The sequence below is a fragment of the Xanthomonas sp. 3058 genome, assembly GCF_014199765.1.
In the GTDB taxonomy this organism is placed as follows: domain Bacteria; phylum Pseudomonadota; class Gammaproteobacteria; order Xanthomonadales; family Xanthomonadaceae; genus Xanthomonas; species Xanthomonas campestris_B.
On the sequence record NZ_JACHOF010000011.1, the window covers coordinates 1 to 115343 of the forward strand.

The window sequence follows — 115343 nt, forward strand, 5'->3', positions numbered from 1 at the left end:
CAGCAGCCGGCACCACCGTGCCCGGCTGACGGAGTGGCCAAAGCCCCTCCAACAACACAGTTGCTACAAGGACGTACTTGCAGCATGTCCCGCGATGGAGGGCTGGCAAGGGCCCTGCAGCCAAGCGATAGATCAGCAGCTCTGAGCCAAATCTCGAATCCCCAATCCCGAATCCCGGCAAATCAGGCATCCAGCTCCAGCACCATCCGCACCAGCTCCGGCGAATCCGGATGCGGCTGCGGCTTGAAGCCCAGCGACTCGGCCAACTGCAGCATCGGCACGTTGCTTTGCAGCACATCGCCGAACAGGCAGTCCAGGTATTTGCGGCGCGCCCACTTCACCAACTTGCGCATCAGCTGCCGGCCCAGGCCCTGGCCGGCGACGAAGCTGCTGACCAGGATGGTGTACTCGGCCTGGCGGGTGCCCGGGACCAATGCGGCACGCGCCACTGCGCCCACCAGGGCTTCGCCCGGCGGCAATTGCTCGGCGGCAACCAGCACGATTTCGCTCTTGGGATTGGGATGGGTCAGGCGCTGCACCATCTCCGGGGTGATTTCGGCGGAAGAGCGCACGAAGCGCGCGCGGATTTCCTCCGGCCCCAACAGGCTGAAAGCCCCCTGCAACGGCGGACCGTCCTCGGGACGGATCGGGCGGAGCAGAAGGGTGCGGCCATTGGGCAGACTGAAGTTTTCATGCCACGGAGGCATGCGATTACGAATGGCCATGACCGGTGTTCCTTGAAGATCGGAAGATTCTGGCACCCGCCCGGCGCACAACCGTGAACGAATCCGGTGCGCCGCCAGGGGTCATGTGAAAGGTGGCAGTGCTTCTCACCTCACTCTACCGAGCGAGACCGTGATCCAGTCGTGAGTATGCGTCAGTGTTCGCCAGCTCCGTCAGACCGGTTCAGGTGCGTTGCTGCGGGCGTCACCGGCAGCGCGTGATCCGGGCCGGCTTGGTCGCGCCACGACGGCCGTTGCGGGCGTGGGGGGGGGGGGGCGCTGACGGCCAATTCCCGCAAGGACGCGGCCGGTGGCGTGCAGGGCGGGTGTTGTGCGCGCCCTGGGACCGGAGCGGCCGGACACGCCGGCTTATCCGTCCTGGCGCAACCACTCCAGCCGGGTCGAGGCGCCGGCTTCGCCGAGATGCTGCTTCAGCGCCGGCAGCGCGGGCGCCAGCACCTGGTCGAACTGCCACGGCGCATTGACGATCAACAGCCCGCTGCCGGTCAGGCGTAGCGGCGAGTCGTCCGGGCGCACCTGCAGCTCGGCCACCAGCACCGACTTGGCCGGCAGCGTGGCCGCCTTGCGCATGAACGGCTGCAGGCTGCGGCGCAGCTTGATCGGGTACCACACCATGCAGATCGCCTGCGGCCAGCGCGCCAGGGTCTCGCGCACGCTGTGGATGACCTGCGGGTATTCGGCTTCCTGCGCTTCGTAAGGTGGATCGATCAGCACCAGCCCGCGTCCGATCTTGGTCTCGCCCGCGCGCGGGGGGACGAAGGCACGAATCGCCTCGTAGCCATCGCCGGCATGCACGCGCACGCGGCTGTCCTTGGCGAACAGGCGCTTCAGCGCTTCGGCTTCTTCCGGCTGCAGCTCGCAGAACGCCATGCGGTCCTGTTCGCGCAGCGCTTGCGCGGCCAGCAACGGCGAGCCGGGGTAATGATTGATCTGGATGCCGGCGGTGGGGCGCGCCGGCTTTTGGCCGGGCGTAGCCGGGCGGACGACGGTGTGGTTGTCGGCCTGTACTGCGCGCAGATAGCGCTCGATCACCTCGGGCAGGGTCGACTCGGCCATCAGCCGCATCACCCCGGCATCGGCCTCGTTGGTCTTGCGGCTCTCCTCGCCGCCGAGCTGGTAGCGCCCGCGCCCGGCGTGGGTGTCGAGCACGAAGAACGGGGTGTCCTTGCGCTTGAGGGTGTCGATCAGCGCCAGCAAGGCGATGTGCTTGAGCACGTCGGCATGGTTGCCGGCATGGAAGGCGTGGCGATAGTTCATCCGGGAAGTGTAGAGCGTGCGCGGCCGTTTGCGCTGCGCGCGGGTGCGCGGCGTGGCGGCATGCAGCGGCGGCATGGTCTTGAGGGCGGGGCGCCGGGCGCGCGCAACCGCCCCGACGATCTGTTGCCGACGCTTGCCTGTGCGCTGCGCGCTGGCAGTGCGCGCGCTATGGGCCACGCCGGCATGCGGCTATGCTGCGCGGCATGTCAGAGACCCCCGCCCGCGTACTTGTCGTCGAAGACGAAGCCGCCATTGCCGATACCGTGCTGTACGCGCTGCGCAGCGAAGGCTATGCGCCCGAGCATTGCCTGCTGGGCCGCGATGCATTGGCGCGGCTGCGCGCCGACCCGGCCGATGTGGTGGTGCTGGACGTAGGCTTGCCGGATATCAACGGCTTCGAGGTGTGCCGCACGCTGCGCGGTTTCAGCGACGTGCCGGTGATCTTTCTGACTGCCCGCAACGACGAGATCGACCGCGTGCTCGGTCTGGAACTGGGCGCCGACGATTACATGGCCAAACCGTTCTCCCCGCGCGAGCTGGTGGCGCGGGTGCGTGCGCGCCTGCGCCGGCGCAGCGTGGCCCAGGTGGCCGAGCAGGGGTGGCAGCCGCAGGGGGCGTTTGCGATCGACCGCGAAGGTAGCCGCATCCGTTATGGCGATGCGCTGCTGCCGCTGACACGCTACGAATACGCGCTGCTGTCGGCCTTGTTGCAACGTCCTGGTGCGATCCTCAGCCGCGCGCAGCTGATGGATCGCGGTTGGGATGCCAGCGCCGACAGCGCCGACCGCACTGTCGACACCCATATCAAGACACTGCGCGGCAAGTTGCGCCAGGCCGGCGTACCGGCCGATCCGATCCGCACCCATCGGGGCCTTGGCTATGCGCTGGAGCTATAGGCATGGTTGAGCGCGGCGACCACAGGCACCTGGCCGGCGCAAGGAGGGCGTGTCTGGCAGCAGGAATTGCGCTGCTGCGTTCGCGCCGTCGGCCTGCGGCTGGCGATTGCCTGCCTCCGCGCAGTGGCCATTGCCGCTGCGGGCACTGTGGCGTGATCGAGGCCAGCCGCTGACATGCGGCTCGGTCTCAAGCTATTTCTGGGCTTCTTCCTGATCGTCGGGCTGGCCGCGTTCTTCGTGATGCGGGTGTTCGTCAACGAGGTCAAACCCGGGGTGCGCCAGGCGATGGAATCCACGCTGGTGGACGCGGCCAACGTGCTGGCGGAAATGGCCAGTGGCGAGCTGGCCGCCGGCAAGATCGCCACCGGCAGCTTTGCGCGCAACGTGGCGCAGGCGCAGCGGCGCGACCCCAAGGCCTGGGTGTGGCGGTTCCGCAAGGGCAATGTGGATTACCGCGTCACCGTCACCGATGCGCGTGGCGTCGTGGTGTTCGATTCGCTGGGCCGCGACGTGGGCCGCGACAACTCGCGCTGGAACGATGTCTATCGCACCTTGCGCGGCGAATATGGCGCGCGTTCCAGCCCCGAGGTCGACGGCGACCCGACCGCCACGGTGATGCACGTGGCCGCGCCGATCTACGCGCCGGACGCGCCGACCAGGTTGATCGGGGTACTCACCCTGGCCCAGCCCAATCGCAGCATCGACCCGTTCATCGAAGCCAGCCAGCGCAACATCCTGCAGCGCGGCGCCTGGTTGATCGGCATTTCCGCCTTGATCGGTATCGGCATGACCTGGTGGCTGATGCGTGGCATCGGCCGGCTCAATCGCTATGCGCAGGCGGTGAGTTCGGGCATTCCGGTGCCGCCGCCCAAACCGCGCGGCGATGAGATCGGCGATCTGGGCCAGGCGTTGGAAACCATGCGCCGCAAGCTGGAAGGCAAGGCCTACGTGGAGCAGTACGTGCAGTCGCTGACGCACGAAATGAAGAGCCCGCTGGCGGCGATTCGTGGGGCGTCCGAATTGTTGAGCGAGCCACTGCCGGAAGCCGATCGCCAGCACTTCGTCGCCAGCATCCGTGCGCAGGAGCAGCGGCTGACCGAAACCATCGACAAGCTACTGGCGCTGGCCGAGGTCGAACAGCACGGCTGGCTGCAGACGCGCGAGCGCATCGCGGTGGCCGGCCTGCTGCAGGCCGCAATGGACGCAGTATTGCCGCGCGCGGCGGCGGCCGGCGTACTGCTGGAAGGCGACGCGGCATCCGACAAGGCGCGCGAGCAGTACGTGCTGGGCGATGGATTCCTGCTGCGCCAGGCGCTGATCAACTTGCTGGAAAATGCCATCGCGTTTTCACCGCAAGGCAGCACCATCCAGTTGCGAGCGCAGATCCAGCAAGGGCAGGTGCAGCTATCGGTGCACGACCGCGGCAGCGGCGTGCCGGACTACGCGCTGGAACGGGTGTTCGAGCGTTTCTATTCGCTGGCCCGCCCACAGACCGGACAACGCAGTTCCGGGCTCGGCCTGCCGTTCGTGCGCGAAGTCGCGCGCCTGCACGGCGGTGAAGTCGCGTTAGGCAATCGCGACGGCGGGGGGGCGATCGCAACCCTGCGCCTGCCCGCCCGCTAAACGACGCTGCAGGCGGTGTGCGAAAGACCCGCTGCCCACTGCCCAGTGCGGCAGCATTGCGGTGCTGCCGATGCGGCATGCGCCAGGGCACATGCCGCATCGGTGTCAGCCGCGCATTGCGGTGCGCATCCGCGGTGTCCTAGTGCACCACGTCGGCCCCGATGACGTCCTTGGCGACCACCGACCAGGACAGCTTGCCAAAGCCCTTGTTGCCCCACTCGGTGCCCCAGCTGTTCTCGACAATCAGCCCTTCGCTGTCGTAACCCAGCGCGACCACCGCGTGCCCGCCCAGGATGGGCGTCTTGATGTCGTAGTCGACCTGGTTCTGGGGTGTGAGTTCTTCAAAACCCTGCCGGACATAGAAGCCGATGGCCACCGGCGTGGATGCGGCCAGCGCAAGTTTGATTTGTTCGATCAAGGCGCGTCCGCCGTTGCCGTCGCTTGATGAATAGAGCACGGTGTACTTGCTGTACGGCGTGCGGTTTTTGGCAGCGTTGGCGCGGTCGGCGGCGGTGGGTGGATTCTTCCAGTTGTAGTTGCCCCAGGAGTAATGCTGTTCAGTGTCGATGCCCTGGGCCAGCGCGACGTCCAGCGGCGCTTCCAGCGTGGACCCCTCATCGACGCCATCGTTGACCTGGGTATAGAGATACATCGGGGCGAAGCGGGTTTGCGCCTGTTTGCCGGCGTTGGCATACCAGCCGGTCAGGGTGTGGGCGGTTGCCCACGACGCACATGACCCCACCTGGCCCTGATCGCCTGGCGTGATCGCCCAGGCAGTCAGGTCCACGCTGGCGGGAAGGGATTTGGCGGCGCTCGCGGTTCCGAACAACGGGGTGACCGGTTGCATCAGCGGCGAAGCTTTCAGACCCATCCCATGCACGGCCGCCTGCGCGACAGCGGAGGACAGGCTCAGGGCAGAGAGCAGACAGAGGGCGAGCGAACGTTGCTTGTTCATGGAAACAAACTCCAGGCTAGATGAGGAATGCAGTCGTGCGCACTTCTGGAATCAGGGCCGGCAAGCGGTTACGCGGACTGAACGATGCCCGGTACGGCACGCGCGAAGTTGAATAAACACATCGGAAAACGACGGGCTGAGAAAGCCGCGATCAAAACAAGACAAAAAACGAAGGTATGGCCCTGCAGTACGCAACTGCATCCGCATCGTTGCGCCTGGCGGCGAAGCGCGCGGCGGTGGTGCGAAGTACTGTCGATGAAACGGAAGCCTGTCTCGGGCCTGTGTTGCACTTTCGACGTGTGACAACCGGATTCCCTCACCACGTCACAGTGGCGGTCGCCGCTCATGTCGGTCGCTCACTTCACATTCGCTTCAAGTTCGCCTCAAACCCCCGACACCGGCGCCTCGCATCCTGGCCACCTCCCAGACTGAGGAAGGCCGATGAAATCCCTGAAACTGTTATTACGGTTCGCCACCATGGGCGCACTGGTCCTGTTGCTGATGATCCCGTTACTGCTGATCCGCAGCACCGTGCAGGACCGCGTGCAATATCGCAACCAGGCCGTGGAGCGCGTGGCGCAAAGCAAGGCCGGTGAGCAGCAGTTCATCGCACCGGTGCGGGTGCTGCCGTATACCCAGGATGTGCAGGTCAGCGAGCCCGACGAGGAAGGCAAGCCGCACAAGGTGTGGCGAAAGCACAACGGCCAGTTGCTGCAGACCCCGCGCACGCTCACCCTGAGCGGCGAGTTGATCCCGTCCGAGCGCAAGATCGGCTTGTTCCGGGTGCAGGTGTATTCGTGGAAGGCAACGCTCAAGGCCGGGTTCGATCCACTCGACTATCCGGCCGTGGAGGGGCGCAGCTATGGGCAGCCGCATCTGGCGGTCGGCATCTCCGACGTGCGCGGTCTGGTCGGCACGCCGAGCCTGCGCGCGGATGGCCGTGAGCTGAAATTGGAGAGCGGGGCAGGTGGCCTGGCGGGACGCTCGCCCGGCATCCATGCCGACCTGCAGCCACTGGCCGACCCGCTGGCCGGCAAGGTGAGCGAGGGTAAAACGGTGGAAATGACGTTCGTGCTGGATGGCACCCGCAGCCTGGCGATCGCACCCATCGGCGACAGCAACGACATCGCGCTGCGCTCGGCCTGGCCGCATCCCTCGTTCGGCGGGCGCTTCCTGCCGAATGCGCCGACCATCAGCGAGCGCGGTTTCGAGGCGAGCTGGTCGTTGTCGTCGCTGGCCACCAGTGCCCAATCGCAGTTGCAGTCGGGCCAGGTCTCGGTCGATACGCTGCAGCAGGTGCGCGGCGATGCGCAACTGCAGTTGCAGTCCGGCCAGTCGTCGCTGGATACGCTGGAAGTGCGGTTGGTCGACCCGGTGGACGTGTATACCCAGGCCGACCGGGCCAGCAAGTACGGCATCCTGTTCGTGGTGCTGACCTTTGTGGCATTCGTGTTGTTCGAACTGATCAAACGTTTGCCGATCCATCCCCTGCAATATCTGCTGGTGGGTCTGGCGCTGGCAATCTTCTTCCTGCTGCTGCTGAGCCTTTCCGAGCACATCGCGTTCTGGCAGGCGTATCTGGTGTCGGCCGCGGCCTGTATCGGCCTGCAGTTCTTCTATCTGTCCGGTGTATTGCGTAGCTGGGCGCGCGCGGCAGGATTCTCGGTGATGCTGACGGCGTTGTATGGCGTGCTCTATAGCCTGCTGATCTCCGAAGACAACTCGCTGCTGATGGGGTCGCTGCTGCTGTTCGGCATCCTGGCCAGCATCATGTGGGTGACGCGTAAGGTCGATTGGTACGAGCTTGGCAACAGTCTGCGCTGAGATCGGGATGCTCGCTCACGCACAGGTACTCCGGCGGGTGCAGCGCTTGCTGCCCGCCGGGATCGACACGGTGGCGCTGCTTCCGGCAGCGTTGCCGCACGGCTGGGAACGTTCGCCGTTGTCGGCCTTGCCAATCCGTCACGACTGGCGTCGCGGTGTGATCGGTCTGCGTTTGCAGGCCGAGACCGCGCAGGCGCTACGCATGGGCGACGCCGGATGCTTGCAGGCGGCGCAGCAGAGCGAGGCCGCGCTGGCTGGCACACCGAGGACGCGCAGCTACGGCCCCTGGCAGCGTTTGAGCAACGGCACTTACTGGGCCCGCAGCACCGATGCCCTGCTTGGCGTGCTGCTGGCCTGTGCAGATGCGGAAGTGTGGTTGCTGTGGCAGCAACCCGCTGCGGTGGACCGACGCAAGGACGGTTGGCTGCGCTGACGCATGTCATCGCCACCGCGCCCGGCTGGCTTACCATGGCGCGTATGACTGGCTCATCCCTGATTGTCGAGACGGTACGCGGCACCGACGTGCTGCCGCATCTGGATGCGGTGGCGCAGCTGCGCATCAGCGTATTTTGCGCCTGGCCGTATCTGTATGCAGGCGATAGCGAGTACGAGCGCGCCTACCTGGCCGCCTATGCGGCCTCGCCGGACAGCGTGTTCGTGCTGGCGCGCGATGGCGATGCGGTGATCGGTGCCTCCACCGGCCTGCCGCTGCTCGACGACAGCGAGGCCTTCCATGCGCCGTTTCGCGCGGCCGGCATCGACCCGGCCAGCGTGTTTTATTTCGGCGAATCGGTGTTGTTGCCGGCGTATCGCGGGCAGGGCATCGGGCATGCCTTCTTCGACCGGCGCGAAGCGCATGCACGTGCGCTGGGTCGGTTTTCGCTCACGGCGTTTTGCGCGGTGGAGCGTGCGCAAGACGATCCACGCAAGCCGGCCGACGCTCGGCCCAACGACGTGTTCTGGCGTAAGCGCGGGTATGCGCCGCAACCGGACATGCGCGTGCAACTGGCCTGGGCGGAGTTGCAACACGGGCAGATCGACCACAGTTTGCGCGTGTGGACGCGCGCGTTGTCGTCGTGACCGACCCACGTCGCCTCATCGCTCGATCATCACAAGGCCGCCAGATGAAAATCGCCGTCGCCAAATATCCGATCGGCAAGCCCGCCGATTTCGCCGCGTTCGCTGCACGCCAGTCCGCGTTGGTGAGCGAGGCCGCCACTGCCGGGGCACGTGTGGTGGTGTTGCCGGAGTATCTGGCGCTGGAACTGGGCGCGACGTTCGCCACGCAGGTTTCTGCCGGTCTGCCCGAATCGCTGGCAGCGATCCAGGCGCTACGCACGCCGTGGCTGGGGTTGTTTGCCGGCCTCGCGCGCCAACATCGGGTGCATCTGATTGCCGGTAGTTTTCTGCTGGACCTGGGGCAGGGCCGTTACCGCAATCGCAGCGACTGGTTCACGCCTGACGGCCTGCACGGCTGGCAGGACAAATTGCAGCTCACAGGTTTCGAAAAGGCCACCGGGTTGATCGTGCCGGGCGATACGGTGAAGGTGTTCGACCTGGACGGCATCCGCGCGGCCATTGCAATCTGCTACGACAGCGAATTTCCGCTGCCGGTACGTGCGCAATACGAGGCCGGCGCGCGCTTGTTGATCGTGCCCAGTTGCACCGACACCGCCGCCGGGGCGATGCGGGTGCGCATCGGCTGCCTGGCGCGGGCGCTGGAAAATCGCGTGTTCGTCGCGCAATCGGTCACCGCTGGGGAAGCGCCCTGGAGCCCGGCGCTGGACGTCAATACCGGCGAAGCGGCGGTGTTCGCGCCGATGGATGTCGGTTTCCCGGCCGATGGCGTGCTGGCGCAGACCCAGGGCGACGCCGTGTGGGCCTACGCGGAGCTGGACTTCGACGCCTTCGAGGCCAGCCGCGCCCACGCGCAGGTCGCCAACGACCGCGATTGGCCTGGACAGTTGGCTGCCGCGGTGACGCGTGCCAAGCTGGCCGCGTTCGATTGACCTAGCGCGGCCAACGCTCACTTCCAGGCAGGCGCGGTGGGCGCGCGCTGCGGCATCCATCCATCGCTCTTACACTGCGGTGCGCGTCACCCCCTTCGCGCCCGGCCGAGCACTGCGCGCCACGCGCTTGCCAGGCCACTGTTTGTTCGCCACTTCGTGTGTCCCCAGCAACGCCACCCACCAGGTTCCCATGGCCAAGAAAACCCTGATTCCGCATAGCGTCCGTCTCGAATTCGCGCCTGGCGCGCTGGTGCACAGCAACCTGTCCGGCGCTGCATTTACCGACGACTGGCTGTGGGTGGCCGGCGATGAGGCCTGCGCAGTGGACCGCTTGCGCAAGCTCGCCCCCGTGCAGCGCGAGACGCTGCGCTTCGGCGAAGGGCGCAGCTTTGCGCTGGCCGAGTTGCTGGACCTGCCGGGCGAGGCCGCCGAGGAGGCGGATCTGGAAGGCATGGCGCTGTCGGACGGGTATTTGTGGGTGATCGGCTCGCATGGGCTCAAGCGCAAGAACGCCAAGCCGGGACGCGACGATGCCGAAAACGCCAAGCGCCTGACCAAGCTCAAACTCGATGCCAACCGCCGCCTGCTGGCCTGCCTGCCGATCGAGCAGGCTGCCGACGGCACGCCGCACCTGGTGCGCGAAGCGGCCGACGGCCGTCGCGCACTGCGGCTCAAGGGCGATGCCAAGCACAACCAGCTTACCGAGCTGCTGGCCGACGACCCGCATTTCGGCCCGTTCCTGAAGATCCCCGGCAAGGACAACGGCTTCGACATCGAAGGCATCGTGGTGGACGGCCAGCGCCTGCTACTTGGCCTGCGCGGGCCGGTGCTGCGCGGTTGGTCGGCGATGCTGGAAATCCAGGTCCAGGCGCATGGCGACCATCTACGCCTGGTGCCGCTGGACGAAGACGGCACGCTGTTGCGCAAGCACTTCCTGCAACTGGGCGGTCTGGGCATCCGCGACCTGCACTATTCCGGCGACGATCTGTACCTGCTGGCCGGCCCGACCATGGTGCTCAACGGTGAAATCCGCCTGTTCAAATGGCCGGGCGCGCGCGCAGTGCTGGCCGCCAATCGGGCGCCGGTGCGCTTTCAGCACGAGTTGCTGGAATCGGCGGTGTTGCCGCACGGCACCGACAGCGACCGCGCCGAGGCGATCTGCAACCTGCCCAGGCAGTTGGCCGGCAATACGCCCGCCTGGCTGGTGCTGTACGACGCGCCCGGCCCGGCGCGCAGCGGCGATGACTGTGTGGTCTACGGCGACCTGTTGCGCAATCGCTGAGCTGCAAGCGGGCAGGTCTGCGCTGCCCGGGGTAAAATCGGCCGACACCCGTTCCGCCGAGCGCTCCATGACCTGCCGCACCCGCTTTGCTCCCAGCCCCACCGGTTACCTGCATATCGGCGGCGCCCGCACCGCCCTGTATTGCTGGCTGGAGGCACGTCATCGCGGCGGGCAATTCGTGCTGCGCATCGAAGACACCGACCGTGAGCGCAGCACCCAGGAGGCCATCGACGCCATCCTGGAAGCGATGGAGTGGTTGGGCCTGGGCTATGACGAAGGCCCGATCTACCAGACCCAGCGCGTGGCCCGCTACCAGGAGGTCGCCGAGCAGCTGCTGGCGCAGGGCAAGGCCTATTACGCCTACGAAACCCGCGAAGAACTCGACGCCATGCGCGAGGCCGCGATGGCCAGGCAGGAAAAACCACGCTACAACGGCGCCGCCCGTGAGCAGAACCTGCCGTACCGCGACGACCCCAACCGGGTGATCCGCTTCAAGAATCCGCAAGCCGGCACGGTGGTGTTCGACGACCTGATCAAGGGCGTCATCGAGATCGCCAACAGCGAGCTCGACGACATGGTGATCTTCCGCCCGGACGGCTTCCCCACCTACAACTTCGCGGTGGTGGTGGACGACTGGGACATGGGCATCACCGAGGTGATCCGTGGCGACGACCACATCAACAACACCCCGCGCCAGATCAATATCTATGAGGCGCTGGGCGCGCCAGTGCCGAAGTTCGCGCACATGCCGATGATCCTGGACGAGCAGGGCGCCAAGCTGTCCAAGCGCACCGGCGCCGCCGATGTGATGCAGTACAAGGACGCCGGCTATCTGCCGCACGCGCTGATCAATTACCTGGCCCGTCTGGGCTGGTCGCACGGCGACCAGGAGTTGTTCAGCCGGCAGGAATTGCTCGACCTGTTCGACGTCAAGGACGTCAACTCCAAGGCCGCGCGGCTGGACATGGCCAAGCTGGGCTGGGTCAACCAGCACTACCTCAAGACCGACGACCCGGCCAGCATCGCCCCGCAGCTGGAATACCAGCTCGCCCGGCTCGGCATCGACGTCGCCGCCGGCCCGGCTCCCGCCGACGTGGTGGTGGCCTTGCGCGAGCGCGTGCAGACCTTGAAGGAAATGGCCGAAAAAGCCGTGGTCTGGTACCAGCCGCTGGAAAGCTACGACGAGGCGGCGGTGATCAAGCACCTGAAACTGGGTGCGGAAGTGCCGCTGGGCAAGGCGCGCGAACTGCTCGCTGCGCTGAGCGAGTGGAGCGTGGAGAGTGTGTCGGCGGCGCTGCACGACGCTGCCGCCGCGCTGGAACTGGGCATGGGCAAGGTCGCCCAGCCGCTGCGCGTGGCCATTACCGGCACCCAGGTCAGCCCGGACATTTCGCAGACGGTGTATCTGGCCGGACGCGAGGGTGCCTTGAAACGCATCGATGCGGCACTCATCAAGATAGGAGCGGGCTGACCGCCGGAGCCTGTGATGAAAACCAACGAACACGCCTGCACTGCACCGCATCACCACGTCGACGATGCCAACGGTTTCGTGCGCGCGGTGGAGCGCGCGTGCAGCGAACGCGGCCTGCGGCTGACGCCGATCCGCGCCAATGTCTTGCGGCTGATCGCCGACGCCGGCAAGCCGGTCAAGGCCTACGAACTGCTGGACTGGGTGCGCGAAGGCAAGGGCGTCGGCGCCGACGCCCCGCCCACGGTGTACCGCGCGCTGGATTTTTTGATGGCCAATGGCTTCGTGCACAAGCTCGAATCGGTCAACGCCTTCGTCGCCTGCCATCACCCCAACAGCGCCCAGCACTCGGTGCCCTTCCTGATCTGCGACCGCTGCCATAGCGCGGTGGAACTGGAAGACCGCGAGGTGGTGGCGCAACTGGAAGCCCGCGCCAAGGCGCTGGGTTTCCAGCCGCAGGCGCAGACGCTGGAAGTGCATGGCTTGTGCGCCAAGTGCGCCGTGACAGAGTAAGGATCGCCAGGCAAGTGCAGGGCGGTTCACTTAGAGCAGCTAACAAAACCTGGCGAGCGAGCGCTTGTCAGTGAGTGCAGTGGTTTTGTCGGCCGTATCTTGGTGGATGCCGTCAGAAGTCCAGATCAAACACTGAGTGGGTCGAATGCGCGGTGCCCTCACCGCTCGCGGGACACGCCGCAAGTACGTCCATGTAGGCTCGGTGGCGGCATCCATGCCGCCACACGGTCCCGCGAGCGGCGAGGGCACCGCACCAGAGTGTCGATCGGTAGCTTTCTTTAAAACGCTGCACACCGACCATCGCGAGTGGTCCTTGCCTGCCCACCGTCGCGGGACCTTACGCGGCATGGATGCCGCGTAAGCGCTTACAAGGACGTCCTTGCGGCGTGTCCCGCGACGGTGGGCGGGCAAGGGCCCTGCAGCCAGGCCGCAGATAGTGGGCCTGCAGTAGGCTGACGCGAAGTCGTTTTGTTAGCCGCTCTTAGTTGCAGGCAGTGCGCAGACGCAGCAATCTGCTGCAGACAAATGCGCTGTTGTGGTCAGACCAACAAAGCCTCGAACATCGCGCGCGTACACGAGTGCTCGGCACGCGCATCAGTGAGGTCGGTAGCGACTCATCGCTTACCCAAGGTATCAAACACGACCGCGCATCACGCCGTGGCGATGGTCCTGCTTCCATACGCCACCAAAAACAGCTTCAACGCGCGCCGGGTTGCGTCGCGCAGATACTCCGGCGATGGATTTTTGAGCGCGCCGAACAGGCAGGGCATCAGGGTTTCGGCTTCGATCAGGGCGGCGAACTGGTGGGCGGCCAGCAGGGTGTCGTCGCAGTGGAGCAGGCCGTAGTCCACTTGCGTCTGCAGGTATTCGGCGAAGCGCTGCATGCCTTCTTGTTGACCGGCGCTGAAAAACAGCGCGCCGACGTCTGATCTGCCGGATACACCGATGATGGTCTGCCAACTGGTGATGTTGGGCGGTGCGCACAAGAAGATGAGGACGTCCTCGCCGAAGCGCTGCAGGGCCTCGGCAATGGGGCCGCTGCTTTGCGAAAGCGCACTGAGCAGCGGGTCGAAATAACGGTCGGACATGTCCTTGGCAAACGCCACGAACAGCTCTTCCTTGGACGGGAAGTACCCGTACAGCGTGCGCTTGGAGCCGCCCACGCGGGCGGCGATCTGCGACATCGAGGCGCCTTCGAATTCCAGTTCGAGAAACACCTCGCTTGCCGCCTGCACGATGGCGTCGCGCTTTTCTTCGGTTCTGACCTGCATCAACTGACTCCCTTGGGCGCGAACTGGAGCAGGGTGCGTCGGTCATCGACAACGTGCCGGATGCGGCGGTCAGTTTTTTTCGGCCTGATGACCGGTTTGCCGTTCAACGCGGTGGTGCGCGGCGATGCATCGCACTCTGCGTCGATGCAGCAGGGCGCATATGCCGCCGGAGTGGCCGCGCTGTTCCTGCGCGCATCTGGGTGATGGCTTCAATGGCAACAGCAGGTTGCAGACCGCGCTATCGCCGTGATGTGCCGTGTTTCTAGGTGGATGCGCGATTGCAGGGGAATGCCGGTGTGCAGGCGCGCTAGAGTGCACCTACTTGAACCGGGAGTGCCGCAATGCATCTGTTCGCAACTGCAATGTCGTTGTCGATGATGGCTACCGCCGAGCCTGGTGGCCCATCCACCCAGTTGATCCGGGTGAGCAAGGCCGGTGGCGCCGCCTCGGCAGTGGGTCCGGCCGAGTATTTCACCGGCAGGGTACGTATCGATGCGCCATTTCAGACCGACGCCCCGGCGCGGGTGGGCGGCGCCACGGTGAGCTTCGAGCCGGGCGCGCGTACTGCGTGGCACACCCATCCGCTGGGTCAGACCCTGATCGTCACCGCCGGCGCCGGGCGCGTGCAGGAATGGGGCAAGCCGGCGCAGGAGATACGTCCGGGCGACATCGTGTGGATTCCGCCGGGCGTCAAGCATTGGCATGGTGCGAACGCGACGGTGGCGATGTCGCATATCGCCATTGCCGAAGCGCAGGACGGCTCGCCGGTCGCCTGGCTGGAACCGGTCAGCGATGCGCAATACGCGGCGGAGTGAGGCAACGGTGGGCGAGGCGGCGATCTGCCGCGCCGTGACGGGCGTGAGGTGTCACTTCATGGATACCTGGCACCGGTGCCAAAGCTTGCCGCCCGTGCGCGCATGATGATCTGCGACTATCTGCATGGATTGATTGCGACCCGGCTGGCGGGAGACCTCTCGCGCTTTGACGCACTGTGGGAGCTGCAGCCTGGCCTGGCCTGGCCGCGCGCCTACGCGGTTTCGATGCCGATAACGGCTGGCTGCACTGGTCCAGCAACACCTTCGACGGTTGGTATTGCATCCGCACTGCCGCCGGTTACGCGGTGTACGTCCAGGAGCGTGGCCGTCGCTAAGCGCAGTGCGAGTTCGACGACGAGCGTGCGGCGATTCGGCATGTGCTTGAAGCCTTCGGCGTGCTGGAGTCGCTGGGCTCCATGCAGCTGCTCACCCCAGCTTCCACTGCATCGGTTCTGCCGCATCGTAGGTAAAGCATCATGTTGCCTGTGCACCCGGATCGCTGGCGCGCGCAGATGCGTGCGCAGAAGCCGTAGTTGTAGTCGCCGCCCGATGTTGGCGTGCAACGTGTGCGTATCCAGGTCCTGCGTCGCCACGTCAGCGCTGCCTCCTGCGCAATGGCGCGCAGCCGCTGCGTGTCGCGTGTCGGTGATCCACCCAGGATGCATGCGTAGTCGCGGCTGAACTGCGAGGCACTCTCGTAACCGACGCGGAAGCCGGCATCGGCGGCATTGAGCGCGTCGGCCACCATCAGCCGGCGTGCTTCGTGCACACGCAGACCATCGGCAGGCGCGTGACGCAGCAGAATGTCGGTCAGCTCTGTGAGTGGCGGCCTGGGGACTTGCCAGAAACGCGCTGCGGCATTGCCGCGGTCGGCGTGATCGTACAAGGCCGCAGGTGGTGCCCACGGCATGCAGTGACGCGCCGTGCCCGACCGTGCCGGGTCGCCGCTGTCTGCGGTGGGCGCGCGCACCGGCTGCGGCGGTGGCCGTCCCGGCCCTGATAAGGCGCTCACACTGCCGCCGTATCATGGTGGCCACTCTCGCGCCTGCATCGCATCATGCCCGCAAAACGCTCACTCAATTCCATACCGACACATGCAGAGGACTGGAAAGCGATCGAAGTGGCCGCCACCGCCGAACTCGCGCGACGCACGCAGCAGGCGCATCAGCAGATCATCGGGCTGTTGACCACGCATGGACACCTGCTGAGTGAGCCGCAGCGTCGCAGCCTGCACCGGCGCCTGCAACGCGGGGCGAAGTGACGGTCCGGGCTCAGGTGCCCGAGCCGCATCCGATACGCCAGGCGCCCGGTTGTTCCGCGTGGGTGACGGATAAAACCGGGGGCGCACACGTCGCGCAGCAGTGACAGAGACATGGTCGTCGATGCAGCCGCGTTGGCACAGGTGTTCAGCGTCGCTTGCCATTGACCGCCCGGTGCGTTGCACTGCGCTGTCGCCGCGCAGATGGATGGCACCGATTCTGGAAGCGCATCGCGTACGCGTTGCGCGTCCAGGTGCGCGCCCAGGATCTAACAGCGGCTAACAAAACGACTTCACGCCCGCTGATCTGCTGCCTGGCTGCAGGGTCCTTGCCCGCCACCATCGCGGGACACGCTGCAAGGACGTCCTTGTAAGCGCTTACGCGGCATCCATGCCGCGTAAGGTCCCGCGACGCTGGGCAGGCAAGGACCAGTGGAGAGTGTCGGTGCGCATGGCTTTCAAAAAAACAGCCATGAAACTGTCTGGCGCGGTGTCCTCGCCGCTTGCGGGACCGTGTGGCGGCATGGATGCCGCCACCGAGCCTCCAGGGATGGATTCACGGCGTGTCCCGCGAGCGGTGAGGGCACCGCGCATTCGACCCACTCAGTGTTTGATCTGGACTTCTGACGGCATCCACCAAGATACGACCGACAAAACCACTGCACTCACTGACAGGCGCTCGCCAGGTTTTGTTGGCCGCTCTAAGCGTCCAATTCCCACGGCGGCACCTCGCCCAGGCGTTCCAGCAAGAACTCCACAAATGCCCGCACGCGCGGCGGTTGCAGTCGGCGTGCCGGCATCACCGCGCTGATCTGCGAGGTGGGCGGGGGGTAGTCGGGCATGACTTCGACCAGCCGACCACTGCGCAGTTCCTCGGCGATATGCCAGTACGAATGCAGCGCGATGCCTTGGCCGGCGACCACTGCATCGCGCACCAGTTCGCCGAAGTTGCTTTCGAAGCGGCTTTGCATGCGCACGCGCACCAGGCCACCGTCCGGGGCTTGCAATGTCCACACATCCTGGCGGCCATCGCGGCCCATCAGCAGTACGCCAGCATGCCGGGCCAGGTCGTCCGGCGTGCGTGGAGTGCCGTGACGCTGCAGATAGTCGGGTGAGGCGGCGAGGGTGCGGCGGTTGTCGGCGATACGCCGCGCCACCAGCCCGGAGTCGTCCAGCGGGCCGATGCGGATCGCCAGGTCGAAGCCCTGTTTGACCAGGTCCACCAGGTCGTCGCTCAGATGCGCGCTGATGCGCACACGCGGATGGCGGGCCTGGAATTCGGGCAACAACGGCGAGACGTATTGCCGCCCGAACGAGGCCGACAGGGTCATGCGCAAGATGCCGCCGACGTCGTGCGCGCTTTCGCGCAGGTCGTCGGTCAATGCCTCCAGGTCTTCCACCAGCACCCGGCCGCGCTCGGCCAGTTGCTGGCCTTCGGCGGTCGGGTGCAGCCGACGCGTGGTCCGGTGCAGCAGGCGCACGCCCAGATCGCGTTCCAGCCGCTGCAGGCGCTGACTGGCGACCGCTACCGAAAGGTCCAGGCTGCGCGCACCGGCAGTGATCGAGCCCAGATCGAGCACGCGCAGGAACAAGGCGATATCGCCGAGGCGGTCCATGCGATTCTCAATGATTGATTGATAGTGAATCAGGATAGCAGGGGTTTTTGCGTAAGACGTCGCGGCGCAGCCTGTGCGCAGTTTCCCCTGGTCCACGCCCATGTCTGCTTCCGCACGTGTTTCCCGCTTTCCTCCGGCGTTGCTGGCGCTGACCATCGGTGCCTTCGGCATCGGCACCACCGAGTTCGTCATCATGGGGCTGCTGCAGCAGGTGGCCACCGATCTGGGGGTGTCGCTCAGTGCCGCCGGCCTGCTGATCAGCGGCTATGCGCTGGGGGTGTTCGTCGGTGCGCCGGTGCTGACGCTGGCCACTGCGCGGCTGCCGCGCAAGGCCGTGCTGGTCGGCTTGATGGCGATCTTCACCCTGGGCAATGTGGCCTGCGCGCTGGCATCGGGCTACACCAGCCTGATGGTCGCGCGTGTGCTGACCTCACTCGCCCACGGCACCTTCTTCGGCGTGGGCGCAGTGGTGGCGACCTCGCTGGTCCCGGCCGAGCGCCGCGCTTCGGCGATTTCGCTGATGTTCGCCGGGCTGACCGTGGCGACTCTGCTGGGCGTGCCGGCCGGTGCGTGGCTGGGTCTGCAATTGGGCTGGCGGGCTACCTTCTGGGCGGTGGCGGTGATTGGCGTGTTCGCCACGGCGGCAGTCGCGCTGTGGGTACCGGCGAGCGCAGGCGCTGCCGCGCCGGTGTCATGGCGGCTGGAAGTGGCGGTGCTGGGGCGCGCGCAAGTGGTGTTGGCCCTGGCGATGACGGTGGTGGGCTACGCCGGCGTGTTCGCAGTGTTTACCTATATCCAGCCGTTGCTGGTGGATGTCACCGGGTTTGCGCAGGCGGCGGTGTCGCCGGTGTTGCTGGTCTTCGGGGTGGGCATGATCGTCGGCAATCTGCTCGGCGGCCGCCTGGCCGACCGGCGTCCCACTGCCGCCTTGCTGGGCAGCCTGGCGGCGTTGGTGGTGGTGCTCGCTGCGATGGGCGTTGTGTTGCATCACAAGACTGCGATGGTGGTGTGCGTCGGATTGTTGGGCGTGGCCGCCTTCGCCACCGTGGCGCCGTTGCAATTGCGCGTACTCGAGTATGCGCGCGGGGCCGGCCAGAACCTGGCCTCCAGCCTCAATATCGCCGCGTTCAATCTGGGCAATGCCCTGGGCGCCTGGCTGGGCGGTGTGGTGATCGCCACGCGCGCCGGCCTGGTGGCCACACCATGGGTTGCCGCACTGCTGACCGTCGTCGGTCTGGGCATCGCGCTGTGGAGTGTGCATCTGCATCGTCGTGGTGCCGTCGCGCCGGGCGTGTGCGTGCAGCCCGGTTGATTCGCGGCCTCACGCGTGGCGTGTGCAGTTACCGCAGGCGCTCACCAGATCTGCGCGATCGGTGCAGGTCTTCGGCGAGCGGGTGTTTGCGCTTGGCGTCGCGCACTGTCGGATTGACCGGCACTGCGCGCCCAGTTTCTTTCGGCTTCACGGAGTAGTGCGATGGATACACGTTTTCTCGGTCGTTCCGGCTTCAAAGTGCCGGTGCTCGGTTTGGGCGCCGGCACCTTCGGCGGCAAGGGGCCGCTGTTTTCCGCATGGGGCAATACCGATGTGGCGCAGGCACGGCGCATGATCGATCTTTGCCTGGAGGCGGGCCTCACGCTGTTCGATACCGCCGATGTGTATTCCGATGGCGCCTCTGAGGATGTGCTCGGCCAGGCGCTGCAGGGCCGCCGCGATCAGGTGATCCTGTCGACCAAGACCGGCTTGCGGCTCGGAGATGGACCCAACGACGCAGGTGCTTCGCGCTTCCGTTTACTGCGTGCAGTGGATGCGTCGTTGCGACGGCTGCGCACCGACTATATCGACCTGCTGCAGCTGCATGCCTTCGATGCGATGACGCCGATGGAAGAAACGCTATCCACGCTCGATGACCTGGTCCGCGCCGGCAAGGTGCGCTACCTGGGCGCATCCAACTACGCCGGCTGGCAGTTGATGAAGTCGCTGGCGGTGGCCGACGCACAGGGCTGGAGCCGCTTCGTCGCCAACCAGACCTATTACTCGCTGGCCGGGCGCGATTACGAGTGGGAACTGATGCCGCTGGGCATCGATCAGGGCGTGGGTGCGGTGGTGTGGAGCCCGTTGGGCTGGGGGCGGCTGACCGGCAAGGTGCGCCGGGGCGAACCGCTACCGGACAACAGCCGTCTGCATGCCACTGCGGCCGCCGGTCCGGCCATCAGCGACGAACGCCTGTTCGCGCTCGTCGATGTACTCGATGCGATTGCCGAAGAAACCGGCCGCAGCGTGCCGCAGATCGCGATCAACTGGCTGCTGCAACGGCCCACCGTGAGCACGGTGCTGATCGGCGCGCGCGATGAAACCCAGTTGCGCCAGAACCTGGGCGCAGTCGGTTGGTCGTTGACCGCCGAGCAACGCGCACGTCTGGATGCGGTGAGCGCGGTGGAGCCACCGTATCCGTATTACCCGTACTGGCGTGGACACTTCGCCGAACGTAGCCCGCTGCCGGTGTAACGCGGGCTGCGTCATTGCGCCGCGCTGCCCCCCCGATGGTGACAGCGTGGCGTGCATCACCGCAGCCGCATCACAACGGCCGTGCCGCGCGCGGAATCACGTCGGGCTTGATCGCTCCAACGCCCTCGCTGCCCTGCAATTGCGCACAGTTTTTCAGGGCAGTTGCCACCGAGTCGTAGCCGATCATCGCGCTGCCATCGATGGCCGATGCATAGACCAGCTTGCCGCCAGTGCGCGTTGCGAGCGCACGCGCGATGGCAGGGGTGGTGTCGAACAATTTAATCGAGGCGCCAAGCAGTGCCAGCTGGCCGCTACGCGTTTCCAGCGCTGCCGCGACAGTCGCCGGTTGTTCCGTGAGCGCTGCGGTGCGTGCGGCGCTCGCGCTGTCGAGATAGACGGCGTAGCGATCGAAGCGCGCTAACGGCGCATCCGCGCTGGTTTGCGTGCTTTGCAGCGACGCCGTGCGCCCAGCGGCGCGCGCCGTGTCGGCCACGCGGACCACCGCACCGGGAATCAGCCGGAAACTGGCACGACCCACTACAACCGTTTGCCCGGTCGCGGCAGCGCGCAGGCGTGCGCTATCGAACACTTGTGCCGAGGCGGGCGCGCAAACACTGGCTGCAACGACACCCAGCAGGGCGATCAGAGATGTCTTCATGTCAGTGGCCCACCACGCGCATTTCGAATTCCGTCAATTGTTCCTTGCCGTTGTCGGCAAGCATGTCGTCCACCTCAAGGGTCCAGCGTCCGGCCGAGGGTTCGTCCAGGAAGGCATTGCTCGACGTCAGGAACACCACCAAGCCTTCGTCGCTCTTGTCGAGCGTGGAAAACGGCGTCATCACGGTGCTGCGGGTGCCGCTGGGCGAGACCAGCACGGTGCGCAGGTTGCGAGGATCCTTGTGCGTGCCAGAGAAGTAGAGCTGCACGCTTTCCACCTTGAAGGACTGGCTGATGTCGATCGACAATCTTGCAGGTGACCCGGCACCGCCGATGGTGCTGCTTTTGCCGTCGTAGACCGTCCACTGGGTGTCTTTCATCGCCGGCAGCGAGGTGAAATGCACGGCGCGTTCCACTGCGGCGGCTCCGTCCACCAGGCCGAACCCATACCAGTTGCTGAAATGATGTCCGGCCGCGTTGGTGATCCAGCCTGGCTCGATCACGCTGCCGTTGTAGAACACCTTTGGCTGCTTGGGGTCGACCTGCACCGCAGTGGTCGCCAGGATGTATTTGACGTCGCGCAGGGTCAGCTGCGGGTTGGCACTCAGCATCAACGCCGCAACGCCTGCGACGGTAGGGGCCGAAGCCGAGGTGCCGTTCATCCGTGCGGTGTAGTTGCACGATGCATCGATCTTGGACTTGCTGCTGTCCAGCGCATTCTGCATTGCGCGCGTGCGGTCGCGATTGTTGCCGGCTTTGCAGCCGCTCAAATCGGTGGTGACGATCGCTGGCGAATAGAACGGCTGCGGGCTGGTTGCATTGAGCAGCCCGTACGACGCCTTGAAGGTCTCCGGATGTGGGTCGAACCTGCGTTGGAATCCAAATTCGCCGGAGAGCCCGGATACCCACAGTGCAGACCCGGGCGATGAGTAACTGGCGCGCACCCCGTTGGCGTTGACCGCACCGACTACGATCATGGTCGACAGGCTGTTGAAGTTGTCGATATTGGCCGTGCTGCAGGCAACGCCGAGCTGCCGGGTCTGGTCGCTGCAGCGATCGATCAGCTTGCCCTGTGCATCCACATCCAACAGCGTGGTGAAATCATTGCCCGCCGATTTGACGTATATGCCGCCCTTGCCGCCACGCTGGGCCTGCATCAGCCGTTCCAGCGAGCGTTGTTCGTCGGTGTCGCTGTATTGGTAGAACGCAGCCGAGACCCCGAAGCTGTTGTTGAAGACATCCATCACGCGGGCTTCGGGCCCATCGCCCCAGGAATAGCGGGTGTTGACGTACTGGGTGCTGCCATCGGTGGTGTCGCTGGCGTTGAAGCCGGCCAGTTTCGCTTCCGGTGCAACGCCGCGCCCGCCGATGCCGTTCCATCCCCGCGCAGCGATGATGCCTGCCACTGCGGTGCCATGATCGCCGTCGATGTCGCTCGCTGGCGGAGTGGGGTCGTTGGAACCGTTCAAGAAGTTGTGCGAACCGTTGCGCAGGATGTTGTCGACAAGATCCGGGTGCGCAATCTCCAGTCCGTTATCGACCACCGCCACGTTGACGCCTGCGCCGCGGATGCCCTGCGCGTGCAGGATATCCACATCCATGTCCACGCCGGGCAGCGGACGTTCGTCGCCGAACACCGGCTGGCCTTGGTTGAGTAGATGCCATTGGTAGCGGAACAGCGGATCGTCGCCTTGCGTTTTCTGCTTGACCGCGACGCCTACAGCGGGTTGCGCGGCTACCTTGTCCGAACTGGCCGCACCGGTACACAGGCACAGTGCCAGCAGCAGCGCAGACGACAGCGCGGAGCGCTGCGAGGAAAAAATCATCATGTCCCCTCATCAGAAGAAAAACTGCGGTGATGGCGCCGATGACAGCGCGCCAGAGACGACGGTCGCAGGTGTCTGCCTGCGGCCGTCGGGTGTCACATCGGCTGCCTGACTGACTGCATCACCACCAGCGATGCCTGCGTAATGCCGTTGCTGCCCTGCAGCTGGGTCGCAGCGCGTTGTGCCTGCTCGATCGAGTCGTAGGCGATCACCGCGCTGCCGTCCACCCGGGAGGCGTAGACGATGTTGCCGCCGGTCCTTCCGGCCAGCGCGGTTGCCGTGGCAGGCGTGGTGCCGGTCAGCTTCACCTGCGGCCTGACCAGCACGACCCGGTCGTTGCGCTCGTTCACCGCGGCAGCGAGCGTGCGTTCTGGCGTGGCGGTTTGACTGCGGGCCGCGCTGACAGGCGGGTCGAGCACCACCAGGAAGTTGCCGATGCGTGCGAGCACCTTGCCGCCCGGCGACGGCGTGGCAGACCCCGCACGCGCCACGCCGGAAGGCCCCGATCTCGGCTTGGCATCGACGGCGGATATCTTCTGCGTGATGACCGTGGCGGGCAACATGCGGAATGTCTCGGTCCCGGAGCGGAAGCGTGCGCCGGTGGCCGCCGCCGACAGGGTCTGCGGGTCGGCCGCTTGCGCTGCATGCGCAATGCCGCTCGCAGCGCTGCAGCCCAGCAACAGGGAAACAACAAGAGCGATCTTCATGTCAGTGCCCCACGATGCGAAGATTGAAGGTCTTGAGCGCGGCGGTCTTGCCGGGTTCGCTCATGTCGGTGACTTCCAGTGTCCAGATGCCGCGTGAGGTTTCGTCCAGAAAGGCATTGCTGGAGGTGAGATCGATATAGAAGCCGGTCTTGGCATAGGCCGCCGGGTCCAGGACCGAGAACGGCGTGGCCACCACGCTGCGGGTGCCGCTGGGCGAGACGAGTACCACGCGCAGATTGCTCGGTGTCAGATGCGCCGATCGCAGCGACAACTGCACCGCTTCTATCTTCATCGCCTGCTCGATGCGGATGCGCAACGTGCCTGGCCTTGCCGGCCCGCCGATCTGGCTGGGTGCATCGGTGGACGCGATCCATTGCGTATCGCGCATCGGCGGCAGCGGAGTGAAGTTGCCGGCCTTGTACACCGCTGCCGCGGCATCGGCCAGTCCGAAGCCGTACCAGTTGCTGAAGCGGTGTCCGGCCGCGTTGGTGATCCAGCCCGGGTCGATCACGCTGCCTTGATACGTCGCGCGCGGCTGGTAAGGATCGATCTGGCGTGCGGTGGTGGCCAGGATGTATTTGACATCGCGGGCGCTCAGGCCCGGGTTGGCACCCAATATCAGCGCCGCAACGCCGGAGACCGTTGGAGTCGCTGAGGAAGTGCCATTCATGAGCGCGGTGTAGTTGCACGACGCGTCGATCTTGGATGCACTGGTATCCAGTGCGTTGACGGGCAGGACACCGTCCAAATTTGCCCCGGCGCTGCAGCCGGTCAGGTCGGTGGTGACGATCGCCGGATCGTAGATGCCCGGCTCATCGAGACCAGGAAAAAACTTGCTCTGAAACCCGAATTCTCCGCCGATTCCCGAGACCCATAGCGCTGAGCCGCTGGAGGAGTAAGACGAGCGCACCCCTTTCGCATTGATGGCACCGACCACGATGATGCCGATGAGGTTGTTCGTTGGATCGGTGTTGGCCTGTGAGCAGCCGACATTCAACGCGCGCGTGGCGGCACCGCATATATCGACAGTGTTGCCCTTGTCGTCAGTGGTCAACACAGAATTGAAGCCGTTGCCTGCGGCCTTGACATAGATGCCGCCCAGGCCATTGCGGGTCGAGGCCATCAATGCTTCCCAGGAGCGCTGATCCTCTCTGGGCATGTCCACGTAGTTGTACGCAAGAGCACCCCAACTGTTGTTGAAGATATCGATGTTGCGCGCCTCCGGTCCGTCGCCCCATGCGTAGCGGATGTTTGCATCGGTGTCGGACGAATCGCGCGCGAGCAGATCGAATCCGGCCAGCAGTGCTTCCGGCGCGACGCCGCGTCCGCCCCGCCCGTTCCAGCCGACCGCCCCGATGATCCCAGCCACCGAGGTGCCATGGCCGTTGCCGGAGTCGATTGGAGTGGTGTCGTGCGAGCCATCGCCGAAGTTGTGCGAGCCGTTCGGCAAGACGTTGTCGGCCAGATCTTCGTGGCGCAGTTCCAGGCCGTCGTCCACGATGCCGACGCGTACGCCGTGGCCACGGATTTGCAAGGAATGCAGGATGTCCACGTCCATATCCACACCGGGTACCGGGCGGCTGTCGCTGATCACCGCCTGTCCTTGGTTGGAAAGATGCCATTGGTAGCGCAGCAGCGGATCGCCGGCCTTGTCCTTGGAAGCGGCGGTGGCGGTGGCAGAGGCCGCCGGTGTGGCGGCCCCTGCCGACAGTGGTGCCCCGGTGATCAGTAGGGTACCGATCAAGAGCGCGAGAGGGTGCCTGCGAAAACAGTTCATTCCGTTTGATTCCAGTCAGAGGATAGGCACGAGCGATACGACGCAGTCCCCACTTCCGGCCGATCAGGCGATCGGTCGGTGCAACTGCCTCAACACATTCGGGCCTTGCCTATCGAGCCGGAAGCAGAAGAGCCAGCAGGAGTTGAAAGTAGATCCGCGCGGCAGTGGCCGCGCGCATCACGTCCGCTCGAGCAACGCCGAAAACATGCCGTCGGTGCAAGGCGAGAGCGCACGCTGCGTGCAACAGAAAAAACGCGCAAAGCATGCAGTAGGGTCCATGTCTGTCCATTGCCAAAGAACCAGTGAAGCGCGTCTGCCCGAACCGCTGATGGATGCGAACGGGTCATCTGTCGGTTCCCCCCAAGTGCGCGTTCGCACAGCCGACGCTGGTAATGCCTGTCGATCGATGCTGCACCGATTAAAGATGGTGCAATCCGCGCTCGCAAGCCAAGCGTCGGGCGACACTCGCGTGACCTTTTGCACAGTTTCTGCATGGCATGCCGATCCACGCACGCGATGCGACGGTTTCGGCACAGGATTCGCCGCGATATGTTGCGATCCATTGAATGGCGATAGGCAGAACGCATCGTGGTGCGTTGACCTGCTTCGCATCCGGGGCGGCGCGCCACACCGACTGCGATGGTCGTGCGCAGGATGCGCAGTGATGCGATTGCCTGCCGAGGTGCCTTGTGAAAAGAGACCGACGAGGTCGTCTGCGCCAACATCCATGCATCTTGCGTCGTCCCGCTGCGTTCGCAGCGCCGCTAGGTGGTTCGTTGCCCTGCGCCGATGCCGGCAGGCCTGCCGCCAAAAATGACGAGGCCGCCCGAAGGCGGCCTCGCTTATGACGGCGGGAGAGAGAGCGCCGTCAGAAGAACATGCGCACGCCGAACGAGGCGCTGCGGCCGGGAAGCATCACATCGTCCTTGAGGAAGGAGGTGTGCACGCGTGCGTCCTGATTGGTCAGGTTGTTGCCGTCCAGGAACACTTCCCACGCATTGCTGCCGCGATCCACGTGGTAGGCCAGATGCGCATCGACGAACGTATAGCCGTCGGTGGCGGTTTCGTTCACTGCCACCTTGTCCTGCTTCATGGTGCGGGTGGCGCCGAGCGAGGCACGCCATGCATCTGCATTCCAGCGCATCTGCGCGCCGACGCGGCCCGGTGCGATGCGCGGCAGGTTGCCGCCCTCCTTCAGGCGCGCCCGCACGGTATCGCCGAACACGCGCAGATCCCAGGCGCCGGTGTCGTTGTTGGCCAGATGGAACGTGGCCTCGCCCTCGAAGCCATGGAAGACCGCATCGTTCTGCGTCCATTGACGGATCGGCAGGAAGTCGTTGTCTTCCTCGTTGAACCACTGGTTGCCGGTATCGACGATGTAGACGAAGTCGTTGTAGCGGTTGTAGTACGCCGCCACCTTGGCATCCACCCACTCGTTCTGGAAGTTCAGGCCCAGCTCGGCCTGGTTGGCCTTTTCGGTCTTCAGGTCGGCATCGCCGATCTCGAAGGCGAGGGTGGCGATGTGCGGGCCATTGGCGAACAGTTCTTCTTCGGCCGGCGCGCGTTCGGCGTGGTCGAGGTTGGCGGTCAAACGCCATTGTTCGTTGAAGCGGAAGCCGCTGCTGAGCGAGAAACTGGTGGGGGTGAAGTCGCGGTCCACGCCGATGTCGGTGGTGTACTTGACCTTGTCCACGCGCGCGCCGACTTCGGCAGTGACGCGGTCCCAGCTGTTGCGCGCAACGCCGAACACGCCGAGCGAGCGGGTGTCGGTCTTGGGCACGAAGGATTCTTCGCCCACTGCCTGGAAGGTGGTGTCGCTGCCCTGCAGGCCGAACGCGGTCTGCCAACCGCCGCCGAAGGTGAAGGAGGCTTCCACGCGGCCTTCGTTGGCGCGCTTGGTGAACACGGTGCCGACTTCCTCGCCTTCGAACTCGGTATGCGCGTAATCGGTGTGGCCCAAGCTGTAACGCAGCGCGCTACCCTCGCCCCACGGATCGGTGAGCCCGCCCTTGAGGTCGTAGCGGTCCTGCTGCAGCTTCAACGACACCCCGCGCTCGCCGATCGACAGGTCGCCCGGTTCGCCAGGATTGCCGTAGTTGTCGCGGAAACGCGAGGCCGACAGGCCGACGAAGCCCCAGTCGCCGGACAGCGAGGCGCCGACCGAGCCCACCTTGGAATCGATCCACGAGTTGGCTTGCGGGCCTTCCGGTGTGTCGTAGTTGTTCTGGTTGCGATACACGCCGTCTGCGTGGATCGACAGGCCGCTGCCATTGCCGGCATCGACGCGGAACATGTCGGTGTTGCCGTCCTTGTCGCCGCCATCGAAGCGCACTTCGGCGCGGCCGCTGAAGCCGTCCACCGGGGTTTCGGCGATGCGCCCGTCGACCACGTTGACCACGCCGCCGATCGCGCCGGAGCCGTAGAGCAATGTCGACGGACCCTTCAGCACTTCGATCTGGTTGGCCAGGAACGGTTCGATCGCCGGCGAGTGATCCTGGCTGACCGTGGACACGTCCTGGGTGGACAGGCCATCGCGCAGCACCGCCACGCGCGGGCCGTCCAGGCCGCGGATGATCGGCCGGCCAACGCCGGGGCCGAAATTGGAACTCTGTACGCCGGGCAGGCTGGACACGGTTTCGCCCAGGCTCTCGCTACGCACTTCGTCCAGACGTTCGCCGGCCAGCACTTCGACCGGGCGGCTCAACTCGCCGGCCGCATCGCGCAACGGGCTGGCGGTGACCACCACCTTGTCCAGGTCTTTCACGTGGCGACCGCTGGAATGGGTGGCGTCGTGACGCGTGTCCGAACTGGGCGGCGTCTGCGGGTCGGCAGCTGCCGGCGCGTCCTCGGCCATTGCCAGGGCAGGGGTCAGCAGACTGGTCAATGCCAGCGAGAGGGTGGTGCGGCGGAACGACGAAACGAGGCGAGAATGCATGGCGGGCCTGACTCTGTAATTGTTACTTTGTATCAATGATAAGGCGCAGTTCGCCTGCGCCGAGGACAAGACCTGCACTGCGCAACGCAGTGGCACAGGTCTGAAGTGAGGAATATGTTATATTATTCCACGTCGTTGTGAGCACCTGCTGGAAGTCATGCCTCTACCGTCCCTTCGTCACCTGCTCGATCGCTTCGGCGCGACCGGTTCGCTGCTGTGCGCCGTGCACTGCGCGGTATTGCCGCTGGTACTGGCCCTGGCCCCCTCGCTGGGCCTGTCGTTCTGGCTGGGCGACGGCGTGGAGCTGGCGATCGTGGTGTTCGTGACCTTGCTGGGCCTTTTCAGCCTGGTGCTGGGCTATCGCCGGCACAAGGCGTTGCATGCGCTGGCGCTGCTGCTGCCGGGTCTGGCGTTGCTGTGGGTTGGCCTGTTGTATGACCCGTTGCATCACTCGGTGGTGCCGCACGCAGTGGTGATGACACTGGGCGGGGCGCTGGTGGGTATCGCCCACCTGGTCAATCTGCGCTTGAACCACGGGCATGTGCACGTGCACGACGCCAACTGCGCGCACTAACCCCTCACCAGGCAAGCGCCTGCGTGGCGGTCAGCGCTGCCGGTCGTTCGCTGTTGCTGCACAAGGTTCGTACGCCCCCTACAGCGCTGCCGGGCTCGCCAAGCTGCGCTGGCCGGGGCCGACGTGATAGGCTTGCCGGCCTTGCGCGAGGGCGCCGCCGGCGTAAACCTCGCCAGACCCGTGCCAGCACGGGGATTTTGTATTCACATTCAGGAGTCGACGAACATGGGTAAGGGTGACCGCAAGACCGCCAAGGGCAAGCGCTACAATTCCAGCTACGGCAATTCGCGTTTGCACGCGGTGAGCAAGGTTGTCGTGGGTGCAGCTGCCCCGGTTGCCAAGAAGGGCGTGGTCAAGGCGCCGGCCAAGAAGGCCGTTGCCAAGAAGACCGTTGCCAAGGCCGGCTGATCCCAGCCCACTTCGCGACACCGAAACGCGGCGCTTGCGCCGCGTTTTTTTATGTCCGCGAGTCGGTCGCTATGTGGTTGCCCGACGATCGATCCGGGCCATGAGACACGCGGCAGAGCGGATTGCGTGGATCCGCGCCGGGTTCAGTGCGTATCGGCCGGCGGCGCGCGCAAGGCCGGCAGCAAGGTGGCCGGGTTGCCGTCGTTGGGCGCGGCGGCAATGCCCAGCAGCCGTGTCATCAACGCGTACACGTCTACATTGTCGAAGCCGGGCAAGGTCGTGTGCTGCGCCAGATCCGGACCTTGCGCCAGGAACACCGCGCGCATCGAGGGCAGGGCCGGGTCGAAGCCGTGCGAACCGCGCATGCCCGCGTGTGCGCGCTTGGCCAGTTTGTCGGGGAACAGCGCATCCCAGCCTTCGTGCATCTGGCACACGATCGGCGCAATACGCGGGTGCGTGCCGTAATGCCAGCGCGCCGGCAACGCGGTCTTGCGCCAGCAGTCGTAGTGCGCATGCGCACCGAGCAGGGTGGCGTCGGCGCGGGCCTGCTGGCCCGGCTTGGGCTCGAACCCGATCACCTGTCCGTCGGTGGTGGCGGTGGCAAGGCCCGGCGGTGCGATGTCTTCCACGCTGATCGCATGCCCTGGTGGCACTTCGGCCATGCCGTGGTCGGACACCACGATGATGTTGGTGCGCTCGCGCGTGCCGTCGCGCTGCATGCCGGCCAGCAGGCGGCCGATGGCGCCATCGACGGCGCGTACGCTGTCGGCGTACTCGCGTGATTCCGGGCCGTGGTCGTGCCCGGCCTCGTCCACGTGTTCGAAATACAGCGTGACCAGGCGGTTGGCCTCGGCACCGGAGCGCTTGAGCCAGGACCGGACGGTGTCCACGCGCGCGTCCATGGCGACGCCTTCTTCGTAATGGCGCCAATGCGTCGGGCGCACGCCCTGGATGGCCGCCTCGCTGCCCGGCCACGACCAGGTGGCCGCGTGCATTCCGGCATTTTCCACGCCCACCCAGACCGGCTGGCCGCCCCACCATCGCGCATCGGTCACCGCATCCCGCTTGCTCAGCCAGAAACCGCCCAGCTCCGCATCGCGCATGCTGTTGTGCACGATGCCGTGGTGATCCGGGCGCAAGCCGGTGACCAGGGTGTAGTGATTGGGGAAGGTCAGCGACGGATACGACGGCGTCATCCAGCGCGCACGCACGCCATCGCGCGCCAGCTGCGACAGGTGGGGCGTGATGCCGCGATCGAGCATGTCGGCGCGCAGGCCGTCGATGGAAATCAGCAGCAATGCATGCGGCGCGCTACTGGGCGCAGCGGCAGTCGATACCGATGTTGCCGGCAACTGCGGTTGCGCGCTGCGTGACGGGGACCGGGAACTACAGGCTGCGAGCAGGGCAATGGCTGCTGCGGTGAACACAACGCGTCGATCGATCATGGCGCCAGTTTACGGCGTGGCAGTGACGTCGCGAAGTCAGGGCGTATGCGTTGCCGCAACGGTGGCGAACAGGTCGTCGGCGCGCGCGCACTGGCGTGGCGACCAGCCTTCCAGTTGCAGCAACGCCTGCTTGGTCGGCAGGCCGCCACCGAAGCCGGTCAACGCGCCATTGGCGCCGATCACGCGATGGCACGGCAGCACGATCGGCAGCGGATTGCGGCCATTTGCGGCACCCACCGCGCGGCTGGCGGCGGGCCGGCCAACGGCATGCGCAAGCTGCGCATAGCTCCAGGTCTGCCCGAACGGAATCTGCGCCAGCGTGTGCCAGACCTGCAGCTGAAACGGGGTGCCGGTCGGTGCCAGCGGCAGATCGAAACGACGTCGCCCGCCGTGCAGATAGTCGAGCAATTGCGTGCGCGCTTCGTGCACCAGCGGCGCGTCGGGATCATGCGTCCAGTGTGCGCGACCGGGCGCATCGTAGCGGTTCTGCGCGAACAGGATGTGCTGCACGCCGTTGTGGTCGGCGGCCACGGTGAGTGCGCCGATCGGCGACGGGAATGTGTCGTACTGCAATGTGCTCATGCGCGGGTGTCCTTGCGATCGTTGGCCAGATGCCACAGGTGCAGCACGGCATAGGCGCGCCATGGCCGCCATGCCTGCGAACGTGCTTCGGTGGCGCGCTCGCTCAGGCGCTGCGGCGTGCCGAGCACTTGCTGCAGAATCAGGTCGCCGGCCGGAAATGCATCCGGGTGCGATAGCGCGCGCATCGCCACGTACTGCGCGGTCCACGGACCGATGCCGGGTAACGCAGTGCAGGCGGCGATGAAATCGGGCAGGCGCTGGCCGGCACCGAAATGCAGCCGTCCTTGCGCACAGGCCAGTGCCAGCGCGCGTAGTGTGGCGGCGCGTGCACGCGGAAGCCCGAGCTGTTCCAGCGGGGCGTCGGCCAGTTGTGCAGGCGTTGGAAAGCTGCGATCCAATCCGGGCGGCATGTCGGCATGCTGGCCACCGTGGCGATCGACCAGACGTGCGGCCAGCGTCGCCGCACCGGCCACGCTGATCTGCTGGCCCAGCACCGCGCGCACGGCCACTTCAAATCCGTCCCAGCCACCGGGTACGCGCAGGCCGGGGAGGCGTTGGACTGCTTCAGCCAGCAGTGGCTCCTGTGCGAGCGTGGCATGCACGGCCTGCAGATCCGCATCCAGATCGAACAACCGGCGCACCCGCCGCACGATCTGCGGAATCTGGCGCGGGTCGGTCGCTCCGATGCGCAGCAACAACTCTGCGCGCTGCGGCGCGGCGCTGACGTGGATCAGCGTCGCCTTGCCCGGCGTGCCGATCACCCGGCGGTAGCTGCCAGCGTCGACCTGCTCGATGCCGGGAATCGCACGCCGCTGCAGGAAGGCCAGCATCGCAGGCAGATCCAGCGGCGGACGATAGCCCAGGCGCAAGGTCAACTCGCCGCCGGGCACCTCGACGCGCTGCTTGCGCAATGCCGACGGCGGCATCCCGCAGCCATCCAGAAATGCCGTATTGAAACGCCGCAAACTGTTGAAGCCAGCCGCCAGTGCGACCTCGGTGACCGGCAAGGCAGTCTCGGTGAGCAGCTGCTTGGCCAATAGCAGCCGACGGGTGCCGTGCACCTGGATCGGCGTGGCGCCGAGCTGTCGCACGAATTGGCGCTGCAGTTGCCGCGCGCTCAACCCCACCGCATCGGCCAGCGTCTGCACCGGCTGCTCCTGCAGCAGGCCATCGCTGATCATCGCCAATGCGCGCTGCACGCTTTCTTCGCCCAGATGCTGCTGCGCCTGCGGCGACAACTCCGGCCGGCAGCGCAGGCACGGCCGATAACCGGCCGCACTGGCCGCCGCTGCAGTGGCGTAGTAGCTGACATTGTCCGGTTTGGGTGGCGGCGCCGGGCACACCGGACGGCAATAGATGCCGGTGCTGCGCACGGCGGTGAAGAACAATCCGTCGAAGCGCGCATCGCGCGCCAACCGGGCGCGGTCGCATTGGAGTCGGTCGGGCGTGGCGGGCTGCATGGCACCAGTCTATGCGCTCGTCCCGCAAGCGGCTGGCCGTTTTCGGACAGCACTGCGACAGGCCTGCGTGTTCATGGCAGGGTCAAACCATCGACCCATTCAGCCATAGACTGCACGCGATCTTTGTCGCGGCCATGCCACCTCATGCCGAAATTGCTCTGCCTCTCCCTGTCGTGTGTGTTGCTGCTGGTCGCATGCGAGCGCACCGGCACCTCGGCCGACGCCACCGCAGCGCAGCAAACCGGTGCCGGGCAGGCGGGAGATGGCGACCACATGGTGTCGGTGGATACGCCCGAGCCGGTGACGCCGCCGCCGCGGCAGCCACGTGCGCAGGCCGGCGAGGCCGGCTGGCCGCAGGCCGAGCTGGAGTCCGGCAAGGCCTGGATCAGCTGCGCGACCGATTACAGCGCCGAGGTGGGCGATGGCACGTTGCTGCCGGCGCTGGATCGGGCCAGCGTGGAAGCCGCACTCGCGCCGTGCCGCGACACCGGCCTGCTGCGGGTGCGTTACGCCGGCAAGATCAATGCCGGCTTCGCCGCGCTGGTGTGGCGGCTGGCGGAAGTGGCCGAGCAACTGCGTCTGCCGCATCGCATCCTCGACCTGGATTCCAGTGGCGGGCAGGTGGAAGCGGCGATCCGCGCCGGCGATGTGATCGGCGAATCCAACTGGACCATCTGGGTGCGCGAAGGCTCGATCTGCCACAGCGCCTGCGTGTTCGTACTGGCGGCCGGCGACAACCGCCTGGTGGCCGGCAAGGTCGGCATCCACCGCATGATGCGGATCAGTTCCAAGGCCACCTCGCGCGCGGAACTCAACCGGGAACTGCGCGAGGTCTACGGCAACGTCAAGGATTATCTGGAGCGCAACGGCGTGGCGGTGGCCGTGGCCGATCTGATGATGACCGTGCCCAATCGCAGCTTGCGTCTGCTCACGGTGGAGGAACTGCGCGAGTACGGCCTGGATGGCACCAATGCGGTGCAGGACGATCTGGAACGCATCCGCCAGATGCGCAAGTGCGGCGATGCCTTCGTGCGCCGCAAGGACGCGTTTCTGGTCGCGTTCGATCAGAAATGCAAGGGCGAGGGTGCCGATCTGGAAACGGTCAATGCCTGTGGTCTGGCCTTGAAGCAGCGCTTCGGGTTTCCGGATGCGGCCTGCCCGGAAGAAAGCCCGCTGGCCGAAACCGACGCTGCCGCGCTGCCGGCCGCCGCCGCACCGACGTCCGAGGCGGCGGCCGGGACGCCAGCACCAGCGCCGGCAGCCGAGTCGGCTGCTGAACCGGTCCCGGACCCGGCGCAGGGCGAGGGATGAACTTCACGCGCACCGCACCGCCTGCTGCCTATGTTCGCCGCATGTAAACGGAGCCGGGGGGCGACATGCTTGGGAAGACGAAAGGCATTGCGTTGGCGTATCTACCATCTGCCGTGTTGGTGGTGGTGGGGTTCGGCGTGGCCGAGGTGTTGCAGATAATCGCCGCAGCCCAGCACGTGCAATGGCCGGCGACGTTGGCGGTGTGGCTGAGCCTGCTGGCCTTGATCGCCGCGACCGCGCGCGCGTTGTGGGTGAGTTGGCGGTTGTGGCGACCGCGCAGCGTCGCGGCGGTGCCACCCGGCGGCGAGGTCTGAGGCTTTCTGCCGTGTTGGCTTGTTTTGCACGCGCCTGGTTCTAGACTGCCGTGCCTGCCACACGTTGTGTGGTGGTTCCCATCCGTCTGCTACGCATAAGGTCATCCGCCCCATGCTCCGTCCCTGTCTGTTTGCCGCACTTTTGTTGGCTCCCTCGCTGGTTCTTGCGCAACAGCCGCAGACCGCCGCACGTCCGGCGGCTGCCGCGGCGACGCAGGCTCCGCCCGCCAACCCTGCGCAGCAGGCACAGCTGATCAAGCAGAACACCGAGATGACCCAGGCTGCGCTGCGGGTGGCGCAGATGGTCGATGCCAACCAGGTGGCATCGCTATGGGATGGCGCCTCCAAGGTTGCCAAGACGGCGGTCAAGCGCGACGTGTTCGTCAGCCAGATCGGCGCCGAGCGCGCACGCCTCGGTGCGGTGGTCGGGCGCGGACAGGGCTCGGTGACGCGGGTCAAGTACGGCCCCGGCGCGCAGGTGCCCGAAGGCCTGTACATCAACGTCAGCTTCCCGACCCGCTTTGCCAAGGCGCAGCAGCCGGTGCGTGAGCTGGTGTCGTTCCGCCTGGATGAGGACAAGACCTGGCGGCTCGCCGGCTACAGCCTGCGTGCGTCGGTCAAGTGACGCGTCGGCCGACCAGGAGAATGGCGTGGAATTGACAATCGAACTGCAGATGTTGGGCTGGGCCATGGTGCTCGGTCTGGTGCAACTGCTGGCCGCCTCGGCCAGCATGACCGCCCAGCGCGGCACCAAGTGGAATGCCGGTGCACGCGATGGGCAGGCCAAGCCGTTGACCGGCGTGGCGGCGCGGCTGGATCGTGCGTTCCGCAACTATCTGGAAACCTTTCCGATCTTCGCTGCCGCCGTGCTGGCGGTGAGTGTTGCCGGGCGTACCAATGCCGATACCGCGCTCGGTGTGCAGCTGTACCTATGGGCGCGGCTGGCCTATGTGCCGGTCTATGCGGCAGGCATTCCCTACCTGCGTAGCGCGATCTGGGTGGTGTCGTTCTGGGGCATCATCAAGCTGGTGCGCGCACTGTTGGGCTGGTGACGCATGACGGTCTGCGCATGCCATGCGTGCGCAGTGCGTCATCCTGATCAAGGGCGCATGGCAGGTTGGTTCTACTGCGCGCATCGTTGTCGGTGCATGGCAATCGTGCCGGTGCGGTGCTGACGTTTTGCCACCGCCACAGGTGGAGGCGCTGCTGGCGATGTGCCAGACGGACTTCAATGCGGCAGTGTCAGAAGCAGTTGAACAGCAGCCTGGCCCGATGCAACAGGACGGCAGCCGGCATGCCTATCCGCTGGTGGCGGCCTGTGCGCAGCATTTCGTGGCTTGCAGCACTGTTCAACGCGCGGTCGAGCAATGCGGTCATTCGCTCGTTCGGGGCGCATGCGGCCATTGGGCGGGCTCGATCAGATCGGCTTTCATCGGGCCGGTTGTCATCGGGCGCGCTACAGTCAGGCACGCAGCACGCAGGCACGCAGCACTCAGGCCGGCGCGTTCACCCGCGCAAGAATCGCATCGGTCGCGGTGCGCGCATCGCCACTGCGCAAGGCTTCTTCCAGTAACGGAATCACCCAGGCGCAGCCGGCTTTGGTCACGTCTGCGCGCCAGCCGCCTTGCCAGCCTTCCAGCTCGTGCAAGGCCAGCATGCTGCAACCGCCGCGCTCGGCGTGGCCGCCACGAATCGATTGCTCGAACCAGAACGGCGTCGCCGACTCGGCATCGATCGAAAAAATATAGACATCGTGGTCCGGATCTTCGGCCGAGGGCGCGTTGTTGCGCCAGCTGATCTGCACCACGCTCATTCTGCAGGCTCCGCATCAGGGTCCAGCGCCAGCACGCGGATTTCCACATCGTCCAGTTGCACCAGCTGGCCGGGGCGGATCTTGGCGGTCTTGCGCAGTTCCTGCACGCCATCCACGCTGACCGCGCCACTGGCGACGATCGCCTTGCCCTGGCCGCCGCTGTCGGCAATGCCGGCCAGCTTGAGCAACTGGTTGAGTTCGATGTACTCGCCGTCCAGGTCGAATTCCAGAAATTGCATGGTGCGCTCGGTGACAGGAAGACGGTGATTATCCGCCTGTCGCAGCCGACAACACCACTGCCCCAAAGGCATCACCTGCGGTTGGAATGGTGACAGCAGCGCTACGCAGGCGTGTTAGCCGCATCCACTGTGCGGTGTGGCGCAATGCGGCGACGGCGAGTTTATTCGAGGCCAAAGCGTGCAATGTCGTCCAGCATGCTTTCGGCACGCATGACGCCGCGTCCGGCGTGTGCGTTGTCGATGCGCTCCAGCCACGGATGGCGCGTGCGCTGCAGCCGTCGATAGCCGAGCCAGGTGCCGATGCCGCCCACGATGCCTACCAGTAGATTGATCGCCAGCCAGTCGTAGGGCAGGGTCAGACCGGTGAGCGTGCGCCATAGCATGTCTGCCACCGCAACCCACAGCACCCAGAACGCCACACCCAGCCACGGGACCACGCGTGTGCGCCAACGTCGGAGTTGGGCAAGCGCTTGCTGTGTGCGCAGCAGCGGCCCGGCGAAGTCCAGTTGCGACACCCAGTGCAGCTGACGTATCGCAGAGATTGCCAGCGCACTACACCACAGCTGCAGCAGCACCCCGCCGATGACGGCCGCAGCCTGGTCGGTGTGCGCAAGCCAGCTGCGTGCGATCGCGATGCTCAGCGCGATGGCGCACAGCAGGTGCGCGGATTGGCCGATCCACAGCGGACGCAGGCTGACGCGCGTTGTATACCCGCGCACCTCGCCAATGAGCTCAGTGGTCAACGCGGCGTGGTGGTCCAGGCGCTGTTGCATCGACTGCCAGGCGCGGTGCATATCGTCAAGTTCCATGGCGTGTTCCTTTGGCGGAGTGGGGTCAGAGTTCGGCGCGGATGCGCGCTTTCAGACGGCTGAGTTTCGTTGCGACGTTGGTCTCGCTGATGCCGAGCACCTCGCCGATCTCGCGGTAGCTGTGGGCGTCCAGGTACAGCAGCATCAATGCACGTTCCAAGTGCGGGAGTTGCGCGATGAAGGCATGGAGCGCGGCGACTTGCTGTTCGTGCGCCGGGTCGCGCGCCAGCGGGTCGGCGATGCTCTCGGCCACCGCCTCCAGCGGAAGCGGGTCGTGCGGCGTGCGGCTGCGGCCGCGCAGATCGCTGATCGCCACGTTCAAGGCGATGCGGTACATCCACGTGGAGAACCGCCGGCCGGCGTCGTAGCCGGGAAACGCGCGCCATAACTGCACGGTGATGTCTTGCGCCAGCTCGGCGCGGTCGTCCGGGTTCCAGCAGTAGCTGGCCGCGACCTTCAGCACGATGCCGCGGTGCTGCTGCAGCAAGGCGTTGAAGCGGGTGTGCAGGTCTGTTTCCAGGGACATGGCTCCGGCCGGGTGGGTGGGTGACACGGGTCGAAGAGATGATTCGCCGCAGCGGGCGAATCCTCACAAGCTGAACGGACTGTCACGAAAATTTCGACAGCAGGGGGGCTGAGAGCGCACACTATGCTGCTTTGCGCCTGCCGGCTCCGTGCGGCGCCTCCGGAGTTACCCAATGACCCAAGAATCTCCCGCGCCGCTGCTGTTTGCAGACCTCGGCCTCTCAGACGCTGTGATGAAGGCGGTTGCCGCCGTCGGTTACGAGTCGCCTTCGCCGATCCAGGCCGCCACCATTCCCGCGCTGCTGGCCGGCCGCGACGTGCTCGGCCAGGCCCAGACCGGCACCGGCAAGACCGCTGCGTTCGCGCTGCCGGTGCTGTCCAATGCCGACCTCAATCAGCTCAAGCCGCAGGCGCTGGTGCTGGCCCCGACCCGCGAGCTGGCCATCCAGGTCGCCGAGGCGTTCCAGAAATATGCCGAAGCCATTCCCGGCTTCCGCGTGCTGCCGGTCTACGGCGGCCAGCCCTACGCCCAGCAGCTGAGTGCCCTCAAGCGCGGCGTGCATGTGGTGGTCGGGACTCCCGGCCGCGTGATCGATCACCTGGATCGCGGCACGCTCGACCTGTCCCAGCTCAAGACGCTGGTGCTGGACGAAGCCGACGAAATGCTGCGCATGGGCTTTATCGACGACGTCGAAGCGGTGCTGAAGAAGTTGCCGGAGAAGCGCCAGGTGGCGCTGTTCTCCGCGACCATGCCGCCGGCGATCCGCCGCATCGCGCAGACCTATCTGAAGGATCCGGCCGAAGTCACCATCGCGGCCAAGACCACTACCTCGGCCAATATCCGCCAGCGCTACTGGTGGGTGAGCGGCCTGCACAAGCTGGACGCGTTGACCCGCATTCTCGAGGTCGAGCCGTTCGACGGCATGATCATCTTCGCGCGCACCAAGGCCGCCACCGAAGAGCTGGCGCAGAAGCTGCAGGCGCGCGGTCTGGCCGCTGCCGCCATCAACGGCGACATGCAGCAGGCCGCCCGCGAGAAGACCATCGCCCAGCTCAAGGACGGCAAGCTCGACATCCTGGTCGCCACCGATGTGGCCGCGCGCGGCCTGGACGTGGAACGCGTCAGCCATGTGCTGAACTACGACATTCCGTACGACACCGAAAGCTACGTGCACCGCATCGGCCGCACCGGCCGTGCCGGCCGCAGCGGCGACGCGATCCTGTTCGTTACCCCGCGCGAGAAGGGCATGCTGCGTTCGATCGAGCGCGCCACCCGGCAGCCGATCGAAGAGATGCAGCTGCCGAGCGTGGATGCGGTCAACGACACCCGCGTGGCGCGTTTCATGACCCGCATCACCGAGACCCTGGCCGGTGGCCAGATCGAGATGTACCGCGATCTGCTGCAGCGCTACGAAAGCGAGAACAACGTGCCGGCGATCGATATCGCCGCAGCAATGGCCAAGCTGTTGCAGGGCGATTCGCCGTTCCTGCTGACCCCGCCGGTGCGTGGCGCGCGCGAGGAATTCGCTCCGCGCGAGCGCAGCGATCGCGGCGAGCGTTCCGAGCGCCCGCGCTTCGAGCCGAAGTTCGAGCGTGGCCCGCGTGCCGATGGCGAGCGTGCTGCCCGCCCGCCGCGTGCCGAGCGTCCGGCGTTTGCCGATGACGGCGCTGGCACCGAGCGTCCGCGTCGCGACCCGGTTGGCCCGCGTGGCGAGCCGGAGTTCGGCATGGAGAGCTACCGCATCGAAGTAGGCCACACCCACGGCGTGAAGCCGGCCAATATCGTCGGCGCGATCGCCAACGAAGCCGGTCTGGAAAGCCGATACATCGGCCGTATCGATATCCAGGACGACTATTCCATTCTGGACCTGCCGGCCGACATGCCGCGCGAGTTGCTGACGCACCTGAAGAAAGTCTGGGTGTCCGGCCAGCAGCTCAACATGCGCAAGCTGGAAGCAGGCGAGGCGGCCGCATCGCCGTCCAAGCCGCGCTTTCCGCGTAGCGGCAAGCCGTCCGGTCGCCCGAACGGTCCGAATCGACCGATGGACCGTCCCGGCGCACCGCATCGCAAGGGTCCGCCCAAGCCGCGCGGCGAGTAAGCACGTCTGACAGATCGGCTGCGCGGCGTGAGGCGCGCAGCCGGCGCGCAAAGGATATGCGTAAATACGCATAGCAATAACCGACCCTCCCGTCAGTCTTGAGTCGTTCCATGCGGCCGCCCGTCAGCCATGCTAACGGGCAGCGCGCGCGTGCGCGGCGCGCGCACTCAGGCATACAGACTCTCCCGTCGCGGCCGCTACTGGCTTCAGGCACCCACTGGGCGCCTGAATCGCATAGGGGCGGTCGGGGGCATGACAATGGCGCAGGCAGCACGCAGCATCAGCGGTGGGCAGACCATGCAGACGGTGCGTGGCTGGCTCACACTTCCCCTGGCATTGCTGATCGGCATGGCTGTCAGCATGACGGTGATCTTGGCACTGGTGATCGAAATCCAGTCCGGGTCCACCGCCTGGATCGTCGGCCAGAGCCGCTGGTCCAATGCCCAGCAGGGCGCGGTGTACTGGCTTGAGCGGTACCTTGGCAGCGGCGAGACGGCCGATCTGCAGGCGGCCTGCCGGGCGCTGGACGTGCCGCTGGGCGATCGCTCGGCCCGCGTGGCCATCGAACGGCCCGCGATCGATTGGGCGACGGTCTACGCAGGCCTGGCCGCCGGCGGCAATGCCCGGGAGGACATGCCGCACATGGTGCGCTTGTATCGCTATGGGCAAGAGCTTCCGTTCCTTGGCGAAGCGATCGTGCTGTGGAAGGACAGCGACGCCGATATCCTGCACCTGAGCGGCCTGGCCGACCGCGCCGCATCCGTGCACGCGACCGGCCACCCGGATCCGCGCGCGCTGCAGGCCCTGCGCGACGAACTGCGTCTGCTGGACGGACGCATGCGCCGCGATGCCGACCAGTTTCTGCTGTTGCTCACCCGCTGTGCGCGCTTGCTGCACGATGTGATGGTGGTCTTCAGCCTGGTCACCTTGCTGCTGGTGCTGGCCACCTGCGTGCTGGCGATGCGCCGCATCCGCGATTATCTGCTCTCGCACGAAGGCCGCTTCCGCACCGCGTTTCAACAGGCGGCGCTGGGCATGGTCAAGTTCGACCTGCACGGCCGCGTGCTCGATGCCAATGCCTCGATGGCCAACATCCTGCGTTACCGCCCCGGAGAGCTGCAGGACTGCACGCTGGCCGAGGTGATGTACCCGGACGACATCGCGCTGGATAGCCGGGGGGTGATCGATTGGCCGAAGTTGCTGCAATCGGCCGAGTTGCGTTTTCTGCGTGCCGACGGCGAGGTGATGTGGGGACGCTGGAGCGCCTCGCTGGTGGAGCCCGGCGCAGAAGAGCCGACGCTGGTACTGGCGGTGATCGAAGATGTGTCACAGGCGCACGAACTGGCCGACGAAGTGGCCTTCCACGCACGCCACGATGCCCTGACCGGGCTGATCAACCGCCACGAAATCGAACGCCGGCTGCGGTGTCTGCTCGAGCCGCCGCAATCGCCGCAGCTGTGCCATGCGCTGTGCTTCGTCGATCTGGATCATTTCAAGCTGGTCAACGACACCTTCGGGCACGCGGTGGGCGACAAGTTCCTCTGCCATTTCGCCGATGTGATCACCATGCAGCTGCGTCCGGGCGACTGGCTGGGACGGCTGGGCGGCGACGAGTTTGCGATTCTGCTGGCCAATACCGACCTGGCGCAGGCGCAGGCGCTGCTGGAGGGCATGCATGGCGTGCTCGGGCAGCCGTGGAGCCATCAGGGCGGGCGGCCGCTGACGCCCAGCTGCAGCTTTGGCGTGGTGGAAATCCGCCAGGGCGCCAGCGATGTCAACGTGCTGATGACCGCCGCCGATCTGGCCTGCCACGCAGCCAAAGAAGAGGGGCGCAACCGCATTCGCTGCTTCGGCGAGCACGATCTGGCGCTGGCCCATCGGCGCCACGACGGTGGCTGGATCAGCGCGGTGCAAGAGGCCATCGCCGAAGACCGCTTGCTGCTGTATGCGCAGAAGATCCAGGTGTTGAGCGACCCCGGGCGGCTGCAATACGAGGTACTGGTGCGCCTGCGCGCACGCGATGGATGCGTGCTGAGCCCTGGCGAATTTCTGCCGGCAGTGGAGCGCTATGGCCTGGGGCGCATGGTCGATGTGCATGTGCTGGAACGCCTGTGTGCGCAGCTGGCCGGCAACCCGCTGCACGTGGCGGCGCTGGATCTGTGCCACGTCAATCTGTCCGCACAATCGATCGCGCAGCCAGATTTTCTCGACGTGGTCTGCGGCTTGTTCGACCGCTATCCGCTGCTGGTGCCCAAGTTATGCCTGGAAATCACCGAGACCGCCGTCATCGGCGACCTGGAACATGCGCGGCGTTTCGTGCAGAGCGTGCGCGCGCGCGGCTGCCATGTGGCGCTGGACGATTTCGGCAGCGGCCTTGCCTCGTTCGGCTATCTCAAGCAATTCACCGTGGACGTGTTGAAGATCGATTGCGGCTTCCTGCGCAACTACGCGCGTGACGCGGTGGACCGCGCGGCGGTGCATTCGATCGCACAGGTGGGCCTGGCGCTGGGGATCGAGGTGGTGGCCGAAGGTGTGGAGTCCGAGGCCGATATCCCCAGCCTGCGCGAGGCCGGGGTCGGCCAGGTGCAGGGCTTCAGCCTGCATCGGCCGTGTCCATTGGACGATCTGCTGCAGCCCTCGTTGGCGTTGCTGGCGGTATCGCGATAGCGCGGTGATCGACACCGCCGCCGATGCTGCCAGCGGCCAGCGGCCAGCGGCGGTGCTCGGGCGAAGTGTCAGCGCCACGATTGCGGTGCGCGCTCCGAGCGCAGCCGGCTGCGGCGGCCATGGTGTGCCCGGCCCGGTAAGCGCGATCCCGCGCGATCGCCGATAATCGGCGCATGACAACCCGACTCAACAAATACATCGCCGAAACCGGCTTCTGCTCACGCCGCGAGGCCGATCGTCTGATCGGCGAACGCCGCGTCACCGTCAATGGCGTGCCTGCCGGTACCGGTGCGGTGGTGGGCGAGGAAGACACCGTGCTGGTGGACGGCCAGCCGCTGCGCACGCGCGCTGCCAGCAAGCCCGGCGGGCGCAAGCATGTCTATATCGCGCTCAACAAGCCGGTGGGCATCACCTGCACCACCGAGAGTTCGGTCAAGGGCAATATCGTCGAATTCGTCGGCCACGAGCAGCGCATCTTTCCGGTCGGCCGGCTCGACAAGGAGTCCGAGGGGCTGATCCTGATGACCAGCAACGGCAACATCGTCAATGAGATCCTGCGTGCGGAAAACCGCCACCAGAAGGAATATCTGGTCGCGGTCAACAAGCCGGTCACCGACGAATTCCTGCGCGGCATGGCGCGCGGCGTGCGCATCCACAACGAGACCACGCTGCCGTGCCGCACCGCGCGCATTGCAAAATTCGGCTTCCGCATCGTGCTGGAGCAGGGCCTGAATCGGCAGATCCGCCTGATGGCGGCCGAGTTCGGCTATCGCGTGACGCAGTTGCGCCGGGTGCGGATCGACAACATCAAATTGGCTGCGCTCAAGCCGGGGCAATGGCGCAATCTCAGCGATGCGGAACTGCGCGGCCTGCTGCCGCAGCGCACCGACTGGTAGCAACCGCGCCCACACGTGGCTGAACGTAGGCGACATGGCGCGTGGTGCCGTCCGGGCTATCCCGATAGTCCGGGCCGGACGGCTCGCGCATACTTCTGCCGCAAACAGCCAGCAGGGGGCGGGCAGGGTGATCAAACCGGAATTGCCGGGCAACGAGGCCGAGCGGCTGGCGGCGTTGCGTCAATACGAGGTGCTGGATTCGCCGGCCGAGCGCGCATTCGACGATCTGACCATGATCGCATCCACCCTGTGCGAGACGCAGATGGCGGCGGTGGTGCTGGTGGACGAAGAACGCCAGTGGTTCAAGTCTGCGCATGGCGCGCCACGCGGCGAGGCGCCGCGCGACATCTCGTTCTGCGCGCATGCGATCCTGCGCCCGGATGAAGTGTTGATGGTCGACGACACCTTGCTCGACCCGCGCTTTCACGACAACCCGATGGTCACCGGCAGCGCCGGCGTGCGCTTCTATGCCGGTGCGCCCCTGATCACCAGCGCGGGCATGGCGCTGGGTTCGCTCTGCGTATTCGACCAGACCCCGGCGCATCTGCGCGACGAACAGCGCACCGCCTTGCAGGCGTTGTCGCGGCAGGCCGCGCATCTGCTGGAGTTGCGCCTGGCCGGCAAGCGACTGCGTCAGCAACTGCAGGAACGCGATTGGTACGAGCAGCAGATGGCCGGCTACTACGCGGCCATGGATGCATTGAATGCCGACCTGGTCGAGCAGACCCGGACCGATCCATTGACCGGCCTGCCCAACCGCAGGGCGTTTTCGGTTGCGCTGGCGGCAGCCACCGAGCAGACCCGTGCCGCCGGTCAGCCGTTGTCGGTGGCGTTGCTGGACGTCGATCATTTCAAGACCGTCAACGACCTGCATGGGCACGACCAGGGCGATGTGGTGTTGCGCGAGCTGTCGGCGCTGCTGCGTGCGCAGGTGGCCGGCACCGGCACGATCGCGCGTTATGGCGGTGAGGAGTTCATGCTGCTGCTCCCCAATGTGGACTTGCTGCAGGCGCGGGTGCACTGCGAGTCCCTGCGCCGGAGCGTGGCGGTGATGGTGAGTGCATTGCCGGTCACGGTGAGTATCGGCGTGGCCACGCTGCATCCGCAGGAAAGCGTGGATGCGGTGATCAAACGTGCCGACCAGGCGCTGTACGCGGCCAAGCGAGGTGGGCGCGATCAGGTGGTGGCGCTGCAGTAGGGCCGCATGCGAGCGGAACGCGTAGCGATCCCGCTTGCCGCCGGCCATCCTGCCGGGCGCATCAGCGGCTGTTGTGAGGTGCCGTGCGGCTTACTCGACGATGTTTTTCGCCTCGGCGGTGCCAAGCAGTTCCGGGTGCACGATCTTGCGTCGTCGTTCCAGCACCGGGTGCAGGAACACCGCGCCGAGAATGATCGTCACCCCGAGATAGAACTGCAGCGTCAGCTCACGTTGTTCGCCTAGCAGGGCGATCGCCATCACGATGGCGTAGACCGGTTCCAGATTGGTCACCAGCTGCACCGAGTACGCGCTGAGGTGGCGCAGCGCCACCAGCGCCAATGCGAACGGGAGCAAGGTGCAGGCCAGCGACAGTGCGAGTAGCAGGATGCCGTCGTGCAGGCTGGGAATGGTCAGCAGGTCGCCGTGCAGCGATGGCAGCAGCAACGGCATGGCCGGTGCCAGCAGGGTCAGGGTCAGCGTGCCGGCGCCCAGTTCCAGTGCGGTGACGGTGAGCGGGTCGGCGTGGGTCACCATGCGTTTGTTGAGTGAGCCGAACAGCCCGACGAACACGGCAGAAATCGCACCGACCACCACACCGGCGCGCATGCCGTCGGGTACTCCCCCCACCACCAGCGCCACGCCCGGCAAGACCGCAAGCCCGAACAGCAGTTCGCGCGGGCGGAACGGGCGTTGCGTCACCCACGGTTCGATCACCGCAGTGAACACCGGCGCCAATGCGAGGCAGGTGGCTGCCACCGAGGCATTGGCCAGCTTGATCGCGCCGTAGAAGGTGAGCCAGTGCAGCGCCACCAGTGCGCCGATGCCGCAATAACCCAGCACCACCCGCGCGGACAAGCTGCGCAGCCCGCGCCACACGCGTGGCACCAAGGCCAGCGCCACCACCACGATCAACATGCGCCACCACACCAGCGGCAATGCCTGCAGCGTAATCAGCTTGCCCAGGATCGCCGTGATTCCCCACAGCAGGACACAGAAATGGATTTGCAGTTGCGCCTTGCGCAGGTCGGTCATGGGCATAGGCCATTGTCGCCAAAAAGCCTGGATGCGCGCCACTGCCCTACCGTTGGCAACCAGCATCGTGCACGCGTGTTCTGCAGCGGCCATCGGCTGTCGTCCGACACGTCGGCGCGGTTGGCGCAGTGCTGGCGACACTGCGCAGCCATGCCTGGGGTCAACGCCCAGGCAACAGCACTACCGCGCGTCCAAGGTCTGCAGCAGGGCCATCGCGGCGGCCGGGTTGCGCTCTTTCGCGGCACTGATGAAAAACACGAACACCTCGCGCGGCATGCGGGTGGTCTGCGTTGTGGCATCGATGTGCGGCAGATCGGCGGCATCCTCGCCGCGCCGCCAGGCATGGACGCGTTCGGCCCAGCGTGCCAACGCCGGCGCCGTGTAGCCGGCATGCAGGCGCGCCTGGCTGCGCATCAGGCGCGCATACACGAAATCGGTGGAGAGGTCGGCAAACGAGGGGTGCACCTCCGAGTCGGTGAACACGGTGGCTACCCGGTGATGACGCACCAGGCCGAGCAGCGATGCATCGACCGCCTCGTGGTCGCGGATTTCCAGCACATGGCGCAGCGCATGCGTGCCCGCGCGTCTGGGGAGCAGCGACAAAAAGTCGTGCAGATCGTCTGCCTGCAACCGATGCCCTTGCTCGAACTGCCACACCAGCGGTCCGAGCGTGTCGCCGAGCTCGACGATGCCGGCAATGAAATCCTCCACCTGCGTCCGGGTGCCGGCCAATTTGCGCGACTGGGTGATGCGACGCGGCGCCTTGGCGGAAAACACGAATCCGGGTGGCACCTCATCGCGCCACTTCGCATACGTGGTCGGTTTCTGCGCGCCGTAATACGTGCCGTTGATTTCGATCGCGGTGACATGGCGGCTTGCGTATGCGAGCTCGCGGCGCTGCACCAGGCCTTGCGGATAGAACATTCCGGCGCGCCATGGCGCATACACCCAGCCGCCGATGCCGACATGGATGCCGTCGAGCACTGGCGATGCGGAAGCGAACAGATCAGTCATTGCCGTGGCACTCGATAAGGTGGAAGCATGCCGATCGGCCGCGCTTGCGATCGGCATCGAATGGGGTGAAGACGGTCATCAGGGTGCGCACGCCTGTTTGATGGGAGTGTGACAGCGGGGCAACGGCAGCGGGGACCGCGCATCGTTGGATTGCGTCGCCGAGATCGGCGGTCAGCGCTGACGGTGCCACGCCTCGCGGTGACGCATCACCCAGTACAAGCGCGCCACGCATGGAGGTGGTTGCCATCGCCACCGCAGCAGCGTCGTTGCCCCGGAATTGCATTGAACCAGCATCGGCACACACCATTTCTATGCCAACACCATGCATCCCAATGCCACATACGCGCCGCGGGCTGGCCGAGCGGCAAGCGCCGCGACGCCCACGCGATGCCGAGCGCATCGTATCTGCGGCATTCCTGCGCCGACCGGCCCAGGCCGCCCGTCGGGACGATGCGCCGTGCCGTGCCGTGCAGGCCAGTGGCGGTCTCGTGCGGGTTCCCGAGTGCTTGGAACCCCGCACCACCGCCAGGCGAACCATGCGCGCCGCAGCCGGCTACCATGGGCGCCAGCCACCCGAGACCACATCGATGACCTGGACCACGCCCGATCTGTGTGACCGCTTTCCCGAGGCGACCATCGCCGAGCCGCTGTTCCGCCCGTTCGGCGGGCGCGCCGCGTTCTCCGGGCCGATCTGCACGGTGCGCTGCTTCGAAGACAACTCGCGCGTGCGCGAGCTGGCCTCCACACCAGGCGCCGGGCGCGTGCTGGTGGTGGACGGACAGGGCTCGTTGAAGCATGCGCTGCTGGGCGATCAGATCGCCATGCAGGCGGTGGCCAATGGCTGGGCCGGCGTGCTGATTCACGGCTGCGTGCGCGACGTGGAGATTCTGGCCACGTTGCCGCTTGGCATCCTGGCGCTGGCTGCCTGCCCACGCCGGACCGAGCGGCGCGATCTGGGCGAGGTGGATGTGCCGGTGAATTTTGCCGGCGTGGCGTTCGTGCCCGGTCATTGGCTGTACGCCGACGCCAACGGCGTGCTGGTGTCCCCGCTGTCGCTGTCGCTGGACAGCGCCGGCGGATCGAATTGATCAAGCACATGAGGATCTGGCAGTGACCTTGAACCGATGGCTGAGTGGAGGCGCGCTGATGCTGGCGACCCTGGTGACGACAACGCAGGCGGCGGAGCTGCCCGCCGGCATGCAGCAGTTCGATGCGCAGATGGAACGCGTGCGCAAACAGTTCGATGTGCCCGGCCTTGCGGTGGCCATCGTCAAGGATGGCCAGGTGGTGCTGGAACGCGGCTATGGCGTGCGCGAGAGCGGCAAGCCTGCACCGGTGCAGGCCGATACGCTGTTCGCCATCGCCTCCAACACCAAGGCGTTCACTGCTGCGTCGCTGTCGATCCTGGCCGATGAAGGCAAGCTCTCGCTCGACGACAAGGTCATCGATCACTTGCCGTGGTTCCGCATGTCCGACCCGTATGTCAGTGGCGAAATGCGCGTGCGCGATCTGCTGGCGCACCGCAGCGGCTTGAGTCTGGGCGCAGGCGATCTGCTGTTCTGGCCGACCACCAGCTACAGCACCGACGAAGTGGTGCAGCGTCTTGCCAAGGTCCCGTTGAAGGGCGGTTTCCGCGATCGCTACGCCTACGACAATATCCTGTACGCGGTGGCGCAGAAGGTGATCGAGCAGGTCTCCGGGCAGACGTATGCGGCGTTTCTGCAGCAACGCATCTTCGCCCCGGTCGGCATGCGCGGCACGCGTTTCAATGCGGACCATCTGCAGCCCGGCGACAACGCGGCGGTGGGCCATGCCAAGTACGACTTCACCGAGCTGCGCACGGTCGCGCCGCTGACCTGGTCCAACAACTCCGGTGCCGGCGGCATCTATTCCAGCGCGCACGACATGGCGCTGTGGATGAACGTGCAATTGGCCGGCGGCATCTTGCCCGATGGCACACCGCTGTTCAGTACCAAACGGCAGCAGGAAATGTGGTCGATGATCACGCCGATCGCGATTGCCGACCCAGCGGTGCCGGAGCTGCAGGCAGCACGCCCCAACTTCGCCGGCTACGGCGAAGGCTGGAGCCTGAGCGATTATCGCGGCCATCGGCTGGTGTGGCACACCGGCGGCTGGCCCGGCATGGTGTCGCGGCTGACGCTGGTGCCCGACCAGAAGCTGGGCGTGGTGGTGCTGACCAACCAGGAAGTCGGTGCGGCCTTCAATGCGGTGACCTTGCAGGTGCTGGATGCGTTCTTGCAGGTGCCTGCCACCGACTGGACCGCGGCCTATGCGAAGGCGGTGGACAAGGCCGACGGCGATGCCGATGCCAGCTGGAAGAAACACCTGGACGCACGCATGGCGCGCTCCACACCGTCGTTGCCGTTGCGCAGCTATGCGGCTACCTATCGCGACCCGTGGTACGGCGATGTGGTGATCCGTCAGGACGGCAAGCGCCTGCGGCTGCAGTTCGCCAAGACCGCGCAATTGGTCGGCACGCTGGAGCATTGGCAGCACGACAGCTTCATCGTGCGTTGGGACGACCGCTCCTTGAATGCCGATGCGTTCGTCAATTTCACGCTGACCCCGGATGGCGCGGTGCGTGAGATGCGCATGCAGGCGGTCTCGCCACTGACCGATTTCAGCTTCGACTTTCAGGATCTGGTGCTGACGCCGGTGGTGGCGGAGCAGGCGGCGAAGAAGTGATGCGTCCCTGATCGGTCGCCACCGTGCCGCGCGTGCTGCGGATGGTGGCGTCGGGTGAGCGGCCGGGACGTGCGGCCGGCGCGATCGAGGCGGATGACGTCGTTCGCGTTCGGTGGCGCGGCGCATGCCCGAGCGGGCAGGTCACGCATGTGGTTCCTGTCGGGGCCGTCTGATCCGGCATGCGTCGCCTCTGCCACATGCGCCGTGTCCCTGCGGCGCTTACCTGTAGCTATCGCGCACCGGCACGGCTGGTTATGATCCGCGCACTTTTCGAGGATGTTGTCGCACGCATGACCACTCCACACATGTCGGTCTACTTTTTTCTGCAAGCGGCGGTGATCCTGCTGATCTGCCGTGTGGTGGGCCTGTTGGCCAAGCGCGTCGGGCAGCCGCAGGTGGTGGGCGAGATGATCGCCGGCGTGGCGCTGGGCCCGTCGTTGTTCGGCCTCTTGCTGCCGGATGTACAGGCGGCGCTGTTTCCCAAGCAGACCATGGACGTGCTGTATGTGTTCGCGCAATTCGGCGTTGGCCTGTACATGTTCCTGGTCGGTACCGACTTCCGTGGCGATCATTTCCGCGCGCGCTATCGCAGTGCAATGAGCGTTTCGCTGGCAGGGATCGCGGTGCCGTTCGCGTTGGCGTTTGCCATGTGTCCGTGGCTGATCAACGTCGATGGCCTGTTCTCGGAGAAGGCCAAGTTGATGGAAGCCTCGCTGTTCCTGGGCGCGGCGATTGCCATCACCGCGTTCCCGATGCTGGCGCGCATCATCCACGAGCGCGGCCTGACCAATAGTCCGTTGGGCACCTTGGCATTGACCGCCGGTGCGTTCGACGATGCAGCAGCGTGGTGCATCCTGGCCGTGGTGCTGGCCAGTTTCGGTGGCAGTTGGGGCAGTGCGTATCTGGCCATCGGCGGCGGCGTTGCCTATGCGTTGTTCATGCTGTTCGTCGGCCGTCATCTGCTGCGCCGTCTGGCCGATCATGTGGTGCCGGATCAACCGCTCGGCAACGGTGTACTGGCGGTGATCCTGATGCTGTTCTGCCTCAGCGCCTGGATGATGGATGCGATCGGCATCCATGCGGTGTTCGGCGGCTTCCTGCTTGGCACATGCCTGCCCAAGGGCGCATTGACCGACAAACTGCGCGCGATGATGCAGCCGTTCGTGGTGGTGTTCTTGCTGCCGATGTTCTTCACCTATTCGGGTTTGAAGACCCAGCTGAGCGTGTTGCTGCAGCCGCAGATCATGCTGGCTGGCGTGGCCATCCTGGCCGCGTCGTTCATCGGCAAGGGCGTGGCCTGCTGGGCCGCCGCACGTGCGACCGGTGAGAACAACCGCGACGCGATGGCGATCGGTTCGCTGATGAATGCGCGTGGCCTGATGGAACTGATCATCATCAACATCGGCTTGCAGGCCGGGGTGATCGAGCAGGGCCTGTTCTCGGTACTGGTGCTGATGGCGATCCTGTCGACGCTGATGGCCACGCCGCTGTTCAACTGGATCATGCGTCGCCACGCCAACGTGACCGATGCGGTGCCGAGCCTGCAGCGGCACTGACGGCGCGCACCGGCGTCGATCGCCAGGCACGTTCTGGCGCTGGACGCTAGGTCAGGGCGACAGTGGCAATTGCACGCTGGCCAGCAATCCGCCGTCGGGACGATTGCTCAGCACCAGGCGGCCATCGTGCGCCTGGCAGATGGCCGAGGCGATCGCCAGGCCCAGGCCGCTGCCGCCGGAATGCCGCGCGCGTGAACTGTCTGCGCGCCAGAAGCGGTCCAGCAGATGCGGCAGGTGTGCAGGCTCCACGCCGGGGCCGCGGTCGCCGAGGGTGATCCGCACGCTGGCGCCCTCGCGGTGCACCTCGATCTCCAGCAGCTTGCCTGCGGCAGCGTAACGCAGCGCGTTGTCGATCAGGATGGAAAAGACCTGGCCCAGCCGATGACGGTCGGCGCGCACGCGTTGCCCGGACGGCGCCGGAACGGTGACCGTCATCTGCAGCTCGTGGATCGTCGGGCCGGCCCATTCCACCCGCTCGGCAATCAACGCGTGCAGATCGACGCTATCCGGCGCCAGCACCAACTGGCCGGCGCGCGCCAGCGAGACCAGGTGCAGGTCGCCGATCAGGCGATTGATCTGTTCCAGCTGGCGATGCACCAGCCGCAACTGTTCTGGGTCGCTCGGAAACACCTCGTCCAGCATGCCTTGCACTCGGCCCATCGCTGCGTTGAGCGGGGTGCGTAATTCGTGCGCCAGCATCGCGCTGGATTCGCGCAGTTCGCGTTCGTACTGCTGCAGTTTGCCGCTCATGGCGTTGAAGTCGTCCGCCAATGCGGTGAGCTCGTCGGGCGCGCCGGACACCACTTGCGCGCGTGCGCCGAAATCACCGTCGCTGACCCGATGGGCAGCATTGGCCACCTGGGAGAATTGCCGCGACAACGGACGCGATGCGAGCAGGCCGAAGAGCACGATGACCGGGATGGAAACGGTCACCATGGCGCCCAGCATCCACCAATCCGGGTTGGCGAGCCCTGGCAGAAAATTTTCCACATCGTAGTACTGCTGAAACAGTTGCCATAGACGTGCCTGGTTGGCAACGGGCTGTTCGCGCAGTTGTTCGATTTCGGCGCGTGCAGCCGCTGGCAGCTTGCCCAGGATCAGGCTGTCGCGCAGATTGAAATAGCACCACATGCCGAAGGCGATCACCACCACGGTCACCACTGCCAACGCGCTCATCCGCAGGCCGACCCATATCCACAGCGGCGCCTGCCGCCGCCACGCGTCGAAGCGGCGCAGGGCCGTCATTGAAAGCGATATCCCACCGCACGCACGGTGACCAGTACGCCGGTAATGCCGTGTACTTCGAGCTTGCGGCGCAGGTTGTGGATGTGTGAATCCACCACCCGTTCCAGTGCATCGCTGTCGGGCAGGCAGGCGTCGAGCAATTCGCTGCGGGTGAAGGCCTTGAACGGCGTCTTGAGCAGGATGGCGAGCAGGTTGAATTCGGTCGGGGTCAGATCGAGTGCCAGCTGATCGCCGGTCGCGTCCTGCACGGTGGCCACCACTGCAGCCAGGTCCACGCTCAGGCGGCCGTGCCGCAACGGCTCGCCCGGCGCACGCACCACCACGCTTCGGCGCAGTACCGCATGCACGCGCGCGACCACTTCCTTGGGGCTGTACGGCTTGACCACGTAATCGTCGGCGCCATAGCGCAGTGCACCGAGTTTCTCCGGTTCGTCGCCGATGGCGGTCACCATGATCACCGGTGTGTCGCTGGTGCGGCGGATCGCCGATAGCACGTCGATGCCGCTGAGCTTGGGCAGCATCACGTCCAGCAGCACCAGATCCGGCGCCCATTGGCCATGCAATTGAATCGCCCGCTCGCCGTCGCCGGCGATGGCCACCTCGAAGCCGTCGCGGCGCAGATAGGCATCCAGGATGCTGGCGCTGTCCGCATCGTCTTCCACCAGCAGAACCTTTTTGCCTGTCATGGCGTGTTGCCCTGTCGTCTCGATCAAATCTGGACAATTCCCGAAAACAACCTGGACGCTGCAGGTCGAGGATGTCGGTCGAGATTGGCTCGTGTGCTCCGACACCATGATTCCACAAATGACCGCGCATCGTTGTTCCCGCGCCCTGCGTTTTGTAGCACTCGCCGTGTTGCTGGGCGGCTGTTCATTGACGCCCACCTATCAGCGACCGGTGGTGACTGTGCCGGGGACCTTCGGCAGCCAGCAGGCGGTGGCCGCAGCGGCACCGAACACGCCGGCGGCTATCGAGCTGAATCTGCAGGAACGCGTATTTCTGCAGACATTCGCGCCGGATCGCGATCTGCAGCCGCTGGTGCAACGCACCTTGGCGCACAACAGCGACTTCCGTCGCGCCGCCTTGCAGGTGGAGCAGGCACGGGCGCACTACCGCATCGAGCGGGCGGCGCGTGTGCCAACCATCGGCGTGAGCGCACAACAGCAGCGGCAGCGTTTCGACGATCCGGCCCTGGACGCGCGCTACCAACAGGATCTGGTCGTCGCCAACGCCGGCATCGGCAATGTCGAGCTGGATTTCTTCGGCAAGCTGCAGGCGATGTCCGAGGCGGCGCGGCAGCGTTATCTGGCCAGCACCCATGGGCGCGATGCGGCGCGTGGCGCGCTGATTGCCGAGGTGCTGCGCGCCTATGTCGCCGAACGGGCAAGCGCCCAGGCGCTGCAGCAACTGCAAGCACTGGATGCCGACAGCACTGCGCTGCTGGCGATGGCACAGCAGCAATACCAGGTCGGGCTGATGGCACGCGACCAGCGCGATAGTCAGCAGCATCAGGCCGATCAGGCCCATGTCGCGGCATTGCAGGGGGGCGACGACCACGCGGCGGCGTTGCGTGCGCTGCAGTTGCTGGCCGGCTACGACAGCGCGCCGGTGCCCGGCGATCTGCAGAGCCTGATTGCCGCAGACACGCCCAGCACCGCATGGCGTGCGCTGGATTCGTCGTTGCTGCTGCAACGCCCGGATATCCAGCAAGCGGAACTGGAGTTGCGCGCGGCAAACGCCGATATTGGCGCCGCGCGCGCTGCGTTCTTTCCGTCGATCACCTTGAGCAGCAGCGTGGGCACCGCCAGCGACGGCTTGCATGGCCTGTTTTCTGCTGGCCACGGCATGTGGAGCTTCAGCCCGCAATTGAACCTGCCGTTGTTCGATGGCGGCCGCAACCGCGCCAATCTTGCGCTGGCGCAGGTGCGCCAGCGTGCCGATGTCGCGGCGTACGAGCAGGCGATTCAATCCGCCTTCCGCGAGGTTGCCGATGCGCTCGACGCACACGCCACCTTGGCCGACTCCGAACCACGTGCGCATGCGCAAGCCGAGCGTGAGCAGTTACGCGTGACGCGGATGGCCAGGCGTGTGGACGCAGGCCTGGAAGATCGCACCACGCTGTTGACCGAGCGCCTGCGCACGACGCAGGCGCAACTGGACTACCTGACCACCGCACGCCAACGCGTGCTGAGCCGGATCGCGCTGTTTCAGGCGTTCTACGGCGTTTGCCTGCCATCCCTTTCTTGATCGCTGACGGAGATTTTCATGGCCATTGTGTGTTCCACGCAACTGCGTCGTCACGCCACCCTGCACGTTTGCCTGCTCGCTTCCAGCCTGTTGCTGCCGTGCCTTGCGCACGCGCAGACCGATCTGACCGGTCGCTCGCGGCTGTTGGGCGACCATACCGATATCACCGTGGGCGCAGCAGCGGTTGCGGCACCGCGCTATGCCGGCGCCGAGCGCGCCCGCGTGCAGGCCAACCCGGTGCTGGTGGTCCAGCGCGGCATGATGTTCTTCGATACCGCGCGTGGCGCGGGTCTGCAATTCCAGAGCAATTCCGGCTTCTATGTGTCGCAATCGGTGTATTACGACCTGGGCCGGCTGCAACGCGACAGCGATTGGCGTCCGGGTTCGCGGGTGTTGGCCGGCATGGGCGATGTGCCGGGATCGGTCACGGCGCGCACGCTGGTGATGCAGCGGATCACCCCGTACGTCAACGTCAACGCGGAAGCCGAATTTGCGCTCAAGGACGACGCGCGGCGCAACCGCTATCGCGCCGGGGTGGAGTTCACCCTGCTGCACAGCGCCAGCGACACGGTGACGTTGGATCTCGACGTGCATGCCGGTGACCGTCGTTTCAATCAGGCGTATTTCGGTGTCACCGATGTGCAGGCAGCGCGCACGCGCTTGCAAGGCTTCAATGCCGGCTCGGGTGTGTACGCCGCTGCGGTCGGGAGCAGCTGGACGCATTCGCTGGGCGATCACTGGGCCACCACGGTGGGCGTGACTGGAACGCGTTATGCCGACAACGCCGAGGACAGCCCGTTGGTTGCACGCCGCAGTTTCGTCGGCGGCACGTTTGCAGTGACCTATAGCCGCTGAGCGGCGCCTGGCAGGGGAGAGCGTGATGAAGCAATTTTTTCGCAGCATGGCGTGGTGCAGCCTGGTGCTCGTGCTGGCCGGCTGCAGCCAGCCGGATGCACCGCTTGCCGAGACACCGCGGGCGGTCAAGCTGGAACGCTTCGGTGCCGGTCACGACGGATGGTTGCAGGTGCCGGCGATGGTGCGTCAGGAACAACGCGCCGAGTTGGCATTCGAGAGCGGCGGACGCATCGCCGCCTTGCTGGTGGATGTAGGCGATCGCGTGCAGAAAGGACAGGTACTGGCGCGTCTGGATGCAGAACCGATCCAGTTGCGCCAGCAGCAGGCCGAGGCAAACCTGCGTGCGGCGATGGCCCAGTCTGGCGAGCGGCAGCTGCAACTGCGCCAGCAGCAAACCCTGTTCGACGATGGCGCCAGCTCTGCGGCCACGCTGACCGCTGCACGCGCGGCGGCGGATGCGGCCGGCGCGCAGCTGCAGGTGGCAACGGCCGACCTGGCGCTGGCGCGACGCGCATCGCGCCTGGGCGAGTTGCGCGCACCGTTCGACGGCAGTGTGGTCGCACGCCTGCAGCAACCGCAGGCCGATGTGGCGGCGGGGCAGGCGGTGTTGCAGCTCGAAGGGCAGGCGCATCTGCAATTGCTCGCCAATCTGCCGCCGGTTGCCGCCGCCGGGCTGACGCCTGGGCAAACCGTGCAGGCCACGCTGGCGGGCCAGCCCGGTGCGCCGTTGACGTTGCGCCTGCGCAGCGTGTCCAGCCGGCTGGATAACGGCGCCACCGCGCTGGCAATCCTTGAGGTGGCGCGCGCGCCGCAAGGGTTGCGCAGTGGCGACAGCGTCTTGCTGCAGTTGCCTGCGCATGCCGCAGGCGCGCCCAGCGTGCCGCTGTCTGCGGTATTGCCCAGGCTCAATCGCCAACAGGCCAGCGTGTTCGTCTATCGGCCGGCACAACGGATCGTGGTCGAGCGCGCGGTCGAGCTGGGGTCGATCGTCGGCGGCCGGATCCAGGTTCAGCGCGGGTTGCAGGCAGGCGAACAGGTGGTCAGCGCGGGCGTGGGCTTCTTGATCGATGGTCAGCCGGTGATGCCGTTTCAGGCGCAAACGCAGCTGGGCGGAGTGCAGTCGCCATGATGCTGACCCGGATGGCGATGACGTCGAGCCGGCTGACGTTGTTTGCGGCAGTGCTGATTCTGGTGGGCGGCATCGTGGCGTTTCTCGGCTTTCCTTCGCAGGAAGAGCCGTCGGTCACCGTCCGCGATACCGTCGTGTCGGTGTCGTTTCCGGGCATGCCCAGCCAGCAGGTGGAAACCTTGCTGGCGCGCCCGATCGAAGAGCGCTTGCGCGAACTGGCAGGCATCAAGCGCATCGTGACCACGGTGCGGCCCGGCAGCGCGATCGTGCAGCTGACCGCCTATGACGATGTGCAGGATCTGCCGGCGTTGTGGCAGCGCGTGCGCGCCAAGGCGACCGAGGCCGGTGCGCAACTGCCCGCGGGTACGCTCGGGCCGTCGATCGACGACGACTTCGGCCGGGTGTCGGTGGCCTCGATTGCGGTCACGGCGCCGGGCTTTTCGATGAGCGAGATGCGTGCGCCGCTGCGGCGCATGCGCGAGCAGCTGTACACCTTGCCCGGCGTGGAGCAGGTGGTGCTGTACGGGCTGCAGGACGAGCGCGTGTATGTGTCGTTCGATCGCGCGCGGCTGCTGGCCACCGGCCTGAGTCCGGCCAGCGTGATGGCGCAGTTGCGGTCGCAGAATGTGGTGGCCTCCGGCGGGCAGGCCACAGTGTCGGGGCTGGCGATGACGGTTGCGACCTCCGGTGAGATACGCACGCCTGCGCAGTTGCAGAACCTGTTGCTGACCTTGCCGACACCCAACGCCAATGGTGTGCGCGAGGTGCCATTGGGCACGCTGGCGCAGGTGCAGGTGATGCCGGCCGACCCACCGGAACGCGCGGCCATCTACCAGGGCCAGCCGGCGGTGGTGGTGTCGGTGGCGATGAAGCCCGGCAGCAACATCGCCGACTTCGGAAAAACGCTGCGCGCCAAACTGGAGGAGACCGCGCACCAGTTGCCCGCAGGGTTCGCGCAGCATGTGGTCACGTTCCAGGCCGACGTGGTCGAGCGCGAGATGGGCAGGATGCACCACGTCATGGGCGAGACGATTGTCATCGTGATGGCGGTGGTGATGCTGTTCCTGGGCTGGCGCACCGGCTTGATCGTCGGCGCGATCGTGCCGTTGACCATCTTCGCCTCGCTGATCGTCATGCGTGTGCTGAGCGTGGAGCTGCAGACGGTGTCGATCGCGGCGATCATCCTGGCGCTCGGCTTGCTGGTGGACAACGGCATTGTGATTGCCGAAGACATCGAGCGCCGTCTGGTTGCCGGGGAAGAGCGACGTCAGGCCTGCATCGCTGCCGGCCGCACCCTGGCCACCCCGTTGCTGACCTCCTCGTTGGTGATCGTGCTGGCGTTCTCGCCGTTTTTCTTCGGCCAGACCAGCACCAATGAATATCTGCGCTCGCTGGCGACCGTGCTCGGCGTGACCTTGCTGGGTTCGTGGTTGCTCAGCATCACGGTGACGCCGCTGTTGTGCCTGTATTTCGCCAAGGCGCACGTCGCGCACGGCAGCGACCAGGCGTCGTCGCGGTTCTATCGTGGCTACCGCCGCGTCATCGAGCGCGTGCTGATGCACAAGGCGCTGTTCATCGCCGGGATGGTGGTGATGCTGGCGGTGGCGGTCACGGTGCTGGTGTCGATTCCCTACGATTTTCTGCCCAAGTCCGATCGTCTGCAGTTCCAGATGCCGGTGACCTTGCAGGCAGGCAGCGATGCGCGTGAAACCCTGCGCACGGTGAGTGAGCTGAGTCGCTGGTTGGCCGATCGCCGGGTCAACCCGGAGGTGGTGGACAGCATCGGTTATGTCGCCGACGGTGGCCCGCGCATCGTGCTGGGCCTGAATCCCCCACTGCCTGCGGCCAACATGGCGTATTTCACCGTGAGCGTGCGCCCTGGCACCGACATCGATGCGGTGATTGCACGTGCACGTGCGCAGGTGCGCAGCCATTTCCCCACGGTAAGCGCCGAACCGAAGCGGTTTTCGCTGGGCGCGACCGAAGCCGGCATGGCGGTGTATCGCGTGGTCGGTCCCGATGAGGCGGTGCTGCGCAGTAGTGCCGCTGCCATTGCAAAGGCGCTGCGCGCCGTGCCGGGCACCGTGGATGTGCAGGACGACTGGCAGGCGCGCATTCCACGCTATGTGGTGCAGGTGGACCAGCTCAAGGCGCGGCGTGCCGGCGTGAGCAGCGAGGACGTCGCGCAGGCGCTGCAGGCCCGCTACAGCGGTGTGGACGCCTCGTTGCTGCGCGATGATGGCAGCTCGGTGGCGATCGTGTTGCGTGGCAGTGCGCAGGAGCGTGCCGCCGACGGCACACCGGGCGACACCTGGGTGTATCCGCAGGCCGGTGGTGCGCCGGTGCCGTTGGCGGCGGTCGCCACGGTGCTGCGCGATAGCGAGCCTTCGGCGATCCAGCGGCGCAACCTGAGCCGTGCGATCACCGTGACCGCACGCAATCCAGGCTTGACCGCGACCGACATCGTCGAGCGGATGTCGGCACCGATGGCCGCGCTCAAGCTGCCGCCCGGCTATCGGCTGGAGATCGGTGGCGAGCTGGAGGATTCTGCCGAGGCCAATCAGGCCCTGCTGCACTACATGCCGCACGCACTGGGCGCGATCCTGCTGCTGTTCGTGTGGCAGTTCAACTCGTTCCGCAAGGTGTTGATCGTGCTGTCGGCGGTGCCGTTCGTGTTGATCGGTGCAGCATTGGCGTTGGTGATCACCGGGTATCCGTTCGGCTTCATGGCCACCTTCGGCTTGCTGGCGCTGGCCGGCATCATCGTCAACAACGCAGTGCTGCTGCTGGAACGCATCGAGGCCGAGCTGGCCGATGGCCTGCCGCGCCGCGAGGCGGTGGTTGCCGCAGCGGTCAAGCGCCTGCGCCCGATCGTGATGACCAAGCTCACCTGCATCGTCGGCTTGATCCCGCTGATGCTGTTTGCCGGCCCGCTGTGGACCGGTATGGCGATCACCATGATCGGTGGCCTGGCCTTGGGCACCTTGGTGACGCTGGGGTTGATTCCGATCCTGTACGACCTGCTGTTCGGCCTGCGCTTGCCGGGTCGTGGCGCTGGTGCTGCGTGAGGCCGGGCCGGCGAGGGCGTTCTGTGGCGTGTGCTGGATGCTGCTGGCGCTACGGTCTGCGGCATCGTCCATCACCGCTCCAGCGGCATACCGCATCGCGCTGCAGGCGGCGATGGTGTGGGCAGGCCTTCCGCGTCGTTGGCGCCTGACAATGTCACCGCGATGCAGGCGCAGGCTGCTCGCGCCATACTGGCGACTGCGATAGACGACCAAGACACGATGACCAAGGCAAAAAAGAAAGCCGCACAGCAGGTGGTGCCCGCGCCCGCGTCGGTGTACCAGCTGCATGTGGCGCTGGTGCATAGCGCGCCGTTGATCTGGCGTCGCGTATTGGTGACGGGGGCGCTGCGCCTGGCCACGCTGCATCGGGTGTTGCAGCCGGTGATGGGCTGGAACGGTGCGCATCCTTACGAATTCGACCTGGGCGGCGGCCGCTATGGTGAGTCCGGTTTGGACATGCCGGACCGGCCACGGCTCAAGCATGCCGCCCGCGTCACCGTGGAAAGTGCGGTGGGCGAGCTGGAGTGGTTCGACTATTTCTACGGCGCCGGCGCTGGCTGGCAGCATCGCATCCAGGTCGAGGCGATCCTGCCGCCGGATGCGGACGTGCGTGTGGCCCGTTGCGTGGACGGTGCCAATGCCTGCCCGCCGGAAAACAGCGAGGGAATTGCGCACTACCAGACATTGCTGCAGATCATCGCCGACCCGGATCATGCGCAACACGTGCAGGAGCTGGCCACCTTGGGTGGGCGCTTCGATCCGGGCCAGTTCGATCTGGCCGAGGTCAATCGCCTGCTTGCGCGTGTCCGCGCGTAACAGCGCGTGACGGCAATCACTGCGCGCACCGTCACGCGCACGTGGCCTGCGTCCGGAATCGGCATGTATTCCCAGTGCGGTGCTGGTCCGCGCCGGCTGCATGCACCTGGCTGTCTGGTTGCGACTTGCGGTTGGCCGCGTCGCACAGGGGGCGGCCAACCGTCGGATGGACGAGGGCGGGCGGTGGGTCAGCGCCGCCAGCTGCCTGATGCATCGGGCGCGTTGGCCTCAGCGCCGTGTCGTCCTCGGATAGTCGGGTTAGCGCCATGAGCCTGGTTGTGGCGGGTCACTGTGACGGTCTTGCGGTTGTTGCGCGCATCGCTTCCACGCGTATCGGCCGCACAATCGTGCAGGCGCCCTGTCAGCGGCGCCACAGCAGTCTGACGCCCGATCGGCTAGCCTGATCGCCCGGTTTTACAAAGTGTCTGCAATGTTCCGCTGGTTCGAATCCCTGATCGATGTTTTCCCGCCCATCGAGCGGGACATGCCGCCGCGTAGCGTATGGCGGTTCTATCTGCATTATTTGCGGCCGTTGTGGCCGATTTTGCTGGCTACCTTGATCGCTGGGCTGTTGCTGGCGCTGGTGGAAGTGGCGATGTTCGACTTCCTCGGTCGCATCGTGGACATGCTGGCCGAGCGACCGGGACCGGACTTCTTCCGTCGTCATGCCAGCGAATTGGCGTGGATGGCGGCGATCACGCTGGTGGCGCGGCCCCTGTTCACCGGCCTGCACAATCTGTTGGTCAACCAGGCGATCGTGCCGGGCTTGAGCAATCGCTCGCGCTGGTTGATGCACAACTACGTGGTGCGGCAGAGCCTGGGCTTTTTCAACAACGACTTTGCCGGGCGTATCGCCAACCGCGTGATGCAGACCGGCACCTCGCTGCGCGAATCGGCGGTGCAGATGGTCGATGCGCTCTGGTACATCGTGGTCTACACCGGCAGCGCGCTGTGGCTGTTTGCGCAGGCCGACCCCTGGTTGATGGCGCCGCTGCTGCTCTGGCTGGTGGTGTATGTGGCGCTGATGGCGTTCTTCGTGCCGCGCATGAAGGCGCGCGCGTGGGTCGCATCGGATGCGCGCTCCAAGGCCACCGGCCGCATCGTCGATGGCTACACCAATATCTCCACGCTCAAGCTGTTCGCGCATGCCGGCCACGAACAAGCCTATGTGCGCGATGCGATCGACGAGCTGGCGGTGAAACATCGCCGGCAGACGCGCGTGACCACCGCGATGGATACCGCCATTGCGGTGGCCAACGGTTTCCTCATCGTAGGCACCTGCGCGTTGTCGCTGTGGCTGTGGAACCGCGGGCAGATCAGCGTGGGCGCGATCACGCTGGCGACCGGGCTGGTGATCCGCATCCACAACATGTCCGGCTGGATCATGTGGACGGTCAACGGCATCTTCGAAGACATCGGCAGCGTGCAGGACGGCATGCAGACCATTTCCCAGCCGGTGCACGTGCAGGACACCCCGGATGCGGTGCCGCTGCAGGTGACGCGCGGCCAGGTGCAGTTCGAACACATCCATTTCCATTACGGCAAACGCGGGGGCGTGATCGCCGGGCTGGATCTGCAGGTGCGCGCAGGCGAGAAGATCGGCCTGGTGGGGCCATCGGGCGCGGGCAAGTCAACCCTGGTCAACGTGTTGTTGCGGCTGTACGACCTGGAGCAGGGCCGCATTCTCATCGATGGGCAGGACATCGCGCAGGTCACGCAGGAAAGCCTGCGCGGCCAGATCGGCCTGGTCACCCAGGACACCTCGTTGTTGCATCGCTCGATCCGCGAGAACCTGCTGTATGGCCGCCCACAGGCCAGCGACGCGCAGGTCATGGACGCCGTACGCAAGGCACGCGCGGAAGGCTTCATCGAGACGCTGGTCGATGGCGAAGGCCGGCGCGGGTTCGATGCCTATGTGGGCGAACGTGGGGTCAAGCTGTCCGGCGGACAGCGTCAGCGCATCGCCATCGCGCGCGTGCTGCTGAAGGACGCGCCGATCCTGATCCTGGACGAGGCCACCTCGGCGCTGGATTCGGAAGTGGAAGCGGCGATCCAGGACAGCCTGGACGCATTGATGGGCAACAAGACCGTCATCGCGATCGCGCACCGCCTCTCCACCATCGCGCGCATGGACAGATTAGTGGTGATGGATGCCGGTCGCATCGTGGAAACGGGAACGCATGCGCAACTGATCGCACAGGGCGGGCTATATGCACGCTTGTGGGCGCGGCAAACCGGAGGGTTCGTTGCGGCGGATGGATGAGGGGGACGATGCGCGAGTGCCCGCATGCGAGAGAAGGGCGGTCGCACGCGGGCGTAGGAAGTCGACATCTAGCCCCTCTCCCGCGTGCGGGAGAGGGGTTGGGGTGCGGGTGCGGCGAAGCCTGGTGCGTATGTGTTTAGTACACCAGGCTTCGCTCGCGCCCTCATCCGCCCCTGCGGGGCACCTTCTCCCGCGTGCGGGAGAAGGGGGGATGCATCAAACGCCGCAGTAGCCCGCTCTCCCGCACGCGCGAGAAGGATCGATCACTTGATCGGCTGATCCAGCATCAGTTCGCGCGCAAAGCGCACCGGCGGCGCACCGTAGGACAGCATCTGGTCGTGGTAGGCCTTCAGGTTGAAGTCCTTGCCCAGCTTCTCTTGCACCGCCTTGCGCGTATCCAGATGTTCCTGCACGCCGACGAAGTATGTCGGCAGCTGTGCCGACGACAGCTGCGCACGCACCCACTTGCCTGAGGCTTCGCTTTCCTGCTGGAAGGTGTCGTGGGTCATCAGGTGCATCGCCTTGTCGCGGTCCCAGCCGTCCACCTGCACGCCCTGGTCGAGGATGGCGTTGGCAATGGTGCGCAGGTAGAACTTGAGCTGCACCAGGTGGAACAGCGGGTCGTTATCCAGATAGCCCTGTTCCTGCATCATGCGTTCGGTGTACACCGCCCAGCCCTCGGCGAACATGCCCGAGCGCAGCACCGCACGCAGCGTGGAGGGGAACTTGGCCGAGTGCCAGCCTTCCAGGTAATGGCCCGGCGTGCCCTCGTGGATGCTCAGCAGCTGGATCATGCGGGTGTTGTATTCACGCAGGAACGAATCGACCTGTTTGTCGTTCCAATCGTCGGGAATCGGCGACACCGCGTAGAAGGTCTTGAGGTTCTTGTCGAGCGGGCCGGGCGAATCGCAATAGGCCACCGCCACGCCACGCTGGAATTCCGGCATCAGGATGATGTCCACCGGCGAATCGGGCAGCGTCATCAGATCCTTCTGCCGCACGAATTCGGTGGATTGCGCCAGCGCAGCCTTGGCGGCATCGACCACCTTGTCGCGGGCCGGCTTCTCGGCATAGGCCAGTTCCAGCGCCGCCTCGATCGCAGCCTGCTGCTGATCGTCGTTGGGGGCAGCGGGCAGTTTCGGTGCGCCGGGCGTGTCCTTGAGCACCGTGCGCGCGATGCCGTACATCTCGCTGCGCACGCGCTTGAGTTCGGATTCGGCACGTTGCTTGATGTCGGCGCGCGACAGCGAGGACAGCAGCGCGAATTTCAGCTTCTGGTCGTACTTTTCCGCACCGATACGGAAATCGCCCTTGGCATTGGGCACCAGCACGGTGTCCAGCCAGGTCTGCTGTTCGGTCACGGCCTTGCGCAGGTTGTCGATGGCCGCCTGCGCGCGCGCCGCTTCAATCGGCCCGAGCTGGGCGATATTGGGCGCGATGAACGTGTCGACGATGCTGAGGATGCCCTTGTTCTGCTTGGCCACGGTCTCGGCATGGATTTTCGGCACGCGTGCCGGGTCCAGGTTCGCGCGCGCCTGCGCAAAGATGCCGGGAATCTTTTCCATGCGCTGGGTGGCCGAGGTCAGGCGCTCGGGCAACGGTGCGAAGTCGCGCGCCATCAGTCCGTACAGCGCGCTGCCTGCCAGGCCGTTGTAGACCTGCGGATCCCACGCCCAGCTCTGCAATACCTCGGTGTTCCAGATTTCCGATTGCAGCTGGTTACGCAGGATGGCGGCATCGACCTGGTTCTCGCGCGACAGCGTGGCGACGTCGATCGCATCCAGGTCGGCCAGCAGCTTCTTGCCGGCATCCAGGCTGCGCTGGCGCCCGGCGGTGCTGAGGTCGTCGATCTGCGTATCGAAGCGGTGGTCGCCTGTCTGGGTGGCGGTGACCGGCGACAGCTGCATCCAGGTGTCCAGGGCGCGCCTGGACAGGTCCGCAAAGCGTGCGTCCGGCGTCTGCGCCTTCTGGCTGCTGGCATCGGCGCTGCTGGCGCGCGGTGATTCGGGCTGTTGCTGGCAGGCACTGAGACCGGCGAGCAGGGCGAGGACGAGCAGGCGTTGACGCATCGTGGATCCTGATGGAAACAATCCACCAGCATAGGCATCTGCGCCTCTGTCCGCACCTGCCATCGGTCAAAGGCGCGCGGTGGCCTTGGGCCGAGCGGGCGATGGCGCGCCGCCGTGGCTGGGTTGCGCGCCGCGCCCGTCTCTTCCGGCCAGGCCTGGTGCAGGCCACGCACTGCCGAGCATCAATGCATGCCGTTCAACGGTGGTGACGCGCTTTCGGGCGATGCAGTCAGCCGATGGGCGCGGTCAGGCCGATGCGGTCCGTGGCAGAATCCTGACATAGGGCTCGCCCATGCCGATGGCACGTGCGCCGCACACATCCATTCTGCGGCTGTATCGCTCTGTTTTCTCCGTCACTCACCTGGAGTGACGGCTTTCCAAGGAGGACCACCATGCACGACGTATGCGAACAAGGCAGGCAGCCGATCCGGCGGGACGTGAAGCGGTATGCGGCATTGCTGCTGCTTGGGCTGGCACTGGGCGGTTGCGGGCGACAGCACGCGGACATGGCCGCCGATGGCGGCGGCGCGGCGCCGGCACCGGCACCATTACCTGCATTACCAGCAGTACCACAGCTCTCGGCGTCTGCAGGCAATGCGCTGGCCTATGAGCATGACGTGCGTATCGAACTGCCTGCCGGCCAGATCGCCGAGCGCATCGCTGCGGTGCGGAATGCATGCCAAAGCGAGCAGGTCGGCACTTGCACGTTGTTGTCGGTCGAGCAGGAAGGTGGGCGCAACGCCAGCGGCAGCGTGAGCGTGCGTGTGGTGCCGGAGGGAATCGAGTCGTTGGTGCAACTGGGCGGACAGGATGGCGATGTTGCCGCACGCAGCACCCGCGCCGAAGATCTGGCGCAGCAGATTGCCGATACCGGGCTAGCCCAGGCGCGGCTGCAAAAAGAACATGCGCGCCTGCTGGAATTGCAGCAGCGCCGCGATCTGGCAGTGACCGATCTGTTGGCGTTGTCCAAGCGTCTTGCCGAGATCGAGGCAGAATCGCAACAGACGCAACAACAGGCGGCGCAACAACAGCGCCGTATTCGCACCCAGTTGCTGACGCTTAACTTCCGCAGCACGAGCGGCGAGCAGGGCAGGGGAGAGATCGCCGAAGCGGCGGCCGAGTTCGGCCAGGATCTTTCTTCCAGCGTGGCCTTCGTCATTCGCGCGGTTGCAGCGTTGCTGCCGGTTTCGGTATTGGCGCTGATCGCCGGCTGGCTGCTGTTGCAGGCGTGGCGCTGGCGCGCGCGTCGACGCAGGATGCCCTGAACTACCGAGCGGCTGGCCGGCAATACCGGTCAGCCGCTCGGTGTTCGAAGGCGAATGTCGCAGGCGTTGGATGCCGCTGCCGCCTTGCGAAAACAGGCGGCGCAGCGACGCTGCGACCGTGGAGATCTGCCTGGCAGCGAGGCAGCAAGGCAGCGACTGCATGCACCCATGCCAACGCAGTGGCGCCGTTGCGCTTAGCCCTCGTCGAACTCGTATTCCACGAATACGTCCAGCTGCAGCGCCAGTTCCTGCACCGCGTCGCGCACCTTTTGTGCGGTCGCTTCGTTGCCGGCCTCCACTTCGAACTCGTGGCTGCCCGGACCTTCGTCGTCGGACAGACCGGCCGAGCTGGAATCGTCGTCATCCAGGTGCGGCATCAGATCATCGACCTCTTCGACGTGCTCGATGCCGTCGATGCTCTGCAACAGATTGGCGATGGCACGCGCGTCGTCGTCGGTGCCGGTGATACGCATGCGAAGAGTAGGCATGGACGTGTCCTAGGGATTGGGGAGCTAAAGCCTAGGCATCGACAGGACAAAACGAGGTGATGGTGCGTGCGCGCAGTCATACCGACTGTGCCAGCCCCGCTTCAGGCGCGACCTGTTCGGCATGTCGCATGCGTTGCACTGCGGCACGCAGCATGGTGGGCATGACGTAGTGGTGGTGAACGTGGTGGATGGATGCCATGTACACACGACCGAACCAGTTGCGGCACGACACCCGCGTGGCCGTGGTCAGCTCGATCTCGTGGTCGTTCACACGCCGCAGCGCAATCGACGAACGGAAGCGCAGATGCTTGTCATCGGCGCCCAGCACGATCTGCACCTGTTGCCCATCGGCATCGCTACGCTGTGCCAGCACCGGAAAACGGCCGGCAAACAACTGCTTGGCGTTGGGGTCGAGCAGGGACGAGACCGGGCACCCCAGGTGCGAGGTACGCAGCCCCAGCGGCTTGACCAGCAGATTGCGCAGGCGCATCAAGCCGCTCACCGTACCGGGTGGCTGATCGACGAAGGCCTGCAGCAGATCGCACAGCACGCCGTGCAAGCTGTCGGTGCGCAGTTGGCGGGTGTCCAGGCGCAGCTGATGAGCATCTTCGAAATGCACGTCGCGATGAAACTGCTCGCGCAGCAGCGCATCGGCCGGCAGCGTCTGCAATGTGCGCAGACGCAGCGGCGCCACGCTGGTGGCGACAAAGCCGGGGCGCTGGGTGCGGGAAAGCAACTGGCGCAAGCGCCCGCTCCAGCGACGCATGCGGCTACACGCACGTTGCTGCCAGCTCTGCGGTTTGACATGGAACGACAGCCAGACCGTGGGCACATCGGCGGCGCGCAACGGCGCCGCTTGCAGCAGCGCGGTGACCGACGCCGGCAGCAGCTCGGTCAAACTGGCGATGGTGGCCTGGCCCTGGCCGACCAGCGCCTGCTGTGCAGCGCTCAGGGCGCCGCCGGTCTCGTCCGGGTGACAGGACAACGCGAAGAACGCCGAGTGCGGCGCATTGTCTTGCGCAGGCGCGAACTGGTGCCAGGTGCCGCCACCGAAGCGCACGGTGAACAAGCTGTCGCCGGGCAGATCCACATGGTGCAACGTGCGCAAGAACACGTGCGGATCCTGCTCCAGCTGTTGCAGCGAGGCGGTGCAGAAGCGCAGCTGCGCACCGCCGCTGCCGGTGATTGCAGTGACCACGCGATTGCCGGCATGGCAGTGAAAGGGATGACCTTGTGGACCCACCGAGAACGAAAACAGCGAGGCCGGGTCGTCATGGCCGAAGTCCGGCGCCGACAGCTGCGCGGATGGCTCGTCCAGCGCATCGTGATGGGACGGATGCTGCCGCTGGCGCTCGCCGGCCTGCGCGATCAGGCTATCGCCTGCGCCGGGGTCGAGTTGCGCGATCAGCATGACTTCCACCGGCCGGCCGCCGCTATGGGAGGGCAGCGACACGCGGGGGAAACTGGTTTCTGCGACGATCCGTTGCTGGTCCATGACGAGTCCTTACGGCAGGAGAGTACGGCAGGGTCAGCCGGCTTTCTTGGCCAGCTTGCGCGATTCGCGTTGCAGCGGCCCGGCCGTGGGGCAGACCTCGAACGCGAACCCGCTGAGGGTGTTGACCATGTTGTCGGGGGTTAGCCGATACACCACGAACTGGCCGCGTCGCTCGCTGCTGACCAGGCCCGCTGCGGCCAGCACCGACAGGTGACGCGAAATGGCGGGCGCGCTCATTGCAAAGCGTTCGCCGATCTGCCCGGCGGTCAGCTCCTGCGCGGACAGATAGGCCAGGATTTCCCGGCGCGGCCGCGAGGCAAGGGCTTCGAAGATGCGATCGATGGACATGGAGAGGTTTTAGCTAATTAACGAATTAGCTAATTAATGATCTTGCTTGGGTGGGTTGTCAAGTCGTTTGCGCCGCCTGGTGGAGCGGCCTGCTTCAATGCCCCTGTTCCGCCGGGAGAGGGAGTGGGGAGAGGGTACGGACGCGAAGTCCTTGTGCTCCCAAACTTCATCGGGCTTTGCGCGCGCCCGCATCCGCCCCTCTGGGGCACCTTCTCCCGCAGGCGGGAGAAGGCAGTGGCCAAGCAGCTGCGCTCAGTCGATCAAAAGCCTCCGCTTCCGCCGGGAGAGATTACGGACGCGAAGCCCACGTGCGCCCAAACGTCATCGGGCTTCGCTCGCGCCCTCATCCGCCCCTTCCTGCAAAGTGCGCAGCTCGGCCGGCAGTGCCGGCATCGGGGTACGTTCGTCCAGTGCTTCGCGTTTGAGCCAGTCGATGAACGCCGTTGCTGCAGGGCTGGGGACGCGGTGGCTGGGGTGCACGATGTAGTAGGCGTAGCGTGCCTTGAGCGTTGGTCCAGGCAGGCGCACCAATTCGTAGCGTTGCAGGTAGGGCTGCGCGATGTGCTTGCGCGCCAGCACCGCGCCCAGACCATAGACCGCAGCGCGCATCGCGTCGGTGCTGTCGTTGAAGGTATGCATCGGCGGCGGCGTGATGCCACGCACCTGGGCGGCACGAAACCAGTCGCGCCACCCTTGCGGGGACAGGTCGCTCAACAAGGGCAATTGCGCGATCTGCGCCGGCGTACGCAAGGCGGCCACTTCCGGCAAGGACGGCGAGGCCACCGGAAACAAGTCGTCGTCCATCAGATGATGCGAGGTCAATCCCGGCCACGCGCCCTGGCCGTAGCGAATGCCCACCTCCGGGCCACCTTCTTCGAAGCGTGAGAACGCGCTGTCCGATTGCAGATCCATGCGGATATGCGGATGCGCGCGACAAAAGCGCGGCAGCCGTGGCAACAGCCAGCAATACGACAGCGAGCGCAGCGTGGTCACGCGCAGCGGGATGGCGTCTTCGCGCGGATGCAGGTTGCCGGCCACTGCGGCGATCTCGGCCAATGCGGCGCTGGCGGCATCGGCCAGTTGCCGGCCTTCGGCGGTGAGTTTGACCCCGCGCGGCAAGCGCTGGAACAGGATGACCCCAAGCAGCGCTTCCAGCTTGCGCACATGGTGGCTGACCGCACTGGCAGTGAGGTGCAGCTCTTCGGCGGCATGCGCGAAATTTTGATGGCGTGCGGCGGCGGCAAACACGCCCAGCGCGGGCAGCAGGGTGGGGCGCAGATTCATCGAGGCATGAATGAAATTTGTGGCTCACCCTGATATTACGCGCTTGTGACGCCCGCCATTGCCGCCGATGCTGCATCACCCCTTAGCGATGATCGTGCCATGTCCGCTTGCTTGCCTGTTGGTGTCCTGCGCGGTTTCAACGCATCACGGCACGCTGCGCAGGCAGTGCAATGAGCGCGCAACCGGCGATGCAACCGGCCGTTGCACCGCGCGACTGGCGCACCCCGCTGGAACTGGGGTTTCTCGGCATTGTCTGGGGCTGCTCGTTCTTATTCATGCGCGTGGCCGCACCGATGTTCGGCACCGTGGTGTTGGTGGAAATCCGCCTGGCGTTGGGCGCCTTGGTGCTGATGCCATTCCTGTGGCTGGCACGCGGACGCTTCCCACTGCATCGCTGGCCGATGCTGGCGGCGATCGGCGTGCTCAACTCCGCACTGCCGTTCCTGCTGTTCGCCTGGGGCGCGCAGCACGCGCCGGCGGCGGTGGGTGCGATCTGCAATGCGATGACGGTGTTGTTCACGGCATTGATCGCATTCCTGTTTTTCGGCGAACGCATCGGCACGCGTCGTGCGCTGGCGCTGCTGGTCGGCTTCATCGGCGTGCTGGTATTGGCCACCGGCAAGTCGGCCGGGTTGAGCGTGGGGCCGGCCGCGCTCGCCGGTGCCACGGCATCGCTGCTGTACGGCATCGGCTACAACCTGGTGAAGCGCCACATGGGCGATTTGCCACCGGCCGCATCGGCGGCATCCACGCTGGGTTGCAGCGCCTTGCTGCTGGCGCCGCTGGCCTGGTGGCAGTGGCCGACCACACCGGTGCCGCCGGTAGCTTGGGCCTGCGCCACCGCGCTGGGCGTGGTGTGCACCGGGTTGGCGTTCTTGATGTATTACCGTTTGATCCAGCGCATCGGCCCGGCGCGTGCGTCCACGGTGACCTATCTGGTGCCGGTGTTCGGCGCGCTGCTGGCGTGGTCGCTGCTTGGCGAACCGTTGACCTGGACCATGTTGGTGGCCGCGGTGTTGATCCTGGGCAGCGTGGCTTTCAGTCAGCGCGCCCGCTGAACAGGTGCGCCAGGCAAGCGTGCTGGTGCACTGAATCCGACGCATCGGAGGTGATGCGTCGCGTTGGATCGGAGTAGATCCATGTGGAGTGTCTGGGATCTTTGTTGTACGCACGGATGTAGTGCATGCGTTTGTTGTCAAGGTCCTTGCGAGAGACGAAGACACTGTCTACGCGGCGCTGTCCGTCCAAGGCAGCACGCAACTGTGTTCTTCTGTTGAACCTCAGCGCGTCATCGACGGACAGGCCTGGGTAACGGCTTGCTGCGACTGCTCCAGCGCCTGCTGCTGTTCGCGCGTCTGGGCCTGAGTCTGGTTGATCGCTTGCAGGCGATCGAACGACTGGCTCTCTGGCGCCTGCACGGCGTCCACGGTCGGCATGTGTGCACGCTGGTGTGCCGGGTCATTGAGAGCCCCCTGGACGACGAAGACCTTCTCGCTGCCGGCCAACTGAGCTGTTGGGTTGTTGAGCACGACATGATCCACCCGCGACAGCCCTTCCTCTTTTGCCAGCGCAAGCAGGCTGGCCGTCATGCGCTGGCTTGATGCATCCCACTCCCTGTCATGCTGGGCATCGAGCTTTTGCACCCCATCTCTGATCTGTTGGTACAACGGGTGATCGGCATGGCCTGGGTCTGACGGGAGAAGCTGGGCTGACTGCCCTGGCGACTGCGGATCGCGCTCCCGCAGCTGCTGTTCCAGTTCGCGCGCAGTGATAGGCGACACGTGCAGGTGCGTCGTCTTGCTGTGCTGGAACAGGCCGGGCGTCGGTGGCTGCGTGCTGCTGTCGAGGTAAGGCATGGAACGGGTATTGCTGCCCAGATCGATGCCGTTGCGCTCCAGGATTTCTTCCTTTAATCCCAAGCGCTGCATGTCCAGGATCATTGGCTGCTCTGGCTCGCAGGGCTTTGACTTGTTGTAGTGACGCTCTTAGATGGCAGCTGTTCCAACCACCCACGGACCGTAGTGGTTGGCGTAGTCGGACTGACCCGCGTGGCCGATACGGGTGCTTTTGGCATCCTTGTCGAAGAAATTTGCCCCCATTGCCTCGACATTGGCAGGAGTGACGGGCATCGTCATATCTGCGTTCAAGGTAAGGTTGGACTTGAGCGCGTAATTGAATTGCGGCATTCCGTCAGTTCGATCAATGAAGTCGTGCATACGGCCGGGTGCTTCCCGAAAAATATCTTCCAGGGAGGCATCCGGCTTTGCTTGCTTTACCCTGCTGACGGTTGCATTCCAGCCTGCAATTTCTGCACTGCTTCATCTAAACGGTTGCTTGATAAAACCTTCTCCGCTGCGTCCGAATAATCGTGCGTGGTCTTGGCTATCTGCGCCGCAGCGGTTTCGAACGCCTTACGGGAGACAGCTGCGGTTGGGCTGTACATGGCGTGCTGCAGTTCATGCCCCAGCACAAACGTCATGTCACCGGAATCAAGCAACTTGCCACCATGCCCATTGGACAGCCTGGACAGCGGTAGTCGGATGGAACGCTCATCCGGCGTGAACGTCCCGCCTGCATTCGGATCAGTCAGAGGTTTTAGACTGAGTACGCGTTGCTTGGCAACCGCATCATTGAATTGGTCAAGCAGAACGGGCGATGCGGCTAGCACACCCTGCAGATTGATGACATGTTCGGGGGCTACGCCTGGCTGGTGCCCGAAGTCATCAACAATAGCTTGCGCCTGTGGACTCAATGGCATGGCCGTTCCTTGGATTAACGAATGTAGATCCATTCAACGCAGTGGTGCTCCGGCCTCTCCGGCGGTGCATCAGCCTCACCTCGTGGAAACACCTCCACGCGCATGCCTGGGCGGCTGAAGAAGTCACTCATCCATCGCCCGTCTTCCACTATGTTTCGTTGACGTACAAACCCGATGTTTTCCAGCTTCTTGGTAAACGTATCGAAATCGATCCTGCAGATCTCCGTCATCGGGGGGGAAGCACCCGCTTGCGCTGGAATAAACGTGAACTCGAACCAACGCCCCGCAGTAGGCGTCTGGTCCATGCCAAAGCTGTAACCCCACTCACTTGTAAGCGGAGCACTGGCACCATAGCGCTTGGCATCAGCTGCCGCACGCGTCACCGGAACCCCCATTTTGTACTGCAGGTAGTCAGGCGTCAGATCGTCCAGTTGGTGAATTGCTTGAATCAAGGCAAGCATGCGGGTGAGTGCATCTTCTGCCGTTCGTATCGGTCCGCTGGGTTCGCTGCCAGCGGGAGTGACTGCGGAATCTGATGAGGAACTCATGGCAGATGTCTCCGTGACGGTTGCCGGGGCTGGGGTGGCGGCCGTGTGGGCGCATGCGCCCAGAGCGAGGGTCGCGAGCAAGGCATAGAGGGGGCGCGCGAGCATGAAGCGTCCGTAGTGCGCTGGTGTGGCTGCGACGCTAGTGGTATCCGGCACCGAGGTCAATCGCAAGGTCTCTGGCAGCCGCGCCATCACCGCCGCACGCTGCGGGATATGCTGAGCCTCGGAGGACCATGCATCCAATTTCAATGACGCAATGGACCAAGCATGCTCGCAGGTCCGAAATGTCAGAGCCCGGCGCTGCTTTTCCGATTCCCGATTCCCGATTCCCGAATCCCGAATCCCGAATCCCGAATCCCGAATCCCGAATCCCGAATCAACCAGCCGGCGGCGCCCGCACCGGCAACGGTACATTGCACAGATCGATATGCCCGGCCGGGCGTTTGTAGAAATCGTCCTTGCGATTGCGCCGCGCTTCGGCCACATCGCGGAAGGTCTGGCTGTCGGTGCGCAACAGCTGCAAGGGCGTGCGCTCGGGCAGCGGCACTTCGCTGGCCAGGCGAATCGCGCGGATCGGTGTGCGTTGCGCTGTGTCTTCATAAAAGCCCATCGGCTCCGGCCCGCGCGGAATCACGCTGAGTAACTCCATGCCCTTGACCACCCGGCCGACCACGGTGATGTTGCGGTCCAGCTGGCGTGGCGACTGCCCGGTGACCACATACAGCTCGGCGCCGATGCTGCTGTCTTCGTCGTTGTTGCGGCCGGCGCCCAGCGTGCCGTAGCAATGCGCAAGCCAGGTCTTGCCGCTGGCGTTGTCGCGCCCGACCGGGAAGCCATCGACAAAGCCCACCTGCGCCGCCCAGCCATCGCTGTCGGGCAGGCGCTGGAAGTTCAGGCCCTGCGACGGGCGTTCGAATTCGGCAGGTAGATGGGTCTTGGCCGACCCTAGCGACTTGGCCTTGGCCGGGGTTTCGCCATCGGGGTCGCCGAACTGCACCACGAAGTTGTCCTGCGACCGATAGATGCTGAGTCCGTCCCAGAAGCGCTCATGCGCCAGCGTGCGGATGTTGTCCACGTGCGCGGGCGCGAACTGCGGCGCCAGTTCGATGACGACCCGCCCGCCATCGAGTTCCATGTACAGCGCGCGGTCCGGGTCGAGCACGCGCCAGTCGCTGGGCGGCGATGCCTCCAGGATCTGTTGCGGACTGCGATAGGCCGCGTCGGCTGCAGCGGGGAACACCAGGGCGAGCAGGCAGGCAGAAGCAACGGTGCGCAGAAGCATGAAAGCGGCCAGCGGAGGAAAGACCCGATTCTTGCCGACCACGCGCCTGGACGCAAAGCGCGTGTGCGCATATCGCAACGCCGGCAGCGTGCGCCGGCATGGTGATGTCAGTCCGTCGCTTGCAGCCGCTGCGCGCTTACTGGCTGTTAGGCACGTGCGGGTGGTGTAGTGATCGGTGGCGCCGTGGTCGTTGCGGAACAGCGGGACCAACAGACACAGCGCAGATGCCGACCAGTGAATGGGTCACACCCGGCAGCAGGCCTGTCGTCCGCGGGGACGTGGCCCATGGCGCGCCGAGACTGCGCTGTGCGCGTTGCCCAGGCCAGGCTGGAACGCGCTCGCCTTGTGGCAGCGCGCCACTGGCCGCTTTGCACTCGCCTCAAAGCACATGGCCCGCGACATGCTCAGCGTGCCGGTTTGCGCTTGACGTACAGCTGCTTGCGCACGCGCGCGACGACCTCGCCATCGCGGTTGTGTACCTCGTTTTCGAACCAGCGCAGATATTTTTCGCCGCCGGCGGTGGCATCGCGCAATTCGGCCAGAACGCTGTCTTCGATGACGAAATCCGCGCTCACCGTGCCGCGTCCGGGCTTGACGAACTCGATGCTGCCGGCCTTGTCCCACACGTAGTAGTCGCGCCCCAGGTTCTGCATGGTCAGCAGCATCCAGAACGGGTCGGTCATCGCGAACAGGCTGCCGCCGAAATGGGTGCCGACGTAGTTACGGTTCCACGGGCGCTGCCGCAGCTCCACGCGTGCGTAGCGGTAATCGGCCGACAACACGGTGACGTGGATACCGGCGAACAGGTAGGGCGGCCACAGGTTGATGCCGAGCTTGAACAGTGAAGCGCGCATGCGGCCAGGTTCCATGGCAGGGCGGGTGCGCAGCATAACATTCGCATGCGTATGGATGGCGGGCGGGCCGCCAGTGTCGGCCTGTTTGCCAGAAGTCGTGTGTGCGCTGCAGGTCGATATCGCAGCGTTTTTCTCTGCTTTTATGCGCTTTGTGCGCCGGTCATTGGCGCAGTTCCGGAGCGAACCGTGTCCGTCGCAGTGGCCCGCGTCGCGTTGGGACAACCCCGCACGGCGCCGAAGCGAGCCGCGCAGGCCATCGAGCGCGCACGACTGCAGCGGGGTGCCCGATAGTCCTGGCCGCCTTGTCGCAATCCGGCTCGACCTCCGCCGGGTCGGATGCCCGATCGCCCAAGCCGCTGAAGAGCGGCTGACAAGACAACTGCGCAGGCGTCAGGCGGGCGCGGCCGGTGCTCGGGAGCGGCAGGTGCTCCGCGTGGATTTCGGTTCCGGGCGCGCCGTCCGCACGCACCCGACGACCGCTTACGCCATCTTGCCGGCGGCTCTAGAACACCAGCGCCGACATCTTGCGGCGGTAGCGGCCGACCAGGTCCTCGTCTTCGATGACGCGGAACGCGTCGATCAGGCTGCGGCGCGGCAGGTTGTCGTCGAAGCTGCGGTCCTGCCGCAGCATTTCCAGGAACTGCTCCAGCGCGGCCTCGTCGTTGCCGTCGAGCAGGTGGCGCACGCCGAGCAGATGGCGCGCACGCAGATCGGCGCCATTGGCGGCCACGGTGGCTTGCAGGGCATCGGCATCCGGCGCGTCCTTCAGCACGTTGGCAAAGCTCAGGCGCGCCTTGGCGCGCACCGCGCGGTCGTCGGTGGCGAGGTTGGCGGGCAGGGCATCGATCAGCTGCTCGGCCTCGACCGTGTCGCCGATCTTGAGCAGCGCCAGCGCCAGATCCAGCTTGAGTTCGTCCTTGTCCGGCTCGGCAGCGATCGCCTCGCGCAGTGCGGCAGCCTGCGCCTGCGGGTCGAGCGGTGCTGGCGGGAGCTCTTCGGCCACCTGCGGCTCCGCCGGCAGCACGCCGTGCTGGGTCAGGAATTCGCGCACCTGGCCTTCCGGCATCGCGCCGGGGAAGCCATCGACCAGCTCGCCGCCCTTGACCAGGAACACGGTGGGGACCGAGCGGATCTGGAAGGCGGCGGCGATCTGCTGCTCCTTGTCGACATCGACCTTGGCCAGCTCGAACGCGCCGTTGTAGTCGGCGGCGAGCTTTTCCAGGATCGGCGTCAGCGACTTGCACGGACCGCACCAGGTGGCCCAGAAGTCCACCAGTACCGGTGTCGTCAACGATTTCTGCAGGACCTCGGTCTCGAAGGTGTCGGTGGTGGCATCGAATACGTGCGGCTTGTCGGACATGGGCTTCCTGAAGAGATGACGGCAACAGTGGGACGTAATGGTGGCAAACCCGGCCGACACAAGGTTGCCAGGCCTAGGCCCAGGCCAACGGGCACGGGCTGCTGCCACCAACTCGCGCATGACCAGGCCGACCATGCTGCGACTGGCCACAGCCAGGCCAGCCATCACCAGGCCAGCATCACCAGGCCAGGGGTTCACGCCGCGCGCGCCCGGCACGACAATGCCGCGTCCTGGCGGCGCAGCGTGCGCCCCGTGTCGGAGCAAGACGATGGCAAGTATCGAGGGCGCCCAGCGTTACCTGGGGCTGATCGCAGCGACCGTGTTCGTGCTGGCGGTGGCCGGTTTCGGCGTGGCGCTGCCCGGCTATCTGCAGGCCAGCCATCCGGTGGCGCTGCTGGGCGCAGACGGCGTTCCGCATGCGTTGGGCTTCAACCTGCTGGCGTTCGTGATGGTGGGTGCGCTTGGCATGGCCACCGGGGTCAGCCTGCTGGCGCGCATGCCGGCCAAGTCGGGTTGGGGCTTGCGCGTGGGCGGGCAGTTGATCGTGCTGGCCGGGTTGGCCTTTGTCGGCATGGGCGCGTTGCCGCTGGATCCTGCCGACCTGGATGGCCGTGCCAGTCAGGCCCATGCCAGCGCCTGGTTGCTGTGGGCGGTGGCGTTCGTTCCCGGCATGTTGCTGATCGCCGCCGCGCTGCTCAACCAGCCCGGCACCCGCGCGCTGGCCTGGCTGAGCCTGGGCGCCGGGTTGCTGGTGGCGGTACTGGCGTTCGGCCCGCCGGGGCTGTTGCGGCAGGCGATCGCCCAGCGCCTGGCGTTTCTGGCCTGGGTCGGCTGGCTGGCGGTGGCCGCCTGGCGCTGGCCGGCCAGGGCGCCCGGCTGAGTCTGCGGTTTGGAGCGCCTGCCGCACTGCGGTACCCTGTTCCGCTTTGCACCGCCCGAGCATCCGCTCCCAATGTCCACCGTCGAACCGAACGCCTACGACCCGCAGCAGGTCGAAACTTCCGCCCAGCAGTTCTGGGATGCCACCCGCGCCTTCCAGGTCGACGAGAACTCGGAGAAACCCAAGTTCTATTGCCTGTCGATGCTGCCGTACCCGTCCGGTGCGCTGCACATGGGCCATGTGCGCAACTACACCATCTCCGATGTGGTCAGCCGCTACAAGCGCATGACCGGCCACAACGTGATGCAGCCGATGGGCTGGGACGCATTCGGGTTGCCGGCGGAAAACGCCGCGATCAAGAACAAGACCGCGCCGGCCAAGTGGACCTATGCCAATATCGAACACATGCGCGGTCAGCTCAAGTCGCTGGGCTACGCCATCGACTGGTCGCGCGAGTTCGCCACCTGCACGCCCGAGTATTACGTGCACGAGCAGCGCATGTTCACCCGGCTGATGCGCAAGGGCCTGGCCTATCGCCGTAACGCGGTGGTGAACTGGGACCCGATCGACCAGACCGTGCTGGCCAACGAGCAGGTCATCGACGGCCGCGGCTGGCGCTCCGGTGCATTGGTCGAAAAACGCGAGATTCCGCAGTGGTTCCTGCGCATCACCGATTACGCGCAGGAACTGCTCGACGGCCTGGACCAGCTGGACGGCTGGCCGGATTCGGTCAAGACCATGCAGCGCAACTGGATCGGCCGCTCGGAAGGGCTGGAGATCCAGTTCGACGTGCGCGACACCAACGGCGCTGCGCTGGATCCGCTGCGTGTGTTCACCACCCGCCCGGACACGCTGATGGGCGTGACCTTCGTGTCGATCGCCGCCGAGCACCCGCTGGCGCTGCATGCGGCCAAATCCAACCCGGAGCTGGCCGCGCTGCTGGAAACGCTCAAGCACGGCGGCGTCTCCGAAGCCGAACTGGAAACCCAGGAAAAACGCGGCATGGCCACCGGCCTGACCGCGGTGCATCCGATCAGCGGCGAACAGGTGCCGGTGTGGGTGGCCAACTTCGTGCTGATGGGCTACGGCACCGGTGCGGTGATGGCGGTGCCGGGCCACGACCAGCGCGATTTCGAGTTCGCCAACAAGTACGCCCTGCCGATCGTGCAGGTGGTCAAGCTGCGCGAGCCGCGCAACGACGACGAGCAGCGCTGGGACGCCACCGAGTGGCGCGACTGGTACACCGACAAGAGCCGCCCGCTGGAACTGATCAATTCGGCCGAGTTCGACGGGCTGGATTTCGGTGGCGCGTTCGAGGCCTTGGCCGAGCGCTTCGAGCGCAAGGGCCAGGGCCAGCGCCGGATCAATTACCGCCTGCGCGACTGGGGCGTGAGCCGCCAGCGCTACTGGGGCTGCCCGATTCCGGTGATTTACTGCGCCAAGTGCGGCGCGGTGCCGGTGCCGGAAGACCAGTTGCCGGTGGTGCTGCCGGAGAACGTGGAATTTGCAGGTACCGGTTCGCCGATCAAGACCGACCCGAGCTGGCGCCAGACCACCTGCCCGGAGTGCGGCGGCCCGGCCGAGCGCGAGACCGACACCTTCGACACCTTCATGGAGTCGAGCTGGTACGTGGCGCGCTACACCAGCCCCAATGCCCGCGACATGGTCGACCGCCGCGCCAATTACTGGATGCCGGCCGACCTGTACGTGGGCGGCATCGAGCACGCGATCCTGCACCTGATGTACTTCCGCTTCTATCACAAGCTCATGCGCGACGCGCGGCTGGTGGACAGCGACGAGCCGGTGACCAACCTGCTCACCCAGGGCATGGTCATCGCCGACACCTTCTATCGCGATGCCGACAACGGCGGCAAGGACTGGATCAATCCGGCCGATGTCGAAATCCAGCGCGATGAGCGCGGCCGCGTCACCGGCGCGGTGTTGATCGCCGACGGCCAGCCGGTGCATATCGGCGGCACCGAGAAGATGTCCAAGTCCAAGAACAACGGCGTGGACCCGCAGTCGATGGTGGCCAAGTACGGCGCCGACACCGTGCGCCTGTTCTCGATGTTCGCCGCACCGCCGGAGCAGTCGCTGGAGTGGAACGAGGCCGGCGTCGATGGCATGGCGCGCTTCATGCGCCGGCTGTGGGTGCAGGTGCACAAGCATGTGGGCGAAGGCGCTGCCGCTGCATTGGATGCCGCCGCGCTGAGCGCCGAGCAGAAGGCGATCCGCCGCAAGACCCACGAGACCATCGGCAAGGTCAGCGACGACTACGGCCGCCGCCACAGCTTCAACACCGCCATTGCCGCGGTGATGGAGTTGTCCAACGCGCTGGCCAAGTTCGACGACGCCAGCGACCAGGGCAGGGCGGTGCGGCAGGAAGCGCTGGAAGCGATGGTGCTGTTGCTCAATCCGATCACCCCGCATGCCAGCCACGCGCTGTGGCAGGTGCTGGGCCGTGGCGAGACGCTGCTGGAAAACGTGGCGTTTCCGCAGGTCGATGCCGCCGCGCTGGTGCGCGATGCGCTGACCCTGGCGGTGCAGATCAACGGCAAGCTGCGCGGCACCATCGAGGTGGCTGCCGATGCCGGACGCGAGCAGATCGAAGCGCTGGCCCAGGCCGAGCCGAACGCCGCCAAGTTCCTGGAAGGACTGAGCGTGCGCAAGATCATCATCGTGCCCGGCAAGATCGTGAATATCGTGGCGGGGTGATTGGTTCTGATTGGTCGGGTCGCAGCCGCCGTTTCGGGTAGTTCGCCGGATCGGCGTAGCGGTGCGTAGGTTAGGTTGATGCGGCAGTTTCAGGTAATTCCTGCACTGGCGCGCAGGCAAGGGGACTGCGGTCGTTCTTGCCGATTCATTTCACTGGCGCGTGGCGACGCGTTTGTCATCACCGGCCGCCGCAGTTTTACTGCGGCGCTCTCAAGCCCCGTTCACGCGGTGTCGGGCAGGCTAGCCGCCTGTTGCCGCCGCCGGGGCGCTCATCCAGACTGTGCCCATGATTCGATTCCCTACTGCCTTCGCTACCTCCCTCGTGCTTGTGTCGAGCCTCACCGCCTGCGGATTCCATCTGCGTAATTCGCTGGCGTTGCCGCCCGATACACCGGCGGTGAAAGTGCAGTCTGCGGTGCAGTACAGCGAACTGGCCAAGCTGCTGCGGCGCGGCCTCAAGGCCTCTGGCGCCACCCTGGCCGACGAGGATGCCAAGACCGGCTTTGCGCAGGTGCAGGTGTTGTCCGAGCGTTGGGGCGATCTGCCGATCGCCATCGACAGCCAGGGCCGTGCGCAGGAATACAGCCTGCGTTACGCGGCGATCTTCTCGGTCACCACCGCCAATGGCTCGGTGCTGGTGCCGCAGCAGGTGATCGAGCTGTCGCGCGATTACGTCTCCCCGCCGGTCGATGCCACCGGTACCGCGACCGAGCGCGAAATCCTTGCCGACGAATTGCGCAAGGACATGTCGGCCTCGATCCTGCGTCGTATCGACAGCGTAGTGCGCGCCCGTCTGGAACGCGGCGAAACCCTGGAAAGCACGCCGAGTGCGCCGCTGCCGCCAGCCGAGACGCCGCCTGCGCAGCCAACGACACCGCCTGAATCGAGCGTGCCCGCCGCGTTGCCGCCTGCATCGCAGTCGTCGTCGAACAACTAAGCGTCGCGCGCTTTCGCAGTCATGGAACTTCGCCCCGAGCAGCTTGCCGGTCAGTCCAGCCAGCCGTTACAGCCGGCTTACCTGATAGCCGGTCCAGAGACGCTACGCGTACTGGAAGCAGCCGATGCCGTGCGTGCACGCGCGCGTGCCGAAGGCATCAGCGAGCGTGAAGTGTTCGACGCCGATGGCCGCGAGTTCGACTGGAACCAACTGGACGCCACCTTCAACGCGCCGAGCCTGTTCAGCCCGCGCCGGCTGGTCGAGGTGCGCCTGCCCAGCGGCAAGCCGGGCAAGGACGGCGCCGAGGTCATCACCCGGTTCTGCGCCAACCCGCCGCCGGATGTGGTGCTGCTGATCACCGCCAACGACTGGAGCAAGGCGCATCAGGGCAAGTGGGCCGAGGCGATCGGCCGCATCGGCACCATTTCGGTGGCCTGGGCGATCAAACCGCATGAGCTGTCGGACTGGATCGAGCGCCGCCTGCGCAGCCAGGGCCTGCGTGCGGATGCTGCCGCCGTGCAGCGCCTGAGCGAGCGGGTGGAAGGCAACCTGCTGGCCGCCGCGCAGGAAATCGACAAGCTGGTGCTGCTGGCCGACGGCAAGGTGCTGGACCTGGAGGCGATGGAATCGCTGGTCGCCGATGCCGCACGCTACGACGTGTTCCGTCTGGCAGAGACGACGTTCTCCGGGCAGCCGGCCGCCGTGATCCGCATGCTCGCCGGCCTGCGTGCCGAGGGCGAGGCGGTGGCCGCGCTGATGCCGATCCTCATCAAGGAACTGCTACGCACCGCATCGCTGGCGAAGGTGCAGGCCAACGGGGGCAACCTCGCTGCCGAAATGAAATCGCAAGGCATCTGGGAATCGCGCCAGGCGCCGTTCAAGCGCGCGTTGCAACGCCACCCCGAGCCGCGTCGCTGGGAACGCTTTGTCGCCGAAGCCTCGCGGGTCGATCGCATGGCCAAGGGCCGCGCCGACGGCGACCCCTGGGTCGGCCTGGAACGCCTGCTGGTGGCCGTGGCCGAAGCCCGCGCGGTGAGATTGCTGGCGTGAAAGCCGGCGATGCCGCCCCCGGAGACCACGCCTCCGCCAACCGCCACGCGCGCTCCGCCTCCCGACACAGCGCAACACCCGGCCAGGCCGCACCTGCGGCCACCTTCAGCAGCGCGGCTCCCACCTCGCCGCTCATCGGTTCCCGCTCCGCAGCGCTGAACCCTCGCTCTTCCGAATCCCCAATCCCGATTCCCGACTCCCGGCTCCACGTCTACTACGGCGGCACCTTCGACCCGATCCACCTGGGCCACCTCGCCATCGCCTGCGCCGCGCGCGACGAACTCGGCGCGCTGGTGCATCTGGTGCCGGCCGCCGACCCGCCGCATCGCCCCGCGCCCGGCGCCACCGCCGCGCAACGCGCGCGCATGCTGGAACTGGCGCTGGCCGATACCGCCGGGCTGCTGCTGGACACCCGCGAACTGCAACGCGCCAGCCATGACAGCGCGCCGTCCTACACCGTCGAGACCTTGCGCGAACTGCGTGCCGAACTCGGCCCAACCACACCGATCGCCTGGCTGCTCGGCGCCGATGCCTTCGTCGGGTTGAGCCACTGGCATGAGTGGGAAGCGCTGTTCGCCCTGGCGCACTTCGTCATCGCCGCGCGTCCGGGCATCGCGCTGGACCTGGCCGACGCGCCGCAGCTGGCCGAGGCGGTGCAGGGCCGGTGGGCGGCCAGCGCGGGCGAACTGGGCACCACGCCGGCCGGCCGCCTGTGGCGACTGCATCAACCGCTGCGCAGCGAATCGGCCAGCGCGGTGCGCGCGCGCATTGCCGACAGGGGTGCCTGGCAAGCGCTGGTACCGCCGCCGGTGGCGGCTTTCATCGCGCACGCACACCTGTATGGCCACGTGCCCGGTTAACTGAACACGCATCCGGCCGGACCGGCCTATAATTCACGCCAATTCCATCGAGTTGCCCGCTTTGACCACCCAAGCTCAAGTCATCAAGACCTCCATTCCGAATCCGCCGCCGTCCGTGCCGGACCTGTTGGCCACCGTGCGCGAAGCCGTCGAGGAACTGAAAGCCAAGGACGTGGTCGAGATCGATGTGCGCGGCAAGTCCAGCGTCTGCGATTACATGGTGGTCGCCTCGGGCACCTCGACCCGCCATGTGAAGTCGATCGCCGAAGAGGTGGTCAAGTTCGCCAAGCGCCTGGACGTGATGCCGCTGGGCGTGGAAGGCGAGCGCGAGGCCGAGTGGGTGCTGGTGGACCTGGGCGACGTGGTGGTGCATGTGATGCTGCCGCGCGTGCGCGAGTTCTATGCGCTGGAGCGGCTGTGGACCGTTGGCGACCAGCGTCCGGACGATGCAGATGCCGATCCTGAAGAGTGAGTGAGCCGGGTATGCCGCGCAAGGCCCGACCCGCGACCGATGCGCCTGCCTCGCAGGCGCTGCAGCAACTGCGCAGCCAACCTGCGCTGGCCTCCGGGGCGCCGCTGTCGCCGGCACGCAAGCGCTTCGACCGCTTGCTGCGCGATCTGGAACGTCATCGCTGCGAATTGCAGGCCTGGCAGGTGGCGCTTACGCAGTGGCGCGAGCATTACCACAGCGAACTGCAGCCCTTGCTCGACCATCGCCGCGCCGCCGATATCGCGCTGGTCGAAGAGCTCGATCGCGCGCACGCCACGGTCAAACTGGGCAAGGCCGATCGCGAATTTCTGTCCGAGTTGCTATGCGATATCGCCGGCCCGCTGATCGAGGCCGGACATGACGCGCTGCGGCCGATATACGACCGCCATAGCGCAGTCGGCTACGATCAGGACGTTTCCGAATCCGATGCGCTGATAAAGCAGATTCTCGGCCAGGCCTACGGGCTGGATGCCGACGAACTGGATGGCGTCGACTCGCCCGAAGAGCTCTACGCGCGCGTCAGCGAGCGGTTGGAGCAGGAACATGCGCAGCAGCAGCAACGCCACACGCAACGTCGCAAGCGTGCCGAGAAAAAAGCGGGTGTCGAAAGTACCGAACCGCCACCACTGCGCGAGTTGTATCGCAAGCTGGCCGGCAACCTGCACCCGGACCGTGCCAAGGACGCCGACGACCACGCCTCGCGCACCCTCCTCATGCAGCGGCTCAATGCCGCCTACAAGGCTGGCGATCTGCTGGGCTTGCTCGAATTGCAGGCCGAAATCGGTTTGTTGGACGCGCAAGGCGTGAATGCGATGAGCGCGGCGCGGCTGCAGGACTATAACCGCGAGCTGGATCGGCAGTGCAAGGATCTTCAGCAACAGGTACTGCAGCAGTCGGAGAACTTCTGTGCCGAATACGGGTTGGATCTACAGACGCGCCCCAAGCCCGAACGGCTCAGCAGATTGATGGCGCAACTCAAGCGCGAGATCGAGGACGAGGTGATCCACGCGCGTCACGACCTGCGCGAGCTGCAAGATCCGCAATCGCTCAAGCGCTGGTTGAAGCTGCAACGCGCCATGGCCAGTATGCCCGACGCGCCCTGGTTCTGACACGCGCGTCCAGCTGGCAGGCCGCGGTGCTTGCTGTGTTTTGCGTTGCTGCCCGCGCGGAGTGTCGAGTTCTCCGGTGAGTTGGCAGGCCAGCCGGCAAACGAGCCGCGCGGCGTGAGTTGTTCCGCGTTCCGCAAGCAATGGACATGCCGGTCGCGCGATCACGACATGCGCAGGCGCGTTGCCTGGAACGGACGCACCTGGATACCGCAATCGCCACGCGCGCCACGTCCATCCGGGGCGCGTTGACGCGCCGCGTTCTCGGCGCGCTGCGCGGAATCGGCGGGCAGCCCCGGGGCAGCGCAATCGCCGTCTACCGCGCGCCACGAATCCGTCTGGCTGCAGTCTGTGCGCAGCGTTCATGCGCGCCGCGCGCAAGACGCCTTAGGGGGCCGTCGCCGCAGCTGCGTGCGAGGTGTTCATACAGTGTCATTGGCGTGCGGCATGTCGTCAGCCGCCTCAAGAGGCGGCCGGACGGACACCTGCTCCGTCCGGCCGCGCATGGCTCTGGCGATCATTGCGGCGGGCTTACGCCGCTGGCGTCTTCCTGAAGCCTGCTTTCCTGCACCTCGCCTACAACGGCCCGCGTTCCCAAGGCCCGGTGATCGCCAGGGTGATGCCCGGTGTCTGGATGTTGACGAACAAGGTGCGCGCCAGCGGATCCCAGCACGCGCCGCAGAACTCGGTATCGCGGTAATCGCCTTCGGCAATGGTCTTGCCGGCATCGGCGATCTGCTGCGAGGTGAGTTGCACGTTGTTCTTGGCCAGATAGAACGATTCGCCGCTGCGGGTGAGTCCGAGCAGTCGCGCACCGGGACCGTATTCGTCCGGACTCTCGCCGCCGTCTTCGCACAACACCACGCCGCCGCGCGCGCTGACGGTGACGTTGTCCGGGTTATGCGCCGCAAGCTGATTGCCGCTGACGAACAGCGCGCTCAGGCGCTGGGTGAACAGGTCCAGCACCCACACCGCGCCATTGCCGTAACCGCGGCGACCCTGCGCATCCACGCCGGTGCTGGTGTCGACGATGAAGAGCTTGCCGTAGCTGTACCAGATACCTTCGCCACGGCTCATGCGCAGCGCACCGTCGGCCCAGGCCTGCGCAAACGGCCCGCTCAAGGTGTCGTTGGCGCCGATATCCGGGAAGCCGGTCGGTGCGACGATGCTGTCCAGATCGGGCTCGGTGATATCCACCCACTCCAGCTGAAACTGCTGACCGATGCTGGCGACCGTGAGATCGGCGTTGCGCTGCCCGCGCACGCGCGCGGCCTGCAGCCGGCCGCCGTTCTCCAGCGAGCCGTTGCGGCCGCGACGATCGTTGGGAATGAAGCGATACAGCCCGGCCTTGTTGCGGTCGTCTTCGGTGAGATAGACGATGCCGGTGCGCGGATCGATCGCCACTGCCTCGTGGCTGAAGCGGCCCAGGCCGACCAGCGGACGCCCGGTGGTGCGATGGCTGTCCGGGTCCACTTCGAACACGTAGCCATGTTTGTGACCGGTGCTGGAGACCGCATCGGACTTGATCTCTTCGCAGCTCAGCCAGGTACCCCACGGGGTGGGGCCGCCGGCGCAGTTGACCAACGTACCGCCCAGGCTGGGCTCCAGGCTGCCCCAGCCGCGCCTGCCATAACTCAAGGTGGTGGTGCCGCCGCCGGCCTGCTGGCTGCCGCTGACGATGCCGGTGTCGTACATGGCCGGCGCGCGCAGCGGCGTGGTGGCGCCGCGTTCGTGGTTGCGGATCAGCACGTATTCCAGGCCGCGCAGCGGGTCGCTGCCCGGGCGCCAATCCGGACGCCGCAGGCCGACCACGGCCATGCCGTCGTGCCGGTCGGGGCAGGGCTGGCCATCGTCCATGCGATCGCCGCTCCAGCCGAACGAGCGGTAGCTGAAACCGCGCGGCAGCTGCAGCAACGGCAGCCCGGTGCTCTGATCGGCCACCGGCGCGAGCGGGCCGTAGCGGCTGGGCACCGGCGCAAGCTGCAGCGGCGAGGAGGTGGTTGCAGCCTGTGCCTGGCGTGATTGCAGCGCACTCAAGCTGCCAAGGGCGCCGGCGGCCATGACGGCGGCGCTGCCCTTGAGGACCTGGCGGCGGGCGGGATCGAAAATCGGCATCGAACGACTCCTGCGTGGCTGGGTGGTTGGGTGACACTAATTGCCGGCTGTAACCACGCGATGACACACAACGGCAAATCGCTACGGACTGCCGAGGCTGTGACGCGGATATCATGTGGCGATGAAATGCCGACTCATCGCTACCGGCGAGCGCGCACCGGCCTGGGTGGCGCAGGGCTTCGCCGAATATCAGAAACGTCTCTCGCACTGGATGCCGCTGGAGCTGGTCGAGATCGAACCGGGCCTGCGCGGCAAGGGCCGCGATGCGCAACGCGCCATCGACGACGAAGGCCGCCGCGTGCTCGCCGCGCTACCCAAGAATGCGCATGTGGTCGCGCTCGACGTGCCAGGGCGCCCGCTCAGTTCCGAACAGCTGGCCCAGCGCATGGAATATTGGCGCGGGCAGGGCCGCGATCTGGCGTTTCTGATCGGCGGCCCCGAAGGTCACGCGTCCGATGTGCTGAAAACCGCCAGCGAAAGCTGGTCGATCGGACCACTCACCTTGCCGCACATGCTGGTGCGGCTGATCGTCGCCGAGCAGCTGTATCGCGCTGCGGCGATGCTGGCCAATCATCCGTATCACCGCGCGTAAGTTTCACCGCGCGTCAGTGGTGCGCACCGCGTACGCAGTTGCATCCACTGCGGCGCTGGCCGTCATCATGCGGCGGTGGAATCCTCGAAGCCGCGATGACAGACGTCTGCGCGCCCTGCTCGCCGGCCACGCGCCTCCAAGGGTTGCAAGATGCTGACTGCTCTACCGGTCGTGGCGATTGCGGCGTTGCACCGACAGTGCAATCCCCATGTTGAACACGCGCCGCGCTGCAGCCGGGGTCGCGCTCCTGTGGCGTCACGCCGTCGTCGGCGTTTCCCCCAAGCCAAGAGTCGTCTGGTGTAAACGCAGATCGTCGGCGCTCTCTGCGTCACGCTCGAATGCGGCGACCCGCATGCCGAATCGCCGCATTCGCGTATCGCGCTCAGTTCAACGAAAAGCTCACCGGCACCAGGCCATACGCCTGCACGGCCTGGCCGTTCTGCATCGCCGGCTGGAAACGCCAGTGACGCAGGACCTGGTTACGTGCCGCCAGATCGAGGGCGCGATGACCGCTGCTGGTCTGCACGTTGACCTCGGTCGGGCGGCCGTCGGTGGCGACCAGCACGCGCAGCAGCACCGTGCCTTGCTGTTCGGCACGCAATGCGGCCACCGGATAACTCGGTGCCGGTGAGCTCAGGTAGTGCAGCTGGCCTGCCTCGACCGGCGCGCTGGGTGCGGAAATGGCCGGTGCGCTGTCCGGCGCGGCGTCGGCAACCGCAGGCAGGGCAAGCGATGCGCTATCGACCACCGCCGGCTGACTGACCACCGGCGCTTGCAGCTGCACCGGCACGGTGGTCGGCGGCGTGAACTTCACCTCGATCGGAAAGACCGGTGTCGGCACAGGGGGCGTCGGCACGGTGATGGGCATGACCCAGCGTTCTTTCGGCGTGGGAGGCTGCGGAATCGACCGGTACGAGAGCGGAATCAACAACAGACCGCCGGCCAGCAAGTGCAAGGCCACCGCTGTGCTCATTGCCAGAACGCGCGAGGCGTCAATGCCGGTGGGGCGGAAAGAAACCTGAGACTGCGTGCGAACCATCATCCACCTCCTGAACGGAACTGCGGAAAGGACCAACGCGACCCGGACGCAGTACTCCATCCGGTAGCGTAGGTTTACCGCGACCCAGGCGGGGGCACAAGCGATTTCGCAGTGCCGGGCATGGCGCCGGCGCATGCATCGGCTCGGGCCGATCCGCAGAGTGCGAGCGCCCGGCGCTTGTCGATGAGCTCGTGCCGAGCGGCAAGGCGGACGCCACGTCCGTTGCGTGCGCGCAAAAAAAACTGCCCCCGAAGAGGGCAGTCTGAAACGTCGCCGCAGCGAGCGAGGCGATCAACGCCCCAGTTCGAAGGTCACCTCCAGGTTGATCGACAGCGTGGTTTCGCCCGGCGCAACCGGCGTATCCATTTCGGCCTTGGCCGAGCGCAGCGAGGCGGCCATCATCATCGGGCGCACGCCACCACCGCTGTGGCCTTCGGAGATGCTGACGATGCGGCGCACCTTCAGACCCAGTGACTTGGCGTAGGTTTCGGCGCGGGCCTGGGCCTTCTTCAGTGCGGCCACGCGGGCTTCGTCGTAGACCGGTTCGGGCTGGTCGATCGAAAAGCTCGGGCCGTTGATGTCGTTGGCGCCCTGGGCGACCAGGGCGTCGAGTACCTTGCCCAGGCGGGTGATGTCGCGCACCTTCAGGCTGACCGTGTTGCTGGCCTGGTAGCCGTTGATCTTGGGCGCTTCGTTTTCCTTGTAGGTGTACTGCGGACTGAGGTTGATGCCGCTGGTCTGCACGTCCTTGTCGGCGATGCCGGCGGCCTTCACGGCGGCCATGACCTTGCTCATCCGCTCGGCGTTCTGGCGCATGGCGGCATTGCCGTCGGCCGCCTGCGTGACCACCCCGGCAGACAGTGTGGCGATGTCGGGCACGCGCTTGGCTTCCGCCTCGGCCGACACGTTGAGCAGGGTGCCGTCGTTGGGAATGGTGTAACTCGGAGCGGTCTGGGCGTGGGCGGTCATGGCGGTTCCGGCAGCGATGGACAGGGCCAGCAACAATGGCATGAGGGTGGGTCGCATAAGATCTCCTGGTCTGTGCGGCGAGCGTGTTGTGAGCGCGATGAACAGCTTGTGAGTCAAGCGCGACCACTGTCGCCCGCGCAAGCAAGCGGGCGAGCACAGGCAACGGGTATGCTGGTCGGATGCTCTATCTCGCCTCCCGGTCGCCGCGCCGACAAGAACTCCTGCAACGCCTGGATGTGCCTTTCCAGACCTTGCAACTGGACGTGCCCGAGTTGCGCGCAGCCGACGAATCGCCCGCGCACTACGTACAACGCGTCGCGCTGGACAAGGCGCGCGCCGGCTTGGCGCAGGTGCAGGCCCGCGACCCCGGCGCGATCGTGCTGGGCTCCGATACCGAGGTCGTGCTGGGCGAGCGGGTGTTCGGCAAGCCGGTCGATGTCGACGATGCGATCGCGATGCTGCGCGTGTTGTCCGGGCGCACCCACCAGGTACTCACGGCGGTGGTTCTAGTCTGCGCACAGCGCGCCCCGGCGCAGGCATTGGTGGTGTCGGAGGTGACCTTCGATACGCTCGATGACGCGCAGATCACTGCGTACGCGGCCTGTGGCGAGCCCATGGGCAAGGCCGGTGCCTATGCGATCCAGGGGCGCGCAGAACGTTTTATCAGCCATTTGTCCGGCAGCTATTCCGGCGTGATGGGATTGCCGCTGCATCACACCTCGCAGTTGCTCACAGCCTTCGGAGCGCATTGATGTCGGAAGAGATCTTGGTCAACGTCACCCCGCGCGAAACCCGCGTGGCGGTGATCGAGAACGGCATGTTGCAGGAGCTGCATATCGAGCGCGGCTGGCGCCGCGGCGTGGTCGGCAATATCTACAAGGGCAAGGTGCAGCGGGTGATGCCCGGCATGCAGGCGGCGTTCGTCGAGCTGGGCCTGGAGCGCGCGGCGTTCCTGCACGCCAACGACGTGGTGCGTCCGGCGCCGGCGCCGGCCAGCGTGGTGGATACCGAAGAGACCCCGATTCCGCCGCCGCCGGCTGCCTCGGTGCCGATCGTGGAGCTGCTGCGCGACGGGCAGGACATCGTGGTGCAGGTGGTCAAGGACCCGATCGGCACCAAGGGCGCGCGGTTGACCACCCAGATCAGCATTCCCTCGCGTTATCTGGTGCTGCTGCCGCAGTCCAAGATCGTCGGGGTGTCGGCGCGGATCGAGGACGAGGCCGAGCGGCTGCGCCTGAAGACCATCGTCAGCGAGGTCTCCGCCCAGCACGGTGGCTTCGGCTACATCATCCGCACCAACGCCGAAGGCCAGCCGGCCGAGGCGCTGGCCGAGGACATCGCCTATCTGTCGCGGGTCTGGACCGTGGTCGAGCGGCGCGGCCGCGAAGCGCCACCGTGCAGCATCATCTACGAAGACCTCAGCCTGCCGTTGCGGGCGGTGCGCGACCTGATCCGCAAGGACGTGGAGAAGGTCAAGGTCGATTCCAACGAGACCTTCGTGCAGCTGCAGGCGTTCGTGGCCAAGTACATGCCGGTGCTGGCCGAGCGGCTGGAGCTGTACACCGGCGACCGGCCGATCTTCGACCTGTACGGGGTCGAGGACGAGATCGGCCGCGCGTTGAACAAGCAGGTGCCGCTCAAGTCCGGTGGCTACCTGGTGATCGACCAGACCGAAGCGATGACCACCATCGACGTCAACACCGGCTCGTTCGTCGGTCAGCGCAATCTCGAAGAAACCGTGTTCCGCACCAACCTGGAAGCCGCGCAGGCGGTGGCGCGGCAGCTGCGGCTGCGCAACCTGGGCGGGATCATCATCATCGACTTCATCGACATGGACGATGCCGAGCACCGCCGCCAGGTGCTGCGCACGTTGGAGAAGGCGCTGGCGCGCGACCACGCCAAGACCACGGTCTACGAGTTCTCGCCGCTGGGCCTGGTGGAGATGACCCGCAAGCGCACCGTCGAAAGCCTGGAACGGCAGTTGTCGGAAACCTGCGGCCAGTGCAGCGGGCGCGGCACCATCAAGACCGCCGAAACGGTGACCTACGAGATCTTCCGCGAGATCACCCGTGCGGTGCGCCAGTTCGATGCCGCGCGGCTGCTGGTGATCGCCTCGTCGAAGGTGGTCGCCCGCATCACCGACGAAGAATCCGCAGCGGTGGCCGAACTGGAAGAATTCCTGGGCAAGAGCATCCGCTTCCAGTCCGACGACCAGTATCTGCAGGAGCAGTTCGATGTGGTGCTGCTGTGAGTTCGGGATTAGGGAGTCGGGATTCGGGATTGGTCAAAGCCGGCTCTGGTAGCGTGGCGTGGTCCGATAATGGCGCTTGAAGGCACCGTGTGCGGCCTTGCTTTGACGAATCCCCAATCTCCAATGCCCAATCCCCGCCCCTGATGCCCACCCCGCTGCGCCGTCGTCTCCGTCTGTTTCGCCGCTATGCGATCACCGCCGCCGCGCTTGCGCTGGTGGCGATCGCGTTGCTGGTGGGTGCGGCCAGCCAGGCGCTGCCGTTGGCCGAGCAGCGGCCGCAGCAGGTCGCCGCGTGGCTGAGCGCGCGCGCCGGCCAACCGATCGCCTTCGATCGCCTGCAGACCGAGTGGACCCGGCGCGGTCCGTTGTTGCGGTTGGATGGCTTGCGCATCGGCCCGCATGGCGAGGTGCGCGTGGGCCAGGCCGAAATCCTGCTGGCGATGTATGCCGGCCTGTTGCCCGGCCATTCGCTGACCGAAGTGCGCCTGCGCGGATTGGCGCTGACGCTGCAACGTAGCGATGACGGCGTGTGGTCGGTGCAGGGCCTGCCGGCCGGGCAGCGGTCCGACCCGTTGGAGTCGCTGCGCCGGCTTGGCGAGATCCAGGTCGCCGAGGCGCGCTTGCACGTGATCGCCCCGTCGATCGGGCTGGACACCACGCTGCCGCGCATCGACCTGCGCCTGCGCGTCAGCGGCTCGACGGTGAAGGTGGGCAGCCGCAGCTGGATCGATTTGCAGCGTGCGCCGTTGACCACCGTGCTGGAGTTCGATCGCGACAGCGGCGACGGCCATGCCTACGCGCAGGCCGACCCGGCCGATCTGTCGGCATGGACATCGTTGCTGCAATTCGGCGGCATGCGCGTGGACGGCGGTGGCGGACGCCTGCAGGCGTGGGCGCAGCTGCGTGCGCGCCGCATCGCGGCGGTCACCGTGGATGCCGACCTGCAGCAAGTGCGCTTGTCCGGTACGGCGCTGCCGGAGGAGACCGCGCGCCGCACACTGGTCTGGGAACGGCTGCAGGCGCGTGCGCGCTGGCAGACCATCGACGGCGGTTGGCGGCTGGATGCGCCGCTGCTGCGGCTGGGCCAGGCGGCCAAGCTGCAGCAGCTGGACGGACTGAGCATTGCCGGTGGGCGCCGCTATGCGGTGGTGGCGCAGAAGATGGACGTTTCCGGCTTGATCGCCGCGGCGGCCCTGAGCGAGCGGTTGTCGCCTGGCCTGCGGCGCTGGCTGAGCCTGTCCAGGCCGCACGTGCGGGTGAGCGATCTGCAGGTTGCAGGCGAGCAGGGCGGCGCGGTGCGGGTGCAGGGCCGGGTCGAAGAGCTGGGCTTTCTGCCGGTGGGCAACTCGCCGGGCATCAGCGGCCTGCGCGGCCGGATCGATGGCGATGCGCAGGCGGTCGAGCTGGAGACCGCGCCGGACGCCACGTTGCGGTTCGACTGGCCGACCGGCTTCGGCGTGGTGCACGAGGTGCAACTGGCCGGCCGGATCGTCGGCTGGCGCGAGGGGGCCGGCTGGCAGGTGGCCACGCCAGCGCTGCGTGTACAGGCCAAGGACTACGGCGCCAATGTCCGCGGCGGGTTGTGGTTCCAGAACGATGGCAGCCGCCCGCGCATCCAGCTGGCCGCGCAACTGGACGATGTCGCCTTGCCGGTGGCGCGCACGTTCTGGATCCGCTCCAAGATGAGCAAGGCGGCGATCGACTGGCTGGACATGGCGGTGGCCGGCGGTGTCGTCACCGGCGGTACCGGCCTGGTCAGCGGCGACCTGGACGACTGGCCGTTCGACCACAACGACGGCCGCTTCGAAGCGTTCGGGCAGATCCGCGACGGCGTGATCCGCTTCAATCCGGAGTGGCCGGCGATGGAGCAGGTACAGGCCGACCTGCGCTTCATCGGCAACGGATTCTCGTTGCAGGGCAAGGGCGAGCTGGCAGGTGCGCCGATCGCCACCCTGGACGCCGGCATTCCCAGCTTCGCCACCTCCGAGCTGTACGTGCGTGCTTCCACCCAGGCCGACGCCGCGCAACTGCTGGGCATGCTGCGCAAGAGTCCGTTGGAGCGCCGCTATGGCGACACGCTGCGCAATATCGCGGTGTCCGGCCCGGCGACGGTGAGCTTCGATTTACTGCGGCCGTTGCGCACGCACGGCGTGGGCGGCCATCTGCAGGGCACGGTGGCGTTGCAGGGCGCCAAGCTGGCCGATGCGCGCTGGAATCTGGCCTTCGACCAGGTCAGCGGCCAGGCCGAGTACCGCGATACCGGTTTCGCTGCCGAGCACCTGAGCGTGCAGCACCAGGGCCGCATCGGTGATCTGTCGTTGCGCGCGGGCGACTTCGTGCAGGACCCGCTGCAAGCCTTCGAAGCGCGCTTCGGCGCCACCCTGGATGCCAGTGAGTTGTTCGACCGCGCCCCGCAGATGGAGTGGCTGCGCCCGTACGTGCATGGCAGTGCGCCCTGGCAGGTGGGGGTGGATGTACCGCTGCCGCGTCCGGGGCAAGCCGATGCGCAGGCGCTGCTGAGTCTGCGCTCGGAACTGATCGGCACCACCCTGGATCTGCCGGCGCCGCTGGACAAGGCCGCCGCCCAGCCCTTGGACACGCGGGTCAAGGTCGCGTTGCCGGTCGGCGATGGCGATATCGACGTGGCGTTCGGCAAGCTGGTCGCGCTCAAGGCCAGCAGCCAGGGCAACCAGACCGGCGTGCGCGTGGTGATGGGCACCGACACCGTGACCGAGCGTCCGCCGGCCAATGGACTGGTGGTCGTCGGCCGCACCACCTCGCTGGATGCGATCGAGTGGATCGGCCTTGCGCGTGGCGGCAACGTCCCGGACATGCCGCCGCTGCCGGGCCAGCCGGCAATTCCGAAAAAGGACGCGGTACCGCTGCAGCAGGTGGACGTGCAGGTGGACAAGCTGCTGATGATCGGCGGCGTCTTCCCGCAGACGCGCCTGCGCCTGCGCCCCACCCGCGATGCGGTGGCGGTGACCTTGGACGGCCCATCGCTCGCCGGCCAGCTCAGCGTGCCCAATGCCGATGGCGCGGTGGTGCAGGGCAAGCTCGCCACCGTGCATTGGCAACCGGTGGCCGCACCGGCCGAACCGGCCGCGCCCGAACCCGGCGACCCGCTGGCCGGCGCCTTGCCGGAGCCGGCGCGGCGTGCAGTGGCCGAATTCGATCCGGTGTCGATTCCACCGCTGGCGTTGGATATCGACGACCTGCAGGTCGGCAAGATGACCCTGGGCACGGCCACGTTACGCAGCAGCCGGCTCACCGACGGCATGCAGGTGGATCAGCTGCAATTGCGCTCCAACGACCAGAACATCGGCCTGACCGGCGCCTGGCGGGGCAAGGGCGATGCCGCCAGCACCCGGCTGTCGGCGCGGGTGGACAGCCGCAACCTCGGCAACCTGTTGCAGAACCTCACCCTGGGCGGCCAGCTGCGCGGCGGCGAAGGCCAACTGGAACTCAATGCCGGCTGGCAGGGTTCGCCGACCGGCTTTGCGCTTGGCTCGCTGGACGGCAACCTCACGGTCGACGTGCGCAACGGCCAGTTGCTGGAAGTGGACCCCGGCGCCGGCCGGGTGCTCGGCCTGCTCAGCGTGGCGCAGTTGCCGCGTCGGCTGATGTTCGACTTCCGCGACTTCTTCTCCAAGGGCCTGGCCTTCAACAAGCTGGACGGCGAGGTCCGCTTTGGCGGCGGCTTCGCGCGTACCGATGCCATCCGCATCGAAGGCCCGGCCGCCGACATCAGCATTCGCGGACAGACCGACCTGCGTGCCCAGACCTTCGACCAGACCGTGGACGTGAACCCCAAGGCCGGCAATCTGCTGACCGTGGTCGGTGCGGTGGCCGGTGGGCCGGTCGGCGCGGCGGTGGGCGCGGCCGCCAATGCGGTGCTCGGCAAACCGCTGGGCGCGATTGGCGCCAAGACCTACCACGTCACCGGGCCGTGGAAGGATCCGCAGGTGGATGTGGTGGAACGCGAAGCGCGCGAACGTGCGCCGAGCAAGCCGTCCGCACCGGGGGCGCCGACGGCCAGGCCAGCCAGATCGGGCGCATCGCCACGCTGACGCGTTCAATCGTGTGTGTGGCGGGGACGCCGTCTACGCTGCGCGCAGATGGCGGGTCTCTGCGTTCTCCACTTCGTCTCTTCTCCACCTCGTGCGGGCAGTCGGCCCGCTGCATCGAGTGCCGGGTGCGCTGATGCGCTGATGGACTCAACCGACCGGACCGTCGCCGTCGCTGTCGGCGCGCGTGAACATCGGCAGCCGTAGGCGCGCGCGGTGGCCCTGCACGGGTGGCCGATCCGCGCCAGCCACACCGCGAAAATAGCCGCGCTGCCATTTTTCGCGGGCCGCCGCCGATTGCGCATCCGGCAGCTCGTCGAGAAAACGGGCGCGGCTGCGCGTCCAGTCGGCATGTTGCTGCGCCAGTTCCGGCGCCTCGGACAAGGGCTTCCACTGCGGCTGCACCTGTTCGATCAGCTGTCGCGGCAACGGGAACAGATGGCAGAACGGCTCGCCTGCGTCGAAGCGCACCCGCCCGGGCCGGGTGAACTTCCAGTTCATGGTGAAGCTGTAAGGGCTCCAGTCGGTTTCGACCATGCCGCTCAGCGCGCCGATGCCATCCTTTGGTCGGTTCAAGGGCCCGGTGACGAACAAATCCATGCCTGCGTCGGTACGAAACAGGCACGGCACGTGGAAGGTCAGCACGCCGTAGCCGAAATGGCTGATCGCCGGTGATGCGCTGCCGACATCGGCGGCGATCTGGATGGCATCCAGACCATCGCTGCCGTTCCAGCTGGCCTCGAAACCGGCCTGGCACAGCAGCTCCCAGCCATGCGTGTTGGCGATCGCCAGCGGCAGGCAGCGGTAGGCATAACGTTGGTCGGTGGCGTCCATCCAGTCGCGCTCGTGCGGGGCGGGGCGGATGTCCAGCGTGTGGCCATCCAGGACGTGGGCAGTGAGCTTCATGCGCGGGCGTCGGCGTGGCGATGGGCCCGCGATGATAGCCGTGCGGCATGTTCAGCCGAACGACTTGTCTCCCCGGCGCGCGGGCCCCATCCTGACTGCATGACCGATAACGCTCTCACTCTGGCCGAAACCCGGCTGCTGCTTCCCTCCGGCCTGGATACCGGCCATCTCGACCGCACCTTCGGCGCCCTGCTGGGCCCGGGCATCGACTTCGGCGACCTGTATTTCCAGCATTCGCGGCGCGAGAGCTGGAGCGTGGAAGACGGCATCGTCAAGGACGGTGCGCATTCCATCGAACAAGGCGTCGGCGTGCGCGCGATCTCCGGCGAAAAGACCGGCTTCGCCTACTCCGACGACATCCAGCGCGAAGCGCTGTTGGAAGCGGCGCAGTCCGCGCGCGCGATCTCGCGCGACGGCGGCGCGCAATCCACCCGCACGCTGGTGCGCGGCGGCGGCCGCGCCTTGTATCCGGCCACCGATCCGATCGACGACATGGACAGCGCGACCAAGGTCGAGCTGCTGCGCCGCATCGACCAGTACGTGCGCGCCGCCGACCCGCGCGTCAAGCAGGTGATGGTGAGCCTGTCCGGCGGCGTGGACACGGTGCTGATCGCCCGCAGCGATGGCGTGCTGGCGGCCGACGTGCGCCCGCTGGTGCGCTTGAACGTGCAGGTGATCGTCGAACACGGCGGGCGGCGCGAATCCGGTTATTCCGGCGGCGGTGGTCGTTATGGCTACGCCGAATTGTTCGCCGACGGCCGCCCGGAAGGTTTTGCGCGCGAAGCGCTGCGCCAGGCGCTGGTCAATCTGGATGCCATCCCCGCGCCGGCAGGCGTCATGCCGGTGGTGCTCGGCCCGGGCTGGCCCGGCGTGCTGCTGCACGAGGCGGTCGGCCACGGCCTGGAGGGCGACTTCAATCGCAAGGGCACCAGCGTCTACGCCGGCCGTATCGGCGAGCGCGTGGCCTCACCGGGCGTGACCATCGTCGACGACGGCACCCTGGACGGCCGCCGCGGCTCGCTCAACATCGACGACGAGGGCACGCAGACGCAGTGCACCACGTTGATCGAAGACGGCGTGCTGGTCGGCTACATGCAGGACACCCACAACGCGCGCCTGATGGGCGTGGCGCCGACCGGCAACGGCCGCCGCGAATCGTTCGCGCACCTGACCATGCCGCGCATGACCAACACCTACATGCGCGCCGGCCAGCACGACCCGCAGGAGATGATCCGCTCGGTGAAAAAGGGCATCTACGCGGTCAACTTCGGCGGCGGCCAGGTCGACATCACCAGCGGCAAGTACGTGTTCTCGGCCACCGAGGCCTACCTGATCGAAGACGGCAAGGTCACCGCCCCGGTGAAGGGCGCCACGCTGATCGGCAACGGCCCGGAAACCATGCAGAAGGTGCGCATGATCGGCAATGACCTGGCGCTGGACGAAGGCGTGGGCGTGTGCGGCAAGGACGGGCAGAGCGTGCCGGTCGGCGTCGGCCAGCCGTCGCTGTTGATCGACGGTATTACGGTTGGCGGAACGCAGGCCTGAGATGCGGGGAATCGGGAATCGGGATTGGGGAATCGCAACGGCAGGGGCGCAGAGCAGTGCGCCGGGCGTTTGCGGTTTGCCGGTTCAGCGGAGGGGATTCGGGAATCGGGATTGGGGAATCGCAACGGCAGGGGCGCAGAGCAGTGCGTCGGGCGTTTGCGGTTTGCCGGTTCAGCGGAGGGAAATCGGGAATCGGGATCGGGGAATCGCAACGGCAGGGGCGCGGAGCAGTGCGTCGGGCGTTTGCGGTTTGCCGGTGCAGCGGAGGGGATTCGGGAATCGGGATCGGGGAATCGCAACGGCTGGGATGGCCGTTGCCTGGTTTGATGGATCGGGCCGATCCCTATTCGTCGCCGTCCGACGCCGGTTCGCCGTCTTCCAATCCCGAATCCCCACTCTCCAATCCCGGCTCCTGAGACAGCTCTCTCAGCACCTGGAACAGCTCGCGGTAGGCGCGCGGGGGTTTGTTCTTGGCGCGTTCGTGGATCGCGTTGCGCACCAGCTGACGCAGTTGCTGGCGATCGGCGGCCGGGTAGGCTTCCAGCAGTTCGGCCAGCGCGACGTCGCCTTCGGCGAGCAGGCGCTCGCGCCAGCGCTCGACGCGGTGGATCGCGGCCACTTCGCGGCGCGCGGTGTCGCTGTTGGCATCCAGCGCATCGCGGATCGCTGCCAGCGTGTCGTCGTCCTCGCGGCGCATGTGCTTGGCCAGAAACGCCAGCTGCCGCTTGTGCGCGATATGCGAGGTGATGCGCTTGCTCTCTTCGATATGCGGGATCAACGACTCGGGCACCGGCAACTTGGCCAGCTGCGCCGGGGTGAGCGCCACCAGCTTTTCGCCCAGGTCGAAAATTTCCAGCGCCTCGCGCCGTTGCTGGCTGCGGCTGGCGCCACGAAATTCACCGGTATCTTCATCGCGTCCGCGCATTGCCACTACATCCCGAAACTTGGTTAGTTAAATTTCCGGCCACGAACGGCCGGACTCCGGCGGAAGACTCCGCACCAAATTCAGACACTGCGGCCATGGATGGCCGAGCTTTCTGCGGAAGGATCCGCATCCAAATTCAGACAGTCCGGCCATGATGGCCGGGCTTTCGCGGACGGATCCGCATCCAAAGGATAAAGCATTGAACGCACTCTCCTCCGAAACCCGTGTCACCGACGACAGCCTGCAGCGCCTGGATGCACTGACCGATATCTCGCAACGCCTGCTCGAGCGCGCCCGTGCGGCCGGCGCCACCCAGGCCGAAGTGAGCTGCAGCGAAGAGCGCGGCCTGGACGTCAATGTGCGCCTGGGCGATGTGGAAACGGTCGAATCCACCCGCGACCGCGGCATTGCGGTGACGGTGTACTTCGGCAAGCGCAAGGGCAGCGCGAGCACCGCCGATCTGCAGGATTCCAGCCTGGAGTCCACTGTCGCGCAGGCCTGCGCGATTGCGCGCTATACCGAAGACGACGTGGCCGCCGGCCTGGCCGACCCGGAGCTGATGGCGCGCGACTTCCCCGAGCTGGACAGCTGGCACCCCTGGGCGCTGGACGCCGACACGGCGGTGGACCTGGCGCTGGCCTGCGAGACCGCCGGCCGCGACGCCGATGCCCGGATCAGCAATTCCGACGGCGCCTCCGCCAGCACCGGGCTCAGTCTGTCGGTGTACGCCAACTCGCATGGCTTCATCGGCCGCGAGCGCGGTACCCATCATTCGATCAGCTGCGCGCTGATCGCCGGCCAGGGCGACGGCATGCAGCGCGACGGCTGGTACAGCAGCGCGCTGGCACGCGAAGACCTGGAAGCGCCAGACGCGATCGGCCGCCATGCCGCCGAACGCACCCTGGCACGTCTGCAACCGCGGTCGTTGCCGACCGGCCAATTGCCGGTGCTGTTCGCGCCGGAAGTGGCGCGTTCGCTGGTCGGCCACCTGCTCGGCGCCGTCTCCGGTGGCGCGTTGTATCGCCGCGCCAGTTTCCTGCTCGACAGTGTCGGCACCACGTTGTTCCCGGACTGGTTCAACATCGAAGAGCTGCCGCATCTGCGGCGCGGCCTGCGCTCGGCCGCGTTCGATGGTGAAGGCGTGGCCACGCGGCGTTCGGCACTGATCAGCGACGGCGTGCTGCAGCGGTATGTGCTGGGCAGCTACTCGGCGCGCAAGCTGGGCCTGCAGACCACCGCCAACGCCGGTGGCGTGCACAACCTGCAGGTCACTGCCAACGCGGGCGATCTGACCGCGCTGATCGGCGGCATGTCGCGCGGTCTGCTGGTCACCGAGCTGATGGGCAACGGCGTCAATCCGGTGACCGGCGATTATTCGCGCGGTGCGGGTGGGTTCTGGATCGAAAACGGTGCGATCGCCTATCCGGTCGATGGCCTGACCATCGCCGGCAACCTGCGCGAGATGTTCGCCGGCATCGAGGCGGTCGGTAACGATGTGGACCCGCGCTCGCACGTCAAGATCGGCTCGGTGCTGATCAACCGCATGACCGTGGCCGGCGATAGCTGAACCGGCGACCCCGTCTGAGGTCTGCCATGCCTGACGGGCATGGTCGGCGGGCTGCGGGCTGGGCGGGGCGATGTGGCAACGCCGCCTGGGCGTTCGGCCAGCCGAGCGCGTCCCCGCCCCAGCCGCACGGCGGGTGCCTGTCCAGGTCGCAGCGACAACGGGTCGAACCCGACACCGCTGCGCCATGCCGCAACACTCTCGCTGGCGTCATCGCCTAAACGGAGGATGCGTGCTATCGCCCGTGGTAGGTGACTCAAACCAGACCATGTCTTCCTGCACTGGTCGTAGCCTGAATCGTTGTTATAGTCGGCCGCACCACACCCATGCATGGAAGACAGGATGAGCGACTTCGAGACACACACCGCACCGCCGCCGCCGCCGACCGGCACCAGCACGCCGTCGGAGGAGCGCACCCTGGCGCTGGCCGCGCATCTGCTCGGCATTCTGACCTCGGTCATCGGCGCCCTGGTGATCTGGCTGATCAGCAAGGACGCCAGCCCGTCCAAGCCGTTCGCCACCGATCAGGCCAAGGAAGCGCTGAATTTCCAGATCACGGTGATCATCGCGTACGTGGCTGCGGTGATCCTGGCCATGGTGTCGTTCGGCATTCTGTTCTTTGTGCCGACGCTGGTGTGGGTCGCCAACCTGGTGCTGTGCATCATGGCCGCGGTCAAGGCCAATAACGGCGAGCATTACCGCTATCCGTTCACGCTGCGCCTGATCAAGTAATCCGGCCGCGTAACGCAAAGGCCCGGCATCGCTGCCGGGCCTTTGTCGTTTCAAGCGATGACGCGATCAGTTCTGCGCCGGGGTGTTCTCGGCGAAGTACTCGTGGCTGTCGGCGTTGGTGATCGCCTGGGCCGGGTTGCTGATCGCCAGGCTGCGCGCGCCGGACTGACCATAGACGCGGTCCTGCGTGCCGGCCACCACGGTGAAGTGGCTGGTCTCGTGCACCAGCGTGCCGGCCTTGGAGTCGGTGCCGGTTGTCGACGCACTCCAGAACGCGTTGCAGACATGGATCTCGTACGGCTGGTTCGGATAGACGTAGGCGAAGGCGTCCGCCAGATCCGCTTCGCAGCTGCAGTTGATCGTCAGCTGGCCGTTGTTCTGGTCCAGCGCGTTGTCGATATTGACGAAGTTGGAGCTGACCCGGCTGTAGCGCGAGGCGTTGTAGGCGCCGAACCAGGTGGTGTAGCGCGCGCCGGTGCTGCCGCCGTTGAGGTAGGTACGCGCGTTCTGCGAGTAGTTGCGTGCGGCAGTGACGGCACTGGCGGCCTGGTTGGTGCGGGTGGTGCTGCAGTTGAGGTAGTTGATGCCGTTGACCACGGCGGTCGGGCCGACTGCGAGCTGGCGCTGTACGCCACGACGTGCGCCGTCCAGCCAGACGGTGAGCGGGGTGCTGGTGGCCACGGCCGGCTGTCCGTTGGCCGCTTTCATCAGGCTGCCGTCGGCCAGTGAGGCGTATTGCAGCGACGAACGTACCTGGATGGTGTAGTTGCCGCTCGTGGACAGGTCGTAAGCGCCCGCCAGATCGACCTCGCCCTGCACGCTCTGGCCGGGCTTGAGGATGGTGAAGTCGGCCGCTTTGGGCAGGCCGCGCTTGACCAGACGTCCGGTGTAGGCCACCGGCGCGCCGTCACGGCTCACTTCCAGGATGCCGTTGTCCAGCGACTGCAGCGGCAGCTGATAGGTCGGCACGCGGGCGATCTGGCTGCCGTTATTGGTGACAGTCACCGCGATCTTGCCCTGGTGTCGCCCGGCCTGATCGGCAACCGGTGCCAGTTCGATGGTCAACGGAACCGGGCCGCGCGCGGACTGCGCCTGCGCCGATCCGAGCACGCCAACAACGGCCAGCGTGCCTGCTGCAAACGATGCGAAAAAAACGTTCTTCACCAGTGACTCTCCATGAGGTCGGGGGATGTCCGCGAACGCGGACACGTCAACCTAGGCAGAGTGAACAGACGCAACAAGAGAGCCAATTGATGCCGCATTTGACCTGTTCATGGTCACTGAATGACAAATGCGGACACGGATGATGACAATTCAGCTGAAATTTGCGTATCCGTTCACGCTTTGCAAGCCATCCGCATAAATTCCTGTGTGAAAAGTTACGTAAAGAGAAGTTTCATTTTGTGACGCGGTACGTCGCTTGCGTAAGGGCGCTCAACGCTCGCGCCGTGCACTGGCGCACGCTGTGCGCAACCGGCGGCTGCGATCGTTTGAACGACGCCGTTGCCGAGGCGTACGAGAGCGTGCGATGCGAGTCCGCTGGCAGCACGGGAGCGGCCGTGTCCTGTCCATCGGTTCCTGCGACATTGGCCGCCGTGGCTGCGGGCTGCGCTGGCGTGATCGGTCGTTCGTGCGCGGATCGGTGTCGGTGCCCTGTGTCTGCCTACCGGCGCGATGATCATGGCGCGCACGGCTCTACCCATGCCGGCCGATGACTGCGCATGCGCTGGTGACTGGGCGTGGGTCTGGCGGAGGGCGCCAGCACCAGAGGCGCCGCGCGGCGGTACCGGCGGCGCGGTCGCTTGAACGAACGCAGTGCTCTAGTGCGCGCGGTCCACCGCAAACCGGCCTAGCGTCGCCAGGGTGTCGCCGGGTGGGCCGTAAGGCTGCAGCACGTCGTGCATGCGCGTCGCCAACTCGGCCAATTTCGCCTTGGCACCGTGCATGCCGAGCAGGGCCGGGTAGGTGGACTTGGATTGCGCCGCGTCCTTGCCGACGGTCTTGCCCAGCTGTGCCGAGCTCGATTCCACGTCCAGGATGTCGTCGCGCACCTGGAAGGCCAGGCCCAAGGCATCGGCAAAGTCGTCCAGGCGCTGCTGATCGGCGGGTGCGGCGCCGCCGGTCAGCGCGCCCATGCGCACCGCAGCGCGGATCAGCGCACCGGTCTTGAGCGCATGCATGCGTTGCAGATCGGCGAGCGATTGCAGCTGACCGGTGGCATCGATATCCAGCGCCTGACCGCCGCACATGCCGGCGGCGCCGGCGGCCGTGGCCAGGCTCTGTAACCAGCCGACACGCAGCTCGGCGCTTGCCGGTGCGCTGGCCAACAGCTCGAACGCGCGCGTCTGCAAGGCATCGCCGGCCAGGATTGCAGTGGCTTCGTCGAAGGCGATGTGCACGGTGGGCTGGCCGCGACGCAGCGCGTCGTCGTCCATCGCCGGCAGGTCGTCGTGCACCAGCGAATAGGCGTGGATCAGCTCCACCGCCACTGCCGGCGTATCCAGGCGCTCTTCCTCGGCGCCGAACAGCGTGCCGGTGGCGTACACCAACAGCGGCCGCATGCGCTTGCCACCACCGAGCACCGCGTGACGCATCGCGGCGTGCAGCCGCTGTGGCGCCAGCACCGGGCTCGGCAGACAGGCGTCCAGGCTGCGTTCGGTGCGGGCGATCCAGTGGTCCAGCAGCGCGGAACTCACCTCAGCCGCCGTCCAGCGACGGCGGTTCGAAGGCTTCGGCAAGCTCGGGACGTGCAGGATCGCTCAGCATCCGCACGCGCAGCTCGGCCTGTTCCAGCGCCTGCTGGCAATCGCGGTACAAGCCGATGCCGCGCTCGTAGGCGGTGAGCGATTGCTCCAGGCTCAGCTCGCCCACTTCCATCTTCTGCACCAGCTGTTCGAGTTCTTCCAGCGACTGTTCGAAGCGGGCAACCGGGGATGTTTCGTTCGATGATTTCTTGACCATGACTAAAGTGTGCGGCGCGCACGCAGGTGGGTCAATGAATTCGCCTAGGTGCCGCTGCACCATTCCAGGCGCGCGTGGTTGTGCTGCAGCCAGGCGTGCAAGCTGGCCGAGACGACGCGATCGCCAGCGGCGAGCACCGTGTCGTGCGTGCATAGGATTGGCAGGCGTTGCCGCTGCCACGGCGGCAGGTCCAATGCCTGCAACAGGTGTTTGAGCTGGTGCGAATGGCTACGTTGCGGCAGCACGATGCGTTCGCCGCCCTGGCGCGCGCGCACCAGCAGCGGCTGCGCAAACCGCAGGCCGGGGCTGCCATGCAGCCGCAACTGCGCGCCATCGGGCAGCGCAAGCGGAGTTTGCCCATCCCATTGCGCTTGCCACTGCGCTGGCCATTCCGCACACGGGCGATGCAGGAACAGGCATTGCCGCCAACGGCGTACTTCGACCTGCTGCCAGGCAAAACGGGTATTCCGGTCCGGCGCGTCGTTGGCGATCTCGGTGTCCAGCGCGGCGACGCCGTGCGCGGGCAGCGGCGGCGCGCCCGCTGCGCTGACCCAGGCGCGCAGTAGCCGCGGTCTGCGTGTGGCCGGTTGGGTGCGCAGCCGCCGCAGGTCCAGCGCGCCGTCGCTGGTCAGCAGGCCGGGCAGCAGCGCCAGATCTTCGTGTAGCAGCAGGTCGCTCGCATCGGCGCACAGCTGCGCGCTGCGCGCCAGCGCGTCGGCGGCGTGCGGCCAGCGCTGGCGCAGCAGCGGCAGCACCTGCAGGCGCAGGAAGTTGCGGTCGAAGCCGGGGTCGGCGTTGCTTGGGTCTTCGATCCAGCGAAGTGCGTGCCGCTGCGCGTACGCCTGCAATGCGCTGCGCGGCAGCGCCAGCAGGGGACGCCACAGCTGGGCGTGGCCGAAGTCGCGCAATGGCCGCATCGCCGCCAGCCCGTCCGGGCCGGAGGCACGCAGCGCGCGCAACAGCAGGGTTTCGGCCTGGTCGTCGCGGTGCTGCGCCAGCGCCAGCCATTCGTCGGCGGCCAGCGCCTGGGCGAAGGCTGCGCGGCGCGCCTGTCGCGCCGCTGCCTCCAGCCCGTCGCCGCTGTCGCGAGGTACCTGTACGTGCAGAACCTGCAACGGGAGCGACAGCGCAGCGCAAAACGCGGTGCAGTGCGCGGCCCAGGCGTCGGCGTCGGCATGCAGACCGTGGTGGACGTGGACCGCGCGCAGCCCGGCACGCCGGTAATGCGGCTGTTGCGCCAGCGCATGCAGCAGCACGCTGGAATCCAGCCCGCCGCTGAAGCCGACCAGCACGGCGGCCGGCGCAGGCTCGGGCAGGGCGGCGGTTACCTCGCACTGCGGTGCGGGATGGGAGCGGGTGGTCATCGCACTACTTTAGAGGCTGGCACGGTGGCAGCGAAGCGCATCGGCGCTGCGCCGCCCCGTCCAGAGGGCGGCCGCCGTTCTACTGTCGCAGGACACTGCGATCGCCGGCCGTTGCCGCCCCGCCCGGCGACGGCCACGCGCATGCACCGGGACATCGGGATCGCCGCGTTAGCGGGGCGGCTGATCGCCCTTGCCGTGGTCTGACTCAATGCTGCGGCTGCGCTACCTCGCGGTTGCGGCGGTCGATGTAGTACCAGCGCCCGCCCTGCATCGGTGTGTATCCGTTGATGTCGGGCGTGCCCGGGCGGCAGCCGTCGCAGACCCGGGCCACGCCGTTGGCGAACGGCCAGGCGTAGCCATGGACCGGCGGGACCACTTCGCGCAGCCGCAGATCGTAGAAGCCGATACGGCCGTGGAAGACGCCGCGGGTGAGACCTTCGGTGAAAGCGTCCGGGCCGTTGTCCGACAGGATCACCGGCAGGCTGCTGCCGTCGGCGCGCACGTAGTAATACTGGTCCTTGACCAGAAGGACGGACAGGCCGTCGGCATCGAAGCGCAGCTGTTGCGCTACGTGCGACGACAGCCGCAGACGCCCGTCGCTGCCGACGCTGCAGCCGGGCACGATGGCATGATCGGCATTCGGATCGCCCAGTCGGCAAACTGCCTCGTCCTGCGCCCATCCTGAGGGCGCAATGACCACCGCCGCCAACGTGAGCAACGCCAAGGCTGCCCATCGCGGCATCCGGGGCCGCTTCGGCGATCGGATCATTTGGCAGCGGCGGCCGTCGTGTCGGCCACGAACGCGTCCGCTGCCGGCAGTTGGACCGGCACGCCGGCGCTGTCGCAGTTACCGGCCTTGCACAGGCGCTGACGCAGGCGCGGGGTGGCCTGGACGATGACGTGGTAGATCACGTTCTCTTCCAGCGTGCCGCGAAACGCCGCGCTGCCCGGGCCGGTCGCCCAGATGCCGACGTCTTCGCCGCCGTGGCTCTCGGACTTGGTCGGCACCAGCGATTCCTGCATATAGCTGGGCGCTTCGGTGTCGACATGGGTCAGGTCGGGGCGGCCGTGGGCCGGCTCGTTGCTGCTGGGTTCGTGCGGGTATTTCTTGGGGCCGGCCGGTTGCGCATTGCTGGCGCCGGTGTAGCCGGGGCCATTGGCGTAGCTCAGCGTGGTGTAGGGCTGGCCGGTGATGTCGGTGGCCAGTTGGGTGCGGTCGCCCTCTTCGCCGCCGGTGCCGCGCACCTTGCCCAGGATCGGGTTGCCGCGTACCGGGTAGCCGACGAAGTTGAGCGTATGCGAATGGTCGGCGGTGACGATGATCAACGTGTCCGGCGGCGCGGTCTGCACGGCGGTGCGCACCGCATCGGACAGCGAGACGGTTTCGTCCAGTGCGCGGTAGGCATTGCCGGCGTGGTTGGCGTGATCGATGCGGCCGCCTTCGACCATCAGCACGAAGCCATTGGGGTCGCGCGACAGCGACTGGATCGCGGTGCGGGTCATCTCGGTCAGGCTCGGCTCGCCCTCGGGCGTGCGGTTGCGGTCGTGATCGAACTGCATGTGGTCCGGCTCGAACAGGCCCAGCAGCGCGGGTGCGCCGGCGGCCGCGTGCAACTGCTGCGCGTTCCAGACGTAGGCGCCCTGCGGGTGCGCCTGTTTCCACTCGGCGACCAGATCGCGGCCGTCCAGGCGCAGGCCCACCTTGTCGTCGTATTCCGGGTCGCGCTCCTGCACGGTCTGGAACTGGCTGCGCCCACCGCCCAGTACCACCTGCGGGCCGCGGCCGTAGCGCGCGGTCGACAGCAGTTGCTGGGCGATGTCCTGGCAGCCGGCCGCACGAGCGGACTCCGGCAGGTCGGTATCGTTTTCCCAGTTGCGCTCCGTCGAATGCGCATACGTCGCCGCCGGGGTGGCGTGGGTGAGGCGGGTGGTGGTGACCACACCGGTGGCCATGCCGGCGCTGTCGGCCAGTTGCAGCCAGCTCAGCAGCCCCTTGCCCAGGCTGTCGGCGCAGTCGCTGCGGTTGCCGCTGCTGACGCCGATCGCGCCCATGTGCGACTTCACGCCGGTGGTGATCGCGGTCATGGTGCCGGCCGAATCCGGTGTCTGCGAATCGGTGTTGTAGGTCTTGCTGAAGGCAGTCGCGGGGAACTGCTCCCACGACAACAGGTTCTCTTCGCCCGGCCCGCCCTTGCGCTGGCCATCGAGAATGCGCGCTGCGGCCACCGTGGTCAGGCTCATGCCGTCGCCCAGGAACAGGATCACGTTGCGCGCCCGGCCGGCCATGGCGCCATTGCCGGCTGCACGCGCCGCGCCCGAGCGATACCACCACTGCGGCGTCTCGCCCGCAGGGTGCGTCACTTGCGGCACCTCCACGCGCACGCCGGCGGGTGCCGATGCGGAGGTGCCGGTGGTGGCGGCGCAGGCGGCCACGCACAGCGTGGTCAGGGCGGCGAGGGCAGGCAGGCGATAACGCATCGGCATCTAACTCGTGACTGAATCAACGCGCATTATGCCGGGATGCCTGGCGTCACACAGATGACACACCGCTGTTCCAGCCGTGGCCTCGCGGGCAGCGCGGGCCTGGGCTATGGTGCATGCACTTCCCCCCCGGATGATTCGACGCATGACAGTGGTCTCGGCCTGGTTGCGCATTCCGTTCTGGCAACGCGTGGTGGCCGGCTTCGTGCTCGGCGCGCTGGCCGGCTGGGCCATGGGCCCGGCGGCCGATGTGTGGTTCGGCCCACTCGGCGATCTGTACGTCACCCTGATCAAGATGATCGCGATCCCGTTGGTGTTCTTCGCGGTGATCAATGCGATCTCCTCGCTGCACGGGCAAAAATCGGTCGCCGCGCTCGGTGGGCGCACGTTTCTATGGTTCGTCATCACCGCGGCATTGGCGGTGGGCGTGGGCCTGGCTGTCGGCACCTTGATGCAACCGGGCGCCGGTCATTTCAGCTTGAGCGTGGACTCGGCCTGGAAACCACGCGATGTGCCCAGCCCGATCCAGGTGCTGCTGGACGTGGTGCCCTCCAACCCGTTCTACGCACTGACCGGTATCGGCACCAAGACCAACGCGGCCGGCGAAACCGTGCTGGCGGCCGGGCGCGGGTCGATCCTGCCGGTGATCTTTTTCGCCGCGCTGCTGGGCTTTGCGATGGTCAAGCTCGGCGAGCGGGTGGCCGAGGCGCGCAAGCTCACCGGGCAGCTGAGCGACATCATGATCCAGGTGACGCGCTTCGTGCTGGAGATGACCCCGCTGGGCACCTTCGGGCTGATCGCCGGCCTGGTCGGCAGCTATGGCTTCGAGAAGCTGCTGCCATTCGGCAATTTCGTGCTGGCGCTGTATGTGGCCTGCGCGATCCATATCGTGGTGGTCTACAGCAGCCTGTTGCTGTTGCACGGATTGAATCCGTGGAAGTTCTTCCGCGGCGCCGCGCCCGGCATGCAGGTGGCGTTCGTCAGTTCGTCGAGCTTTGCGGCGATGCCGGTGGCGATGCGCTCGATCACGCATAACCTGGGCGTCAGCAAGGACTACGCCGCGTTCGCGGTGCCGCTGGGCGCCAGCATCAAGATGGATGGCTGCGGCGCGATCTTCCCGGCCTTGTGTGCGGTGTTCATTGCCCAATACACCGGCGTGCCATTGACCGCCAATCAATACTTCGTGGTGTTGATCGCCTCGGTGCTCGGCAGCTTCGGCACCGCCGGCGTGCCAGGCACTGCGGTGATCATGGCCACGGTGGTGTTGAGCGCAGCCAACCTGCCGCTGGAAGTGATCGGGTACCTGTACGCCATCGACCGCATCCTCGACATGATGCGCACCATGACCAACGTGACCGGGCAGATGCTGGTGCCGGTGCTGGTGGCAAAGGAAACCGGCCTGCTCGACAAGGAGGTCTACGAATCGGCATCCACCAACGTGGGGCTGGAAGATCCGCCCGCCGACAACGCCAAGCCGCTGCGCTGAGCGCAACGCATGACGGCTGGATTGCCCGTGTTGCGTGAGTGCCTGGCGCAACTACCTGCGCTGGACAGCGTCGATGGCGTGTTCGTTCAACGCACGCTTGCCGAAGATCCGTTCGAGGATCGCTATCTGGACGTGCGGCGCAAGGAAGGCCGGTTGTATACCGATGCGCAGGTCCGCAGCCTGCCGCGCCCCAGCGGCAAGCTCGGTACCAGCCTGGAATGGCAGGTGCGCGCGCTGTCCAGCAGGTTGCTGGTACAGCACCTGCAAGCACGCGCCGGCGAGGGCGCCATTCTGGAACTGGGGTGCGGCAACGGCTGGTTATCGCAGCTGCTGGCGCAATCGCTGCAGCGCGACGTGTGCGGCATCGACGTCAATCGCACCGAGCTCACGCAGGCCGCGCGCGTCTTCGGTCACGACCAACGGCTGAGCTTTGTCGCTGCCGATATCCAGACCTTTGCGCTGCCGCACGCTGTCTTCGACGTCATCGTGGTGCCGGCGTGCATCCAGTATTTCGCGGATCCTGCTGCGCTGATGCGCCGCCTGCTTGCGCAGCTGCGCGACGGCGGCGAGTTGCACATCCTCGACAGCCCGCTGTATCCAGACCGGCAACGTGCCGACCAAAGCGCTGCACGCAGCCTGCGCTACTTCACCGGTCTGGGCATGCCGGCATTGGCCGGGCAATATCACCAGCACACCTACGCCGCCTTCGATGCGTTTGCAGTGCAATGGCTGTTCGATCCGCGTCGTCTGCGTGCGCGTGTGCGCCGCATGCTCAAGCTGCGCCAGCCGCATTTTCCATGGTTGTGTCTTCGCAAGCAGGACAACCAGGGACGGTAACCCGGCGGGGTCATCGCCCTTGGATGGCCTCCATCAACGTCGTTGCTTGCGGCGCCTTGTGCTGCGCGAACGCGCCGACCACGATAACGAACGTCAGCACGCCGATCAGCGGCCATAGCGTGTGGCGAACGCACAACCACCACCAGCCTTGCGCCTGCACGCCGCGCATGCGTCGATACAGCCCACCTGCCAGCGCCGCGTCTACCAGAAGCTCGGCCATCAAGACTGGCGCCGACCACACCACCCAAGCGGCAGCAACGATTGCGACTGCGGCGGCGGCCAGCACTGCCAAGATCGCCAAGATCGGCAGTCCGGCTTCGCCATCGACGAAGTCGGGGAGTGCGCCGTGGCCGGAAACATCCGAAGTGACGGATGGCGCGCTCCACGTGCCGGAACGACTCGCGCCGGCGGAGTTGCCGCCGTGGCCGGCCCATCCCGAGGTGTCTTGCGCCGCGCTGCTGCCGAGGTCGACGCAGTCGCCCGCCAGTTCGCCGTCTACGTCGTTGCGCCAGCGTACCCATGCCCACATCAGCAGCAGGAACAGGCCATAGGCGACCAGCGTCGCCATCGTGTAGCGCACCGCCATCGCATCGACGCCAGCATTGCGCAGCAGGAACGAGGCCAGCAGCCCGCCTGTCGCCGTGATCAACACGATGGCGCTCATCTGCAAGCGCGGCCAACCGTCGCGTTCCAGATGCCGCCGCGCATGCTCGATGGTGAATCGTCTTCGGTCCGACATGACGCGCTGCTTCCTGCTGCGGGCGGCCTTGCCCGGATGCCGAGAGTAAGTGACTTTCGCTAGCGCGTGTACGCGCGTTGCTGCAGATGTGCCACCTGTCCGTGCACCGGTGGTCGATGACGATCCGGCTAGCCTGAAGCAGGCGATTGCGCACCAAGGCCCGAGACGCACGCCTCCGGTGCGTGTAAGTCTGGTAATCAGGTGCGGCGGGCATGAGAGACCTGCAAGGCCGGCGCAGGGACGTGCTTTCCGTGAGCGCATCCTAGTGCGCGAGGCAGATCCCTTCAACACACGCGCATGGCACACTTTCAGCTCATTTCCTTGCGAGAGCGTGCAGTGATTGGCCAACAACGTGATCTGACATTTCGTTTTCTGGCCGAGCCCAGCGACGTCAACTTCGGCGGCAAGGTGCATGGCGGGGTGGTGATGAAGTGGATCGACCAGGTGGGATTTGCCGCAGCCAGTGGCTGGAGCGGGCATTACTGCGTCACTGTGGCAGTGGGCGGCATTCGCTTCGTGGCGCCGGTGCGGATCGGCGATCTGGTCGCGGTGTCGGCCAAGCTGGTCTACACCGGGCGCACCAGCATGCATTTCGCCATCGATGTGCGGGCGCGCAGCCCGATGGGCGGCGACGCGCGCCTGTGCACGCATTGCATCATCGTGTTCGTGGCGATGGACCCCGATGGTGTCTCAGCGGTGGAGGTTCCTTCATGGCAGCCCGACACCCCGGAAGATCAGCGTCTGGCCGAGTACGCGCTCAAGGTGATGGAACTGAGCAAGGGCATCGAGGACACCATGGCGCATTACAAGGCCGATGTTGCGCGTTGATCGCGCAAGCCCATGGACCACAAAAAAGGCCGCGGGATCGCCGCGGCCTTCGTCTGTCATGCAGTTGAATCGGTCACCAGATCAGAGCACCCGGCGCGCCTGGATGAACTTTTCGCTCCAGTAACCGCTGGCCAGCGAATCCACGCGCACGTCCTTGCCGCGGCTGGGCGCATGCAGGAACTTGCCGTCGCCGACTACCAGGCCCACGTGGTCGATGCGACCGCGCTTGCCGAAGAACACCAGGTCGCCGGCCTTGAGCGCGCTCGGGTCCTTGATCAGTTCGGCCGACTCGTCGCGGGCGATGTCGCGCGAGACGCGCGGCAGGTCGATGCCGAGGGCGGTCTTGAACACGTAGCCAACCAAGCCGCTGCAATCGAACCCTTCGGTGGATTCGCCGCCCCACACGTACGGGGTGCCGAGCAAAGCCATGGCGCGTTGCAGGATCACTTGCACACGGCTGTCGGCAACGGCGTTCTGAGCGGCATTGACTGCGCTCTGCGAAACGTCGTAATTGGCCAGCAGGCGGCTGAGGTCACCGGCGAACATCGCCGAGCGGTCCATCAGCGGAATGGCGTCGTTGGCGGCCAGATGCGGAAGCAGGGCGGCCAGTGTTGCGGTGGCAGCGGCGTCGGCGCGGCTGCGGGTTGCGGCTTTCTCGGCGGCGACGGCGCTGTCTGGCGTGGTCGTCTGCGGAGCGGGTGGCACGCCGTTAGCGGTCTGCGCCAGGGCGGGAAGGGCAGCTAACCAGAGAGCGGTGGCGCATAGCAGGCCGAGCGGTTTCCGATGCGGAAGCGGTGCGGCGCCAGTTTTGATCTGTTCGTCGTTCGTCACGCGGGAATCACAATTCTGCTGTCGATGCGGGATGATGCCTTGGTGAAAGAATCATGAAGTTCAAAAAAGGTTAAATTTCCGTTTTATTACTTGTGATGCACGTCACATTTCAAAGTAATACGCGTTTTGAACCTGAATAATGGTCACGCCAGTAGGCGCCATCCAGGAAATCCAGGCGGACGGTACCGCCGGTGTTGGGGGCATGTACGAAGCGGCCTTCACCGACATAAATGCCGACATGGGTCACGTTGCCGCTTGAACCGAAGAACACCAGATCGCCGGTCGCCAATTTCTCCGGAGGAATTTTCGGGCCCTGCACCGCAGCCAATTCGCGCGAGGTACGTGGCAGCGACAATGCCAGCACGTCTTTATAGACATACGTGACCAACCCGCTGCAGTCGAAGCCGGTTTCGGGCGTGTTGCCACCGAAGCGGTACGGCGTGCCGACCAGACCCAACGCACGCATCAGGATGTTGTTGGCGGCGGCCGGGTTCGACGCAGGCACCTGCGGCCATACCCGCGCCGCTGGCGACGGGGCGGCGGGGCGGCGGACCGGCGCTTGCGCGCAACCGCCCAGCAGCAGGAGCAGCCCCAGCAACAGGCTGGTCGCTGCACGACGGGCGGGAGCGGCGGAAACTGGCGTGATATGCATGGAGCCGGGATAATGGGCGGTTCGAAAGGTCGCCATGATGGCGGCGCACCCGGCGGCCGACAAGCCGTCCTCCACCGTCTGCCACCGGGCAGCCTATTCAGAGTCAGGCATGAAGATCGAAAAAGACAGCGTCGTCCGCTTCCACTACACCGTTTCGGAGATTGGCCAGGAGCCGATCGAGAGCTCCAAGGAGCGTGACCCGTTGGCGATCATGGTTGGCCACGGCAACATCATTCCCGGTCTGGAAGCGGCCATGATGGACAAGGAGGCCGGCGAGAGCTTCGGCGTGGACGTCAAGGCCGACGAAGCCTATGGCGAATACCGCGAAGGCCTGAGCCAGCGCGTGCCCAAGAAGCACTTCGGCGCCACCAAGCTGGTCCCGGGCACGCAGGTGGTGTTGCAGACCAATTTCGGCCCGCGCGCAGTGACGGTGCAGAAGGTCGGCATGAGTGTGGTCGACGTCGATCTCAACCATCCGATGGCCGGCAAGGATCTGCACTTCGACGTGGAGATCATCGAGGTGCGTGAAGCCACCCAGGAAGAGCGCGACCACGGGCATGTGCATGGCGAAGGCGGCCATCACCACTAAGCGCGGCCGACAAGACCACGACGCAGCCGTCAGACGGGCGCGCCGATGCCCGGAATCGGCATGCATCATGCGGACACTCCGGTTGTAAGCGCGCCGTCCGCAACAGGGTGACGACCACTCGCTCTGTTTTTAGTCACCCATCTGCGCAGGCGTGAACATGTCCTTGTCGCCGGCAGACGGGTGCGAGCAGTGCGGGGCATCGGCATGTGCGGTGTGTGTGCCGATTCCCAAGCGCCTTTCGTGTTCGTCTGACGGCCCGCTCGCTGGATGTTTCGTCGGCGACGTTGCATCGTTGCTGTGTCGTGTAGACGGCCCGCCCCTCGGCGGGCTGTTTGCATTCTGTCCCTTGCGAGCGCCGCGCCCTGCTATCCGAGCCAACATGACCACACGCGATCTTCTGCTGCCCATTGCTGCGACCGAGCGCATCGTCGTGCTGGACGTGCTGCGCGGCTTTGCGCTGTTGGGCATCCTGCTGATGAACATCGAAGCCTTTGTCGGCCCGCTCGATCTGGCGGTCACCGGCGTGGAGCCGCACTGGCACGGCGCCGACCGGGTGGCCGATGCGTTGATCTACATCTTCGTGCAGGGCAAGTTCTACACGCTGTTCTCGCTGTTGTTCGGCATGGGCTTTGCGGTGATGGCGCAACGCGCCGAGCAGGCCGGGCGCCCGTTCCTGGGCATGTATTTGCGGCGCACGCTCGGGTTGCTGGCGATCGGGCTGGCCCATGCAGTGCTGCTGTGGTCCGGCGACATTCTGGTGACCTACGCATTGCTGGCACTGCTGTTACTGACGGCACGCTCGGTGCCGACGGCGACGCTGCCGTGGCTTGCCGGGCTGGTCTATCTGTGTGCCCCTGGATTGATGCTGTTGTACGGGCTGGTGGGCATGTTGACTCAGCTCGATCCGGCAGCTGCAGCGGATTGGAATGCCGCCACGGTCGATGCAGCGCGACAGGCGCTGGCAAACGTGCAGGCGCAACGTGCGGCCTTCGGCAGCGGCACCTATCTGCAGGCCACGCTGCAACGCTGGCATGACACGCAGCAGGCGATGACCGGGCTGAGCATCAATGGCCCGGCGATGCTGGGGATGTTTCTGTTCGGTAGCTGGTTTGTGCGCAGCGGCGCCATCGCCGCACCGGAGCGCTTCCCGCGTCTGTTCCAGACCTTGCGTTATGGCGTGTTGCCCTTGGGGCTGGGGGTGATGCTGGCGAGTTACATGCTGGAGCCGTGGATGGATCCTGCGCGTCTGGACCTGCGCCTGTCGGGCGCCGCCGCCTTGTCGCTGATTGCCGGCCCGCTGATGAGCCTGGGGTATGCGGCGTGGGTGGTGCGCCTGGCGCCGCACCTGGCATGGCTTGCGCCTGCCGGACGCATGGCGCTGACCAACTACCTGATGCAATCGGTGGTTTGTACGTGGATCTTCTACGGTTACGGGCTGGGGTATTTCGAACAGTTGCCGCGCGTGTGGCAACTGCCGTTTGCGCTGGCGGTGGTTGTAGTGCAGGTCGTGTTGAGTCGCCTGTGGCTGCGCTGGTTCCGCTTCGGGCCGATGGAATGGCTGTGGCGCAGCGTGACCTATCTGCATGCGCCGCCGATGCGGCGCGGCGTGCGCTAGCGCGCAAGGCAGCGCGCGCGTCGATGTGTTGGTGCCGGGACGTCCTCACGTCTGGCTCGCAGCCGGGCGTGGCATGCTCGGCGGCAGTATCAGCACTGCAAGCAGACAAAGAATGGCCGATCCGATGACGCGCCGCGCACCTGCGCGGAGCCTGCACCCTTACCGCGCGGGGCGTCCTGCATGAGCATGCGTTACGACTACGATGTGGTGATTCTCGGTGGCGGTTCCGGCGGACTGGCCGCCGCGTTTCGTGCAGC

Annotated in this window: 100 protein-coding genes and 4 pseudogenes (1 of these 104 running past the window's edge); 57 read left to right on the forward strand and 47 right to left on the reverse strand. The window is 66.2% G+C overall.

Annotation, left to right across the window (positions count from 1 at the left end; genetic code table 11):
• Positions 1–182: 182 nt before the first annotated feature.
• Both GGR61_RS13980 and rlmJ read right to left on the reverse strand, forming a co-directional pair.
• The gene (locus tag GGR61_RS13980) at positions 183–725 is read right to left on the reverse strand and encodes a GNAT family N-acetyltransferase (protein WP_024939889.1); all 543 of its coding nucleotides are present in this window, start codon (positions 723–725) and stop codon (positions 183–185) included.
• Positions 726–1091: 366 nt separating this feature from the next.
• Complete coding sequence (gene rlmJ / locus GGR61_RS13985; protein WP_184406837.1) at positions 1092–2000, reverse strand: 23S rRNA (adenine(2030)-N(6))-methyltransferase RlmJ; 909 nt, start codon at positions 1998–2000, stop codon at positions 1092–1094.
• A gap of 191 nt (positions 2001–2191) precedes the next feature.
• Between rlmJ and creB the strand changes: the two genes are divergently transcribed.
• The gene (gene creB, locus GGR61_RS13990) at positions 2192–2896 is read left to right on the forward strand and encodes a two-component system response regulator CreB (protein ID WP_184406654.1); all 705 of its coding nucleotides are present in this window, start codon (positions 2192–2194) and stop codon (positions 2894–2896) included.
• Between the two features lie 174 nt (positions 2897–3070).
• Positions 3071–4519, forward strand: coding sequence for a two-component system sensor histidine kinase CreC (gene creC, locus GGR61_RS13995; RefSeq protein ID WP_184622088.1), 1449 nt, complete (start codon positions 3071–3073; stop codon positions 4517–4519).
• A gap of 139 nt (positions 4520–4658) precedes the next feature.
• Here creC and GGR61_RS14000 read toward each other — a convergent pair whose 3' ends face one another.
• A complete protein-coding gene (locus tag GGR61_RS14000) occupies positions 4659–5474 on the reverse strand; it encodes a C1 family peptidase (RefSeq protein ID WP_184406656.1) in 816 nt (271 codons plus the stop codon).
• Between the two features lie 441 nt (positions 5475–5915).
• On the opposite strand from GGR61_RS14000, the gene creD reads away from it, so the two are divergent.
• From creD to GGR61_RS14035, 7 genes are all read left to right on the forward strand, one after another.
• On the forward strand, positions 5916–7298 hold the full coding sequence (creD, locus tag GGR61_RS14005; RefSeq protein ID WP_184622090.1) for a cell envelope integrity protein CreD: 1383 nt from the start codon (positions 5916–5918) through the stop codon (positions 7296–7298).
• 7 nt (positions 7299–7305) lie between these two features.
• Positions 7306–7731, forward strand: a complete 426-nt coding sequence (locus GGR61_RS14010; RefSeq protein WP_184406658.1) for a hypothetical protein — start codon at positions 7306–7308, stop codon at positions 7729–7731.
• Complete coding sequence (locus GGR61_RS14015; protein ID WP_184622217.1) at positions 7728–8378, forward strand: GNAT family N-acetyltransferase; 651 nt, start codon at positions 7728–7730, stop codon at positions 8376–8378. The genes GGR61_RS14010 and GGR61_RS14015 overlap by 4 nt, the downstream gene beginning before the upstream one ends.
• Positions 8379–8422: 44 nt before the next feature.
• Positions 8423–9307, forward strand: coding sequence for a carbon-nitrogen hydrolase family protein (locus GGR61_RS14020; protein ID WP_184622092.1), 885 nt, complete (start codon positions 8423–8425; stop codon positions 9305–9307).
• A gap of 190 nt (positions 9308–9497) precedes the next feature.
• On the forward strand, positions 9498–10589 hold the full coding sequence (locus GGR61_RS14025; protein ID WP_184622094.1) for a DUF3616 domain-containing protein: 1092 nt from the start codon (positions 9498–9500) through the stop codon (positions 10587–10589).
• Between the two features lie 67 nt (positions 10590–10656).
• On the forward strand, positions 10657–12060 hold the full coding sequence (gltX, locus tag GGR61_RS14030; RefSeq protein WP_184622095.1) for a glutamate--tRNA ligase: 1404 nt from the start codon (positions 10657–10659) through the stop codon (positions 12058–12060).
• Positions 12061–12075: 15 nt separating this feature from the next.
• Positions 12076–12570: a transcriptional repressor gene (locus tag GGR61_RS14035; RefSeq protein WP_184622097.1), complete on the forward strand. Its 495-nt coding sequence runs from the start codon at positions 12076–12078 to the stop codon at positions 12568–12570.
• 650 nt (positions 12571–13220) lie between these two features.
• Here the strand turns inward: GGR61_RS14035 and GGR61_RS14040 are convergent.
• Positions 13221–13841, reverse strand: a complete 621-nt coding sequence (locus GGR61_RS14040) for a TetR/AcrR family transcriptional regulator (protein WP_184622099.1) — start codon at positions 13839–13841, stop codon at positions 13221–13223.
• An 11-nt stretch (positions 13842–13852) separates the two neighbouring features.
• Here GGR61_RS14040 and GGR61_RS21205 point away from each other — a divergent pair.
• The 3 genes and pseudogenes from GGR61_RS21205 to GGR61_RS14050 form a co-directional block, all read left to right on the forward strand.
• Positions 13853–14045 (forward strand): annotated as a pseudogene (locus GGR61_RS21205) (TetR family transcriptional regulator); the annotation flags it as partial.
• Between the two features lie 137 nt (positions 14046–14182).
• Positions 14183–14656 carry a cupin domain-containing protein gene (locus tag GGR61_RS14045; protein ID WP_184622100.1) on the forward strand — a complete coding sequence of 158 codons (474 nt, stop codon included), beginning with the start codon at positions 14183–14185 and terminating at the stop codon, positions 14654–14656.
• Positions 14657–14832: 176 nt separating this feature from the next.
• Positions 14833–14991 carry a hypothetical protein gene (locus GGR61_RS14050; protein ID WP_184622102.1) on the forward strand — a complete coding sequence of 53 codons (159 nt, stop codon included), beginning with the start codon at positions 14833–14835 and terminating at the stop codon, positions 14989–14991.
• Positions 14992–15257: 266 nt separating this feature from the next.
• Here the strand turns inward: GGR61_RS14050 and GGR61_RS14055 are convergent.
• Positions 15258–15431 (reverse strand): annotated as a pseudogene (locus GGR61_RS14055) (helix-turn-helix domain-containing protein); the annotation flags it as partial.
• A gap of 282 nt (positions 15432–15713) precedes the next feature.
• Here GGR61_RS14055 and GGR61_RS14060 point away from each other — a divergent pair.
• The gene (locus GGR61_RS14060) at positions 15714–15917 is read left to right on the forward strand and encodes a hypothetical protein (RefSeq protein WP_184622104.1); all 204 of its coding nucleotides are present in this window, start codon (positions 15714–15716) and stop codon (positions 15915–15917) included.
• A gap of 698 nt (positions 15918–16615) precedes the next feature.
• Here the strand turns inward: GGR61_RS14060 and GGR61_RS14065 are convergent.
• Positions 16616–17530 carry a LysR family transcriptional regulator gene (locus tag GGR61_RS14065; protein ID WP_184622106.1) on the reverse strand — a complete coding sequence of 305 codons (915 nt, stop codon included), beginning with the start codon at positions 17528–17530 and terminating at the stop codon, positions 16616–16618.
• Positions 17531–17630: 100 nt separating this feature from the next.
• Here GGR61_RS14065 and GGR61_RS14070 point away from each other — a divergent pair, with 100 nt between their 5' ends.
• Both GGR61_RS14070 and GGR61_RS14075 read left to right on the forward strand, forming a co-directional pair.
• A complete protein-coding gene (locus GGR61_RS14070; protein WP_184622108.1) occupies positions 17631–18842 on the forward strand; it encodes an MFS transporter in 1212 nt (403 codons plus the stop codon).
• 162 nt (positions 18843–19004) lie between these two features.
• The gene (locus tag GGR61_RS14075) at positions 19005–20036 is read left to right on the forward strand and encodes an aldo/keto reductase (protein WP_184622109.1); all 1032 of its coding nucleotides are present in this window, start codon (positions 19005–19007) and stop codon (positions 20034–20036) included.
• 70 nt (positions 20037–20106) lie between these two features.
• Here GGR61_RS14075 and GGR61_RS14080 read toward each other — a convergent pair whose 3' ends face one another.
• The 5 genes from GGR61_RS14080 to GGR61_RS14100 form a co-directional block, all read right to left on the reverse strand.
• The gene (locus GGR61_RS14080; protein ID WP_184622111.1) at positions 20107–20694 is read right to left on the reverse strand and encodes a hypothetical protein; all 588 of its coding nucleotides are present in this window, start codon (positions 20692–20694) and stop codon (positions 20107–20109) included.
• 1 nt (position 20695) lies between these two features.
• Positions 20696–22480, reverse strand: coding sequence for a S8 family serine peptidase (locus GGR61_RS14085; protein ID WP_260287938.1), 1785 nt, complete (start codon positions 22478–22480; stop codon positions 20696–20698).
• Between the two features lie 134 nt (positions 22481–22614).
• Positions 22615–23226 (reverse strand): hypothetical protein, encoded by a 612-nt coding sequence (locus tag GGR61_RS14090; protein WP_184406673.1) that lies wholly within the window; start codon positions 23224–23226, stop codon positions 22615–22617.
• Position 23227: 1 nt separating this feature from the next.
• A complete protein-coding gene (locus tag GGR61_RS14095; protein WP_184406674.1) occupies positions 23228–25003 on the reverse strand; it encodes a S8 family serine peptidase in 1776 nt (591 codons plus the stop codon).
• Positions 25004–25871: 868 nt separating this feature from the next.
• The gene (locus tag GGR61_RS14100; protein WP_184622113.1) at positions 25872–27938 is read right to left on the reverse strand and encodes a TonB-dependent receptor; all 2067 of its coding nucleotides are present in this window, start codon (positions 27936–27938) and stop codon (positions 25872–25874) included.
• Positions 27939–28095: 157 nt separating this feature from the next.
• Here GGR61_RS14100 and GGR61_RS14105 point away from each other — a divergent pair, with 157 nt between their 5' ends.
• Positions 28096–28512: a MerC domain-containing protein gene (locus GGR61_RS14105; RefSeq protein ID WP_184406676.1), complete on the forward strand. Its 417-nt coding sequence runs from the start codon at positions 28096–28098 to the stop codon at positions 28510–28512.
• Between the two features lie 225 nt (positions 28513–28737).
• Positions 28738–28920 (forward strand): 30S ribosomal protein THX, encoded by a 183-nt coding sequence (locus GGR61_RS14110; RefSeq protein WP_184406677.1) that lies wholly within the window; start codon positions 28738–28740, stop codon positions 28918–28920.
• Between the two features lie 143 nt (positions 28921–29063).
• Here GGR61_RS14110 and GGR61_RS14115 read toward each other — a convergent pair whose 3' ends face one another.
• The 3 genes from GGR61_RS14115 to GGR61_RS14125 are packed head-to-tail and all read right to left on the reverse strand — an operon-like array spanning position 29064 to position 32407.
• Positions 29064–30365: an ectonucleotide pyrophosphatase/phosphodiesterase gene (locus tag GGR61_RS14115; protein WP_184622116.1), complete on the reverse strand. Its 1302-nt coding sequence runs from the start codon at positions 30363–30365 to the stop codon at positions 29064–29066.
• Between the two features lie 36 nt (positions 30366–30401).
• Entirely contained in the window at positions 30402–30947 is a 546-nt protein-coding gene (locus GGR61_RS14120; protein WP_184622118.1) for a methylated-DNA--[protein]-cysteine S-methyltransferase, read from the reverse strand.
• Entirely contained in the window at positions 30944–32407 is a 1464-nt protein-coding gene (locus GGR61_RS14125; protein WP_184622120.1) for an AlkA N-terminal domain-containing protein, read from the reverse strand. Before GGR61_RS14125 ends, GGR61_RS14120 begins: the two co-directional genes overlap by 4 nt.
• 144 nt (positions 32408–32551) lie before the next feature.
• Between GGR61_RS14125 and GGR61_RS14130 the strand changes: the two genes are divergently transcribed.
• The 4 genes from GGR61_RS14130 (at position 32552) to GGR61_RS14145 (ending at position 35084) form a co-directional block, all read left to right on the forward strand.
• Complete coding sequence (locus tag GGR61_RS14130) at positions 32552–33718, forward strand: hypothetical protein (RefSeq protein WP_184622121.1); 1167 nt, start codon at positions 32552–32554, stop codon at positions 33716–33718.
• A 65-nt stretch (positions 33719–33783) separates the two neighbouring features.
• Positions 33784–34032, forward strand: a complete 249-nt coding sequence (locus tag GGR61_RS14135; RefSeq protein ID WP_184406682.1) for a hypothetical protein — start codon at positions 33784–33786, stop codon at positions 34030–34032.
• Positions 34033–34144: 112 nt separating this feature from the next.
• Positions 34145–34657, forward strand: a complete 513-nt coding sequence (locus GGR61_RS14140; RefSeq protein ID WP_184406683.1) for a DUF4019 domain-containing protein — start codon at positions 34145–34147, stop codon at positions 34655–34657.
• 25 nt (positions 34658–34682) lie between these two features.
• Positions 34683–35084, forward strand: a complete 402-nt coding sequence (locus tag GGR61_RS14145) for an MAPEG family protein (RefSeq protein WP_184406684.1) — start codon at positions 34683–34685, stop codon at positions 35082–35084.
• A 190-nt stretch (positions 35085–35274) separates the two neighbouring features.
• Here the strand turns inward: GGR61_RS14145 and GGR61_RS21210 are convergent, their stop codons facing one another.
• The 5 genes from GGR61_RS21210 to GGR61_RS14165 form a co-directional block, all read right to left on the reverse strand.
• Entirely contained in the window at positions 35275–35409 is a 135-nt protein-coding gene (locus GGR61_RS21210) for a hypothetical protein (protein ID WP_260287895.1), read from the reverse strand.
• Positions 35410–35524: 115 nt separating this feature from the next.
• Complete coding sequence (locus tag GGR61_RS14150) at positions 35525–35845, reverse strand: hypothetical protein (RefSeq protein WP_184622123.1); 321 nt, start codon at positions 35843–35845, stop codon at positions 35525–35527.
• Positions 35842–36084, reverse strand: a complete 243-nt coding sequence (locus tag GGR61_RS14155) for an RNA-binding S4 domain-containing protein (RefSeq protein ID WP_042598248.1) — start codon at positions 36082–36084, stop codon at positions 35842–35844. The genes GGR61_RS14150 and GGR61_RS14155 overlap by 4 nt, the downstream gene beginning before the upstream one ends.
• Positions 36085–36245: 161 nt before the next feature.
• Positions 36246–36893, reverse strand: coding sequence for a hypothetical protein (locus GGR61_RS14160; RefSeq protein WP_184622125.1), 648 nt, complete (start codon positions 36891–36893; stop codon positions 36246–36248).
• A 25-nt stretch (positions 36894–36918) separates the two neighbouring features.
• The gene (locus GGR61_RS14165) at positions 36919–37419 is read right to left on the reverse strand and encodes a sigma-70 family RNA polymerase sigma factor (protein WP_184622127.1); all 501 of its coding nucleotides are present in this window, start codon (positions 37417–37419) and stop codon (positions 36919–36921) included.
• A 172-nt stretch (positions 37420–37591) separates the two neighbouring features.
• On the opposite strand from GGR61_RS14165, the gene GGR61_RS14170 reads away from it, so the two are divergent.
• The 4 genes from GGR61_RS14170 (at position 37592) to GGR61_RS14185 (ending at position 44278) form a co-directional block, all read left to right on the forward strand.
• Positions 37592–39517, forward strand: a complete 1926-nt coding sequence (locus tag GGR61_RS14170) for a DEAD/DEAH box helicase (RefSeq protein ID WP_184406688.1) — start codon at positions 37592–37594, stop codon at positions 39515–39517.
• Between the two features lie 258 nt (positions 39518–39775).
• Positions 39776–42184, forward strand: a complete 2409-nt coding sequence (locus GGR61_RS14175; RefSeq protein ID WP_184622221.1) for an EAL domain-containing protein — start codon at positions 39776–39778, stop codon at positions 42182–42184.
• Between the two features lie 173 nt (positions 42185–42357).
• The gene (locus GGR61_RS14180) at positions 42358–43080 is read left to right on the forward strand and encodes a pseudouridine synthase (protein ID WP_184406689.1); all 723 of its coding nucleotides are present in this window, start codon (positions 42358–42360) and stop codon (positions 43078–43080) included.
• Positions 43081–43207: 127 nt separating this feature from the next.
• The gene (locus tag GGR61_RS14185; protein WP_184406690.1) at positions 43208–44278 is read left to right on the forward strand and encodes a sensor domain-containing diguanylate cyclase; all 1071 of its coding nucleotides are present in this window, start codon (positions 43208–43210) and stop codon (positions 44276–44278) included.
• Positions 44279–44368: 90 nt separating this feature from the next.
• Here GGR61_RS14185 and GGR61_RS14190 read toward each other — a convergent pair whose 3' ends face one another.
• Positions 44369–45316 carry a DMT family transporter gene (locus GGR61_RS14190; RefSeq protein WP_184622129.1) on the reverse strand — a complete coding sequence of 316 codons (948 nt, stop codon included), beginning with the start codon at positions 45314–45316 and terminating at the stop codon, positions 44369–44371.
• Between the two features lie 174 nt (positions 45317–45490).
• A complete protein-coding gene (locus GGR61_RS14195) occupies positions 45491–46324 on the reverse strand; it encodes a DUF72 domain-containing protein (protein WP_184622131.1) in 834 nt (277 codons plus the stop codon).
• A gap of 587 nt (positions 46325–46911) precedes the next feature.
• Here GGR61_RS14195 and rraA point away from each other — a divergent pair.
• From rraA to GGR61_RS14210, 3 genes are all read left to right on the forward strand, one after another.
• Complete coding sequence (rraA, locus tag GGR61_RS14200; protein ID WP_184622133.1) at positions 46912–47412, forward strand: ribonuclease E activity regulator RraA; 501 nt, start codon at positions 46912–46914, stop codon at positions 47410–47412.
• Between the two features lie 22 nt (positions 47413–47434).
• Entirely contained in the window at positions 47435–49030 is a 1596-nt protein-coding gene (locus GGR61_RS14205; RefSeq protein WP_184622135.1) for a serine hydrolase, read from the forward strand.
• A gap of 290 nt (positions 49031–49320) precedes the next feature.
• Positions 49321–50586 (forward strand): cation:proton antiporter, encoded by a 1266-nt coding sequence (locus tag GGR61_RS14210; RefSeq protein WP_184622137.1) that lies wholly within the window; start codon positions 49321–49323, stop codon positions 50584–50586.
• A gap of 51 nt (positions 50587–50637) precedes the next feature.
• Here the strand turns inward: GGR61_RS14210 and GGR61_RS14215 are convergent, their stop codons facing one another.
• A complete protein-coding gene (locus GGR61_RS14215; RefSeq protein WP_184622139.1) occupies positions 50638–51831 on the reverse strand; it encodes an ATP-binding protein in 1194 nt (397 codons plus the stop codon).
• Positions 51828–52517, reverse strand: a complete 690-nt coding sequence (locus GGR61_RS14220) for a response regulator (protein WP_184622140.1) — start codon at positions 52515–52517, stop codon at positions 51828–51830. The genes GGR61_RS14215 and GGR61_RS14220 overlap by 4 nt, the downstream gene beginning before the upstream one ends.
• Before the next feature lie 106 nt (positions 52518–52623).
• Here GGR61_RS14220 and GGR61_RS14225 point away from each other — a divergent pair, with 106 nt between their 5' ends.
• The 6 genes from GGR61_RS14225 (at position 52624) to GGR61_RS14250 (ending at position 62209) form a co-directional block, all read left to right on the forward strand.
• On the forward strand, positions 52624–54078 hold the full coding sequence (locus tag GGR61_RS14225) for an efflux transporter outer membrane subunit (RefSeq protein ID WP_184622142.1): 1455 nt from the start codon (positions 52624–52626) through the stop codon (positions 54076–54078).
• A gap of 18 nt (positions 54079–54096) precedes the next feature.
• A complete protein-coding gene (locus tag GGR61_RS14230; protein ID WP_184622144.1) occupies positions 54097–54933 on the forward strand; it encodes a MipA/OmpV family protein in 837 nt (278 codons plus the stop codon).
• Between the two features lie 22 nt (positions 54934–54955).
• Positions 54956–56062 (forward strand): efflux RND transporter periplasmic adaptor subunit, encoded by a 1107-nt coding sequence (locus GGR61_RS14235; protein ID WP_184622147.1) that lies wholly within the window; start codon positions 54956–54958, stop codon positions 56060–56062.
• Positions 56059–59130, forward strand: coding sequence for an efflux RND transporter permease subunit (locus GGR61_RS14240; RefSeq protein WP_184622149.1), 3072 nt, complete (start codon positions 56059–56061; stop codon positions 59128–59130). Before GGR61_RS14235 ends, GGR61_RS14240 begins: the two co-directional genes overlap by 4 nt.
• A 219-nt stretch (positions 59131–59349) precedes the next feature.
• Positions 59350–59946, forward strand: coding sequence for a plasmid pRiA4b ORF-3 family protein (locus GGR61_RS14245; protein ID WP_184622151.1), 597 nt, complete (start codon positions 59350–59352; stop codon positions 59944–59946).
• 430 nt (positions 59947–60376) lie between these two features.
• A complete protein-coding gene (locus GGR61_RS14250) occupies positions 60377–62209 on the forward strand; it encodes an ABC transporter ATP-binding protein (RefSeq protein ID WP_184622223.1) in 1833 nt (610 codons plus the stop codon).
• 263 nt (positions 62210–62472) lie between these two features.
• Here the strand turns inward: GGR61_RS14250 and GGR61_RS14255 are convergent, their stop codons facing one another.
• Positions 62473–64278: a DUF885 domain-containing protein gene (locus GGR61_RS14255; protein ID WP_184406703.1), complete on the reverse strand. Its 1806-nt coding sequence runs from the start codon at positions 64276–64278 to the stop codon at positions 62473–62475.
• 425 nt (positions 64279–64703) lie between these two features.
• Between GGR61_RS14255 and GGR61_RS14260 the strand changes: the two genes are divergently transcribed.
• Complete coding sequence (locus GGR61_RS14260; RefSeq protein WP_184622225.1) at positions 64704–65543, forward strand: DUF4349 domain-containing protein; 840 nt, start codon at positions 64704–64706, stop codon at positions 65541–65543.
• Positions 65544–65737: 194 nt separating this feature from the next.
• On the opposite strand, the gene GGR61_RS14265 is transcribed toward GGR61_RS14260, so the two are convergent.
• The 4 genes from GGR61_RS14265 to GGR61_RS14280 form a co-directional block, all read right to left on the reverse strand.
• Complete coding sequence (locus tag GGR61_RS14265; protein ID WP_101361512.1) at positions 65738–66031, reverse strand: hypothetical protein; 294 nt, start codon at positions 66029–66031, stop codon at positions 65738–65740.
• A 76-nt stretch (positions 66032–66107) separates the two neighbouring features.
• On the reverse strand, positions 66108–67442 hold the full coding sequence (locus GGR61_RS14270; RefSeq protein ID WP_184622227.1) for a DUF2867 domain-containing protein: 1335 nt from the start codon (positions 67440–67442) through the stop codon (positions 66108–66110).
• Between the two features lie 117 nt (positions 67443–67559).
• On the reverse strand, positions 67560–67874 hold the full coding sequence (locus GGR61_RS14275; RefSeq protein ID WP_184406704.1) for a metalloregulator ArsR/SmtB family transcription factor: 315 nt from the start codon (positions 67872–67874) through the stop codon (positions 67560–67562).
• Positions 67875–68195: 321 nt separating this feature from the next.
• On the reverse strand, positions 68196–69158 hold the full coding sequence (locus GGR61_RS14280) for a LysR substrate-binding domain-containing protein (RefSeq protein WP_184622153.1): 963 nt from the start codon (positions 69156–69158) through the stop codon (positions 68196–68198).
• Positions 69159–69328: 170 nt separating this feature from the next.
• On the opposite strand from GGR61_RS14280, the gene GGR61_RS14285 reads away from it, so the two are divergent.
• Positions 69329–70216, forward strand: coding sequence for a DMT family transporter (locus tag GGR61_RS14285; RefSeq protein ID WP_184622155.1), 888 nt, complete (start codon positions 69329–69331; stop codon positions 70214–70216).
• Positions 70217–70438: 222 nt separating this feature from the next.
• Here the strand turns inward: GGR61_RS14285 and GGR61_RS21390 are convergent.
• From GGR61_RS21390 to trxA, 5 genes and pseudogenes are all read right to left on the reverse strand, one after another.
• A pseudogene (locus GGR61_RS21390) lies at positions 70439–71916 on the reverse strand (XVIPCD domain-containing protein).
• Positions 71917–71930: 14 nt separating this feature from the next.
• Entirely contained in the window at positions 71931–72569 is a 639-nt protein-coding gene (locus GGR61_RS14295; protein WP_184622229.1) for a hypothetical protein, read from the reverse strand.
• A 271-nt stretch (positions 72570–72840) separates the two neighbouring features.
• Entirely contained in the window at positions 72841–73746 is a 906-nt protein-coding gene (locus tag GGR61_RS14300; RefSeq protein ID WP_184406708.1) for a peptidylprolyl isomerase, read from the reverse strand.
• Positions 73747–74150: 404 nt separating this feature from the next.
• The gene (locus tag GGR61_RS14305; RefSeq protein WP_184406709.1) at positions 74151–74600 is read right to left on the reverse strand and encodes a DUF4442 domain-containing protein; all 450 of its coding nucleotides are present in this window, start codon (positions 74598–74600) and stop codon (positions 74151–74153) included.
• Between the two features lie 502 nt (positions 74601–75102).
• Positions 75103–75960 carry a thioredoxin gene (gene trxA, locus GGR61_RS14310; protein ID WP_184622158.1) on the reverse strand — a complete coding sequence of 286 codons (858 nt, stop codon included), beginning with the start codon at positions 75958–75960 and terminating at the stop codon, positions 75103–75105.
• A gap of 268 nt (positions 75961–76228) precedes the next feature.
• Here trxA and GGR61_RS14315 point away from each other — a divergent pair, with 268 nt between their 5' ends.
• From GGR61_RS14315 to GGR61_RS14345, 7 genes are all read left to right on the forward strand, one after another.
• Positions 76229–76840: a DUF998 domain-containing protein gene (locus tag GGR61_RS14315; protein ID WP_184406711.1), complete on the forward strand. Its 612-nt coding sequence runs from the start codon at positions 76229–76231 to the stop codon at positions 76838–76840.
• Between the two features lie 72 nt (positions 76841–76912).
• Positions 76913–79555, forward strand: a complete 2643-nt coding sequence (leuS, locus tag GGR61_RS14320) for a leucine--tRNA ligase (RefSeq protein ID WP_184622160.1) — start codon at positions 76913–76915, stop codon at positions 79553–79555.
• 286 nt (positions 79556–79841) lie between these two features.
• Entirely contained in the window at positions 79842–80492 is a 651-nt protein-coding gene (gene lptE / locus GGR61_RS14325) for an LPS assembly lipoprotein LptE (protein ID WP_184406713.1), read from the forward strand.
• Positions 80493–80513: 21 nt separating this feature from the next.
• On the forward strand, positions 80514–81542 hold the full coding sequence (holA, locus tag GGR61_RS14330; protein WP_184406714.1) for a DNA polymerase III subunit delta: 1029 nt from the start codon (positions 80514–80516) through the stop codon (positions 81540–81542).
• A 134-nt stretch (positions 81543–81676) separates the two neighbouring features.
• Positions 81677–82402 carry a nicotinate-nucleotide adenylyltransferase gene (nadD, locus tag GGR61_RS14335; RefSeq protein WP_326520633.1) on the forward strand — a complete coding sequence of 242 codons (726 nt, stop codon included), beginning with the start codon at positions 81677–81679 and terminating at the stop codon, positions 82400–82402.
• A 61-nt stretch (positions 82403–82463) separates the two neighbouring features.
• Positions 82464–82874, forward strand: coding sequence for a ribosome silencing factor (gene rsfS / locus GGR61_RS14340; RefSeq protein WP_184406716.1), 411 nt, complete (start codon positions 82464–82466; stop codon positions 82872–82874).
• Positions 82875–82885: 11 nt separating this feature from the next.
• A complete protein-coding gene (locus GGR61_RS14345) occupies positions 82886–84001 on the forward strand; it encodes a J domain-containing protein (RefSeq protein WP_184622164.1) in 1116 nt (371 codons plus the stop codon).
• A 573-nt stretch (positions 84002–84574) separates the two neighbouring features.
• Here the strand turns inward: GGR61_RS14345 and GGR61_RS14350 are convergent.
• Entirely contained in the window at positions 84575–86113 is a 1539-nt protein-coding gene (locus GGR61_RS14350; RefSeq protein ID WP_184622166.1) for an alkaline phosphatase PhoX, read from the reverse strand.
• 121 nt (positions 86114–86234) lie between these two features.
• Between GGR61_RS14350 and rlmH the strand changes: the two genes are divergently transcribed.
• Entirely contained in the window at positions 86235–86705 is a 471-nt protein-coding gene (gene rlmH, locus GGR61_RS14355) for a 23S rRNA (pseudouridine(1915)-N(3))-methyltransferase RlmH (protein WP_184406719.1), read from the forward strand.
• A 382-nt stretch (positions 86706–87087) separates the two neighbouring features.
• Here rlmH and GGR61_RS14360 read toward each other — a convergent pair whose 3' ends face one another.
• Positions 87088–87747, reverse strand: coding sequence for an energy transducer TonB (locus GGR61_RS14360; RefSeq protein WP_184622168.1), 660 nt, complete (start codon positions 87745–87747; stop codon positions 87088–87090).
• Between the two features lie 288 nt (positions 87748–88035).
• The gene (locus tag GGR61_RS14365; RefSeq protein WP_184622170.1) at positions 88036–88770 is read right to left on the reverse strand and encodes an SIMPL domain-containing protein; all 735 of its coding nucleotides are present in this window, start codon (positions 88768–88770) and stop codon (positions 88036–88038) included.
• A gap of 122 nt (positions 88771–88892) precedes the next feature.
• Here GGR61_RS14365 and GGR61_RS14370 point away from each other — a divergent pair, with 122 nt between their 5' ends.
• The 3 genes from GGR61_RS14370 (at position 88893) to GGR61_RS14380 (ending at position 95034) form a co-directional block, all read left to right on the forward strand.
• Positions 88893–89465: a Maf-like protein gene (locus tag GGR61_RS14370; RefSeq protein WP_184622172.1), complete on the forward strand. Its 573-nt coding sequence runs from the start codon at positions 88893–88895 to the stop codon at positions 89463–89465.
• The gene (gene rng / locus GGR61_RS14375) at positions 89465–90964 is read left to right on the forward strand and encodes a ribonuclease G (RefSeq protein ID WP_184622174.1); all 1500 of its coding nucleotides are present in this window, start codon (positions 89465–89467) and stop codon (positions 90962–90964) included. The genes GGR61_RS14370 and rng overlap by 1 nt, the downstream gene beginning before the upstream one ends.
• A 143-nt stretch (positions 90965–91107) precedes the next feature.
• Positions 91108–95034, forward strand: coding sequence for a YhdP family protein (locus tag GGR61_RS14380; protein ID WP_184622176.1), 3927 nt, complete (start codon positions 91108–91110; stop codon positions 95032–95034).
• 147 nt (positions 95035–95181) lie between these two features.
• Here the strand turns inward: GGR61_RS14380 and GGR61_RS14385 are convergent, their stop codons facing one another.
• Positions 95182–95937 (reverse strand): DUF6065 family protein, encoded by a 756-nt coding sequence (locus GGR61_RS14385; protein ID WP_184622178.1) that lies wholly within the window; start codon positions 95935–95937, stop codon positions 95182–95184.
• A 99-nt stretch (positions 95938–96036) separates the two neighbouring features.
• On the opposite strand from GGR61_RS14385, the gene tldD reads away from it, so the two are divergent.
• Positions 96037–97482: a metalloprotease TldD gene (gene tldD, locus GGR61_RS14390; protein ID WP_184406726.1), complete on the forward strand. Its 1446-nt coding sequence runs from the start codon at positions 96037–96039 to the stop codon at positions 97480–97482.
• A gap of 343 nt (positions 97483–97825) precedes the next feature.
• Here the strand turns inward: tldD and yjgA are convergent, their stop codons facing one another.
• Positions 97826–98407, reverse strand: a complete 582-nt coding sequence (gene yjgA / locus GGR61_RS14395; RefSeq protein ID WP_184622180.1) for a ribosome biogenesis factor YjgA — start codon at positions 98405–98407, stop codon at positions 97826–97828.
• A gap of 199 nt (positions 98408–98606) precedes the next feature.
• Between yjgA and pmbA the strand changes: the two genes are divergently transcribed.
• Positions 98607–99974: a metalloprotease PmbA gene (gene pmbA / locus GGR61_RS14400; RefSeq protein ID WP_184622182.1), complete on the forward strand. Its 1368-nt coding sequence runs from the start codon at positions 98607–98609 to the stop codon at positions 99972–99974.
• A gap of 339 nt (positions 99975–100313) precedes the next feature.
• The gene (locus GGR61_RS14405; RefSeq protein ID WP_184406729.1) at positions 100314–100703 is read left to right on the forward strand and encodes a DUF4870 domain-containing protein; all 390 of its coding nucleotides are present in this window, start codon (positions 100314–100316) and stop codon (positions 100701–100703) included.
• 66 nt (positions 100704–100769) lie between these two features.
• Here GGR61_RS14405 and GGR61_RS14410 read toward each other — a convergent pair whose 3' ends face one another.
• The 6 genes from GGR61_RS14410 to GGR61_RS14435 all read right to left on the reverse strand — a co-directional run bounded on the left by GGR61_RS14410 (position 100770) and on the right by GGR61_RS14435 (position 107512).
• The gene (locus GGR61_RS14410) at positions 100770–101867 is read right to left on the reverse strand and encodes a M35 family metallo-endopeptidase (RefSeq protein WP_184406730.1); all 1098 of its coding nucleotides are present in this window, start codon (positions 101865–101867) and stop codon (positions 100770–100772) included.
• A 656-nt stretch (positions 101868–102523) separates the two neighbouring features.
• A complete protein-coding gene (locus GGR61_RS14415; protein WP_184406731.1) occupies positions 102524–103399 on the reverse strand; it encodes a polyprenyl synthetase family protein in 876 nt (291 codons plus the stop codon).
• Position 103400: 1 nt separating this feature from the next.
• Positions 103401–103664 (reverse strand): exodeoxyribonuclease VII small subunit, encoded by a 264-nt coding sequence (locus tag GGR61_RS14420; protein WP_184622191.1) that lies wholly within the window; start codon positions 103662–103664, stop codon positions 103401–103403.
• A 44-nt stretch (positions 103665–103708) separates the two neighbouring features.
• Entirely contained in the window at positions 103709–105028 is a 1320-nt protein-coding gene (tilS, locus tag GGR61_RS14425; RefSeq protein ID WP_184406733.1) for a tRNA lysidine(34) synthetase TilS, read from the reverse strand.
• 205 nt (positions 105029–105233) lie between these two features.
• A complete protein-coding gene (locus GGR61_RS14430; RefSeq protein ID WP_260287927.1) occupies positions 105234–105770 on the reverse strand; it encodes a WG repeat-containing protein in 537 nt (178 codons plus the stop codon).
• Positions 105771–105793: 23 nt separating this feature from the next.
• Positions 105794–107512, reverse strand: coding sequence for an alkaline phosphatase (locus GGR61_RS14435; protein WP_184622193.1), 1719 nt, complete (start codon positions 107510–107512; stop codon positions 105794–105796).
• A 142-nt stretch (positions 107513–107654) separates the two neighbouring features.
• Here GGR61_RS14435 and GGR61_RS14440 point away from each other — a divergent pair, with 142 nt between their 5' ends.
• Together GGR61_RS14440 and GGR61_RS14445 are read left to right on the forward strand one after the other, a co-directional pair.
• Positions 107655–108995 carry a dicarboxylate/amino acid:cation symporter gene (locus GGR61_RS14440; protein ID WP_184622195.1) on the forward strand — a complete coding sequence of 447 codons (1341 nt, stop codon included), beginning with the start codon at positions 107655–107657 and terminating at the stop codon, positions 108993–108995.
• Positions 108996–109004: 9 nt separating this feature from the next.
• Positions 109005–109832, forward strand: a complete 828-nt coding sequence (locus tag GGR61_RS14445) for a class I SAM-dependent methyltransferase (RefSeq protein WP_184622197.1) — start codon at positions 109005–109007, stop codon at positions 109830–109832.
• A gap of 10 nt (positions 109833–109842) precedes the next feature.
• On the opposite strand, the gene GGR61_RS14450 is transcribed toward GGR61_RS14445, so the two are convergent.
• A complete protein-coding gene (locus GGR61_RS14450; protein ID WP_260287930.1) occupies positions 109843–110496 on the reverse strand; it encodes a hypothetical protein in 654 nt (217 codons plus the stop codon).
• 411 nt (positions 110497–110907) lie between these two features.
• On the opposite strand from GGR61_RS14450, the gene GGR61_RS14455 reads away from it, so the two are divergent.
• Positions 110908–111399: an acyl-CoA thioesterase gene (locus tag GGR61_RS14455; RefSeq protein WP_184622201.1), complete on the forward strand. Its 492-nt coding sequence runs from the start codon at positions 110908–110910 to the stop codon at positions 111397–111399.
• A gap of 81 nt (positions 111400–111480) precedes the next feature.
• On the opposite strand, the gene GGR61_RS14460 is transcribed toward GGR61_RS14455, so the two are convergent.
• A complete protein-coding gene (locus tag GGR61_RS14460; protein ID WP_184622204.1) occupies positions 111481–112230 on the reverse strand; it encodes a C40 family peptidase in 750 nt (249 codons plus the stop codon).
• A 109-nt stretch (positions 112231–112339) separates the two neighbouring features.
• On the reverse strand, positions 112340–112945 hold the full coding sequence (locus GGR61_RS14465) for a C40 family peptidase (RefSeq protein ID WP_184622231.1): 606 nt from the start codon (positions 112943–112945) through the stop codon (positions 112340–112342).
• A 46-nt stretch (positions 112946–112991) separates the two neighbouring features.
• Here GGR61_RS14465 and GGR61_RS14470 point away from each other — a divergent pair, with 46 nt between their 5' ends.
• From GGR61_RS14470 to gorA, 4 genes and pseudogenes are all read left to right on the forward strand, one after another.
• Positions 112992–113471, forward strand: coding sequence for a peptidylprolyl isomerase (locus tag GGR61_RS14470; protein WP_184406741.1), 480 nt, complete (start codon positions 112992–112994; stop codon positions 113469–113471).
• 379 nt (positions 113472–113850) lie between these two features.
• On the forward strand, positions 113851–115086 hold the full coding sequence (locus GGR61_RS14475) for a DUF418 domain-containing protein (RefSeq protein WP_184622206.1): 1236 nt from the start codon (positions 113851–113853) through the stop codon (positions 115084–115086).
• Positions 115087–115117: 31 nt separating this feature from the next.
• Positions 115118–115270: pseudogene (locus tag GGR61_RS21230) on the forward strand (amino acid dehydrogenase); the annotation flags it as partial.
• Positions 115267–115343 carry the beginning of a glutathione-disulfide reductase gene (gorA, locus tag GGR61_RS14480; RefSeq protein ID WP_184622208.1) on the forward strand. It continues 1294 nt past the right edge of the window, so only the first 77 of its 1371 coding nucleotides appear in the window; its start codon is at positions 115267–115269; the stop codon falls past the right edge of the window. The pseudogene GGR61_RS21230 and the gene gorA, both read left to right, overlap by 4 nt.

Coding starts and splice junctions, on each gene's coding strand:
- GGR61_RS13980 (WP_024939889.1), bottom strand. CDS start 725: ATGGCCATTCGTAATCGCATGCCTCCGTGGCATGAAAACTTCAGTCTG.
- rlmJ (WP_184406837.1), bottom strand. CDS start 2,000: ATGAACTATCGCCACGCCTTCCATGCCGGCAACCATGCCGACGTGCTC.
- creB (WP_184406654.1), top strand. CDS start 2,192: ATGCTGCGCGGCATGTCAGAGACCCCCGCCCGCGTACTTGTCGTCGAA.
- creC (WP_184622088.1), top strand. CDS start 3,071: ATGCGGCTCGGTCTCAAGCTATTTCTGGGCTTCTTCCTGATCGTCGGG.
- GGR61_RS14000 (WP_184406656.1), bottom strand. CDS start 5,474: ATGAACAAGCAACGTTCGCTCGCCCTCTGTCTGCTCTCTGCCCTGAGC.
- creD (WP_184622090.1), top strand. CDS start 5,916: ATGAAATCCCTGAAACTGTTATTACGGTTCGCCACCATGGGCGCACTG.
- GGR61_RS14010 (WP_184406658.1), top strand. CDS start 7,306: ATGCTCGCTCACGCACAGGTACTCCGGCGGGTGCAGCGCTTGCTGCCC.
- GGR61_RS14020 (WP_184622092.1), top strand. CDS start 8,423: ATGAAAATCGCCGTCGCCAAATATCCGATCGGCAAGCCCGCCGATTTC.
- GGR61_RS14025 (WP_184622094.1), top strand. CDS start 9,498: ATGGCCAAGAAAACCCTGATTCCGCATAGCGTCCGTCTCGAATTCGCG.
- gltX (WP_184622095.1), top strand. CDS start 10,657: ATGACCTGCCGCACCCGCTTTGCTCCCAGCCCCACCGGTTACCTGCAT.
- GGR61_RS14035 (WP_184622097.1), top strand. CDS start 12,076: ATGAAAACCAACGAACACGCCTGCACTGCACCGCATCACCACGTCGAC.
- GGR61_RS14040 (WP_184622099.1), bottom strand. CDS start 13,841: ATGCAGGTCAGAACCGAAGAAAAGCGCGACGCCATCGTGCAGGCGGCA.
- GGR61_RS14045 (WP_184622100.1), top strand. CDS start 14,183: ATGCATCTGTTCGCAACTGCAATGTCGTTGTCGATGATGGCTACCGCC.
- GGR61_RS14060 (WP_184622104.1), top strand. CDS start 15,714: ATGCCCGCAAAACGCTCACTCAATTCCATACCGACACATGCAGAGGAC.
- GGR61_RS14065 (WP_184622106.1), bottom strand. CDS start 17,530: ATGGACCGCCTCGGCGATATCGCCTTGTTCCTGCGCGTGCTCGATCTG.
- GGR61_RS14070 (WP_184622108.1), top strand. CDS start 17,631: ATGTCTGCTTCCGCACGTGTTTCCCGCTTTCCTCCGGCGTTGCTGGCG.
- GGR61_RS14075 (WP_184622109.1), top strand. CDS start 19,005: ATGGATACACGTTTTCTCGGTCGTTCCGGCTTCAAAGTGCCGGTGCTC.
- GGR61_RS14080 (WP_184622111.1), bottom strand. CDS start 20,694: ATGAAGACATCTCTGATCGCCCTGCTGGGTGTCGTTGCAGCCAGTGTT.
- GGR61_RS14090 (WP_184406673.1), bottom strand. CDS start 23,226: ATGAAGATCGCTCTTGTTGTTTCCCTGTTGCTGGGCTGCAGCGCTGCG.
- GGR61_RS14095 (WP_184406674.1), bottom strand. CDS start 25,003: ATGAACTGTTTTCGCAGGCACCCTCTCGCGCTCTTGATCGGTACCCTA.
- GGR61_RS14100 (WP_184622113.1), bottom strand. CDS start 27,938: ATGCATTCTCGCCTCGTTTCGTCGTTCCGCCGCACCACCCTCTCGCTG.
- GGR61_RS14105 (WP_184406676.1), top strand. CDS start 28,096: ATGCCTCTACCGTCCCTTCGTCACCTGCTCGATCGCTTCGGCGCGACC.
- GGR61_RS14110 (WP_184406677.1), top strand. CDS start 28,738: ATGGGTAAGGGTGACCGCAAGACCGCCAAGGGCAAGCGCTACAATTCC.
- GGR61_RS14115 (WP_184622116.1), bottom strand. CDS start 30,365: ATGATCGATCGACGCGTTGTGTTCACCGCAGCAGCCATTGCCCTGCTC.
- GGR61_RS14120 (WP_184622118.1), bottom strand. CDS start 30,947: ATGAGCACATTGCAGTACGACACATTCCCGTCGCCGATCGGCGCACTC.
- GGR61_RS14125 (WP_184622120.1), bottom strand. CDS start 32,407: ATGCAGCCCGCCACGCCCGACCGACTCCAATGCGACCGCGCCCGGTTG.
- GGR61_RS14130 (WP_184622121.1), top strand. CDS start 32,552: ATGCCGAAATTGCTCTGCCTCTCCCTGTCGTGTGTGTTGCTGCTGGTC.
- GGR61_RS14135 (WP_184406682.1), top strand. CDS start 33,784: ATGCTTGGGAAGACGAAAGGCATTGCGTTGGCGTATCTACCATCTGCC.
- GGR61_RS14140 (WP_184406683.1), top strand. CDS start 34,145: ATGCTCCGTCCCTGTCTGTTTGCCGCACTTTTGTTGGCTCCCTCGCTG.
- GGR61_RS21210 (WP_260287895.1), bottom strand. CDS start 35,409: ATGACCGCATTGCTCGACCGCGCGTTGAACAGTGCTGCAAGCCACGAA.
- GGR61_RS14150 (WP_184622123.1), bottom strand. CDS start 35,845: ATGAGCGTGGTGCAGATCAGCTGGCGCAACAACGCGCCCTCGGCCGAA.
- GGR61_RS14155 (WP_042598248.1), bottom strand. CDS start 36,084: ATGCAATTTCTGGAATTCGACCTGGACGGCGAGTACATCGAACTCAAC.
- GGR61_RS14160 (WP_184622125.1), bottom strand. CDS start 36,893: ATGGAACTTGACGATATGCACCGCGCCTGGCAGTCGATGCAACAGCGC.
- GGR61_RS14165 (WP_184622127.1), bottom strand. CDS start 37,419: ATGTCCCTGGAAACAGACCTGCACACCCGCTTCAACGCCTTGCTGCAG.
- GGR61_RS14170 (WP_184406688.1), top strand. CDS start 37,592: ATGACCCAAGAATCTCCCGCGCCGCTGCTGTTTGCAGACCTCGGCCTC.
- GGR61_RS14175 (WP_184622221.1), top strand. CDS start 39,776: ATGGCGCAGGCAGCACGCAGCATCAGCGGTGGGCAGACCATGCAGACG.
- GGR61_RS14180 (WP_184406689.1), top strand. CDS start 42,358: ATGACAACCCGACTCAACAAATACATCGCCGAAACCGGCTTCTGCTCA.
- GGR61_RS14190 (WP_184622129.1), bottom strand. CDS start 45,316: ATGCCCATGACCGACCTGCGCAAGGCGCAACTGCAAATCCATTTCTGT.
- GGR61_RS14195 (WP_184622131.1), bottom strand. CDS start 46,324: ATGACTGATCTGTTCGCTTCCGCATCGCCAGTGCTCGACGGCATCCAT.
- rraA (WP_184622133.1), top strand. CDS start 46,912: ATGACCTGGACCACGCCCGATCTGTGTGACCGCTTTCCCGAGGCGACC.
- GGR61_RS14210 (WP_184622137.1), top strand. CDS start 49,321: ATGACCACTCCACACATGTCGGTCTACTTTTTTCTGCAAGCGGCGGTG.
- GGR61_RS14215 (WP_184622139.1), bottom strand. CDS start 51,831: ATGACGGCCCTGCGCCGCTTCGACGCGTGGCGGCGGCAGGCGCCGCTG.
- GGR61_RS14220 (WP_184622140.1), bottom strand. CDS start 52,517: ATGACAGGCAAAAAGGTTCTGCTGGTGGAAGACGATGCGGACAGCGCC.
- GGR61_RS14225 (WP_184622142.1), top strand. CDS start 52,624: ATGATTCCACAAATGACCGCGCATCGTTGTTCCCGCGCCCTGCGTTTT.
- GGR61_RS14230 (WP_184622144.1), top strand. CDS start 54,097: ATGGCCATTGTGTGTTCCACGCAACTGCGTCGTCACGCCACCCTGCAC.
- GGR61_RS14240 (WP_184622149.1), top strand. CDS start 56,059: ATGATGCTGACCCGGATGGCGATGACGTCGAGCCGGCTGACGTTGTTT.
- GGR61_RS14245 (WP_184622151.1), top strand. CDS start 59,350: ATGACCAAGGCAAAAAAGAAAGCCGCACAGCAGGTGGTGCCCGCGCCC.
- GGR61_RS14250 (WP_184622223.1), top strand. CDS start 60,377: ATGTTCCGCTGGTTCGAATCCCTGATCGATGTTTTCCCGCCCATCGAG.
- GGR61_RS14255 (WP_184406703.1), bottom strand. CDS start 64,278: ATGCGTCAACGCCTGCTCGTCCTCGCCCTGCTCGCCGGTCTCAGTGCC.
- GGR61_RS14265 (WP_101361512.1), bottom strand. CDS start 66,031: ATGCCTACTCTTCGCATGCGTATCACCGGCACCGACGACGACGCGCGT.
- GGR61_RS14270 (WP_184622227.1), bottom strand. CDS start 67,442: ATGCTGATCGCGCAACTCGACCCCGGCGCAGGCGATAGCCTGATCGCG.
- GGR61_RS14275 (WP_184406704.1), bottom strand. CDS start 67,874: ATGTCCATCGATCGCATCTTCGAAGCCCTTGCCTCGCGGCCGCGCCGG.
- GGR61_RS14280 (WP_184622153.1), bottom strand. CDS start 69,158: ATGAATCTGCGCCCCACCCTGCTGCCCGCGCTGGGCGTGTTTGCCGCC.
- GGR61_RS14285 (WP_184622155.1), top strand. CDS start 69,329: ATGAGCGCGCAACCGGCGATGCAACCGGCCGTTGCACCGCGCGACTGG.
- GGR61_RS14295 (WP_184622229.1), bottom strand. CDS start 72,569: ATGCTCGCGCGCCCCCTCTATGCCTTGCTCGCGACCCTCGCTCTGGGC.
- GGR61_RS14300 (WP_184406708.1), bottom strand. CDS start 73,746: ATGCTTCTGCGCACCGTTGCTTCTGCCTGCCTGCTCGCCCTGGTGTTC.
- GGR61_RS14305 (WP_184406709.1), bottom strand. CDS start 74,600: ATGCGCGCTTCACTGTTCAAGCTCGGCATCAACCTGTGGCCGCCCTAC.
- trxA (WP_184622158.1), bottom strand. CDS start 75,960: ATGTCCGACAAGCCGCACGTATTCGATGCCACCACCGACACCTTCGAG.
- GGR61_RS14315 (WP_184406711.1), top strand. CDS start 76,229: ATGGCAAGTATCGAGGGCGCCCAGCGTTACCTGGGGCTGATCGCAGCG.
- leuS (WP_184622160.1), top strand. CDS start 76,913: ATGTCCACCGTCGAACCGAACGCCTACGACCCGCAGCAGGTCGAAACT.
- lptE (WP_184406713.1), top strand. CDS start 79,842: ATGATTCGATTCCCTACTGCCTTCGCTACCTCCCTCGTGCTTGTGTCG.
- holA (WP_184406714.1), top strand. CDS start 80,514: ATGGAACTTCGCCCCGAGCAGCTTGCCGGTCAGTCCAGCCAGCCGTTA.
- GGR61_RS14345 (WP_184622164.1), top strand. CDS start 82,886: ATGCCGCGCAAGGCCCGACCCGCGACCGATGCGCCTGCCTCGCAGGCG.
- GGR61_RS14350 (WP_184622166.1), bottom strand. CDS start 86,113: ATGCCGATTTTCGATCCCGCCCGCCGCCAGGTCCTCAAGGGCAGCGCC.
- rlmH (WP_184406719.1), top strand. CDS start 86,235: ATGAAATGCCGACTCATCGCTACCGGCGAGCGCGCACCGGCCTGGGTG.
- GGR61_RS14360 (WP_184622168.1), bottom strand. CDS start 87,747: ATGATGGTTCGCACGCAGTCTCAGGTTTCTTTCCGCCCCACCGGCATT.
- GGR61_RS14365 (WP_184622170.1), bottom strand. CDS start 88,770: ATGCGACCCACCCTCATGCCATTGTTGCTGGCCCTGTCCATCGCTGCC.
- GGR61_RS14370 (WP_184622172.1), top strand. CDS start 88,893: ATGCTCTATCTCGCCTCCCGGTCGCCGCGCCGACAAGAACTCCTGCAA.
- rng (WP_184622174.1), top strand. CDS start 89,465: ATGTCGGAAGAGATCTTGGTCAACGTCACCCCGCGCGAAACCCGCGTG.
- GGR61_RS14380 (WP_184622176.1), top strand. CDS start 91,108: ATGCCCACCCCGCTGCGCCGTCGTCTCCGTCTGTTTCGCCGCTATGCG.
- GGR61_RS14385 (WP_184622178.1), bottom strand. CDS start 95,937: ATGAAGCTCACTGCCCACGTCCTGGATGGCCACACGCTGGACATCCGC.
- tldD (WP_184406726.1), top strand. CDS start 96,037: ATGACCGATAACGCTCTCACTCTGGCCGAAACCCGGCTGCTGCTTCCC.
- yjgA (WP_184622180.1), bottom strand. CDS start 98,407: ATGCGCGGACGCGATGAAGATACCGGTGAATTTCGTGGCGCCAGCCGC.
- GGR61_RS14405 (WP_184406729.1), top strand. CDS start 100,314: ATGAGCGACTTCGAGACACACACCGCACCGCCGCCGCCGCCGACCGGC.
- GGR61_RS14420 (WP_184622191.1), bottom strand. CDS start 103,664: ATGGTCAAGAAATCATCGAACGAAACATCCCCGGTTGCCCGCTTCGAA.
- tilS (WP_184406733.1), bottom strand. CDS start 105,028: ATGACCACCCGCTCCCATCCCGCACCGCAGTGCGAGGTAACCGCCGCC.
- GGR61_RS14430 (WP_260287927.1), bottom strand. CDS start 105,770: ATGCCGCGATGGGCAGCCTTGGCGTTGCTCACGTTGGCGGCGGTGGTC.
- GGR61_RS14435 (WP_184622193.1), bottom strand. CDS start 107,512: ATGCCGATGCGTTATCGCCTGCCTGCCCTCGCCGCCCTGACCACGCTG.
- GGR61_RS14440 (WP_184622195.1), top strand. CDS start 107,655: ATGACAGTGGTCTCGGCCTGGTTGCGCATTCCGTTCTGGCAACGCGTG.
- GGR61_RS14445 (WP_184622197.1), top strand. CDS start 109,005: ATGACGGCTGGATTGCCCGTGTTGCGTGAGTGCCTGGCGCAACTACCT.
- GGR61_RS14450 (WP_260287930.1), bottom strand. CDS start 110,496: ATGAGCGCCATCGTGTTGATCACGGCGACAGGCGGGCTGCTGGCCTCG.
- GGR61_RS14470 (WP_184406741.1), top strand. CDS start 112,992: ATGAAGATCGAAAAAGACAGCGTCGTCCGCTTCCACTACACCGTTTCG.
- GGR61_RS14475 (WP_184622206.1), top strand. CDS start 113,851: ATGACCACACGCGATCTTCTGCTGCCCATTGCTGCGACCGAGCGCATC.